This window comes from Ignavibacteriales bacterium (assembly GCA_020635255.1).
Lineage (GTDB): Bacteria > Bacteroidota > Ignavibacteria > Tepidaquicellales > Tepidaquicellaceae > JAEYVS01.
Genome location: JACKAC010000001.1, coordinates 1,289,557 through 1,404,899 on the forward strand (window position 1 = coordinate 1,289,557; position 115,343 = coordinate 1,404,899).

A 115,343-nucleotide genomic window follows, 5' to 3' on the forward strand; every position below is an offset into this window, starting at 1 on the left:
ACCAACGAGCTAAAGCAAATAGCCGTATAATCTCCCTATACCGCTTATTTATCTTATAATTTAATAATATACAGCGTATATTACCAATTCCGGTATTAATTATTCAAAAACTTACATGAATTTTAATCAAAGAACCCATACTTGTGGGGAATTAAGGCTTTCCAATAAAGGTGAAAAAGTAACTCTGAACGGGTGGATATACGTAAAAAGAGACCTGGGTGGATTATTTTTTGTAGACCTTCGTGATAGGTATGGTATTACACAAATTAAGATATCGCCTGATAAAAAAGACATTTATGATAAAATAAGTAAACTAAATCTTGAAAGTGTAATTTCAACATCTGGTACTGTAGTAGAGCGTGAGAATAAGAATAAAAACATACCGACAGGTGACATTGAGATAGATGTGGATAACGTTGAGATTTTAAATGAATCCGATATAACTCCATTTGTTATTGAGGAGAATGTTAAAGCCTCAGAAGACCTCAGATTAAAATATAGGTACCTGGATATGAGAAGAGAAGGGCTTGCAAAGAATATTGTTATTCGTAGTAAGGTATATCAGGCAACGCGGAAGTATTTTGAAAAGCTTGGCTTTATCGAGATAGAAACACCTATTTTAATGAAATCAACTCCCGAGGGCGCCAGGGATTATCTTGTGCCATCGCGGGTACATAAAGGTAATTTTTACGCTCTTCCTCAGTCTCCACAGATATATAAACAGATACTCATGGTAGCAGGATTTGATAAGTATGTTCAAATATGCAAATGCTTCCGTGATGAAGATCTAAGGGCAGATAGACAGCCGGAATTTTCGCAGATAGACTTTGAGATGAGCTTTGTAAGACAGGAAGATGTTTTTGAGGTGCTGGAAGGACTATATCAGACTATATGGAAAGAGGTTCTAAATATTGATCTACAAACTCCTTTTATTCAGATGACTTACAATGACGTAATTGAAAAATACGGTTCCGATAAACCCGATTTGCGAATTCCCGGAATGGAAATCGGTAACCTTAATGACATTTTTTCCGGATCGGAGTTTAAGGTATTTCAGGATGTGATAAATGACGGGGGAGTCGTGTCAGGTTTTAAATTGGAAGGACAGGAGACATCGCGTAAACTGTTCGACGAATTAACGGAATACGCTAAGAAAGACCTTGGATTTGGAGGCTTAGTGTACATTAAGTTCAATCCTGACGGCGAGATTACTTCCTCGATAAAAAAGTTTCTATCTGAGGCTGAAATAAATAAACTTAAAGAACAGTTTAATGCTGTTGATGGTGACGTTATATTCATCTTGAGCGGTAAGAAAAAGAAGGTATTGGAAGGATTGGGCAAGTTAAGAGTTAAACTGGCTCATGATTATAATTTGATCGACAAATCACAGTTTAAATTCCTTATTGTAAAAGATTTTCCATTATTTGCCTATGATGAAGAAACGGGAGGTTTTGTTGCGGAACACCATATGTTTACAATGCCATTCGATGAGCATTTAAAATATCTAGATAGCAAAGATCGAACAGAGATTGAGAGCATTCGCGCGTATTGTTATGATGTTGTATTGAACGGAAGTGAGATTACCAGCGGGAGCATCAGGGTTCACCGGCCCGACATACAAAAGAAGATCTTTGATATTGTTGGATTTCCTGAGGAGGAAGCACAGAAAAGGTTTGGCTTTATGCTCGAAGCATTCAAATATGGAGCGCCGCCTCACGGGGGTGCAGCCGTCGGATTGGATAGGGTAGTCGCAATAATATGCGGGCTTGACAGCATACGAGACGTCATAGCCTTTCCTAAGACCATACATGCAGCATCGCCCATGGATGATAGCCCAAGTACTGTTTCCGAGCAACAATTAAAAGAATTAGGGATAGAATTAAGCAAAAAATGAGTCTTTTGTATAGAAATTTGTAAATTTTATTATTAAGGTTAATGTTCTATCTTACGAAGTTCAAACAATAATAATCTAATTAAATAGGAGAATATAATTGAGCACAGAAACTCTTGAAATGACACAAGATTATAAAGTTAAAGATATTTCCCTCGCCGAATGGGGGAGAAAAGAGATCGAACTTGCAGAGGCAGAGATGCCGGGTTTAATGGCAATTAGGAGAGAATATTCCGAATCAAAGCCATTAAAAGGAACAAGGATCGCCGGCTGTCTTCATATGACTATTCAGACAGCGGTTCTCATCGAAACTCTAAAGGAATTGGGTGCCGAAGTAAGATGGTCCTCATGCAACATATTTTCAACTCAGGATCACGCGGCGGCAGCAATTGCAAAAGCCGGAATACCGGTCTTTGCATGGAAGGGTGAAACACTAGAGGAATACGATTGGTGTATCGAACAGACTTTATTCTTTGGTGAAGATAAACAGCCTTTGAATATGATCCTCGATGATGGGGGAGATCTTACGAATGTTGTTCTGGATAATTATCCTGAACTTGCACAAAACGTAAGAGGAATTACCGAAGAGACCACTACTGGCGTTCACAGACTTTATGAAAGAATGAAAAAAGGCACACTGCCTGTTCCATGTATCAATGTAAATGACTCCGTAACAAAGTCGAAATTCGACAACAAATACGGATGCCGTGAATCACTTGTTGACGCAATAAGACGTGGTACTGATGTTATGATGGCAGGTAAGGTTGCTGTTGTTTGTGGATACGGAGATGTAGGTAAAGGTTCAGCAGAGTCATTGAGAGGCGCCGGTGCCAGGGTCATGGTTACAGAAATAGATCCTATCTGTGCGCTCCAGGCGGCTATGGAAGGATATGAAGTTGTACTCCTTGAAGAAGTTGCCGGGAAAGCAGACATCTTTGTTACCGCAACAGGAAATAAAGACATTATTACCGGAGAGATATTTAAGAAGATGAAAGACAAAGCTATTGTTTGTAATATCGGTCACTTCGACAATGAAATAGATATGGCGTGGCTGAATGAGAACTATGGAAATACAAAGACAAATATAAAGCCTCAGGTCGATATGTATAAGATTGATGGCAAAGATATTATTGTCCTTGCTGAAGGAAGACTTGTTAATCTGGGCGTTGCAATGGGTCATCCCTCATTTGTAATGTCAAACTCATTTGCAAACCAGGTGCTTGCACAGATCGAGCTTTGGAATCATCCTGAAAAGTATGAAAATAAAGTTTATGTTCTTCCGAAACATCTTGATGAGAAAGTAGCAAAACTTCACCTTGATAAAGTTGGGGCAAAATTAACTAAACTTTCTCCTGATCAAGCTGAATATATTGGTGTTGAAGTTGAAGGACCATTTAAAACTGATTGGTATAGGTATTAAAATTTATAGATATTTGCTATCGTAGCTCAGCTGGTAGAGCAGCTCATTCGTAATGAGCAGGTCACCGGTTCGAATCCGGTCGATAGCTCAAAAGCAGGTTCAAGCCTGCTTTTTTGTTATATAACACAATTATATTCAATTTTTTCTGAATTTTTATTTAACTAGATTTGAAGTGATAAAATCTAAATAATGTTTAGAACCGAAATATTTAAAAGATTATATGGCTCAGGGCTTGGATTAGTTATTACGGTGCTCGTGGGCACTTTTGGATATTGGATACTATTGGATAAAAAGTTTGGGCTTTTCGATTGTTTTTTCATGACGTTTATAACTATTACCACTATTGGATTTGACGAAGTTATACCTCTCCAGGAATATGCAGGGGCAAGGATGTTTACGGTAATTGTAGCAATGGCCGGAATTGGATTTATTACATATTTTGTATCTACATTTGCGGCTGCCATTATTGAAGGTTATATCAGACAAAATTATCAAAAAAGTAAAATGGAAAAGTTAATAAGTCAACTCAGCAAGCATTATATTATCTGTGGGCTAAATCCCTATACAAAGAAAGTAATCGAGGAAATGGATGAAGCTGGCAGGGATCATATTATCGTTGACCCTGACGGTGAGAAATTAGAAGACATACGAAAATCACTTAAGAAAGAGTGTTTTATGGAAGGAGATCCTACAGAAGATGAAACGCTGCAGAAAGCCGGAATAGGGACTTCTAGCGGGGTATTTGCGGCTACTGAAGATGATAATACTAACCTGGTTATTAGCCTGTCTGCTAAGCGTTTAAATCCGGGTATCCGTGTTATTGCATTTTGCTTCGACCGAAAGAATCTAGAAAAGATCAAGTTGGCTGGAGCAGATAAGGTAGTTTCACCTACGAATATTGGTGGCATGCGTATGGCTTCCGAGATGATCCGTCCTGATGTAACTACATTTCTTGACTTTCTATTGAAAGAAGACAGTAAATCTTTCAGAATAGAAGAATTAATCGTGTCTGAGCAGTACCATGGCAAGAACATGAAGGAAATCGATGTCTCAAAGCTTAAATCAACAATTATAATGGCTGTAAAACAAAATAATGATTGGATATTCAAACCCGGCGAAGATTTCACAATCTATAAAGGTGATATTCTTATTGTCATGACTACGGATGAAGAACGTAAAATTTTAGAAAGCGATCTCGCCGAACAATAAGTTAGAAAATACTTTAATTATCCTATTCTATCCGCCTTATATTTATATCTAATAATATATTAATATTTAAATTAAATTCTATAAATAAAGAAACCCCGATCAATCACGATGGGGTTTCTTCTTAGCCTTGAAATTACGTTCATAATTTCAAGTTTACCCTAATTTTTTAGTCTTCACTTACTAAACTTATTTTTCCCTTGGTTTACCTCTTCCTTTTTTGTCATAATACTGACCTTCGATGTTCAGGAATTCCTGTTTCTGCTCATCGGATAGGTGAGGTATCTTCAATACCTGTCTAGGGTATATCAGGTTAGGATTAGTTATTGTAGTTTTTACCCCTTCCGGAGCTGAGATTATGCCGTCTTTATTGGCTTCCCAGATAGCGGGCCAAAGGTGCGGGTTATCGTAATGTTTCTTCATTCCGGCGATTTTCCACAAACAATCACCTTTAACTACGGTATATCCTGTATCTTCACCTTTTTCTACTGTTTCAGATTCCCACTGCTCGAGATTTGTCTTCATCTTTTCATATCTTTCTGCAAATTCTGGTAATGCTGTATATTGCGAAGCAGATATCTCATCAAAGAATTCCTTGTGCGCCTCATCATGTGTTCCAACCCTGCTGTTTATGCGTTTCTCTGTGTAAAGGAATTTTGCTCTGAAACTTGCAATTTCCTGCTCGTCAATGTTAGATATTGTACTGTTGTCAAGTTTTAATACAAAATTAAGTTCTTTTATCTCTTTGTCGTCATTCTCATCATAAATAGTAAAATCTATCTTGTCTGGTTCTGTTTCTGCGCCAAGCATCTCTACCATGGCTGAATCGACATAAGCTGTATAGTCACCCGGTAAAAGACCAAGATAATATAATGTTCCATCATTAAATGACGTGATTACTTTTTCCTCGTCGTTCTCATGGTTTTGTATATGGATCTTAACACTTGGCAAAGGAATTTCAGCACCGTCTTTTACTGCAACAACATTTCCATAAACTTCTTGTGAGAAATAGAACGGGATCTCAACAAGTTTGATCTGGTTTGGATCTGTTACCAGTCCGAACTTTTGGAACTTAGGCTGAAGGAATGGATTCTTTCCCGATAGGGGATTAATTTCGACATTATATTCTCTGTACGGAGTAAGCTCACTGGCAATAAGTACACCGTCATCATTTCTATCCAGCTGTACGTTCTGATTAAACTTAAGATCGATATCATCGACCATAGGTTCACCTTTGTCGTACTTACCGTTACCATTTTCATCCTGGAACATTTTAAATGCAACACCACCTGTACCTACACTCTGTCTCTTGGTTGTAAATATATTTTTATTTGCGTTATCGTAGCCAACTGTTCCATGCACGTTCATTATTAATGACTTATCGTCTACAATCGTATTTGTAACTGCAAACGGAAACTCATATTTAAAAACAACGTTGAATGATGAAAAATTATATTGAAGATCGTTTGAATAATTAAATTCGATCCTTGCGTTCCTTGTAAGATTGCTTGAGTATGTTAGCTTTGCATTCGCGAATTGGTTATTAACGGCATCATATTTTACAACTGTGCTGAAATATTTACCTGACATAAGTTCAGGGAATATTCCATTTAAAAATGTTGCAGGGGTACTTAAGCCAAACCGTATTTCTCTCCTTACACCTGTTGAATACTGTGATTGCTCTTCAGAGTACGCATAGTTAATTGACGGACTGAAGTTTAACATCGAGAAATTTGCTCCTACATCGAGTTTATAATGCTTAGAATCGATTGTTTTCTCATAAAGCGCCTGTCCCTGTACACCAGCTTTAATGTCCATTATATTGACCGGAATACCTGATGTAATCTCGAAATCTTCCTCCAGATTTCTAACGTTATATACCTTATTCTGCTTGTATTTTGTATACTTTAAGCTAAACGATTGCAGATCGAAATATGAAGCGCTTATAGAAACTCTGTGATAAAGCTCAGGTGCAAAAGTGTAGTTGAATAAATAATCATCCATGACCCTGCCTGATAGGGAATTAAAGAAAACCGGATTATTAAATACAACTCCATCTGTGGATGTGAAATCTACTCCAGCTCTATCCGTTAGCCAAGAGGTGATTCCATAACCAAGGCTTCCATGATACATCATATCCTTGGTGTCATTCTGCTGTCCAAAATTTAAATAGTACTGAAAATCACCCTTTGGCAGGTAATCAAATGGAACTTGTATCCTCCTGTTATTCTCGATTAACTGTCCATCAGGGCTGTAAATTTTTAACTCAATGGTGTTCGAGCCATATGTCATGGGTATGTTAAACTGGTAATTACCAAGATCGTCCGCTCTCGTGTAAGCAACCATCTGGTTATTTATATACAACTCCACATCACTTAACGGGACAGTTTTATCAACAAGTACATACGATCCGAAATTCCCCTCCACTTCGAATGGTGCGTTTGTCAATGAAACTCCTGTAAACGAATGCGGGTCTATCCCTTTTGACTGAAGCTTGCTACCGAGTAACACCTGGTTAAGCAACTTCTCTTTACCAAATACATATCTCCAGTTAATATCATAATCAAAATCATTATGATCATGAGATTCACTGCCACTGAGATTTATATTAAGATCGCCACCCATTAGCTCACTTCCTGAATTGATACTATAGCTGTAATTAGGATAGGAGCCTTCTGACATACTTGAAGAAAAGAAATAATCTATAAATTCACCCTTTAACCAATTCTTTGTCCTTTTGAAAAGTAATGGAGTTTCTTTGGTAGTTGTTTCGTCTTCTAATAATGCCTCTCTTAAGCTTTCCCTTTTTGCCCTTGCTTCCAGGGGCGTATTTTCCTCCGTATAAAGCCCAAGTGAGAGCTGACTTAGATCAACTACTATCTCCATATTAAAGGCTGCTGAAAGAACAGTAGGGGAGATGAATATTTCTCCTTCATCACTAATAAATGCGTCACTCTTTGAGAACCTGGTTGTTTGTCCGTTAAAGGTTATTTCTCTCGAATCCAGATCTATCATATACTCTCTACCGGAGTACATATAATATCCCGAAATTCTGTTTCCTGTCTGTGTATTGTTGATCTGTAAAGAATTAAAGAATTGCTGAACAGGTATGTATGTATTCTCGCCATTGTAGTAGCAGGTAAAAAGCGTACTAACAAGGCCGGCGTAATTGAAATTCAAATACATTTCCTCCGGACCTGTTTCAGTTTCTTCTTTGGAAACATTACTTTCAGGATTTTCTGTAACTATTGAAACCGAATCCTTATCTGTCTTATCGCCTGCTGCATTTGTTTCCTGAGAAAATACAGGACTAATGGGCACTAATGCAAAGAACAGCGATATGATTATGAGAACGTTTTTCATCAATTAATGCTAAAGCTGACAGATTTAGTTATTGGAGTCTTTAACGGTTTATCACTTATTGGAATATCTGGATTAGTATCTGAAGTAAGAGTAATTTCAGCTTTATACTGACCCGGCTTTAGATCTTCTAATCTAAATGAATTTTTCCTTGTCATTCCGTAGTAAACAGTAAAATATTGTGTCTGTTCGGTTACAAGGCTTCCCGATGCGTCAAATATCTTTACAGTTGTTCCGGCAAAAAACGGCGAATCTCCCTTTACTTCGAGTGGAACATTAATGTTTAAATATTCTTCATCAGTGTTCGTTGTAATATCCTGCAGGTTGACCGAATTTTCATACCTTTTGTTTTTGTATATTACGGTCGTGACCTGGTTAAGTACGAAGTTAATTGATGCCGATAGGGAAGTGGAAGTATCGGTTATCACTTGTTTTGATTGTGTGGATGTAATTATCCTTGTCCAGTAAGTACCTTCCTTCATATCCTTTTTCGGCTTAACGGTCATCCTTACAGTTTGTTTGTCACCGGGTTTTAAAGTGAATTTCTTTGGGAACGCATTCACCATATCGGTTAGATCATAGCTCATGTTTATTCCGCTGGAATCACTGTAGAGCATTGTTACGTTGCCCTGTGCGTCTGAAGCAGGATAGCCGAATTTAAAGAATATTGTTACTTCTTGAGTTTCAGTGGTCTGGTTAGATACTAAAAATGTACCAAATTGGTTCTTCTGATCTATCATAACCACATAAGGTGATATCACGATCTGCGCAAAAGAGGCTGACACTGATATCATTAATGCTAGTAGGGTAAATGTTAACGTTTTCAAAGCTAATTTTTTTTCTTTTTGAGAAAAATTTAATTTATTAAAGTATAACTGTTGTAATTGTTATAGTTCCTTCATAATTATTTGACGGGTAAGCATTAGTTGGTGGTGAAACTGTGCCGCCCAGCCATATGGTAATTTCATCTGTCCCCGATAAAGTAACGGTGAGACTATTGTTAGGGTTAAATACTGTAGCTCCGGTCGGATTTAAACTTCCACCGATCTTATAACCTGCATTATTAGAAGCTATAGAAAAGGGTATTGTATGTCCTGCACCGTCGTTTAGAGTACTTGGAATTGTATGAGTAATTCTTATTGTTCTGTTATTGTTTGGAAGATCGATTCTATATCTGCCTCCATAGTAATCATAGTATGGCGTCGAATTCGGATATCCCGGAAATGAGTCATACAAAAGCAAAGATAATTTTGCATTATATGATTGCGCAAAACCTGGTGTATAAAACGTTATCGCGAACAAGATAAGAGTCAGTATTTTAAGAGTTTTTTTCATTTCAAGTTTTTGTCTTAGTTTTTGTGCTATAAAATTAATCATTTTCAAACTAAGATTTTATTAATAAACAGATGTAACAACAAAATTACCAATGTACTTTCCATTTTTTAGAGACAATGGAAGCTGCATAGTTCCGCCAATCCATAAATTTAATTTACCTACCTTTGACATATCATACAGCGCAATGCTGGTACCACTTGGCAGGGGATTAGGATTGGTATAACCGTTTTCAGATCCTGTTTCTTCTGCTACGTTTGTCTTAAAAGTCATTTTAGCATCATCATATGATTGCTTCCCTGAACGGTTGTTTGTGATATTAGTCAGGGTAACCGATTGATCATATAATATAGTTACCATCCTATTCGATTGCCCAAGAATAGTGAATTTTAAGCCGTCAAAATTAGAAATAATTTTTTGATTTTCACTATTGCGCAATGCAAGCTCTCCAAGAAAAAGACTATTGCCACCCTCCATGGCAAGCCCGCGCTCTAGTGTTGCTCTAACCGATAGGGTAGTGAAGTTATTATCTTGAGCGGAAGTATTCTTAAATCCTAATACTATCAGTATTGTCAGTATGGTTAGTATTATTTTTTTCATTTGCTCGTTTATGATCTTTTTTTGTTTTTAAGACTCTTTACCCCGTTTCCAGGGTAAAGAGTTTACATAGCAATCAGTCAAACATGAAGGTTGCAAAAACTTAATAAGCTACCGTTACTGTAATAGTACCGGTCTTTACACCCGATGTAGCACTTGTTGTTGCAGTCAAAGTACTACCAAGCCATAATGTCTTGGCACCTGAGCTCGAAAGTGTAGTTGAACCGTTTACACCTGTAAGAATGTTCGAACCTGAAGTATAAGTACCTGTGTCTGTTACATGCATAACCCATGTGCTGACAGTTACTGCCGGATCACTCATTGTCAGTGTTGCATCTGATAAAGTAACGTTAATAGTCGTAGATGCATTACCTGAAACCGAGAATTTTGCACCGTTTTGTGGTGTTAATGTCGAAGATGCAGAGTTATCTGGATTCTGTTGAACTATACCAAAATCCATATCTGTATCTTTTACAATAGTCAGACCCTTTCTAAGGTTAGCTGTTACGTTTGCGTTAGCGTTAGCTGTAACCTGAGCGAAAGAGGATGAAGATACTGCAAGAGTAATTAGCGCAGTAACTAAAAGAAATAACTTCATTTTTTTCATTTTCTGAGGTTTAAATTAAGTAAAAGTTAATTTTTAGCGTTTTTTTTGCTGTTTTTTATTTAAATAGAGCATATTTTGTACATCCCGGAGGGGAGATATGCAAAATTTTGCTTAAATACCTATTTTTTCTTTTCTTTAATGTCCGGGAATATTATCCCGTCAAATACTAATTTATACAAGTTTTCCATACTAAAGTAATTTTACTTTAATTTCAATTTATTCAGAGCAATCTAACTTTAATCTAGTCATCAAACTTACAATCAAATAAATTAAATGTCAAGAGTAAAATTACTAATAATTTAAAAAAAAGTTTAGCTATTTTACTAAGGTATTTTTGAGGGCAAATTAGGAGTGGGGACGGTTGCATAATCAATTTATTTATATGGTACTTATATGAGTGATAGAAATCTTGGATTTACAAATAATTTTCTAAAAATTTGAAGATTATAAATGAGATGTAGCTAATTAGCTATATCAGAGTTTGTAGGTTATGTCTCAAAAAGAAGGGGATAGTGTAGTTGGCTAGCTCCTAATAGCTGACAGTAAATGTAAGCGTACCAACATAGTCACCTGAGGATTGGTTTCCTGGTACTGTAAGAGCTCCTCCAAGCCAGAAATATACCTTTCCTATACCGTCATTATCGGTATCTCTGAAGTATAAATTACCGTAATTATATGTATTTCTGCTCACATTATAAGGATTTGACCAGTTCGAATTATCGCCGGTGTGTTGTATAATGTCATTTGGAGAGAAGGTTAGTGTACCATTCGTTCCGCCGTGGCTTATTACCCAGGCGTAATTATTAAGAGTAATTGTTTGAGGCCAGTCTGCATAGATCACATAGTTAGGGGATCCTGTGGCTTCAAATTTCTGCCCATTTTGGTTAGAAATTGAGAAATTTTGGGAGCTGGTTGTTACATTTATATTTCCAAAATCGAGGTGATTGGCTCCCACGGTATTTACTGTCATTATTCTCAATACCCGGGCATATACTCCCAAAGTTGTGCTTGCTTGAGAGTAACCGCTTATTGGTAAAATTAAATAGAGTAATACTACCGCAAAAAAACATTTAGAGAAGCTTGAGAGGATCTTTGTCATTTAGAATTTATTGATGATAAAATAATAAACAAATATAGTAAAAATTTTTTTATATCTAAAAGGAAAATCCTTGCTGAAGAGTTATTAGGGATAGATGTTAATTTGTTACGCCGATGCGTATAATCTTATCACCATATTTTTCTTTTAGGGTATCTAGAGCATAATATGGATTATGATGATTGTCATCGAACAGGTTAAGATTTTCTCTTTGCAGATCTGCTCTCAATTCCCATATCGATATTCCGAGCATTCGGGCACGCTTAGCTTCGACCGGCTTTTCTAACTGTGTCAATAATTTTTTGAGTAGACTGAAAACAACTCTATCATCATTCGTATAAGTCGGTAATTCACCTTTGGCACCCTGGTAGGAGAGATCTTCGTATCTTAGTGTTAGGTGTACCATCTTGGCTGTTAGTTTACGTGTACGTAATTTTCTGCAAACATATTCACCCATGCGTCTAGCTTCTTCTAGTATATCATGCTCTTTATATACAGGTACTGAAAGAGTATGGTTATGTGAGAGCGACTTCTCAGCTCTCTCCCTTCTGTATATGTCTGATGTGTCTTCACCCCGCGCCATTTTGTAAAATACTGTTCCGTTTATACCAAATTCCTTCTTTACCGCGCCGGGATTGGCTTTCGCGAGATCACCTATACTGTTTATGTTTAATGCCCACATCCTTCTCTGTATGCGCCTGCCTATACCCCACAACTTGCTTACAGGGAGTTTATATATCTTTTCCTTGTCCTCTTGTGTTATCACGGTAAAGCCGTTCGGTTTTTCAAGTTTTGAGCCCAACTTTGCATACGACTTGTTATAAGATAATCCCATAGAAACGGTCAGCCCTTCTTCATCAAATATATGTTCTTTTATCTTTCGTGCTTCCTGTATAGCTGACTCAAAATTTCTTACTACCGGTGTTAGATCCACAAAACATTCATCTACACTATACTGCTCGATTCCATTATCCGGAACATGTGTATTCAACAATTCCATTATATTAAGCACAATGGCCTCGTATTTGGGTCCGTAACAGGGTACCGAGATTAGTTCTGGACAAAACTTTCGTGCCTGGTGCACAGACATACCTGTCTCTACTCCCATGGCACGGGCTTCATATGATGCCGTCATAACAATGCCACCTCTGTCCGTTCCCCCAACTGAAATCGGCTTTCCTCTGTACCTGGGATTATCCCTTTGCTCTACCTGTGCATAAAATGCATCGAAATCCAGATGTATAAAAAATCTGTTCTGATGTTCTGTAATTTTGTAATCGAAATCCTTTATATGTGGGAATGAATAGAGCGGTAGTATCCTAACCCTTTTTTTGAGATGATGGCTTCTGCTTTTTTCTCGTGGTATAAAATAATCTGAGCTAATCTGATTCATACCATAAAAATATATGGTATATCCAAGAAAGTAAAGGGTTAAAATTTACTCTGAAATAGCATAGATTATTTTTTCACGGAAATTTGTATTATTCCATGTTTGGAGAGTTACTCTGATCATTTCGTAATATTTCTTTCTCTCGAGCAATAATTTCGCGATTAGTTTTTTTAAAAGGAGTAAGCTAAGTTTATTTTTAGGTGAAATATCATTAAATATAGACATTTCCATACGAAATTCAGTTATCTGCTCGTCTAAGATATCTCTATCATGTATTTCACCCAGTATTTCAACAAAATCCTTTACCTCTTTAGCTAACTTACCAAAACTTGGTCCATAAGCAAACCGAAAAAATTCCATAGCGTACCGGAGGGGTTTACCTTTAATACGCATCTTATGTAGCTCCTCTGAATTTTTGCTGTCGGGATTTTCCATAATTGGCTTTGCTAACCGCATTACCCTGTCGTAAAATCGGGGCACTATTAATAGTCCATTTGCCCTGATTCCTTGATTTAAATTTAAATACTTAATATCTCTAAATGATTTAATATTTAAAGTATTAACTTGTATTAGATACTTGTTGCTAAGATAATTTATTTCATTAATTACTTTGCTATTATTTATAGCATCTACTCTATGTCCTTTTGCCTGCTTTTTTAGCCGGGCAATAAGCAAATTTAATGTATCCGTTCGGGAATCCTTCTTGTGTTTCTTTAAAAACTTTTCTATAAGCTGGATCGAGACATCGTTTTCCCGTGCCTTTCCGAGTGATTTTATTATATCTTTGAGAGTGGATTTTCCTTTGTTTAATAGCGGTAAGGGAAGTATTTCGCCAATTGAGTCTAAGACTGTTTGAAGACGACGGGCTGACACACGTATATCGTGGATAATATTAGGATTGGATATTCCTTTTTTGTCGGTGGAAAGCGATACTAACTCCTTAACTCCATTATTTATTAATAGCTTTAAGGATTCATGTAATGGGCTGTCAGGATTTAATTCTTGTATGTCATTTGCCCTGGACATAAGAATTGTTTAATTGACGGATGGATCTTCAGGAAATGTAGATATAATCTTAAATTCGCCTCCCATATCTCGCAATAGGTCACTCCATAAACTATCCATATTTTCATCAAAAATCCTCGATTTATGGTCCTCTGTAACGATCCAGGAATCATAGTTCATTTCACCTTCCAATTGTCCCGGACTCCAGCCGGCATATCCCATATAAAATCTAAAGTCAGATGGATTTAATGAACCACTTGAGGCAAGTATTTTTACAGTTTCAAAGTTTCCGCCCCAAAAAAGCCCATTTCCTATCTCGTATCCGCCATCTATTTGATCACCGGCTCTGTGTATAAAATTGAGCATTTCCTGCTGAACCGGACCCCCGAGAAATACCGGAGCTTCGAAACCGGGCAGATCTTCTATTACGTCTCCCGCTTTAAGTTTTAAGGGCTTATTAACTATAAATCCTATGCTTCCCTCGTCATTATGTTCTGTAAGGTAAATTACCGATCTTTTAAAAATATCGTTCAAAAAGGGAGCCGAAATAAGTAATCTGCCTTTTGCGGGTTTATTGTAATTTTTGCCCATATACAAATTTAATTTTTTTGGGCTTATATAGCCATACAAATTAAACACTGAAACTGACATTTGGATTTCAATCCAAGCCATGCGGCTACTATGTTTCGACTTATTTTTCGTTGGAATTTAAACTAAATTTATGATAATTTTGTTTAGTAGGTTAGGCATAATTCGGGTAAATGAAAAGAAATTTTTACAACCTTTATTTTATTTTTTTTATAACAATAATTCTAACCGGCACTCTTCAGGCGCAGGTCTCGCGTCATTTTTCCTGGTTGCATCCAAAACCCCAGGGACAATCCATTAGAAATGTATTTACAATAGATCAAAATAAATGGTATGGCGTAACACTCTCCGGTGATTTTATTAGAACTATCGACGGGGGTGCGAGCTGGACCATTACTGATAATATAGGCGGAACAAATCTTTCGACAGGGAATCCTTTTGCGTTGTATGATCTTAATATGTTTGACGAAAAAACCGGAGTGATCTGCGGAGAAGATGGCTTACTTGCGCGCACTACAACAGCTGGGGTTACATGGGAAAAATTTTCCGTTCCTGATGATAATAGGGGTATCTGGTATGACTTCTTTTTTGTTAACGCAAAAACAGGTTTCGTAGGTGGTGAATCACGCAATGGAATTAAAATGACAACTGACGCAGGGCTACATTGGAGTGATATACATTCTCCTAATACTAACGCATTTAGTATTTTTGCTTTCGATGCAAATAATATTTATACTTCATCTGATAATGGAAAAGTGTTTTTTACTGAGGACGGCGGAGAGACTTGGAATGCTATTAATACCGGTTCGAATGATACTCTCTGGAAAATAAATTTTTACGATAAGCAAACTGCTGTTGCCTGTGGTACATCGAATACTGTAATGCTTACTAAAGATAGAGGAAGGACTTGGAACTTGTTTACTAAAAACCTTCCTGAAAATACCTGGTATGATATTGATTTTCAGACAGACGAAACTTCAACTGCTGTATCCGAATCATTTGCATCGGAAAGTTTTCCTCCGGATGGATGGAGCTCTTTTTCATATTCCGGTTCATCGATGTGGGAAAGATCCACAGTTTCACCTAACCTCACTCCTGCCTGCGCATGGAGTAACTTCGACCCGGTAATGGGGGACAATGTTCTTCTTACCCCTGAACTTGAAATAACGGCAGGTGATCAGCTTGTATTTTACCTGAGACGAAGTTATACGGGTACTATTTTTAATTGGGACTCTCTCGAGGTATTTGTTTCAGCCAGGGGAGGAAATACTACTCGGCACCTTGAGCCGTTAATGCGAATAGGTGTAAACTCAATTGACACCTCCCTTTCCACTTATCCGCCAAGAATAGGCACTTACAAGAAATACGTTTTCCAACTCGACAAATATGCCGGTAATATAGTCCAGGCAGGATTTAGACACAAGAATTCCGATGGAACAGGTGTACGGCTTGATGAGATTTTATTGGGTTCATACAGATCTAAAAAACTCCAGCGAGTTTATCTGACTGGTAATAAAGTAAATGTCTACAGAAATACAGTATCACCTTTCGTATCATCAAAACAACCATGGATGCCTGTATCTTTTATAAACTCAGGACAGGTATACAAGGGCAATGCTCTTTCAACTGTGGTTATGGGTGAGGACTCTCTTATCGTTGCAGGTACAAACGGACTCATCAACAAAAGCTACTCTTCTACTGGTAACCAATCATACTCTGATAGAAATACTGACAATAACCTCTATGACCTTTGGACTAACTCTTCCGGCGCAAAAATAATTAGCGTAGGTTCTTCCGGAGACGTTCTAACTTCGAATAACGGAGGACAGTCCTGGGAATATAATAATATTAGTGAAAGATCCCTTTACAGTATTTCAATGGTTGATGACAATACCGGATGGATTGCCGGAGCGGAAGGTTATTTATATCGAACAACAGACGGAGGGGTTACATGGGACAGATCGGTAAACCACAAAGCAATTAACCTTGTCTTCAATGATTTTCGTGAGATTAATTTTGTAGATCCCAAAGTTGGTTGGGCTTTCGGTCAAAATGGTGCAATAATAAAAACAACAAGCGGTGGCGATGTTTGGACAAAGCAAAATTCAAACCTTGCTAAAGATATTACTATTCATGATTCATACATGTTAAACCGAAGCGAAGGTGTATTTGTTGGCGAACATGGAGTGATAGAAAAAACTACAAACGGCGGTGAAAAATGGATCCGCTTGAATTACAATAATCCAAATACCGATCTCCGAAGTGTCTTTATGTTTGATTCAAATAATGGTTGGATATGTGGAACAAAAGGGGTTTTATTAAAAACGTCTGATGGAGGAGACAGCTGGACATCTGTCGAGCTTCCTTATCCATACACTGACCTTTACGGAGTACAATTCATCGATAGCGATAATGGAATAGTTGTCGGTGAGTCTGGTAAGACTTTCCGTACGACCGATGGAGGTGTTTCATGGGAATTTGAAAACTCGGGCGCAACCGATCACTACTCGATACAAATGCTATCACCGGAGATTTCGTATATATCCTCCTCAACCGGAAATATTATTATGTATAATAGTCGCGTGGAAACCAGTAACCGAATTGTTTTTAGAAATGAGCAAAATTCTCCGGACAAATTAACCCTCGAACAGAATTATCCTAATCCCTTTAATCCAACTACTAATATATCATTCTCTATACCGCAGCCGGGCAATATTTCCCTAAAAGTGTATGACCTTGCCGGTAGGGAAATCATATCCTTAATAAATAACGAATTATTAAATTCCGGTACTTACTCAAAATCATTTAACGGTGAAAACCTAGCCTCTGGTGTCTATTTTTACTCTCTCCAAATTAATGGAAAAGTCTCCATGACCAGAAAAATGCTTCTGGTTAAATAACCATTTTTATCCCAAATACATAACAATTATATTTTTATCTTGACTATACAATTCTTTAGTCTTATTCTGTAGGATAAAGGCTAAAATGTTTGTAGGAAATTTCCTATTTTATTGTAGGTAATCACCTATGGGGCGATAAACACGGATCTATTCTCCATTTCTACTCAACACCTTCCAATAATGGAGAAACCTGGAAACTGATGCATATCCATTTTTAGAGATTTCAACCAAATAAGCATTGAATTTCTTTTAATTCATTTCTTTAATATAAAGGAGGATTTACTATGAGAAAATTGATTTTCTCACTTTTCTGGTGCGCTATTATGCTTTTATTCACCTTCCAGATTTCTTCAGCGCAGGTCAATAATGAGCATAAATATCTTCACCCTTCACCACAGGGTGCTTACCTTCGATGGGTAAAAATGTGGGATGCCAATAACTGGTATGCAGCTGGTTACGGCGCTACCTTCATGAAGACATCAAATGGGGGCAGTACGTGGACAGTTTATAACAGTTTTTTTGTTGATGGTAGTTATGGATACGATTTTCATTACGATGCTTTCTTTATTAATATGAATACAGGCTGGATGTGCGGAAACACCGGTAAGATATTTAAAACGACAAACGCAGGGGTAACCTGGGATACTTCCATTACAGCAATATCTTCCGGCGTAACCTGGTATGATCTTGAATTCCTTGATGCGAATACCGGCTTTGCTGCAGGAACATCAACAGGAAGAGTTGCAATGACAACTGACGGAGGAGCTACATGGTCGATGATGGGTACTCCGCCAAGTGCTACTTATTACGGTGTATATGCAAAGGACGCGAATAATGTTATTGCAACTTCCACAGCTGGAAATATTCGTAAAACTACAGATGGAGGTACTACATGGACAACTATAAGTACAGGAGCATCGTCAACTCTCTACAAAGTTAACTTCCTAAATGCAAATACCGGCTATGTGTGCGGTAGCTCGACTGCAATAAGATATACTACTGATTTTGGAGACACATGGACTAGTACAAATACCGGTGTTGCATCATCTACTTTTTATGATATTGATTTTACCAGTAATACACTTCCGGCACCTACACTTAGTGAAGGATTTGATCCAGTAGCATTCCCGCCAACTGGTTGGGCACAGGCTAATCTTTTGGGAACAAAACAGTGGTCCCGCTCTACAACAAATCCGCACACCGGTTCAGCTGTTGCTCTTAGTGACTGGGAAACAACTGGTGGAGTTGATTGGCTAAGAACTAATTCTAATGCTGTTTACGCAGGTGATTCACTAACATTTTGGCTTAGAAGATCATATACCGGAGCGTCTTTTGACTGGGATTCACTCCAAATATGGGTTGGTACCTCAGCTGATACATCGACTATGACAAAAATACTTGCGCTCGGTGTAAATAATCTGATAGACACAACAGGCAACTCGTATCCGCCAAGACCGGGAACCTACAAAAGATATGCGGTTAATATGAGCTCCTTTGCCGGACAAAACGTCTTCATTGCATTCAGACATAGTAATCTTGACGGAACAGGGGTTAGACTTGACGATCTTGATCTTGGCTTAAGCCGTCCGTCATCACAGGATAATGTGATCATTACAGGAAATTCTTTTAATTTATATACATCTCCTGTTGGACAGGATGCGTTCGATACACTTCAGATATTAGATAATTCGCAGCCATGGACAGGTACCTTTTATAGTACAGATCTTTTAGGTGATACCATTACTTCAGCCGGACAATCAGGTATGATAAATACTCGCTACAGTCCGTCAAATAGAGTTGCTCACACCAATTGGATCAAAGCTGGTAACTTTTATGACATCTGGGCTGAGAGTACTACAGGAAGAGTAATAGCAGTCGGATCACCGGGTATAGCCGGAAGCGTATTCGACCAGGTAATGTACTCTACTAACGGAGGACAGGACTGGGCTATAGGTAACTTTTCAGGAACTGCCGATGAAGACCTGAATAGCATCTGTATGATAAATGCTACAACCGGTTTTGTTGCTGGTGATGAAGGCGGAGTACATAAAACAACTGACGGCGGTGCTACATGGACAGAACTAACTGCTACAGGTACTACAACTGAATTAGAAAAGGCAGTCTTTTTGAATGCAAATACCGGGTATGTCTTCGGTGATGATGGTAATAATTATAAAACAACCAACGGCGGTACATCCTGGAGCCCTTATACATGGGGTGGTGGAACAAATGATGTTTATGGTGCATTCTTTGTTGATGTTAATACCGGATGGGCGGTTGGACAGTCAGGTGATGTTTATAAAACTACTGACGGTGGTGCTACAACAACATCACAGGATGCAGGAGTCGGTACTTCAATTATCTATGATATATTTATGCTGAATGCAAATACAGGTTGGCTAACCACTACAACAGGAAGAGTAAGACATACGTCTGACGGCGGTACAACATGGGATACTGTAGATGTTCCTTTCTCGAGTACATGCCAATCCGTTTTCTTTACAGATCCATTGAATGGAATGGTGACCGGCTCAACCGGAGCGGTTTTTAGAACTCGGGACGGTGGAAATAGCTGGGAATCTACGAATATAGGATATTCCACTCCTTATCAGGTATATATGACCGCTACTAATAGAGCTTTCATATGCGGTTCCATACAATCTGTCTATCAATACCAGGAAACTGTGACCGGAAACGGCATTAATTTTACAAACAACGTTCCTGATAAATACTTCCTCGATCAGAACTATCCAAATCCATTCAATCCAAGCACAACGATAAAGTTTGGATTGCCAAAGGAAGGAACCGTATCACTCAGGATCTATGATATAGCTGGTAGGGAAGTATCAAATATTATCAACAATCAAAGAATGAATGCAGGAATAGTTTCCTATAATTTTAATGGAAGCGCTCTTGCATCAGGCGTATATTTCTATACTCTTGTAGTTGATAATAATTTAATTGCTACCAAGAAAATGGTTCTTGTTAAGTAAGATTTATTGTAAAAGTTAAAGTAATACTTTAATATATTTTTCCGAGTGCCTTGGACTATGTTCAGGGCACTCTTTATTGAGCTATAACTTGATTATTTATTTGTTGAATATATCATTTATTATCAGTATATTAAAATACTCAACTCGAAATTTCTACACTAATAGCTCTTAATTTCCATTGTTGTATTTATGTTGATTATGAGAGGTTTTGACTGTTATGCTACCGTCCTTGCATGTGGGATAAAAGCATTTATGGTTAACTAGGATAGCTGGTTCAAATTTCATTTGGACCTCCTTAACAAACAAAGCGTCCTGAATGTGCGGCAGGACGCTTTCTTTTTGCTAAAAAAAGGCGGGGTTTAACCCGCCTGGTTTGAAAATATGTCAGACATTGAAAATGAGCTCTAATTCATTCCCATTTTGCCTTTGCCATATTTCCTCCTCAAATTATTTCTCATGTTATTTTCGATCTGTGTATACTTATCGTATTGATCGGAATTAAGGATAGATTTCATACTATTGTTCAGATCGGTTCGTCGCTTATCGGATGCATCTCTGAACGCATCCCTGTCACCGCTGTACTTTTCGAAATCTTCGTCCCTCTGCTGTTCATGAGAAAGCAATGTGCTATAGACCTTATTATACTGATCATCACTCAGATTTAGCTGGTCATTGAGATAATCTGCCATATAGCCGGCTCTATCTCCGCATTTTCCTGAGTACTTATAGTTATCATTATTCGGCTGGGAAAGTCCTGCTATTGCCGTAAACGCGACTATAAAAAATATTAATATGATCTTCGTTTTCATATCTTCTCCTATTAAATTTCTTCCCTAATTATAATCTATATACTGGTAGATTAATTTGGTATGATTTATATCACAAACAGAATTGAAAATTTTTACTATATTAGTATACAGTGTAAAACTAAATTCTCAACTGTGGTCATAGGAGTTCCCCGGGAAATAACTGAAAATGAGAACAGAGTTGCTCTGGCTCCTGATACCGTGTCCAAGCTTGTTAAGCTGGGATTCAAAATTTTGATGGAAAAAGATGCCGGTATAAATGCTGGGTTTAGTGATCAGGCATATACGACCGCAGGAGCAGAGATATCACCCGATACCAAATCACTTTATAACTCATCCGACATTATTTTAAAGGTTCAAAAACCCACTCCCGACGAATTGAAGTCAATGAAAAAGGGGACTTACCTTATTTCTTATTTCTTCCCGTTGATAAATACCGACCTTGTAAAAACCGCCGCTGATGCCGGGATAAACGTCATGGCAATGGATGCCGTTCCGAGAATTACCCGTGCGCAATCGATGGATGTTCTAAGCTCCCAGGCTAATCTTGCCGGGTATAAAAGCGTGCTCATGTGCGCTAACGAACTTGGTAAAATATTCCCCCTTATGATGACTGCCGCCGGTACAATAACACCCGCCAAGGTTGTAATAATGGGTGCTGGTGTTGCGGGTTTACAAGCGCTTGGTACTGCAAAAAGGCTAGGAGCTGTTGTCGAAGTTTCAGATATCCGGCCTGCCGTTAAAGAGGAAGTGCAGAGCCTCGGAGGAAAATTCATCGAAGTAGAAACAACTGAAGATATGCAGGATGAAGGAGGATATGCAAAGGAAGTATCGGAAGAATTTCTCAAAAAGCAAAAGGATCTTATATTCAAACATATTACTGAAGCCGACATTGTGATCACTACTGCCCTTGTTCCGGGTAAAAAGGCGCCTGTCCTTGTTACAGAAGAGATGGTAAAAAATATGAAACCGGGCTCTGTAATACTCGATATGGCGGTAGAATTTGGTGGCAATTGCGAGCTTAGTGAACTGAACAAGACTGTTACTAAACATGGTGTGAAAATAATAGGTGAACCCAATATCCCATCTCTCGTTCCAAAGGATGCAAGTGAGGTTTATTCTAAGAATCTACTCAATCTGTTAAAACTTATATCGAAAGAAGGTGAGCTTGCTATTGATGACGAGGATGAGATAGTTAAAGGAATCTTGATTGTAAAAGACGGCAATATTCTTAACAATAAATAAAGATTATGGAAAATCTCGGTTTATTAATGATGATATATGTTTTTGTGCTGGCTATATTCATTGGGTTTGAGCTTATATCCAAGGTTCCGCCAACACTTCATACACCACTCATGTCAGGCTCAAATGCTATATCCGGGATAACGATCATCGGTTCGCTCCTTAGTGCAGGTGCCGAAGAGTTTACACTAAGTACAATACTTGGACTTATCGCTATAATCTTTGCTATGATTAATGTTGTCGGTGGTTATATGGTTACCGATAGGATGCTCAAAATGTTTAAAAGGAAAGACAGTAAATAAATGAAGGAATTTCTCGAAATAGCGCCTTATATATTTTATCTCGTTGCTTCGGTACTGTTTATTATCGGGATAAAGATGCTCGGGTCTCCAAAGACCGCGAGAAAAGGAAATATGTATTCGGCAATAGGTATGCTTATCGCTATTGTAGTGACCCTTATTGATCAACGTATCCTTACATTTGAATGGATAATAATTGGAATTGTTGTTGGTTCACTAATTGGAGCAGTTCTTGCTATCAAAGTACAGATGACAGCAATGCCCCAGATGGTAGGACTGCTTAACGGATTTGGAGGCGGTGCTTCCGCGCTTGTTGCATTTTCTGAATATTTCAAAAGCGATGGTTACAATGATGTTCAGACATCTGTATCGGTCGTTCTTAGTATTCTTATTGGTGCGGTTACATTTAGCGGGTCATTGATCGCATTCGGAAAACTGCAGGGCATTGTTACAGGGCGAAGCGTGAAATTCCCGATGCAAAATGCCGTGAATGTTGTATTGATATTATTCGTATTATTCCTGGGTGTTCTGGCTGTAATAGATCCGACTACCTCACTTTATTACGAAATCATTGTAGTTGTTTCTCTTATACTGGGTGTATTGCTCGTTATGCCAATAGGTGGTGCTGATATGCCCGTTGTAATATCACTATTGAATTCATACTCGGGTATCGCTGCGTCTATGACCGGATTTGTATTAGGAAATAACATGCTGATAATTGCCGGTGCATTGGTTGGAGCTTCAGGTATAATCCTAACAGACATTATGTGTAAAGGCATGAACCGCTCTCTGATGAATGTGCTTCTCGGAGGTTGGGATACAGCCGCAACTCTTGCCGCGGATCAGGCCGGTCAGAAAGAGGTTACCATTAAGTCGGTAGATGTTGAAGAAGCCGCTTTGATATTTGACGCCGCAAGCAAAGTAGTTATCATTCCCGGTTATGGAATGGCTGTTGCGCAGGCTCAGCATGCTGTAAAGGAATTGATGAACGTTCTCCAGAGCAGGGGAATCGATGTAAAGTTTGCTATTCACCCTGTGGCGGGAAGAATGCCCGGTCACATGAATGTCCTTCTGGCTGAAGCTGACGTACCGTACGATCGTCTCTATGCTCTCGAAGATATTAATGACGACTTTTCTAATACGGATGTTTGCCTTATAATCGGAGCCAATGACGTAGTAAATCCCGCAGCAAGAAACAATCCTGCCAGCCCGATATATGGAATGCCGATATTAAACGCGGATTTTGCAAAAACAGTGATAATTAACAAAAGATCTATGGCTGCAGGTTACGCAGGTATAGATAATGAATTATTTGGTTACCCGAACGCTCTTATGTACTTCGGTGATGCCAAAGATGCCATGACAAAACTCGCCAACGAACTCAAAAATATGTAACCCTGATGGAGGAGATTCCATTAATCCCTGTAGATTCGACAAGTATAAAAGCTATCGGCTATGATGTAATAAATGGAATTCTTAGGGTAAGATTTGTTAATGATAATGTTTATGATTACTTAGAAGTCCCGCCGGATATTTTTGATGAATTTATGAATTCACCTTCAAAGGGCACATACCTGAATACAAAGATTAAAGACGCCTACCGCTTTGAAAAAGTAGATTGATATTACATCTCAGTCTCTAAAACTTCCTCTACCCATTTATCCCATTCAGAATTGAAGTGTGTAAGTGCTGTCTGAATTTCTGTGTCAGACATGCCCGAATGAGTAATTGAGTTTAATGCCAGCTTCTTCATCTGAGCCAGATCAAGATTCCATGCCATATATGCAGACCAGAAATCATAGCTCAGCCCGGTATAATCAAAGATCTGCGGATCATCTGAACTTATAGTCACAGGAATGCCTCTTTTGATGTATTCTCCGGCGGGATGCATACGGAGATTATCAGTGTAGCCAAGTATCTGATTACTGAGAGGACTGATCTCCAGTGCAATACCTTTTTGCTTTATTATGTCAAATAAAATAGGGAAGCGGAAAAGATTTATCCCATGTCCTATCCTTTTTGTACCTAATAAAACTGCGTCATAGAGATTATCGTTATCCGGAAGTGTGCTTTCACCATTATGGAAATAAAACGGAAGATCGATGTCATAAACCTCTTCGAGTGAATCTTTCAAAAGCATTTCCTCTATAAAATACAGTGTAGGATTCCCTGCATCCTCCTCACCAACTAGGTCGAACCCTATTACAAGATCAGGATATCTTTTACGAAGTTTAATTGTTTCTTCCATATAATTTAATACATCAGGCTTATCCCAACCCCTATAACCACTTCTTATGATTTTCAGAGTAAATTCCGGATGATCCTTTCTCACCGAATCCAGAATACTTTTGTATATTTCGATAACTTCCTCAGGGGTATATTTTTTCCCGTTTAGATCATACACTCCTCCTAAAAACGTTCTTATTTCGATGTGTTGTACGTTATCGGCAATGAGAGAATCTATCATTACTTTATTGTCTTCGAGGAAAACAGGATAATATTCTAAAAGACCGCCTTGTCTTGTAAATATTTCCTCAAATCTTACCCATATATCACCATTCTTAAAATCTGATTCATTAAGAAAGAGCAATTCACGCAAATGGTGGTCAAAGTTTGGATCCTTTTTGCGAAGATCGGCAACAAGTTCATATCCCTCAGGTTGTGTTCCCGGGTTATAAAATCTTAGCGTACCATATACTACTTCATATCCCTCTGTCTCACCGGTGTACATATAGAGGTTTTCCATATGGCTCGCTTTATTTATAATCCAGTCAGGACTTCCAATTGCTCCGGCGTGACAATGAAGAAGACCTCCCTTTGGCATACTTCTAAGGATTCCCAGGATCTTGCTCGAATCTATCATATTTCTGTAATTGTAAAAATAATGGGCAGGAGGGAACTTAAAGCCGGCGTTTTTTATAAACTCCGCACGTAGACTTGCCAACAGTGAATCTACCTTAACCTCTTCTTGTGAGAGTTCTATTTCGGAGCCTAAACGAATTGCATTATCTTGGGCAATGACACGGTTCCTTTCTCTGTGATATTCGTTTACCTTTGAGGTATCTTGCGGATAAGATAACCCTGTGAAAACTAATGCAAAGCAGGAAGACAACAAAAGAAGTACTTTCATTCTGTGGATTGCTTGAAGCAAATAGATTTGAGAATTTCTCCCTATTTTATAAGGACCATTTTCTTTGTCTCAGTAAATGAACCTTTCGAACTTTCAGCAATAATTCGGTAGAAATAAATACCTGAAGCGTATTTGCTTCCGCTGAATATTGCGCTCGAACTTCCTTGATCTATATATCCCTCTACAAGTGTCTCTATCTCACGTCCGGTAATATCGAAGACCTTTAATGATACATATGACCTTGACGGCACCGTAAATCTGATCTGGGTAACAGGATTAAACGGATTTGGATAATTCTGCTGAAGGCTATAGGTATAAGGCAATGATCCGTTCGGCTCGATACCTACATAGTTTGACAATCCTATTCGGGCTTCGGTTTCTACTTCAGCCAGTCCAGGTAGGTCTAAATTATTGACCGTACCTGTATAATCTTTTACAACGACCTTTATCTTATTTATGGTTGGCCAATCTGGGAAATTTAACTTCAAACCATCCGTTGTCAGTGGACCTGTTGAAGGAACATGCTCCACTAATATCGAATCGAAGTCGTACATAAATACTTCACAATCATTGACCTGAATGTTTGTATTTGTTCCGGGGTTAGGTAATATGTTATATAACTTGAGTGATTTTACATCTATATGCAGATCCCACTTTAACTCAACGTACTGTCCCGGCACGTTACTTCCGGCGATCCAGTTAACTTTTAGATCATTATTTCTTGCCTTTCTGTCGACTACGCCATCCCCGGTATAGTCTATACTATTTTGTGAATGGTAACTGCTCTGCGTTGTAGTAGCAGATGTAGATACGTTTGTAAACTCACCTAGAGTATTATTTATGGGTACATCTATCAACGTATGCCCGGCATGACATCCTACGCATTTTGTACCGGAGCCATCGATTCCGAAGTTCATACCTGTAACGTGAGCCGGATTACCTTCCCGGTTTACTAACACATTCCCCACACTGTCTGTGATCTGCTCAAACATGGAAACATTGGACGGAATATCACCCTGTATAACAGCTCCATCATACTGTATTAGATGATCCCTAAATAGTATTGGTGGATCTTGCCCGTTCTCGTCTGTTCTTTGGAATTGAAGGAAGAACCTTATCCTGGCATTCTTCGTAATCGGAGGAGCATTTTCGATTGGAGCATCTACTGGTGCATTAGCAAATATATTGAGACAATCAAATCTGAATAAACCTCCCTGGTAAAAAGTTGATGGGTTTGATGTCGGTGGTACATTATTAACATCATACGCTCTTAAATACTCAACTATCGGTGGAATAGGCTTAAAAACTATAGGCTCTGCATTTAACTCCATTGTGCCGGGAAAATCTAGTACAGGAGTCAAACCCGAACCATCGGGATTACATGTGTAAATCCCATAATCAAGTGCCTCAACTGAAGTTGCATACGAAAAAAGTATCTTGCCATTTGGTAATTCAACTGGATCCGTAGCGTAGGGAGGCATCATAGTATTATATGATGGAGGTGTAGTACTGTATAATGGAGTAGTAGTATCAACTCCAATCACATTTTTGAAGGGGGATAGTCCTAACTCATAAGAGCGGATTCCATTACTCCCGCCTGTTGTTGTCATCGTTATATCTGGCGAGTATACTCCAATAATATCTCCGTTATGCATTATACGGGGTCTATATAGAAACATCGAACGTCGTGTTCGTGGGTCACCTGAATAATAATTAAGTGCATCTCCATCTGGTTTGACAAATACCGGTTGCCAAATATTGGCAATATCCGAACCTGGTAAAGCAAGTGAATCTACCCTCGTAATGCCTCCTGGAACTAAATTACTGGGACGGTCGATATTTAACCACCATCTTGAATATACAATTGTTCCGGTAAGTGGATCGACCGTTGGCTTTTCCGCACCGTTTCTTTCAGTAGTCATTCGATAAAGCGCGGTATCCTGATAAACTATAAATAAGTTCGTAGCATTAAATCCTTTTTCTGAAAGCTGAGGATATCGTGTTGATGCAAATACAATGTTATTGTCAGGAGTATAAACTGGATCTATGTCATCATATTTCTCAAACTTATATGCTGAGGAACCAAATTGGGAAAGGTTGATCGCTCTATCTGTAAAAGTAATCTTCTTAAAACCTGTTCCATCGGTTCTAATCTCATAAATTCTCCAACTACTATCTGGATGTTCCACTCCTGCAAAAACAATTTTTTGTCCGGTCCAATGGACACATGGCTGTTGAACATCGTAAATTTTAATACCATTAAAATTCATCAAAGAGTCTACGAGAGTAACAATCGTTCCATTCGCATCTAACCTTAATAATCTACCGCCAACCTTTGCAAACCTTGAATGTGGTCCCATACCGGGAAGCAGCCCTGCAGAGGGAAAATTAATATTACCGCCATCCCTATGGTTACGGGATACGAATACTAATGGATAATCAAACGAATTAGTAATACATATTCCTGATTCCGTATAAATAAATGAAAAAACTATACTAAAGAGTAATAAAGCACCGTAAAATTTTATTTTCATTGTAGATTAAAATTAAATCTAGAACTAATTTACCAATTCTGTAAACAACAAAAGCGCAAATAAAATTTAGAAAAGTTTTATTTCAAGGCAAAAAATGAATTTGTTTGTTGTATTTTACAGGTATTTATAATAATTTATAGAATATATTAATCAACTAACAGACACAAAATGAAAAAATTTATATTAGCTTTGTTTAGCGTCCTGTTTATTCTTGGTGCAAAAAATACTTTTGCACAGGGCTTCAACAGCGTTACATCGCCGGATGGTATATTTGTTATTGCTGTCGGTGACGGGGGACTGCTATTCAGATCAAGCGATGGGGGAAACACATTCGCTCAGCTAACTTTTGGATCCGATGATTATAAAGCTATTACTTCGTATGGTGATAATGTATGGTTCTGCGGTGCTAATGGAAAAATATTTTCGTCATCTAAAGTAGTTACATCTGTAACCCCAACATCTGCGGGTTCATCTACTTTAATGGGAATCGATTTTGTTGACAATAACGTTGGATTTTCTTGTGGAGTTGGAGGTGCTGTATACAAAACTACGGACGGTGGAACAACATGGAATCCTAGTAACACTGGTATTCCTGTAGTTGACTTGAATGCAATCAGTTTTAAAGATGCCTCCAATGGTGTTGTTGTTGGGAAAAATAGCGTTGTATATACAACAACAAATGGTGGATCTTCATGGTCAGCTTCAGTTGTAAGTACTTCTGGTGACTTGCTAGCTGTAGAATATTATAGTGACGGTTATGTAATTACCGGTGTCAACGGAACAATAATCTTAAAACCTACCGCATCTGCATATCAATATGTTATCTCCAAAACTGATTCGGATATCAGGGGTCTTAGTGGAACTTCTATTAATAATACTAAAGTAGTCGGTGGTGGTGGTTTTATAAGAGGAAATAATGGCAGTCCTGGCTTTTTAAAGTTCGAACCGAATCCAATGCTCGCTAACCTAGTTGATATTCATTATGCTAATGCAGATATGGGTTTTGCTGTTAGTAGCTTGAACAAAGCAATAATTAGAACAACAAATGGAGGCACCTCCTGGCAGTTTGCACAGGGAGTAAATGTTTCATATAGCTGGCAGTCAAGATCAGGTCCCACTGGTAATTTTCTTGGGATGAATCTGACAAGACATCCATTTAACAAGCATTCCTTTTTTGTTGTATTTAGCAATAGAGTTTATGTTAGCCGTGATGACGGTGAAACATGGTCTCAAACAGCTACAATTTCACCATCTGGTGGTACTCCTCATACATTCCTAATAAGTGAAGCTGATACAAATGTTTGGTTAAATGCCAGAACAGGAAGCCCCGACATGGTTGTTAGAAGTACTGATCACGGCACTACCTGGAACACAGTGATTTCAATGAATTTTACTAGTTATGGTGAACCTCTTGAACACGATCAATCTGACGGAAATGTATGGTATTTTGCCCCAGACAATGGAGGTTATTACAAATCCACAAATAATGGTGCGAACTTTAATTTGATTAGTTCTTATCCGTTCAGAAGCCCTTGCGACCTTTTGGTTGATTGGGTTGATCCAAATGTTCAATTTGTTGCTGATGGTGTAACCGGAAGTGGTGTTGCTGATATCTTTCGCTCAACAAATGGTGGTGTTAATTGGACTAAAGTATTCACAAACCCTTCAAGTAGTGAAATTCCATCATTATCAAATACAGTGTTCGATCCAAACTTGATGAGAGCAACTAACTGGTCAGGTAGTAATATTTATAAAACCACAAACAATGGAGTTAACTGGGCACTAGATCATACTAATCCATTCAACGGGTGGGGATCAAACTTTTGTGCTGAAGATCCAACTGTGTATATGTCTGGAAGCTGGTCTGGTGCGGCATGTAGTATGACTCTCGACGGAGGTCAGTCATGGGTTTCTACTTCAGGACTTAGTGGTTCTGGTGGATTCATGTTGTTATCGGACAGAGGCACCATACTTGCCCAGGCTGGCAGTACACTTTATAAGTTTAGACCACAATACACAGTAACCACTGCTGTCCACGAGATAGTATTAAATAGTGGTATTCCTCAGGAATATGATTTAAAACAAAACTATCCAAATCCGTTTAACCCTTCAACAAAGATCAGTTATGACATCCCTAAACAAGGTAATGTTAAGCTTGTTATTTTTGATCAGCTTGGAAGACAAGTTGCGGAATTAGTTAATACAGTAAAAAGCGCAGGCTCATATGAAGTCGAATTCAACGGCTCAAACCTTGCCTCCGGTGTTTACTTCTACAAATTAGAAGTCCCCGGTCAGACATTTACTAAGAAAATGATACTGGTCAAGTAGTATAGATAATATACACTAACTTTTTTATATTAAACTGTCCGCAATTTCGCGGGCAGTTTTTTTTATAAATAGATGACAATGATTAGAAATATTTTTTTTATTGTGCTGATGGCATTCACTTTACCCCTATACTCGCAAAATAAGGACGAGATGATAATAAAGGGGTTAGATTACATGTATCATATGCGCCTTGACAGTGCAAAGATTGAATATGATAGAGTCATTTCTTTAAATCCAAAGAATCCTGAAGGATATTTTTTCCTGGTTTTACTGCAATGGTGGAAGATAAACATCAATAAAGAAGATCTCAGCAATGATGAAAATTTCTTTAGAGCTGTTGATAAAGTTATTGATATTGCTGATAATGTCTTGGATAATAACTCGGATGATGATAATGCTATGTTCTATAAAGGTGGTGCTATAGGATATAGAGGACTCGTACATGCATTGCGTGAGAATTGGCTTAAAGCTGCCGAAGATGGACGTCGGTCTTTAAATTTATTTGAGGAAGCATCTAAAATTAATCCTTCCAACAAAGATGTTATGTTTGGAAATGGGGTATATAACTATTTTGCCGAATATATTCCTGATCGATACCCTTTTCTTAAACCACTCTTAATTTTGTTTCCTTCCGGCGATAAAAATAAAGGATTGCTTCAGATCAAAGAAACTGCAATGAATTCTAAATTTGGTAAAGTTGAAGCTAAATTTATTTTAAGTTACTTATACCTTAAGTATGAAAAGAATTTTGTCGAGGCAGAAATTTATTCAAAGGATCTATCCGATAATTATCCTGAAAATCCTCAGTTTGCGCGATACTTATACAATAGCTATGTTGGGGAAGGAAAGTTTAACGAAGCCATCGAGGGGTGGCAAAAAGTACTTCAATTTGCGTCTGAAGGAAAATTTGGGTTCAATACACCGGTTTTATTAAGAGAAGCTAATTATTATCTCGGTTTTTCTTATATGTATACTGGTAATAACGAAGAGGCTAAAAAGTACTTGCTCAAATCTGAGGAATTGTCCTCTCAGATCGACAAAGATGCGACTATGATCAAAGCATTTACACTCCTTTGGCTGGGTGTTGTAAATGGACGGTTAGGGGATAAATCGAAAGCCAGGGAATACTTCGATAAAGTACTGGAAATGGATAATTTCGGTGATTCCCATGACCAGGCTGAGAAATATAAAGCAAGGCTGTAATGACTATTTTCATTAATAAATTATTATTATATTTGTAGTTCGTAATTTAAAATAAAGTGAGGTAAACAAAAATTGATTAAAGTTATTGTTCAGGATGGTGAATCCATCGATAAGGCTTTAAAAAGGTTTAAAAAGAAATATGAGAAAGCCGGGATTCTAAAAGAATTCAGGAGAAGGAAAGAGTATGTTAAGCCGTCGGTGTTGAAAAAGATGCAAAAAGAACGTACTGTAAGAAAGAAGAGAAGAATTCTGGAAGAAGAAAACAATTAATTTTTCATATTATACATATTTTAAACCCACTACTCAAACATAGGTGGGTTTTTATGTTTATTGAGCAGATATGGAAGAAGTTAAAGATAAAGTGATGACTAAGTTTATTTCTGCCGATCTGATTGGGCAGAGAGTTAAGGAAATTGCAGATGAAATCAGTATAGTTTATAAGGATAAAAGTCCGATTTTAATAGGTGTTCTAAATGGTTCTTTCGTTTTTCTTTCGGATCTTATTAGAAATTTAAGTATTGATTGCGAGATTGATTTTTTAAAGCTGTCCAGCTACGGAAATGAGAAGATCTCATCCGGAAATGTTACAGTTCTTAAAGAATTAAATTGCAACCCGGAAGAACGGAATATCGTAATTGTTGAGGATATTATAGACACAGGGGCTACACTTGATTATTTACATAAAATAATAAATAGTTATAAACCTGCTTCTGTAAAGTTCGCGACATTGCTCTACAAAAAAGAAAAATGCAAATCCACTCTCGATGTTGATTTTATTGGATTTGAAATTGAAGATAAATTTTGTGTTGGCTATGGTATGGATTATGCACAAAAATACAGGAATTTAAAAGATATTTATGTGTTATAGCCAATTAAAGAAAGGATATTTGTATGGATCAGGAAAATAATAACAAACAACAGAACAACAATAATAACAAAGACGATTTTAACTGGAACCGGGTATTTAAGATAGTACTTGGATGGAGTGCTATTTTAATAGGTTTTTTCCTTTTGATGATATATACAAAAGGAACTGACGCAAAATACTCGGAAATATCATTCAACAAATACCAACAGCTCCTCACTGACAACAAGATCCAGAGCGCAACCGTAAGGAAATCTGAAGACAGCTATGAATTTTATGGTAAACTCAAGCAACCCGAACAGATAGATATTAATGGCAAATCCTTCACGCTGGATAATTTCAGTGTCTTTTTACCATATACCAACGTTGACGATGCAGTAATAAAATCCTGGAACGAGCACGGCGTCGATATCACAGTTGAAAAAGACGATGGCGGATGGCTTGGACCTTTGCTAAGTGCTTTGCCATGGATACTTATCCTTATTGTTTGGATAGTGATTATGCGCAGGATGCAGTCCGGTTCAGGCGGCACGCGAGGCATTTTCTCATTTGGTAAATCCAAAGCTAAAATGCTCACCGAATCATCCATTAAGGTCACATTCAAAGACGTTGCCGGTGCTGATGAAGCCAAACAGGAGCTGAGTGAAATAATCGAATTTTTAAAAAGCCCCGGTAAATTCCAAAAACTGGGCGGAAAGATACCTCGCGGAGTACTCCTTCTTGGACCTCCCGGGACCGGCAAGACTCTTCTCGCAAGAGCAGTCGCCGGTGAAGCCGGTGTTCCTTTCTTTTCTATCAGCGGTGCTGACTTTGTTGAAATGTTCGTCGGTGTAGGTGCGTCACGAGTCAGAGACCTCTTCGAGCAGGGTAAAAAGAACGCCCCGTGTATCATATTCATAGATGAGATAGATGCAGTAGGAAGACACAGAGGTGCAGGATTAGGTGGCGGACACGATGAAAGAGAACAGACACTCAATCAGCTTCTCATCGAAATGGACGGCTTTGAGCAAAATAACGGTGTTATTGTAATAGCTTCCACAAACAGACCTGACATTCTGGATCCGGCATTGTTGAGACCGGGTAGATTTGACAGGCAAGTAGTTGTAGATAGACCTGACGTAAAAGGACGTGAAGGCATATTAAAAGTTCATACAAGAAAGATTCCATTAGCAAAAGACGTAAAGCTTGAGATAATTGCAAAGGGCACTCCCGGATTCTCCGGTGCTGACCTTGCTAATCTCGTTAATGAAGCCGCTCTTACAGCCGCTAGAAGGGATGCCGATTCTGTCACCATGAAAGATATGGACGCTGCCAAGGACAAAGTAATGATGGGTACAGAAAGAAGAAGCATGATAATCTCCGACAGCGAAAAGAAGACAACCGCTTACCATGAAGCCGGTCACGTTATCGTTGCCAAGATGATCCCTGAAGCAGATCCGGTGCACAAAGTTACCATCATCCCGAGAGGAAGAGCATTAGGAGTTACGACATATCTTCCAATGGATGAAAAACATAGCTATTCAAAAGAACATATCGAAGCTATCATCGCATACGCTATGGGTGGAAGAGCCGCAGAGAGACTGATCTTCAATGAATATACAACCGGTGCAAGCAATGACATCGAAAGAGCAACAGGGCTTGCCAAACGAATGGTTTGTGATTACGGAATGAGCGAAAAGCTCGGTCCGCTAAAATACGGTGAGAAACAGGAAGAAATATTCCTGGGCAGGGAAATTCAGCAGAGAAGTGACCATAGTGAAGCAACGCAGATTATGATCGACGAGGAAGTTAAGAAAGTCGTTCAAAGTTCAATGGACAGAGCTGAAAAGATCCTCAAACAGAATGAAAATGTGCTTCACGCCATGGCTAATGCATTGCTCGAGAGAGAAACACTTGAATCTGAAGAGATAGATATAATCATGAGAGGTGAGACACTTCCTCCGGTTGAAAAAAAGGAAGAAGTTTCTGAAAACGAAGAAGTTGTAAAAACTAAGAAGAAATCTAAAGAGGATACATCATTTTCTCCCGGCGACGTTGCTCTTGCAAATTAAAATAAAAATAAAGCTTTTATAATTATAACCGGCTCCTATTTCCGCGCGGAGCCGGATTTTTTTTAAATGGAAGAAGTACAGGATAAAATAAGTTTTACCAGCGAGCTAAAAAGGAAGTTCATTCACATTTCCTCATCATGGATAGCATTTGCGTATATTTTTCTTTCCAAAGAGCTTATGATCATAATCCTTGCCGGATTATTCTTAGGAAGTCTCTTATCAGATATTGCGCGCTATTATTCCAAATGGTTTAATGATTTTTATATGAAAGTCGTCGGTCCCGTATTGAGAAGCCACGAGGTCAGACTAAAAAGCATTACACTAACAGGTGCAACTTACTTAATGTTTTCAGCACTATTGAGTGTTGTCATATTCCCAAAAGAAGTTGCTATCTCTGCGATATTCCTTATGACAATTGGTGATGCAGTCGCGGCTGTTATCGGGAAATCATTCGGAAGGTTAAAGTTTTATACTAAAACTTTCGAAGGAGGTCTCGCTTTCTTTATCGCCGGAGTGATAATCGTACTTCTGGCTCCAAAGCTTTCAAATAATGTAAATGAGTATTATATCGGCATAGCCGCTGTTTTCGTTACAACTATAATCGAAATGCTCCCGTTAAAACTCGATGACAATATTACCGTCCCGATAGTTTTCGGACTTTCGTATTTATCTTTCATTAAGATCTTTCTTAATTAATCTTCAAATGATATGTCATTTAGATGTGGTATTGTAGGCTTACCTAACGTAGGTAAATCAACTTTATTCAATGCTGTAACCTCGACCCAGAATGCGGAAGCCGCAAACTATCCTTTCTGCACCATAGATCCAAATACGGGAACGGTTATTGTCCCTGACGAGCGCGAGAATAAGCTTGTGAAGATGTATAATCCCAAAAAAGTTGTCCCAACCACTATAGAATTTGTTGATATAGCCGGGCTGGTGCGAGGCGCGTCTAAAGGTGAAGGCCTTGGAAACCAATTCCTGTCTCACATCAGGGAAGTCAATGCCATAATCCATATCGTACGGTGCTTTGAAAACGATAATGTTATTCACGTTGATAATAAAGTTGATCCCAAAAGCGATATTGAAACGATTGAAACCGAGCTTATACTAAAGGACCTTGAAACGATTGAAAAGAGGCTCGAAAAGACTGGCAAGACTGCTAAATCCGGCGACAAAGATGCTAAAAAAGAGATAGAGATTCTCGAAGGCTTGAAACAGCACCTCTCTGGGGGCAGAATGGGGAAATATTTTACTGATTCACTTCCTAAAGAGAACGTATCGATCGTAAATTCTCTTCATTTACTAACCGATAAGCCCGTCATTTATGTTGCTAATGTGGACGAGGCGGGTATAAATGGAAATCAGTATTCCGATATGGTGAAGGAGATCGCTACTAAAGAAAATGCTAGATTTCTTATACTCTCCGTGCAGATAGAATCTGAAATAGCCCAGCTCGAAACTGAAGAAGAGAAACAAGACTTTCTGAAAGAAATGGGAATTGAAGAGTCCGGGCTTACACGCCTCATTAAAGAAGCATATTCATTACTCAACCTTATCACATTCTTCACTGCCGGCGAAAAAGAAGTTCATTCATGGACTATAGAAAAGGGGAGTACCGCGCCTCAAGCCGCCGGTGAGATACACACCGACTTTGAAAAAGGATTTATCCGCGCTGAAATAATGCGTTATGACGACTTAATTAGTCTGGGATCTGAACAGGCTGTTAAGGAAAAAGGTTTATTGAAAGTTGAGGGTAAGGAGTATATTGTACAGGATGGTGATATAGTGTACTTCAGGTTTAACGTCTGATCACTGGACGCCCAGGAACTGCAATCCGTTCACCGTTATCAGAGCCAGCAGGTAAGCGATTCCTGTGAATATGACGACTTGCATTACAGGAATTCTCCAACCGCCGGTTTCCTTCCGTGAAATTGCCACAGTAGAGAGACACTGCATTGCGAATACAAAGAACACAATAAGCCCTATGATCGTTGATGTGGTAAATAATTTTTTGCCCGTTGCCTCATTTCGAGCATCCTGCATCGATCCGAGTATCGATTCCTGAAGCTTCTCATCGTCATCGTCCGTTATTTTGAATATCAGCGCCATTGAACTTACGAATACCTCACGTGCCGCGAATGTAGCGATAAGCGAAACACCTACCCGCCAGTCCATTCCAATTGGCTGCATTACAGGTTCTATGAATTTTCCTAACTGTGCCGCATATGAATGTGTTATCCTTTCGTATGCAATAGTTTGCTCAACTTTATCCGGAGCTATGTTTTGAGTATCCACTTTAGGACTGTAATTTGGGAATGAGGTCAATACCCAGAGTATAAGCGAAAGATAAAGTATAACAGGTCCGGCTTTCCTTACATATGACCCTGAACTTTTAAAGATTCGTGCTATTACATCACGTAGATTTGGAGCTCTATAAGCAGGGAGTTCGATAATAAATGAGCTGTTATCTTTTTCCTTTACTATCTTTTTACTGAATTTATTCACCACTCCTGCAATGATAAGTGAACTTACGATGCTGAATACATAAATAATTGCAAGGCTCACACCGCCTATCCATGGCTTATTCCTTGGTGTCAGATAGGCAAGTAACAATGCATATACAGGTAATCTTGCGCTGCAGCTCATCAAAGGGATTATGAATATCGTTAGAAATCTCTCACGCTTGCTCTGTATCGTTCTTGTTGCCATTATAGCGGGAATTGCGCATGCAAAACCGGATAGCATTGGTACAAATGAACGTCCGTTTAGTCCTATTTTCGATAAAGGTTTGTCTATCAGCATTGCTCCGCGAGCCAGGTAACCCGAATCTTCGAGCAATCCTAATATGAAGAATAATATCACTATCTGGGGCAGGAATACAAGTACCGAACCCAATCCGGCAATTAGTCCATTAGCAACAAGGTCACCGAACCAGTTATCACCGATAGTCTCTAGGGCGGATGATGATAATGTTCCAAAGAATAGGTCTATTAGGTCCATCAAAGGCGCCGCCAGCCAGAATATAGCTGTAAATGTTAACGACATTACCACCAAAAAGGAAAATATGCCCCAAAACTTATGTAGGAAAAACTTGTCTAATTTAAGTGAAAATGAATCCAGGGATCTGTGAGAGTCCGGTCCGTTTGAGAGTATTTTAAGCTGTTTATTAGCCTCATTAATCTTTAAAAGCTGGCCTCCTTGCTCATGGTAATCGATCTTTTCAAGCACCGCCGACTCTATATCACTTATCTCCTTGAATGAATTCAGAAGATCCTCACGCGAGGAGTGTTCGGGAAACTCTTTTGCCATCGCTTCACCGAATTCCTCCATGTTCTTACCGACTATCATTAGGAGTTCATCTATTCCATTACCGTTACGGCTGTCTATTTTTACCACGTCACAGCCCAATATCGCGCCTAATCTCTCAGTATTTATATCATAACCCTTCTTATTCAGAAGATCATTCATCGTAAGGGCAACTATTACCCTGAATTTTGACTTTAGAAGCTGTTTAACGAGTAAAAGCTGTCTGGAAAGCTGGCTTGCATCTATGGTAACGACTGCAATGTCAGTCTCCCCGAATTTCGGATGTGAAAATATGTAATCAACCGATAATTTTTCGTCGGGAGAGCAGGGGATTAAGCTGATTATTCCCGGTGAGTCGAGTATCTGAGCATTAACTGAGTACTTGCCAAGTATTCTGGATATAGAGTATTCTACGGTTGAACCGGGATAGTTAACCGTCTTATATTTCTTACCGCTAAGAAAATTGAATAAAGTAGTTTTACCCGAATTTGGATGTCCGAGAAGTGTGATTAATGGTATTTTTTCCAGAACTGTATTTTCTACAACCGGCATCTATCGTTTATCATGTTCCAAAATAATGCACTCAGCTTCACTCTTGCGGATAGCTATTACCGAACCGCGTATTGACAGCGCTATTGGATCCTTAAACAACGGCTCGAATGCAAGCTCTATCTCTTCACCCGGCGTAAATCCTACTTCCATTATCCTGCGTGAAGACGGATGGTCATTATCGATGTCCTCGATTATTCCTTTTTCACCTAATTTTAAATTCGCCGCTGTCCTCATAAATGAAGCTTATTAAGACTCAATTTAGATATATCCTTAAGTTTTTTCAACCTAATTTGCTGTCCACAGGTTTCTGTGAAGCGAGCTCTTTATAATTCTCGCACTTCTCTTTTTCATTACACGTAGCAAATACCTGCAGTGTATGGTCTATTGACTTAAGGTTATTCTCTTTGCATACTTTATCTTGAAGCTGTTCTATCTTCGGCGCTTCAAATTCGAGTATCTTATTACACGACACACATATAATATGGTAATGCAAGTTTCTGCCGTACTTCGTCTCAAACCTTGTCCTGTCGCCCTTAAAGTTATGCTTCGATAATATCCCGCACTCGCTCATTAGTTCGAGCGTCTTGTATACCGTTGCTCTGGATACCTTGAGATAATCGTTCTTCATTTTAAAGAATAATTCATCTGCATCGAAATGTCCCTCCATATCCATCGCGGCATCGAGTATTAAAAAGCGCTCGTTCGTGATTCTGTGAGCATGCTCCTTGAGATAATTTATAAAAACCTCTTTTACTTCTTTTGAAGCCAATTCTATTCCTGATTTAGATTTTTTATTATACTTTTGCGCTTCCGACGGACTTATCGAGAATGTTCATTCCCTCATCTATTTCGCTTTCATTTACACATAGCGGCGTCCTGAATCTTATCGCCCTCTCACCGCATCCGAGTATGATAAGATTATTATCGAATGCTTTATCCAGTATCTTATTCCTTAGCTCCTTCGACTCACAATCGAATGCGCAGAATAATCCCAGCCCGCGTGGATTGGATATCTTCCCTTTGTGATTCTCAACCAGCTCGTGTATCCTCGCTTGCAAATGCTTACCCACCACAGCACAGTTCTCCACAAGATTATCTTCCTTTATGATCTCGAGTATCCTCTTAAATCTGAACATATCCACGAGATTACCGCCCCATGTGGAATTGATTCTGCTCGATTTCCTGAATACGTTCTCCGGTACCTCGTCTATCCTGTCGGTGCATACCAGCCCGCATACCTGCGTCTTCTTACCAAAGCACATTATATCCGGCGTAACATAATACTGGTGCGCCCACCATTTTCCCGTTAGTGCGATGCCCGTCTGCACCTCATCGAATATCAGCATCATCTCATTCTCATCGCACAGTTCCCTCAACTTTATAAAAAACTCCTTCCTGAAGTGATTATCTCCGCCCTCACCCTGTATCGGCTCTATGATAAGCGCCGCGATGTCATCCTTGTTATTAGCAAGAGCTTCCTTTATCTGGTTTACTGCTTCCTCTTCCGTTCTAATTACATTCTCCAAATTATCACCGGATAGGGGATATGTTATCTTTGGATTGATTATTCTCGGCCACTTGAATTTCGGAAATAGCGCCGTCTTATCCGGGTCGGTGTTAGTCAGCGACATCGTGTACCCGCTCCTGCCGTGAAACGCCTGCTGGAAGTGGATCACCTGGTGTCCCTTCTCTTCAGTGTATCCGCGGGCAAAGTTCTTCCTGACTTTCCAGTCGAATGCTGCTTTAAGCGCGTTCTCTATTGCCAGAGCGCCGCCTTCTATGTAAAAAGAATACTTGAATTCCTTTGGCACCGCTGTCTTAAAAAACGTCTCTACGAATTCTGCCTGTTCCTGTACATAAATATCCGATAGGGAAGGTTTCGTTACGGCGATCTCGCCGACCTTCTCCTTAAACTCGTCATTATCTATTTTCGGATGGTTCATTCCGAGCGGGCTCGAAGCGAAGAACGTAAAGAAATCAAGTAATGTCCTGTCATGCTTTGAATCGTAAAGATAAACACCTTTCGACTTCTTAAGGTCGAGTGTTAGGTCATACCCGTCTGCGAGTATGTATTTTGAAAGTACTGATGAAACATGTTTGGGTGATACGTTCACCGGATCAAAACCATTTGTCATGGTTTCCTTTGTTTCGTCTGTCTTTATGTCTGCCATGTTAATATTCCCTATAATTTAAATTTATTCTATATGTCCGATTACAAAACTCTTTTCTTTTATTGATTTTAGATACTCCATTACCTTGTCGGCTGTCTTTGGATCGACTACCACGCTCAATCCTATCCCCATATTGAAAGTCCTTCTCATATCCTTCAGATCCACATTACCTTTCTTCATCAGAAGATAATATATCGGCGGTACATTCCATGCCGACCAGTCTATTACCAGCTTCCTGGTCTTTGGAACAACACGCCTTGTATTTCCTTCCAAACCTCCGCCGGTTATATGAGCTATCGAATTGATTTTGAACCTGCTCAAAAGTCCCTGTATCGTATTCAGGTAAGACTTATGTGTCTTTAAAAAATACTTTCCTGCTGACATCTTGAGTTCGGGAACGGGCGCGTTTAGTTCCTTTGGTGTATCGAATATCTTCCTTACAAGCGAGTAACCGTTAGTGTGAAGTCCGTCCGATGCAATACCTATCACAACGTCACCCTTCTTCACGTTCTTTGAATTTACGATCTTATCCTGATCTACTATTCCAACTATTGCTCCCGCTAGGTCGAAATCTTTTCCCTCATAAAGCCCCGGCATTTCAGCCGTCTCTCCGCCGATCAATGAACAATTGTTCCTCTTACATCCTCTGACCAGACCTCTCATTATATCTACTGAAGCGTTTACTTCCAGCTTTCCTGTTGCATAATAATCAAGAAAGAATATCGGTATCGCACCGCACACTGCAATGTCATTTACGCAGTGATTAACGAGATCTTCGCCAACTGTATCGTACTTTTTGAGCTGTATGGCTATTTTGAGCTTAGTCCCTACTCCATCGATACTCGATACAAATACGGGCTTTTTAAACCGCTTAAAATCCGGTTTATAAAATGCCCCGAAATTGCCGATACCGCTTAATACGTTTTTGGAGAAGGTTCCTTTGACCAGGGGTTTGATCTTATCTACAAAGGCATCGCCTTTTGAAATATTGACCCCTGCAGAGGTATAAGATAGCTTCTTCATTACATAAATTACCAAAAAAGGCGATTTTATTCAATTCAGAAGCCTGCGATAAGTTTTTATTATTTATGGTTTTTATCCACTATAACCACGAATTCTCCCTTAATCTTTTCATCCCCGATCTCACCTAAAATTTCCCCCGGAGTACCCCTGAAATGCCTCTCATTTTCCATTGTAAGGTCGAATCCGACGAAAATTCTCCTCTCAGGGAAATATATTTCCAGATCCTTCAATAATGCCGTCAATCTGTATGGAGCGTCCAGGATTGCGAAAACCCTGTCCAGTTTTTGAAGGTTCGAAAGCTGTCTTTTCCTTTCGTCACCTTTAGGGGAGAGAAATCCTATGTAATAAAACCTGCTTATGTCAAAACCCGATAATACTATTCCTGCAAGAAGGGAATTTGCTCCGGGAATGAACTCGAACTTAATACCGTACTCAATACACCTCTGAATGAGCAGGTTACCCGGATCTTCGAATGCAGGTGTCCCGCAATCCGACACGAGAGCAAAACTCTTTCCTTCCAATATCTCCTTGATGATCTCGTCAGTTTCTTTTTTTTCGTTGTGCTCGTTCAGACTAATGAGATCTTTTTCGATACCGAAGAATTTTAGCAGACGCGTTACTTCCTTATACTCTTCGCATATCACACAGTCCACTTTTTCTAATGTCTTCAGCGCCCTGATGGTCATGTCGGCGTAATTTCCTATTGGAGTGGAAACTATATATAGTCTCACATCGTCCACGCTATACTCCTGTGCTTCCGTAACCGCCTTCACCGCGCTCCGAATCGCTGAGCGAATCCGTCTCGTTTATCTGGCAGTGTTCGTATTTTGCAACTACCAGCTGGGCGATCCTGTCCCCAAACTTCACTTCAAAATCATTCTCGCCGTGATTTATAAGCACTACTCCCACTTCACCCCTGTAATCCGAATCTACAGTACCTGGGGAGTTGAGAACCGTAACACCAAACTTCAGCGCAAGACCGCTCCTTGGTCTCACCTGTCCCTCATATCCTTCGGGAAGCTCAACTATAACGTTCGTCGGTACTAATACCCATTTTCCGGGTTTGATGGTTAATGTTTCTTTTGATGCCGAGGAAAGGTCCATTCCTGCTGAACCCAGAGTTTTATATTCCGGCAGAGATGAATCTATTTCGGGATTATATTTCTTTATGTTTACTTTCATTTGAATAAATTAAAAACGGCAGCATATAGCTGCCGTAAAATGTTTTACATTATGTGGTCGTTTCTAGTTGCTTAAAAGTGATGCCACAATTATCAGTAAATAAACCAGAAGGAACAGTACGGAAAGTATTACGTTTACTATTCCAAGCCACATTCCGATCTTTGCCATGGTCAATCCTGCTTGAGGTGAACGGCCTTCCTCGATTGCCTTTATTTCTTTTTTACCTACTATCCATGCTGGGATAGCCGCAAAAATACCGAGACAAACGTATGCCGCAATACCCAATACCAATGCGATTATTGCATTAGTACTTGCGCTTTCTCCACTGCTTCCTGTTGAACCCCCAGATGGAGGCGGTGGCGGAGGAGGTGCGCTAAAATCTGATGGAGGAGGCGGAGGAGGAGGAGGCGCGCCCGGTCCGGAATCCTGCCTGTAAAACCTTGTAATGTTTTTCATTGAGATTTAATTTTATTAACGGGATGACCTTTTAGCAAATATATAACTTATTCAAAATAATTTAAACCCATTTGACATAATAAAAGCAATTACATCGAATGATTAATGACTGCTCAATGTTGCCAGACCAACTATAAATACGAAATATATCACAAAGAATATTAATGCTAATACAGCAAGGATTGTTGATGCTATACCAAGCCACATTCCGATCTGAGCCATTACTTTACCTGCCTGCGGTGAACGTCCTTCATCTATTGCCTGTATTTCTTTCTTACCCACTATCCATGCGGGGATACCCGCAAGTAAACTCAAACTGCAAACCCATGCCGCAATACCCAGTACTAACGCAACAATTGCCGCCGAACTCGCGCTCTCACCCGAACTTCCGCCTGATGGCGCCGGTGGAGGTGGCGGTGGTGCATTAAATGCAGACGGTGCCGGAGGCGGTGGCGGAGCTCCCCCTGACCCATAATCTTGCCTATAGAGTGGATTTTTTCTCATGATCTGTTTTTTAGATTTTTTTAAGTACCGATGAATAAATATAAACTATATTAGGTAGATATTAAATGATATTAAATCTGATCTCAGCTGATCTTTTTGAATAACTTCCGGGCATTATTGTATAATTGCTCTATCAGTTTATCTTTTTCAGTATTCTTTATCTCTGCTAATTTTTCGATTGTGTAAATAACGTTTGATGGCTCATTGGTTTTCCCGCGGTTAGGTACTGGAGTTAGAAAAGGGGAATCTGTTTCGGACAGCATTCTTTCGATCGGCACTGCTTTGATAGTATCCGTCTCTTTAAAATTCTTATAAGTTACATTCCCGCAGAACGAAATATAAAAATTATCCCTTGAATCCATTGATAGAATTTCTTCTGCTTCAACAGGCATGCCTCCGAAACAATGAAACTGTCCTGAGAGATTTTCATCGTAATTCTCCTTTATCATCGCTATCGCGTCACTGCATGACTCTCTCGTGTGTATGATTATGGGTAGTTCCTTTTCCCTGGCAAGCTGTATCTGGAGTTTAAAAAATTCCTTCTGAATATCCACATTCGACGTATCCCAGTAATAATCTAACCCCGTTTCACCGATTCCTACTACTTTCTCGTGGGAGCATAGTTTTTCTATCTCTTCGAGGTCTTTTAGATCTGATTTTGCTGCATCTCCCGGGTGAATACCCACTAAAGTATATATAATATCATATTTTTCAGCTAGTTGTATGCTCGCTTGAGAGGTTTTTAGGTCCACTGCAGGCACTATAATCGCTGAAATTCCCGCATCTTTTGCTCTGGCAAGCATCTCATCGAAGTTAAGTTGCATATTATCATAGAATAAGTGAGCATGTGTGTCTATTATCATTTTCTGGTCGGTTTAAGGGTTCAAAGTTGTGAAACTGTGTAAAAACTAATGTTAATATGGTAAAATTAACGAATTCCTTATAAATATACACTTGAAAATGTACCGTGATTGAGTTATGTTTGTGAAGAAACTTTTGGTTAGGGGCTTAGGTTAGAGATAGTAAGGAGGGCATTGATAATGCGCGAAGAACAGAAAAATATAATCGATAAGTCCCGGGAGTATTTCTACAAAGGGTACTTATGCCAGATGCGAGGGGATTATGATAAGGCTATTCAAAATTATGAAAAGTCTATAGACGTCTATCCGACGGCAGAAGCCTTTACGTTTCTTGGCTGGACATACAGTTTCAAAGGTGATCTTGAAAGGGCAATTTCTGAATGTAAGAATGCCATAGATATTGACCCTGATTACGGAAATCCGTATAATGATATAGGTGCATATTTATTACAGCAGGGACAGGTTGATGAAGCGATTACGTGGTTCGAGCTTGCAATTAATTCAAAGCGTTATGAAAATGTTGAGTTTGCGCATTTGAATCTTGCTAAAGCGCTCGAAATGAAAGGGCTCTGGTTTGAAGCCCTGGATGAGTACAAGATGGCTATTGGAAAAGCGCCGGATTATACCGAAGCAAAAGTTCATCTTAACAGATTACAAGGAAACTTAAATTAGTTTATATTATAAATATTATTTCATCAATAATAAAATTATAAAATGAAGAGACTTTTACTGGGTTTAATTGTAATAGTGAGTATGTTTTCTGCTGAAAAGGTAACGAATGCACAAAGTTTTTCTTTTGAAAGAGTAGGACCTGAATTGGAAATGATCCCATATATAAAGGATTCCCTGCAAACGGTGATCCGCTCCGCAATAGTCCGTAATAATACCAGCAATACTATCCATATGAGGTTTTACAGGGTACAGAATAATATTCCTGCTTCCTGGCAAACCCAAATGTGTTACGATCTTTGCTACGCTTATTTCGTAGATACTATTGCTCCTCCTCCTTTACCTCCTTATGACCTCGGTCCTAATCAGGTAGATACAATGTTCTATATAGATTTTTCCGGCGAGGAGGAAGGTGTCGGTACAGGCGTTGTGAGAATGTATAATACCGATAATCCGTCTGAGTTCGTTGAGCAGACATTTAAATTACAGATTGGTGACGGTGTTGGCATCCATCAGATTTCATCCAATGTTGAAGAGTTTAGACTCGATCAAAATTATCCTAATCCGTTCAATCCATCGACAAAGATAAGATTTTCCATACCTAAGAATGATTTCGTTAATCTGAAAGTTTACGATATACTCGGTAATGAAGTAGCTGACCTGGTCGACAACCAGCAGCTCAATACCGGCGCTTATGAATATGAATTTAATACCGCCACCCTGAACTTATCATCCGGCGTGTATTACTACAAACTTACCACGTCGCAGTTCACCCAGGTAAGAAAAATGATGCTCGTAAAATAAAAACTCTATGCCCGAAATAACAAATAAAGACCTCACCTTACTAGAAAAAACATATATCCCTCAGATCGTTAAGGGATTAGCGCTTACCTGGAGACAGATGTTTAAGCCGAAGTTTACGAGGCAGTACCCGGAGGAGCGGTGGGATCCACCCGCGTCGTTCCGGGGACGGCCTGTTCTTGTGCAGGAGGACGACGGCGTAGAGCGCTGTGTAGCTTGCGGGCTGTGCTCACGAGTGTGTCCAGCACTAGCTATAGAGGTGCGTGCAGGAGAGACTACAGGAGAGAAGGAGCGGTATCCGGAGCTATTTGAGATAAATATGGTGAGGTGTATATTTTGCGGATTTTGTGAGGAAGTGTGTCCGGAGGAAGCGATCGTGATGAGTGACGAGTACGAGTTGGTTTTCAGCTCACAGGAGGAAGCAGTTTACGGGAAAGACAAACTGTTGATGCCAAAGAGCAAGCTTAAAAAGAGATTGGATTATCTAGAGCAGTACAAATAAGGGAGTACCGAGAGCAGTACACAAAGCAGGTAGATAGATGAAGAGGTTACTTATAACACTAATAGGGGTTTTACTACTCACTTCAACGATTTCGTTTGCGAGCGAAAGCGGTGAGCCGTCCGATGCGAAAAACGTCATAGAGAACTTCTATGCGAAGATCAAATTGGACAGGGTAAGGCTTTATTGGGTTATAAATAATCCGGAAGACCTAAAAGAGATCAGATTACAAACCAAGAAATCAGGCGAAGCAAATTACACCGACCTGGACGCAATCAAATTCGGCGACTTCATAGAAAAAGAGACAAAAGATTCCGTTTCCGAGTATGTGTATTCATACAGGCACAAAGTAAAGGAAAACGGAGTTTACTTTTATAAGATCACACTCATAAACAACGAAGGGCAGGAAATAGGAAACGAAGAAATCAAATTAGGAATCTCGAGCATACCGGATTTCGAGCTTTTGCAAAACAATCCAAACCCTTTCAATCCTTCAACGATAATTTCATACAAGATATTTACGGCAGGTCATGTATCATTAAAGGTATATAACCTTACGGGAAAGCAGATAGCGGTACTTGTCGATCAGACACAGAACCCGGGTACATATTCAATAGAATTTAATACAGGAAACTTTCCTGAGCTATCCAGCGGGATATATTTTTACAAACTGCAGACAAGTTATTCTTCAGACATTAAAAAAATGATCTTTGCAAAGTAATTTGGATAACTCCGACCCCCATATACGATTTTCACTTTTCAAAGCTTTATCAGCAAATTTTATTTTATTAAACTATTCACTCCAAATTAGCAGAGGAGGGGTTTCTTTTTTCGCGTAGATAAATAATGGACGACTTAAAATTATTATTCACCGATCTATTTTTTCTTTTCTTCTTCGTCTTTTTAAACGCTTTCTTTGTGGCGGCTGAATTTGCCATAGTAAAAGTCAGGAGAACACAGCTGGAGCTATTGTCAGCCAACAATAAAAAAGCCACCACATCGCTTAAGCTCATATCGCACCTGGATGAATACCTCTCAGCAACTCAGCTGGGTATTACGGTAGCTTCACTGGGATTAGGCTGGATAGGTAAACCGGTTACATCCCGTATACTGGAGCCTATATTTGCGATGCTGGACATTACGAACCCGCAAACGATAGATTCAATATCAATCACGGTTGGTTTCATAATTATAACCTTTCTGCATATAGTACTGGGAGAGCTTGGTCCTAAATCTCTTGCTATAAGACATCCCAGATCAACAACGCTATTTATTGCCATGCCCTTAAATTTCTTTTACAAGGTTTTAAAACCTGCTATATGGGCATTGAACGGCACAGCAAACCTTATACTGCGTATGTTCGGGATAAAACCTATTTCAGAATCGGAAAGGTCACACTCGGAAGAAGAATTAAGATTGCTTATTTCAGAGGGTCAGAAGACGGGTGCTATAGATTCGACGGAGCATCAGCTTATAGAGAGGATATTCGAGTTTAACGATAAGACGGCAGACGACATTATGATACCCCGAAATGAGGTTACTGCCGTAGAGGTGGATGATTCAAAGGAAAAAATAATACAGGTGGTGCTAGAGCAGGGATATTCACGAATACCTGTTTATAAGGATGACATGGATAATATTGTAGGTATAATATATTCGAAAGACCTGCTGACGGCTTCCGAGCATAAAGAGATGATAACGATAATGGACATACTTCGCCCGGCTCATTTCATTCCGGAAACCAAACACATCGGCGAGATACTCAAAGAGTTTCAAAAGAAAAGGATACACCTCGCGATCGTAGTCAATGAACACGGTGAAATGGTGGGACTTGTAACACTTGAAGACATCATCGAAGAAATAGTGGGTGAGATAGAGGATGAGTATGACGTCGAAGCGGAAAAAGTTACGATAGACAAGAAGGGAATATTCCTTGTTAATCCGGATATTGAAATTGACGTTTTTAATCAAAGATTTAATACTGATATTCCCGATGACACGGAAGAATACAATACACTTAGCGGATTTTTGCAGACGGTAACGGGACACGTGCCGGAGGTTTTCGAGAGGATAGATTATAAGGGATTAATATTTACCGTTATGAAAAAGACGGGCAACAAGTTACTACAGGTTAAAATACAAAGGGTCTGATGGATTTCATTATAAATAGAATAAGCAATTTCTTTAACGATATGGGAAGCTTTGGCATACTACTGGTCGGTATGTTCAAAAGTCTTCCGCGAGTATTCAAAGACAGGATGCTCATAATAGAGCAGATGGTCAGTATCGGCGTTAATTCGTTCGTACTTGTTTCTATAATCGGTCTTTTCACCGGGGCAGTGTCAGCGTGGCAAGCGGCTTACCAGATGGCAGGACTGGTATCGAACAACTATCTTGGTTCAGCAACTTCAAAGGCAATCATCATCGAGCTGGGACCGGTACTCGCGGCTATAGTTCTTGCCGGCAGGGTAGGAGCCTCGATCGCGGCGGAGCTTGGCACAATGAAAGTAACCGAGCAGATAGACGCTCTGGAAGCTATGGCAATAAACCCTATACGTTACCTTGCAATGCCGAGAGTAATAGCGACAACCGTGATGCTTCCAATACTCGTGATATATGCCGTCACAATTGCTATAACGGGTTCATTTGTAGTAAGCACGTTGTTTCTGGACGTGTCGCCAAATGTATTTATGAACGGGTTTAAAGGGTCGTTCCAGATACGTGATTTCAATACGGCGATGATAAAAGCATTCTGGTTCGGGCTGGCAATTTCATCCATAGGCTGTTTCGTAGGTTTTGAAACAAGAGGAGGCGCGCAGGGAGTGGGACTTTCCACGATCAAATCATTCGTTATCTGCGCCGCCAGTATTCTAATACTCGATTACATTTTGTGGAATTTATTGGTAGGATAAAACTAATTTGAGCTTTCCGAAACATATCACGGGATTAAAAGACCTGGACAAGGACGTTATCAAATTAATTCTCGATGAAGCGTCCGAATACAAGGAAACAGTATCCGATAAAAGTCAGAACGTAAAAGAGATCCTATCCGGCAGATCCGTTATTAACCTGTTTTTTGAAAATTCAACACGGACACGAGTATCATTCGAGCTAGCAGAGAAATTACTCGGGATGAAAGCAGTTAATTTCACATCAGGAATCTCCTCGCTTTCAAAAGGGGAATCAGATGTAGATACCATACGCAATCTCGACGCAATGAAATTTGACTGTGTAGTTGTAAGGCATAGTGAAAACGGGTTCTATCAAAAAGTGGTCGATAACTCCTCAGCGTGTGTTATAAACGGAGGAGACGGAACAAATGAACACCCGACGCAGGGTCTTCTGGATATGCTAACGCTTAGAGAAATATTCGGAAAGCTAGAGGGAATAAAAGTTTGTATTGTAGGTGATATATCACACAGCAGGGTTGCAAGGTCAGACATATACGGACTAAACAAATTCGGCGCGAACGTATCAATATGCGCTCCCGGCGCTTACATACCGGGAGACGTGGATGACCTAGGTGTAACAATAATAGATTCCATAGACGATGCGATCAAAAATACAGACGCGCTTGTGCTTCTGCGCATACAGCAAGAGAGAGGCGCGGGCGAACAGATCACAAACGAAGAGTTTCACGATAAATACGGCATGAATGAAAAAAGATTAGCACTTAACCCCGATATTAAGATACTTCACCCAGGACCGTGGAATACAGGAGTGGAGCTGGATCAATACGTAGTCGATTCGGAAAATTTTTACGGATATAAGCAGGTTACTAACGGACTTGCAGTCAGACTGGCTATTTTAAAATTATTACTGGCGCGTTGAAATTACTAATTAAGAACATAAAGATAGTATCTCCGGCTGACAGACTTAACAGAACAGCCGATATTTACATAGAGAACGGTATAATAAAAGAGATCGGCAAGGTTGATAAAGAGGGTGTCGAAGTAATAAACGGGAAAGGCTTAACATGTGTACCGGGATTATTCGATATGCATGTCCATTTCCGCGAACCGGGGCAAACACATAAGGAAGATATTAAAAGCGGAAGCGAATCGGCAATGAACGGAGGATTTACCGGTGTTACAATGATGCCAAACACCAGCCCGGCAATTGATACCCCAAAAGTTATTAAACAAGTTTTAAAACACGGAAAGAATTCATTAATAGATTTGACTACGACTGCCTGCATAACAAAAAACAGAGCAGGTCATGAATTAGCAAATATTAATTCATCACACAAAGCCGGAGCGGTGGCGTTTACGGATGACGGAAGCCCTGTAGCCAACCCGATGCTTGTAAGAAAGTCAATGGAGGAGATATCCAAGATAGATTCCTTATTCGTACAGCATGCCGAGGACATGATATTATCCGATCACGGAGCGATGAATGAAGGAAAGGTTTCGAAAAAGCTCGGTATAAAGGGCATTCCTACTATAAGCGAGACGGTTGTAGTAGCACGCGACCTCGAAATAGCAAGATTTGTTAAAGGGACGCGCTATCATCTTCAGCACGCATCCTGCGGTGACAGCATCGATATAATATTAAACGCGAGAGCTGACGGGGTAAACGCTACGGTTGAAGCATGTCCACATCATTTTATATTAACGGATAAGGCATGTGAAACCTACGGAACGAATGCTAAGATGAACCCGCCTCTGAGGACACAAAAGGACGTGGACAGGATATTAAAAGCGTTTAAAGAGGGTCAAATCGACGTGATATGCACGGATCACGCTCCTCATGCAGAAAGTGAGAAAAAGAGACCATTTGCCAAGGCTCCATTTGGTATAATAGGGTTGGAAACGTCTGTGGCACTGTCATATACGTTCCTGGTAGATAAAAAGATCATATCGTTCGAGGAAATGATAAGAAAAATGTCTATAAATCCGAGAAAGATACTGAAACTGTCGGAAATAAGGATAAAAAAGGGTCAAAAGGCAAATCTGACAATATTGGATACCAATGCCAAATGGGTAATCGATAAAAGTAAGTTTAAGACTAAAAGCAGGAATACGCCATTCGACGGCTGGAAAGTGAAGTGTAAACCGTTCGCTGTGATCAATAATGATAAGGTTTACTATTCGGATTTATAGCTATTATCTAGATTAAGAGTTAGACATATTTATATTTATTGTAAACTAGTTAAAGCATATATTTATAGTAATATCTAGTATTAATGGGTAAAACAATTTCAGTATGCATCCCAAAGGGAGGAGTCGGTAAAACCACAACGGCGGTTAATCTCGCGGCGTCACTGGCAGTAGCAGAAAAAAAGACTCTACTGATAGATGTAGATCCGTTCGGTTCTGCAGCTGTGGCACTGGGCTTCACTCCGGATAAGATAAAAGCTGGAATTGCGGACGTTTTTGGCTTTTCTAAGTCGATTTCGCAGGCAATTCACAAGACAGAGATGGAATACCTGGATTTTGTGCCGTCGAATATAAATTCGCTCAAAATTGAGGAGAAATTTTCAAAATCATCGGATAACAGGGTAATTTTGAAGAATTCTATGCGGGAATGCCGGGATAAGTATGATTTTATTATTATTGACTGCCCACCTGTGCTCAGGGGTGTTACAACGAACGCTTTGACGGCATCGGATTCTATATTGATCCCGGTAAAATGCGGTCATCTGGCTCTGGATGCAATAGATAAGCTGTTTAATTACATAGAATGGGTGAAAGATAATTCAAATCCGGGTATATCGGTTGAGGGAATCGTACTGACAATGTATGAAAAGGACTCAAAAGTGACGGAAATCGCGGAAAGGGAGCTCAGAATAAAATACAAGGATATGATGCTAAATACGATAATCCCGGTATCGAATCTGCTTAATGAGGCGACGTTTTATGGGAAGCCGCTGTGTTTGTATAAGATAGACTCGAAGGGCGCGCTTGCGTACCTGGATTTAGCATATGAGCTGATCACAATGAACTCCGGCGAGGAGGAATTTATTAAGATCAAAAAGGAAGAAATATAATATATGACCGAAATACCGAAAAATTATGACATAAAACCCACGGAAGAGAAGTGGATTGATTTCTGGGAGGAGAAGAAGGTATACCATGCGAACGTGCGTCCGGACAGGAAGAAGTATTCTATCGTGATACCACCGCCCAACGTGACAGGGATACTGCACATCGGGCATATACTCAATAACACGATACAGGATCTATACGCGAGATGGAAGCGCATGCAGGGATACGAGGTTTGCTGGGTGCCTGGGATGGATCACGCGGGTATTGCTACGCAGATGATGGTCGAGAAGGATCTGGCAAGTAAGGGAATAAAAAAAGAAGACGTCGGCAGAGAGGAGTTTATCAAGCTGGCGTGGGAGTGGAAGGAGAAGCACGGCGGGCACATACTAAAGCAGCTACGGAAGCTGGGGGCGTCGGTGGACTGGTCCAAGGAACGCTTCACTATGGACGAAGGGTTGTCTAAAGCGGTGAATGAGGTGTTTGTGGATCTGTATAAAAAAGGGCTGATATACCGGGGTGAAAGGATAACTAATTGGGATCCGGAATCTATGACCACAGTCAGCGACGACGAGACATTCTACAAAGAAAAGCAGGACAAGCTATTTTATATAAAATATTTCTTAAAGGATTCGGATGAGTATGTGACGATAGCGACAACGCGACCGGAAACAATGTTCGTGGATGTGGCAGTGGCGGTGAACCCGCACGATGAGCGCTACGCCAAACTCGTCGGTAAGACAGTGATACTCCCTTTGGCAAATAAGGAAATCCCCGTAATTGCGGATGAGTACGTGGATAAAGAATTTGGGACGGGAGTATTAAAAATAACACCGGCACACGATATAAACGATTTCGAGGTAGGAAAGAGGCACAATCTTCCCGTAATGAGCGTGGTAACTAAGGATTCCACGTTAAATAAATATGGAATGGAGTTCGAGGGAGTGAATATATTCAAGGCCCGCAAGCAGGTTGCTGAAAAGCTGGAACAATTAGGACATATAGAGAAAGTAGAAGATTACGCTCACAATGTTATGTATAGTGAGAAGTCAAAGGCGATGATAGAGCCGATCCTATCGGAGCAGTGGTTTGTCTCGATGAAGAAGCTCGCTGAACCCGCAATAAAAGTTGTCGAAGAAGGTAAGATCAAGTTCTATCCCGAAATGTGGACAAAGACATATTATCACTGGATGAGGAACGTCCGTGACTGGTGTATTTCCCGTCAGCTGTGGTGGGGACACCAGATACCTGTCTGGTATCACAATGAAACAGGTGAAGTGTATTGCGATGTGAAACCACCGGAGGATCCCGAAAACTGGACACAGGACAGCGATGTACTCGATACATGGTTTTCATCGTGGCTCTGGCCTTTCAGTGTATTCGGATGGCAAAACTCAGAAAAGGATGCTAACAATAAAGAATTACATTATTTCTATCCAACAGATCTGCTTGTAACGGCTTCAGACATAATTTACCTATGGGTTGCAAGGATGATCATAGCAGGACTTGAATACATGAAGGACATTCCATTCAAGGACGTTTACTTTAATTCGCTTGTGCGTGACGGAGAGGGCAGGAAGATGTCAAAGACGCTTGGCAATTCACCGGACCCGCTCGACGTAATGGATAAATATGGCACGGACGCATTGAGATTTACACTGATATATCTCGCCCCGCTTGGAAACGACGTGCTTTACGATGAAAAGAAAACTGAGATAGGACGGAATTTCGTAACAAAGCTCTGGAATGCCGGAAGATTCCTGATGATGAATTACCAAAAGATACACAGTTCATCAGAATACGGCAGTGAACCATTGGATAACGATATTGTTGAGAAGTGGATAGACAGCAGATTTAACTCTACATTAAAGGATATTAACACAAATTTGAATGACTACAGGCTGAATGATTATACGAAAGCCATGTACAGCTTCGTGTGGTCGGATTTTTGTGATTGGTATATCGAGCTCCTCAAGATAAGACTCGATGATAACAAAGATTCAGCAGTATCAATAATCGAAAAGGCTATGGGCATCTATGAAAATATTCTAAAGATGCTTCATCCTGTTATTCCATTTGTAACAGAGGAATTGTGGCATTTATTAAAAGATGGCAGAGAAAACAAATCAATTTCGGTACAGGAATTTCCGGAAATAGCTACTGAGAAGATAGACCCGATAATCGAGGACGAGTTTCAGAATATAATCAACATCGTAACAAGTATCAGAAACCTTCGTTCCGAGAACAACATTGTATTTACGACAAAATGCAATGTTATAATGCACACAGACGAGGACAAGATAAAATTTCTGGATACTTACGGAGACCTTATAAGCAAGATGTGCAATGTCGATCTATCTTATTCAACTTCGCATGATGAACCGGGAAATTCAATCAGCAACGTGATATCGGGGTTCGTAATTTATTTATTGCTGGAAGGTGTTGTAGATTCTGAAAAACAGAAAGAAAAATATGTTAAGGAAATCGAGAAATTAGAGAGCTACCTAAAGGGGATAGATTCAAAGCTTACCAATACAAAATTCGTGGAGAATGCTCCGCCGGAAATAATCGCACGAGAGCGTGATAAAAAGAAAGATACAGAAGATAAACTTGAGAAATTAAGGTCTAAGGTTACTTAAACAGAGTATTCTTTCCAAAAGCGGAAGCTATAAGCTGTGAAGCAAGAATTCCGGATTTATTCCTATCGTCCAAACGAGTATTAACCTCAACCATATCAAGAGAATCCATACAACCCCTGGCATAAAGCGTTTCCATTAAAAGCTGTCCTTCACGATAATCAAATCCGCCGGGTACGGGAGTGCCTGTTCCGGGAGCAATGAACGGATCCATCGCATCAATATCGAAACTGACATGAATGTGGTCTACCTTTCTGTACAGAGCGGCTATAACGCGCTCCATTACTTCATGTATGCCCATTTTATCAACGTCCGACATAGTATAAACAATCGGTTTGTCTCTTTTAATCCGTGTGGCTTCACCTTTATCGAGGTCTCTTATACCAATCATCGCAATGTGCTTCATGTCGACCTTTGGAGCGAATCCGTCAATGTTGGTTAGTTCTTTATTACCTATACCAAGAGAAACAGCGAGCGGCATTCCGTGTATATTACCGGATGGGGTAGTTCTCTCCGAGTTCATATCGGCATGCGCATCTATCCAAATCACACCAAGCTTCTTCTTCTTTTCTTTGAGGTACTTTGAAATGCCGGCTATAGAACCAATTGCAGTAGTGTGATCACCTCCGAGTATAAGGGGCAGGTAATTCTTAGACATCATGTTGTACACCTGCTTAGAAAGCTGTTCGGAAGCAACCTTTATCTCATTAAGGTATTTGAGATTCTTGTTTAATATCTTGAGGTCGTCGCGTTTGCCAATCTTAATATCGCCGAAATCATCAACCCTGTAACCGAGTTTTTTAAGTTTGTCTTTAATATCAGTATATCTTAGTATGGTAGGTCCCAGGTCAACACCCTTATTATCAGCTCCCAGCTCAACAGGGAAGCCGATCATTCCTATTTTTTTCTTTCCAGAGTTTGAATTTCTCGGCATAAAATATTTTGTTTCGGACTTATTTAATATATTTTATAAATATAGCTGATAAAATTAAAATAATTAAGCACATATTGAGTCCAATGTTATAACGAGAAATTTGATTGCAATTGGGAAAATGTTGAATTATATTATTTTTTATGGATTTACCCGAAATAGCTGATTTTAGATACAGGATCCCGATCCGTGTCAGGACATTCGATGTGGATTCGCAGGGGATAGTCCATAATGCTGTCTATTTGCAATATTTTGAGATCGGCAGGGTAGAATACATTCGAGAATTTGAATATAAGATAGATAAAAATGGGATTTTTAATAACGAACTAAAGGTTGTTGTAGTAAATAATACGATCAATTATCATTTCCCGGCTTTTCTCGATGATAGTTTGAACGTATATACAAGAATAAAGTGGATAAAGAATTCAAGCTTTTGTTTTGAACATGTCATCGAGAATGATACTACAAAACAAATCCTTTGCAGTGGAAGTGGTATATTAGTCAATCTCAACATAGAAACCAACCTTCCCGAACCGCTCGGAGAAAAGTTTATCCGCTTAATTAGTGATTTTGAAAATAAACTGGAAATCCTTACAGAAAATGATTAAGCGAAATATAAGCAGAGTAGTTTTTATATCTGCGCTCGTAGTAGTTTGTTCCTTACCACTTTTTTTACAGTCATGCCAGCAAGATTTTATAAACCCGGACAGCGGAGTTGCATATCCCGATAATATCGCGGCAATTTTTAATACACCGCTCGATCCGCAAAGCAACATTACTTGCTCTAGCCCATCATGTCACGGCGGTACAAACCCGCCAAACGGACTGAGCCTTATAGACTGGGCTAAAACAATGGACGGATCGGTAAACGGAAGTGAAATCATTCCATACAATGCTTATTGGTCGTTCTTTACATCTGTATTGAACAGCGACACAAATAATACGCAGGTAGCCAGCGTAACGGACGTTGCATTACCTCAGTATCACAAAATAGATACTGTGCTTTCAAATGGACAGGCGAAGCTACAGGAAATTATCGACTGGATAAATGCAGGAGCACCAAGCAAGGACGGAGGAATCGCATATACTAATCTCAGCAGAAAGACATTTGTATTGAATCAAGGCGCTGACCTGGTATCGGTTGTATTGAATGATCCGTCATCCCATTTCCTTGTAACAAGAATGATACCTGTTGGTGAGGGTACAGGACAGGGATTGAGTTCGCCTCACTATATAGAGCTGAACCCGGCAAAGACGTATTTTTATGTGAGCCTTATTACAAAGACATTTGTCGAAAAGTATGATGTTAACATAGATTATCCATATGGAAGCGCAGGCAGGATAAATGTTGGCTTAAGCCCGGCACATATAGAGATAACGCCGGATGGATTTAAAGCGTTTGTATCAAATTTCGATGCAACAGGTACAGAAAGGGGTTTAACGCAGTTCGATCCTAATACAATGAGCCAAACAAGTATTCAAAAGGTAACCGACCCGAAAATGTTTGCTACTCACGGCATGGACATAGACGCAAATGGAAATTATCTGTATGCAGCATCGCAGATAGGGGAATACATATTTAAAATAAATATAACAAACACCATCCCGGTGATCGAAAATGAGACAGGAATAGACCCATCCGTTCCCCCAACAGGAAACGGAACGGGAATGTTCAGGCCTTACCAGATAAGGATCTCACCGGACGGACAGTATCTATACATAAGCTGTAACGGTCCTGCAGGAAACTCAAATGACGATATAGTAAGGATATTAAGAACAAGCGATCTGTCGTTTGTAAAGGATATAACTGTAGGAAACAACCCGATATTGATGAAATTTACCCCGGACGGAAAGTATTTGTTTGTATGTAATAAGAATAAAAATTCTAACGGAGAATATACCGTCAGTGTAATCGATCCGGTTTCACAGACGCTGGTAACTACCGTGCGAAACGTAGGAGTTCAGCCTCACGGCGTAGATTTCTCGTTCGGCGGAACTTACGCAATAGTGTCATGTGAAAGTACGGCTGGATTTGACGGTCATCACCCGACTATCGGGTCAAATAAAATCGGAACAACAAGACTTATTAAAGTAAACGGCTTCCAACTGGACAGCCTCAGGATCCAAATGGGTTCATTCCCTTCGGGTCTTGTGACTTATGAGTATTAATTAGTTTCTTTTTAAAAATTTTAACAAACGTTTAATTCCAAACAACGTATGAGAAAACTTTTACCGGTTTTTTTACTGGTGTTATTTGTTGGAAATTGCTTCGCGCAAAACACAGAAATAACAGAAAGACTCCAGCAAAAACTTCAGACTATGAACCCGGTCGCTTATGTGAGGACTCTGGTGCTACTTAAAGATAAAGTAGATATTATATCATTAGATAAGCAACTATATGAGCAACGCGCAACACTCGACCTGAGGGCGCGCACAGTTATAAATACACTTCAATACAAGGCTTCACAAACACAAGGACCAATCAAAACTTATCTGGAAAATGAGAAAAAGCTGGGCAAAGTAAACCAGTATATCTCTTACTGGATAACAAATATGTTCTTTGTGGAAGCAATACCGGAAGTAATATACAAATTAGCATTGAGAGGTGACGTAGAGCTACTGGATCTGGATGCAGAAATAAGAACGGACGAGGTGATATTCGATGGGATATTCGATAATACAGCAACGGTACAGCCGGGACTAAAAGTCATCAAGGCAGATTCGATATGGGCGAGGGGATTTACAGGACAGGGCAGGACAGTTATGAATATAGACGGTGGTGTCAACGGTACACACGTGGCTCTTGGCTCCAGATGGTGGGGAAATAACGGCAGACCGTGGTACCATTCATGGCTCGATCCTATAGCACCGGTTTCGACGACGCCGTTCGATTGCGGAAGCCACGGAACTCACACGATGGGTATTATGTGCGGAATGGAGCCGGGTGATACGGTGGGTGTCGCTCCGGACGCGCGCTGGATGGCGGCAGGTATAACGGACTGCCCGGGAGCGTCGTATCCATCTATGAATATACTGGCATACCAATGGGCTATGGATCCGGATAGTAACGTGAATACAATGGACATGCCGGACGCTATAAGCTGTTCATGGCAGGATCCATCACAATCAGGAAGTACACAGTGCAGTTCAACGATATATATCAATACTCTGACAGCGGTAGAGGCGGTAGGTACAGCGGTGATGTTTTCAGCGGGTAACTCGGGACCAAGCGCGTCATCGATCACTCCACCGAAGAATCTCAGCATAGATTCGGTGAGCACATTCGCGGTAGGAAATATTAACGGAAACACGTCATTCCCGTGGACGATAACATCATCATCCAGCCGGGGACCGTCAATTTGCGGGGGTTCAGGCACACTTTTAATAAAGCCGGAGGTAGTAGCACCGGGTACGTCAGTGCGTTCAACCATTCCGGGCGGATATGGTAATATGACAGGTACATCAATGGCTTCACCGCACGTTGGTGGAAGCGTAGCTTTGCTAAGATCGGTTTCGCCAAATCTAACAGGAAAGCAGATAAAAGCAATTTTATTCACGACTGCGACAGATCTGGGTACAGCAGGTGAAGATAACACATATGGTAAGGGCGTTATTAATCTTAACGCAGCATTTATGTACATGGGTCCGAGCATAGCTCATATGCCTTTATTAAATACACCGAATCTATCCGGTCCGTACACGGTAGATGCAATGATAAATACAACCGTAAACCCGTTAAATACTTCCGAAATTAAATTATTCTGGGGAAGAGGTACAATTACGGACAGCATATCGATGACAAATTCCGGTGGAAGTAACTGGACAGCAAATATCCCAGGAAATAATGATACAGCAACCTATGTTTATTACATCAAGGCAGTGGATAATCAGGGCAGGGAGGCATTCTCACCGGGAACCGCTCCGGCACAGCTTCACTCTTTTATTGCCAACGGCTCGATCACAAATGTAACAAATAACGGCGGTTCAATTCCTGTAACATACGCAATAAGCCAAAATTCACCAAACCCATTTAACCCGACAACCAAGATCAATTTTGATATTCCGGTTCAGTCATTTGTTTCTATCACTATATATGACATGACAGGCAGGGAAATAACACAGCTAGTTAATACGGGTCTGGCAGCAGGAAGCTACAGCACAGTTTTTGACGGCAGTAAGCTGGCAAGCGGTGTTTATTATTACAGGATCACAGCCGGAAGTTATGTAGAAACTAAAAAAATGTTGTTAATCAAATAATAATTAAAATGTTTTGTCCTTTGCCGGCTCCATGCGGACCGGCGAAGGATTGTTTTTTTGAAATAACAAAGGGGTGAATAGAATATGTACAATTTCAACCATAAGAAAAGGTCTGCCGGTATGGGAGTACTCGCAAGTCTTTTCGTAATGTTTGTTATGGCAATCATGACGCTTAACGGCTGTAACAAAGAAGAATCATCGGATAATACAAATACCGATGAATCAACTAAAGCAATTTTTGCTCAGGTACCCTCCGAAAAATCTCACATAGATTTTAATAACAAAGTTACCGAGACACCTGATCTGAATTATTTTTCATATCAGTACATCTATAACGGCGGCGGAGTTGCCGTCGGGGATATCAATAATGACGGTTTGCCAGATCTTTATTTCACTGCAAATCAACTTTCAAACAAGCTATATCTAAATAAAGGTAATCTTGAATTCGAGGATATCACGGATAAAGCTGGTGTAGCAGCCCGTGACGGCTGGAAAACAGGTGTATCAATGGTAGATATCAATAATGACGGTAACCTGGATATTTACGTTTCAAGATCAGGTAATAATCCGGATCCGGACTTGAGAAGAAACCTTCTTTATGTAAATAATGGGGACAATACATTTACCGAAAAAGCCCGCGATTATGGTATAGATGATCCCGGATATTCTACACAATCATATTTTGCCGATTTCGATAAGGATGGCGATCTCGATATGTATCTTGTCAGTCATAGGGTAGACTTTCAAAACAATGATCTGCTTTATGACAGATCAACGCTTCAGCCAACCGAATTCGATTCCGATAAACTTTATAAGAATAACGGAAGCGCATTCACGGACATTTCCAAAGAAGCAGGAATTTCAAACAAGGCATGGGGACTCAGCGCTTCTATTGGTGATTTTAATAATGACGGCTGGGAAGATATTTATGTTGCAAATGACTTCCTGGAGCCCGATATGCTCTATATAAACCAGGGTGACGGAACTTTTAAAGAAGAGATCGGCGAACATATTAGCCACATCTCTTTTTATGGAATGGGGAGCGATTTTGCCGATATAAATAATGACGGCTTTGCCGACCTTTATGTTCTGGACATGGTTGCTCCGCAACACGAAAGGTCGAAAAGAACAATGGCATCGATGAACCCGCCAAAGTTCTGGAAAATGGTAGACAACGGTTATAATTATCAGTATATGAGCAATACGCTCCAGCTTAATAACGGCAACGGTAATTTCAGTGAAATAAATCAGATCGCCGGAGTTGGTAAGACCGATTGGAGCTGGGCGCCTTTGTTTGCAGATTTTGACAACGATGGTATGAAAGATCTATTCGTAACAAACGGTATAACAAAAGACGTTACTGACAATGACTTTAAGATCAGCCTTCAAAAGAAGAAAGCAGCAGGTGAGAAGGTAACTTTTGAAGAAGTTATGGGAATGATGCCCGGTACCAAAGTTGCTAATTACATATACAGGAATACAGGCAATTTTAAATTCAAATCCATGGACGAGCCATGGAAAATGGATCAAAAGGTAAATTCAAACGGAGCTGCATACGCAGACCTGGATAATGACGGTGACCTTGAAATAGTAATTAACAATCTCGATGACGTTGCATCAATTTATGAAAACCTTGCTACGAAGGAACTGGATAATAATTACCTTCAGGTAAAATTCAAAGGACCTGAGACAAATCCAAACGGTTACGGCGCGAAAGTATATCTAATCAATGATGACGGCGCAATTCAATACCAGGAGCTATACCCGTCAAGAGGTTATCTATCCTCCGTAGAAAGCATCCTGCACTTTGGTGTAGGCAAAGCTGATGAGATAAAGAAACTGGTGATACAATGGCCGGACGGCAAACAACAGACTAAAGAAAACGTGAGTACGAATCAGGTTTTAGAAGCAAACTATTCAGATGCAAATGAAACAGCAACACCTGTAAATAAAATAGATCCTAAATACTTCCAGGAAGCTGAAAATGACCTGGGAATAGATTTTAAACACACGGATGTAGCATACGATGATTTTGTAAAAGAAAGCCTTATTCCTCATAAGCAATCTCAAAACGGTCCATTCATCTCAGTTGGAGATGTAAACGGAGACGGTATGGAAGATTTTTACATTGGCGGAGCGGCTGGTCAAAGCGGTGAGCTTTATATTCAGACCGGCGAAGGTAAATTCGCTAAGGCAGAAAGTCAGCCCTGGGAAGCCGATAAGGCATCAGAAGATATGGGTTCAGTATTCTTCGATGCAGACGGCGACGGTGACATGGACCTATACGTTTCCAGCGGAAGCAACGAATTCCCGGAAGGTTCTCCACTATTAGCGCACAGGCTGTATATCAATGACGGAAAAGGAGCATTTACAAAATCATCCGGCGCAATCCCTTCTATCACTACGAGTGGTATGGCAGTTACAGTAGGGGATTATGACGGCGACGGCGACATGGACCTATTTGTTGGGGGAAGAGTTACTCCTGCTAAGTATCCATATTCACCGCGAAGCTATCTGCTTAAAAACGACGGCGGTAAATTCACCGATGTAACCGAGACAGATGCACCAGGTCTTGTTACTCCCGGCATGATAACCGATGCAGAGTTCACAGATTTTGATAAAGACGGTGATATGGATCTTGCGTTTGTAGGTGAATGGATGCCGATATGTCTATTCCAAAATGACGGAGGCAAGTTCAAAGACGTCTCAAAAGAGAAGGGACTGGACGATCATTCCAGCGGATGGTGGTATAGTGTTACCCCGGCAGACCTGGATGGTGACGGTGATATGGACTTTATCTGTGGAAATCTAGGCGCAAATAATAAATTTCACCCATCAGGAGAAAAACCGCTCCAGGTATATAGTACTGACTTCGATGATAACGGAACAAACGACATAGTACTTGCAAAATTCAGTAATGATAAAAAATGCCTTCCTGTAAGGGGAAGAGAATGTTCATCGGGACAAATGCCATTCATACTGGATAAATTCCCAACATATCAGAGCTTCGCTGAAGCATCTCTTCAAAATATTTATACCGAAGATAAGCTAAACAGGGCTCTAAAGCTCGAAGCAAAGGATTTCGAAAGCTGTGTAATAATCAATAACAATGGGAAGTATGAAATGTCTATACTTCCGATCGAAGCACAGTTCTCACCGATCGCAGGCGCGATAGTGATAGACGTAAATAAGGACGGCAATATGGATATAGTAGCGGCAGGAAATAACTTCGGCGCTGAAGTCGAGACGATCAGGTATGACGCAGGCAGGGGAACAGTACTTCTCGGGGACGGTAAAGGCGGATTTAAGCCCGTTAATCTTCTAGAATCGGGATTCTTCGCTCCCGGAGACGTGAAAGACATTAAACTGATACATGTAGGAGCAGATAAGAAGCCTGTAATACTGGTAGCTAATAACAATGCTCAAATGCAGGCATTCTCGCTTAAATAAGATCAATAAGTATATAAAACAAAAAACCCCGCTGATTTGCTCGGCGGGGTTTTTTATTAGGGTAAAACCGTTAGTTTCATTTAGCAAGTATCATCTTCAATACTTCCGTCTCGCTCGAAGTCTTTATTCTGTAGAAGTAAATGCCACTCGGTAAACCATCTGCTTCAAATTCGACAGAATGTGTACCAGCAGAAAGACTTTCGTCAAGCAGAACTTTTACCTCTCTGCCCAGCCTGTCATAGACTGTAACATTGGTATAGCTAGCTTCCGGTAATGTAAATGATATTGTAGTATTGGGATTAAAAGGATTCGGGTAGTTTTTTGCTTTAAAGTAAGATTCACCCGTTTTCTTTTTAGTGTTATTACCAGTAATGAGATTTTCTTTGTTCTCGATTTCCGAGACCAAAGCAATACCTGTCTCAAGCTTCGATTCCTTATAATTCTTGCCTGTTTCATAATCCAGCCTGATACCAAAAGCATCGTCTTCGGTTATTGCCAGATCAACAGGAGTACTCGAAACGATCTTAAAATTCTCTTCGTCGAGTTTTATCTTTACTTCCTTCCATCCGTCGAAGTTTAAGGAAATCGGCTTAGCGACAAGCAGTACGTCCTTTTCTTCATCGTAGCTGTTATCATTATTGACATCGTATATTATACCTATCTTTACGTTACAGTCATTTGAAACACCCTGCAACATAACATTGAGGAAATTTCCCGCGGTAAAGTGGAATTTTTGATATTTAGCTATTTTGCCGACGTAAGTGCCGGGCTTCACTGCTTCGGTTGTGTATAATTCGCCAAATCCATTTTCTCTATTATCCTCATCGTGCGAGTATTTCATCTCTATCATTCCGCCCCATACCCAGTTAGGCATAGCTTTGAGGGAAAAATCATCATAGACCTTTGATTGAGAAAATGAAAAACGGGGAAGCGCAAAGAATGTAATTACCAGTAGTAAAACAGTAATCGTTTTTCTTGTGTGCATAGTTTTAAAATGTCTGAATTAAATTTGATCTAAGTCTAAAAAAGAAAGAATTACTTGATTAGAGTCATTCTTTTTACTGTAGTAAATCCGTTTACCTGGAGTTTATAGAGATATATTCCGGTAGTTAATTGGTTACCGTTGAATATAACGCTGTAAGTTCCTGGTTCCTGGTTTTCATTGACGAGTACGCCAACGACTTGTCCGACTAAGTTATAGACCTTCAAAGAGACGAAGCCTTCATTGTTGATCTTGTAACTTATTTTTGTGACCGGATTAAATGGATTCGGGTAATTTTGATAAAGTTTATAATCATCAACATTACCTGCTGAATTGCCTGAACCAAATCCATCTAATTGTGAACTGGGGATTTCATTTTCACCGGCATTTGCTCTAATGCCGATCAAAATAAAACCCGCAATTAATATTATATGTAAAAGGTACTTTTTTATCATCAGATAGTAATTTTGTTAAAGTTATCTATAATAACCTTAAAAATCAATAAAAAATTTCTTGACTGCACCTGTCATTACTGAGTAAATTCCTGTTTTTATTTATACGAGCATAATGGGTAAAAGTTCATTCTGTGGGGATAAAAAAGCGCCAAAATATGGTTGTTTTGACGCTTTTTGTATATAAAATTATTAAATGCTTATTTTATGAGCATCATTCTTCTAGTTTCCACATAGCTACCGGAGGAATAATCAGCTGTAAGCCTGTAGAAATATACTCCGCTGGCAAGCCCTGAGCCCTTAAAATCAGCCGAATAAGTGCCTGCATTCAGTCTGCCGTTTACAAGGGCGGCGACCTTTCTGCCAAGGTAATCGTAGACAACGAGCTTTACATTAGCGTCCTTAGCCAGCGCGAAATCGATCCTGGTCTGGGGATTGAACGGGTTAGGGTAGTTATTAAACAGCTTAAACTCGCCGGGTATCTCCTGGCCGATGTTATTAATGCCGACGCTATTATCCGCTATTGTGATAATGAATATATTCGATGCGAGAGAATCGTAAGCGTTGTATGCCCAGCTTCTCCAAACACATTGCACTGAATCGTTAGTAAATCCAATTACTGTCCTGCCCAATGAATCAAGGAAGCCTTTTGTGACGGTTAGTGATGTATCGTTTCCGCTGTTATTAGATGGGAAGAAGTACTCGGTCGTACCACCGATCTTTTTGAAGCTCCATTTATATGTAATGGATGGGTGATAGCCGGCTTTTCGCCACACAAAATCTACCTTTGATGTATCGCCCTGGCTGGTAAATATCTTTGACCAGTGAGAAGGGGATACCAATGATATTCCAATCAGCGTAAGGTTTTCATTAATCGTGAATACCGCGTCAGAGGTGTCACCTTGAGATGCATTAGCTGAATTAAGTATCCTTATCTTTGCTTGCTGAGTCGTATCCATGTTGGGAATATTCCAGATATACTCATTCTGGCTGGCAGGGATATTGCTCGCAATAGTCGACCATGAACCACCATTGTTTGTCGTAAGCTCAATATCAACATTTCCTGTAAATCCGCTTCCCCAGATTATATTTGTAGTTGTATATGTTTTGAATGATTCGCCTCCATTTGGAAAAGCTACAACAACCTGCTGGGAAAGACTATTCATACAAGGCGCATTTTCCGCATATGTTCTTATCAGATTTCTCGGAAGTGTTCCAAAGTTCAGCACCTTTCCAGCAGAAAGATGACAATAGCTCATAATTGTTCCTATTATCGGATGAGTAGGACCACTGTAGCATCCTCCCTCTACCTGGTAGCAGGTATCAATCGGACCACCGGGCCAACTACAGCTGTGTGTGTGAGGTGAACCAAAGTTATGTCCCATTTCGTGAGATACAACGTCGACATCCCATGAATATGTCGGCACCTGATTAAATCCACCGTTAGTATTACTAAATGCATATCCATAGCCATTGGATGTACTAGCACACAGAACATTAACCCATGCAATTCCGCCAAGTCCTCCTGCGCGTGTGCTAATCAGGTGGGCAATTGTTCTTTGATCGCTCTGATGGTTACTATTCCAATATGAACGAAACTGGTTAAGTATATCATTCGAACCTGATCCTGTATACGGATCAGCAGTCGTCCATACATTTACATAATTAATATTCAGCTTGATGTTCATTTCTCGTAAGTATAGAACCGATGACGTTGCGAATAGGGAAAGAGCATATGCTGTAGCATTATTTACCGATCCAAACCTGTTATGGGTAGCAAAGTCGAGATCCAATGCAATATTAGCCTGTCTAATCTCGGTTGTCATATTATCCATATCAGTATCCAGATTAGACATCATTCTTCGCATTTCATCCGTGATCTCATCACTGGTTGCACAACTAAAATTATTCTGCATCTTTAATTTACTTTCGCGGAACAATAGATAATCATTCTGGCCCATATTTTCCATTCTTCCGATTACATAACGCTCTACATCAGTCACCATAACGCCGTTCACGCCATTCAGAGAAAAATTAAGACTGATGAAGCTATTATCCAGCCCGTTAACTTTTCCCATATATGAAACAACAATGTTACGTAATGAAAACTCATCTATACCCGTGGAGGAAGTTGTTGTTCCTTTAGCATCAGGTGTTAGTATCTCAAATCTTTCTAATTGAATATTTGCACGCGTACCGTTTTCTACAGGAATACTGAGATTCAGCTTGTATGGCTTTGATGTAAAGATTTCATCAAAGACCTCCTTATTCAGCTTTAATAGCTGAGCATTATCCACACTTGAACGAACAGCCCGGTAATCATAGGACTGCGTGGTGAACAGATCATAGCTTAACGTTTGCGCGCCAGCCATGATGCTAATGCAGAATAACGAAATTACAAGAAGTATACTTTTTAACATAAATATTATTTTCCTTTGTTTTAAACGCTTTTGAGTGAAAATTAAGAAATTTAAAATTCTGCCCGGATATAAAAAAGGGCTGTACCTATATACTGCCTGGCACAACCCTTTAAAAATAAGATATATAAAATTTATTGTACTTCCAAAGCTATTAATCTTACATCCTTAGCAGGGGAGACGACTCTGAGCATTACCACGTCACCCTTGTTCTTATCACTGATCACACTTGCCAGATCCTCAACACTGCTTATCTTACTCTTATCGGCTTCAGTAATAACCAATCCTTCTCTGAGACCTCTATTAAATGCTTCTGTATAAGTTCCTACAGATGTAACATAGATCCCATTGCTTACGCCATACTTGCTAAGCATAGAGCCTGTCATATCGGATACCTTTAAACCTAATCCTTCAAATGCTTTAGAATTAAGATTAGGAGTGCTTTCATTTGATTCAGGCGCGTTATTAGAAACCGGCTGATTAGGCTGAATAGCTTCCTTTAATGTTACCTTTGTATCAAATGTATCTCCATTCCTGAATACGGTTAAATCAACTACATCACCAGGATCTTTTGCACCTATGACGGTTTGCAGTTGATTAGAAGCATTCACTTCCTGACCGTCAACTTTTAGTATAATGTCGCCAATCTTTAATCCAGCTTCTTCTCCTCCGCTTCCGGGTTGAACTCCCTGGATAAGAACACCTTTAGCTTCATTAAGACCTAAACCTTTAGCTTCCTTAATATCTACATCTTTTATCGATACTCCTATGTAGCCTCTTGCAACTTTACCTTTTTCGATAAGTTCTTGCGCTACTTCTTTTGCAATATTTATAGGAATGGCAAAACCATAACCCTGATAAAATCCGGTATTGGTTTTGATCGCAGCATTAATACCAATCACATAACCATTCATATCAACGAGTGCACCACCGCTATTGCCAGGATTTATTACTGCATCAGTCTGGATGAAGTTATTTATGGAATAGCTGTCGCCCATACGGATATTTCTTCCAATCGCTGATACGATACCCGACGTAACTGTATTATTAAGTCCGAGTGGATTACCGATAGCAAGTACCCATTCACCAACTTTTACTTCGTCGGAATTACCGACTGACGCAACCGGTAAATTGTCTGCATCGATTTTTATTACTGCGATATCCGTATTAGGATCAGTCCCTATCAACCTTGCATGGAATTCTCTCTTATCAGTCAAGACAACCTTAATACCATCATCCGATGCTTTTGTAACAACATGGTTGTTTGTCATGATGTAGCCATCACTGCTTATTATAACTCCTGAGCCCGAACCCTGGCTTGGCATGTCGTCCATATTATCAGGTCCAAAGAAGAAATCGAGATCGTTTTGCTTCTCGTTATCGTTATTCTCTTTACCTTTTGTTGTTACTTCAATATATACAGTTGCAGGTGTTACCTTTTCGGACACCTCGATAAAGGCATCATTTAAGTCCCTTATCGTTGGATTTTCATTTGCTATTGGGGGAGTAGTTTTAAAGTCGAGCTTTGAATCCGCTACCAGCAGACTGCCCTTATTAAAACTTGCAATAAGCACCGCCCCAAAAGTAAGCGCTACAATAAGCACTAGCGCCGTGCTCAATACTAATTTCTTTGAGATTTCTTTTTTTGACATAATATTTTATCTCCCTTTAAAAAGATTATTTGTGTCGGAAAATGGTATCAACTTTTCAATTCATGTAAAATATTTTTTGTTTTTAAATAACCGAATTTTTCCAAATGACTCGATAGGTAATGATCAAACTTATTTCCAATTTTTTCAGTGTCTCTGTCATCCAAAACCATATTTCCCGTAAAGTCGAGATCCCTTTCAAATAATGAATTAACAATAGGGTACTCTTTTCTACTTAGCTTTAATGCATTTAACGAATTAAAAGTTTCCGCTGCGCCACGCCCGGGAAGGGGATTATCATCAACCAATTCGGGCTTAATTCCCATATGTTTTGTAAGATTTGCCTGAAAATATAACAAATAATTACCCTTATTTCGTTCACATTCGTTTAACCTAAATAAACAGGTACTTAGAAGATCAAATATATCTTCATTATTGTCATAATCGTGAGTAGCATGATTTACAAGCTCAATAATCCTGAATGCTGAAGAGAGTTTATCCAGGTCAGACTTTATCTTTGAGAACGAATTTATACATTCGCCTTTGCTGATGAATTGTAAATCGCTGGTGTCTTTCTTGTTAAATATTATACTTACATGATTTATATTGTCAAAGACACCACTACTCCTAGATTTGACGCTTCTGGCGCTTTTTACCAGCGCGTTAAACTTACCGAAATCCCTCGTATAAAGCGTTATGATCTTACTTGCTTCACCATATCTGAAGCCTTTAGTAACTATTGCTTCCGATTTTACTATACTCATACGAACTTATTATTTTCCTTGTTGCAGAGCAAACTATAGTTCGATGTCTTCGAACCTGGTCAATTGCCTGAATTCCCTAAACCTGGAAAGTATTTTTTCATTATCAAGGTCTCTTAGAGCATCTATCGAAAACTTTTCGACACATATAGATGCCATAGTACTGCCGTATATCATAGCCAGACGCAGATTCTCTGGTTCGAGGCTTCCGGTTTTTGCCAGCCATCCCATAAAACCACCCGCGAATGTATCACCGGCACCGGTAGGATCATAAACAACCTCAAGAGGGTAGGCAGGCGCGGAGAATACAATATCATCGGTAAATAGCAACGCACCATGCTCGCCTTTCTTAATTACGGCTATCCTTGGTCCGAGTGAAAGAAGCTTCTTCGCAGAATTTACAAGATTGTATTCACCAGTTAGTTCTCTAGCTTCAGTGTCATTAATGATTATAATGTCGGCAAGCTTCAATGTGTTTATGAGCTCATCCTTGGCACTCTCTATCCAAAAATTCATAGTGTCTATTGCTATTAACTCAGGTTTTGTAACCTGCTTTATGACGCTCTGCTGTAATGCAGGGGCGATGTTCCCGACGCAAAGAAATTTACTACTCTTAAAATTATCCGGCACTATCGGATTAAAATCTTCGAATGCATTCAGTTCCGTTACAAGTGTATCACGAGTATTAAGATCGAAGTGATACCGACCATGCCAGAAGAAGGATTTTTTATCCGGATGGACCTCCAGTCCGGATGTATCAACGCCTTTCGATTTCAGAAACGCTACTTCGTCCTGTGGAAAATCATTTCCAACGATACCAATTAGCTTAACGTCATTTGTAAAGTAGCTTGCTGTAAGTGATATAAACGTAGCCGAACCACCAACTACACGATCCGCCTTACCAAATGGGGTCTCTATCGTATCAAACGCAACCGACCCAACGACCAAAAAACTCATTCTGTAAAATTTAAATTAGATAATGCTACAAATTATGAATTTTATTATAAATAATTAATTCTTTTTCCTGTGGTTTTAAAAATCCGGACCATAATAATATCAACAAAATTACTATAGGTAAAATAAGATTAAAATGAAAAAAAGGTTAGATACGTATCTAACCTGAATTCCTGATGAATAACCATAGACACAAAACTAATCATCCTGACTTTAATATTACGCTTATTTAAGGTAGTTTATCTTAAATAAATACAATACCATGGATGACAAACAAAACCCGGCACAACAACAAATAAACATAGAATTAGATGAGAAACAGGCAGAAGGGACTTACTCTAACCTAGTGATCATTACTCATTCACCCGCAGAATTTATTATGGATTTCACGCGTGTGGTGCCCGGCATACCTAAGGCAAAGGTGCAGTCACGAATCATAATGACGCCTCAGCATGCAAAGCTTTTCCTTAACGCACTGAACGAAAATATAAAGCGGTTCGAAAATCAGTTTGGAGAAATCAAAATACATAACCAGATCGCTGACGGGGGACTTGGGTTTCAATCACCAACCAACCCCAAGGATGAAAAAATAAACTAGTTACTCTCTCTGCAGACGCCAGAAGTTGACAAGTGAGATACCGATAAAAATTATGTTTGCCATCCAGGCAGTTAGTACCGGGTTTATATCACCGTTGTATCCAAATACCTGCGATATTTTTATAAACCCGAGATAGATAAAACTCACCATTATTGCGATACCGAACTGCAGAGCCGCACCGCCACGCCGACGGGAATTAGCCGATATAGAAGCACCGAAAAGGATTGTCACTATATTAGCAAATGAAAACGATATCTTAGAGTAGTAATCCACTTCGGTCTTTGCACTCTCCAGACCGCTGGCTTTTAGATTATCAATGAACTCACGGTGATCGCTGAGCGTCATCTCTTCAGGCATAAGCTGGTTTTTGATAATAAGGTCTGGTGTGAGCGAGATCTTACCAAGGTCTTTTATGTCGCCGGTGTAAATAACACTATACTGTTTGTAATCGATCTTGTTTGAATCACCAAAGACACGCTCATAAACATTTGAGAGCTTCCAGTCAGCCTTTGCCGAATCCCAAACAAAGCTCTGTATGTCGAATCGTGAAATTAAATGTGTAATGTCATTTTTGTCGAAGCTCTGAATCGATATCTGTCTGCCTGTGCGGGATGCATCATCATAAAATCCAATAGTAATTATACGATTATTCTTTTCCTGTATATGAAGATTCTGGACGGACGCATTAATGACATTTTTGCCCAGGTATTGACGGTCCAATTGTAATCTAGAGGAATTAGCATCCGGCACAACCCAGCCGTTAAAATAGATGGAGAATCCGGTCATCATAAATCCAAATACAAGAATCGGCGCCAGATAGCGTGCAAGACCTATACCGGCGGACTGCATAGCTGTAAATTCAGAATATGAAATAAACCTGCTTATTGTAAATAGGGAAGCCAGAAGCATTCCCATAGGTGTTATTAATTTTAAAATTTCAGGTATGAAATAAATGTAATATCTTATAATGATGTCAGTGGGAACGTTCTTATCGATAAATTTATCCAGATTTTCGATAAGGTCTACAGCTATGAAAATTATAACAAAGCACAGAATTCCAAAAAGGAAGTTTATAACGAAATTGCGGAGTATGTATTTATCGAGAATTTTCAATATAATACAATATACTTTATTATATACTTACTAACTATACTATATATATAATAGTTATACTTTATCAACAAAACTTTTTTATAGGTTAAATGAATACAGAAATCATTCTTCTTTGTAAACTCGCATCATGTGCTTCAGCTAAGAAATTCGATCAATTGCCCGGAATATTCTCGGATCTAAAGCAAATTGATTCCAATCCGGATCATATATACGAAACATTGTTGCAAATATACCTATTTAATGGTTTTCCTGCTACACTTGAATCTCTAAAACTATTTAAGGAACATTTTTCTAACTATGCGCCACCTAAAGAGCAATATAATGTTAATTTATTTGAAAAAAGAGGAATTATTAATTGTAAACAGGTATATAGCTCAAATTTTGATAAATTACAGCAAAATATAGGCTCATTTAGTCCTGACCTGGCAGATTGGATGCTTATCGAGGGTTATGGCAAGGTTATGGGCAGACCCGGATTACCAATGCAAACACGTGAACTACTAAATGTTGCTATGCTAAGTACCAATTACGCTGAACATCAATTATACTCACATATAAAGGGCTCATTTAATACGGGATCAGATTATAATACCATAAAACAGGTAATCGAAGTTACAAACGAATATAATACAGCTGAAAACCTAAAGAAAAGTCTCGAAATGCTTAAAAAGGTTAAAAGCACAGTTCAAACCCAATAATACATATATCGTCATATAATATATATTATGTAAAGTTAAATTTATTTATAAACTTCTTACCTCTATCCCAATGGTACTCCCCTCTAAGGTATTAAGTGAATATCCGGATGAGTTTCCAGGTTTGGATTTATTTGTTTCTTCCAGGCTGTAGGAATCAGCGTCGACATAAAAAGGACCACATACGAAGCTACCCAAAAGTACAAACCAAATTTAATAATTACAGCGGTGGTCATACCCGCCTCATTATACATTAGGGTTGAGACAAAAAATGAAGGGATAGTCATACAAATAGCAATTACAGATATTGGAATGGCTATAAAATTAGTTATACGGAAAAAAGCCATAATTATGCAGGCAAGGTACAATATATTTGATATCCATGGCACCAGCAGGCTCCAATCATAAAAAAACGATAACCAGCCTATAATCAGGCACTCGAAGCCGTGTACAGACGTTCCTGGAGTTACCTGATAATAGACATCAGAAACAAGCGATATTAAGTAAAGCAATAAGGAAAATCCCATTAAACCTAACTTTACTATCATGATCGGATTTAACCTGCCGGGCATGTAAACTTTTTTCCACTAAAATAACCTCAATTAATCTTCTAAGAAAGTAACTTTTCCCGTCGATACGTCATACATTCCTCCAACAATCTTGATCTTTCCTTCGTCCTCCATTGCTTTAAGTACCGGACTATTCTTCCTGATATCTTCTACAGCCAGCCTTACATTTTCTTCAGTTACAAGCTCAACGAATTTTTTATCTTTTGATGTCCTATCTCCATCAAATTTTGTTGAAGTTACTGCAGGATCTATCTTTTTCAGCAGACCGGTCAAATTACCCAGTTCAGCTCCATCTATTGCACCTTTTACTGCTCCGCATTCTGTATGCCCAAGAACAAGGATAAGTTTTGAACCAACAACAGCACATCCATATTCCATACCACCGAGTATATCAGCATTACTAATATTACCTGCAACCCTATTAATAAAAATATCCCCTATCCCCTGGTCAAATAAGGTTTCAGGATCAACTCTGGAGTCCATACAACTCAGTAAAACAGCATATGGATACTGTCCCTTACTCGAATTTTTTACTTCGGTACTGGAATTTCTTTCAACAGTATTTCCATTTACGAATCTCTGATTTCCTTCCTTAAGCATGGTTAAAGCATCGTCAGGAGTTGTATTTTCCTGCTGTTCTTTTGTGAATTGCGAATATCCATTTATTTGTAAAACGGATAAAATTAAAGCAAGCGAAACGAAAAAGGTTTTTAGATTCAAAATTGTGCTCCTTTATTTTTTTGGAAATTTAGGTAAAAATACGACTTTTTAATTCTCATACAAAAGAAATTTTTAAGAATTAGTCTCGACGGAAAAATAATCAGTTATTTGTATAATATGCATTTTCAGGCTGGAATCGGATAATTTACCTTTTTACTATATAGCTTCCTGGGTATATTAGTCTCGAAATGAAAAAAAGCAAATTAGTCGAAATACTGGGTACATACTCCCCTTCTGAAATCAAAACTTTCGAGAAATTTATTGCATCCCCCTATTTTTCCAGAGGCAGAGATGTTTCCGGTTTATATTCATATTTAAAATCCTATTACCCGGGTTTCGAAAGTAAATTTATTAAAAAAGAAACAGTCTTTTCTTCGTTATTCCCTGGTGAAAAATACAGTGAGAAAAAACTTAAAAACCTATCATTTGAGCTTGCACAGCTTGCCGAGCAATTTCTTATTTCCGAATCATTGAAAAAAAATTATACGGAAAAAGCAATGTTACTGGCAATCGAATACAAAGACAGGAACAAAGGAAAACTTTTCTTTAATACACTGAAGATAATCGAGGATAAAATTGACAAAAAACTTTTCGATAGCTTCGACGCATTCTCAATGGAAGAAAAGATTCTCTGGTTAAAACAGGAATATTATATAGGGATCAATGATTACAAGGAAGTAATATCCTTAAAAGGTAAGCATACCGAGTATATAATGTTGTCTTTCCTGATAAAATTCTTGCGTGCTCTTCGCGACAAAGAAATAGTTAATTCGGGTTATCCCGGAGAAATGAACACAACCCTCCTGGACTGCCTGGCCGAGGGTTTTGATATTGAAAAGACAATTAAACTTCTAAAGAAAGAAAAGTTCCGTTTTGTGTGGCTTATCGAATTATACTACCTTGCTTACACGTCTTCTAAAGAACTCGATAATGAAAATGCATATTTCAGTTTTCGGAAATTGTACAAAGAGAACATCGGAAATTTTTCTAAGCGGGAAAAGTATTATATACTCAGCGATTTTCTTTCCTTTTGTGTAAGAAATCAAAACAGAGGAAAGTCAAATTACCAATCCGAGGAAATGACACTTTATAAAGAAATGGTCAGGCAGGATGCTTTTTGCGCTTCCGAAGACGATCATCTCAATATTGTTTTATTTAGAAATATTTTATTTATGGCATTAAGCTTAGATGAGGATAAATGGTTTGAAGAGAACAGGAGTATTATCGTTAACAGACTAAGACCTGAACTGAAAGAAAATGCCGAGTATTATGCAATTGCGCATTTGGAATATGAAAAAGGAAATTATGAGAAGGCTCTGGAAAATATCAATAAAGTAAAATACGATGTTTTTTTATACAAAATTGATGTTAAAAACCTATTGTTAAAAATATTTTTCGAATTAAAACAATACGACCAAGCTTTTTCTCTGGTAGATGCCTATAAGCATTTTCTCAAAAGTAATAAAGAACTATCTCATGAATACAAAGAGCAATTCCTTAATTTTATAATTATGTACAATAAAATCCTTCGGACAATTTCGCAAAACAAACCTGAAAACCAAGACTTTTTATTAAGTGAACTCAAAAGCATAAAAACCATATCAAATCGGGACTGGCTAACGGAAAAGATCAATAATTTAAAGAATAAATAGTTTGACTACCTTAATATAACATAGCACAAGTATTCTAAAATTTTAACTTTATTCCCAAAAATACATTTATTAATTTATCTTGATAAGAAAATTACCAAATACCCTAAATGCCAACTATAGACGTTAATTTTTACCTCATACTCAGCGCATTTCTATTTACAATTGGTGTCATAGGTGTCCTGGTCCGCAGAAACGCAATAATCATATTCATGTGTATCGAGCTTATGCTAAATGCCATAAACCTCTCTCTTGTGGCGTTTTCCTCTTATATGGGAAACGTTAGCGGACAGATATTTGTGTTCATGGTATTGACCGTTGCGGCAGCTGAGGCGGCAATTGGTCTGGCTATCATTATTTCTCTCTACAGGAATAAGGATACTCTCAATATTGACGAACTCAACATTTTAAAATGGTAGATCTCTTTCCATTAATAATCATATTACCTTTAGCCGGATTCCTGATAAACGGATTGTTCGGTAAAAAGATTAATAACGAAAAGGTTTCGGGCTGGCTGTCTTCCCTGCTGGTGTTTATACCTTTTGTTATCGGTGCCGGGATATTTTTTCAAATGCTGGGGATGCCTGCCGAAGAAAGAAGCATTTCGGTAAATTTCTTTAGCTGGATACAAACAGGAACCCTTTCTGTCAATATAGCATACCTGCTCGACCCGCTATCGGTATCACTTTTACTGATCGTAACGGGAATAGGATTTTTGATACATGTATATTCTATCGGATATATGCACGGTGACCAGGGATTTGCTAAGTTCTTCGCATTTTTGAACCTTTTCATTTTCGCAATGCTGAACCTGATACTAGCGGATAACTTCCTGCTAGTCTTCCTTGGATGGGAAGGTGTGGGTCTCTGCTCATATTTATTGATCGGATTCTGGTATGAACAGAAATTTACCGGGGATGCCGCTAAGAAGGCATTTATAATGAACCGTATCGGTGATTTTGGATTTATGATAGCAATGTTTCTTATATTCGCAAATTTTGGTACGCTGACGATATCGGAATTCCTTGGTCAGTTAGGCGGTTTTGAATTAAACAACTCACTGCTTATTGCAATATCATTGTTATTCTTTCTCGGAGCAACAGGTAAATCAGCACAGATACCGCTCTTTGTATGGCTACCGGATGCTATGGCAGGTCCAACTCCTGTATCGGCTCTCATACATGCGGCGACTATGGTAACCGCAGGTGTATATCTTGTAGCAAGGACTTCGCTACTATATGCTCTTGCACCATTTACTACAGAGATCATTTTGGTTGTTGCTATATTGACGGCTGTTATTGCGGCGACGATAGCAATAAAGCAGAATGATATTAAAAAAATACTCGCGTACTCCACAGTATCACAGTTAGGATTTATGTTTATTGCGCTGGGGGTATTTGCGTATCACATAGCAATATTTCACCTAATCACACACGCATTCTTTAAAGCGCTGATGTTCCTTGGATCCGGATCTGTAATACACGGTATGCACGAGGAGCAGGACATAAGAAAAATGGGCGGCTTAAAGAATAAGATGAAGATCACGTTTATAACGTTCTTCATCGGTGCGCTAGCGATATCGGGAATTCCTCCCCTATCCGGGTTCTTTTCAAAGGATGAAATATTATATAACTTAATTGCTCATTCTACGATACCATTTTACATAATTGTTCTCATTACCGCCGGAATAACGGCATTCTATATGTGGAGACTAATGGGACTGACATTCTATGGTAAACCAAGATATGACCAGGAACATCTGCATCCACACGAGTCACCTGCTACGATGACTGTACCGCTCATAATTCTCGCTATACTCTCAGCAATAGGAGGCTTTATAGGACTTCCCCATTTTACTGGAATGCCTAATTATCTAGAGCATTGGCTGGAGCCGGTATTTGCAAAAGCACAGGAAGTATATCTGGCGAATAATCCCGTAAATGATCATACCATTAGCTTTGAGCTTGCGCTCATAGCACTATCGGTTGCAGTTGCTACAACAGCTATCGTTATCGCATTTAGAAAATTCTCAAAACAGGAAACATTCGAAGAGCCGAAGGGATTTGGAAAGGTACTCGAGAACAAATACTACGTTGACGAAGCTTATGACAAAGCTGTTGTTCAGCCAATATACAGGACTTCAGATAAGTTCTTGTGGGGCATATTTGATGTAAAGATAATAGATGGCTTGGTTAATGGAGTAGCAAAATTTATTTCTTCGCTAAGCATAGACTGGAGAAAGTTACAGACGGGAGTTATACAAGATTACACTACAATAGCTGTACTTGGTATTGTTGCAACCATCTTATATTTTATACTGCGTTAGAAAAATCTTAGAATAGCACAAAGGAAAAGAGGAAACGGCATACTCACGTTTCCTCTTTTTAGTTTTCCCCCATAACAATCTTATTTTTGAGGCTGTACTACTTTTGTCATTATAAATTCAGAGATGTCTGCAATATCCTGATTTGTAATTTGCCCCTCCTTAAAGAATGGCATTACATCATGTCCCAATCTAACATTGAACGCGATCCCTCGAACATCCCCTTCATATTCATTAAGGTGCGGTACGTCTTTCACCGGACTATCTTTGCTATGGCAATGTGAACATGCATCCTTGAAAAGAGTCTGCCCATGTTCGGCATCACCTTTTAGTTTAACTATCTCGTCGCGCTGGAGTTTGAATTTATCCTTATCGCGATCAGGCAAAGCAATAGTTTCATAAACTTCTTCTGTTGGGTCGTTAGGTGTCGCAATCTCTTCAAAATATGCATTCAGCGCATTGATCTGATCGGGAGTAAGTTCATCTTTATATCCAAGGTAGCGTTCCCAGCAGATTGTCGACCCACCGGCAGTTTTTTTCACTTCTTCTCTGGTAATCATGCCATGATATGTAGAAGTTCTTTTTGGCACTCCATTTACGGGTGAGAAGTATTTGGTAAGCGTGTTACTTGTGTTACTTCCGTCACTGTGGCAATCCGCGCACATCAGACCTGTCTCGGTCGATGCTTTATAAAATATCTCTTTACCCTGAGCAGATAGCCCAGAAGTCTGCGAATTATCATTGTTCTCAGATGTTGTATCACCTGAAGACTTTTTATCGGTGCTATTATTGCATCCGGTGTAAATAACTGCTGAAAATAAAAACAACAAAGAACATACTAGAAAAATGGGTCTTAGGATTTTTACCTTCATGATTATAATTTATTTTTTAGTGGTTTTTTTCCCAATATTCGGATAGAAATTAATACCCAAATAAACTGTCCCCCAGTTAACCTTTTTTTCCTCATTTGTATAGGATTCAAATTGTCCTCCTATTGGCGAATAAATATTAGAATAAAACTGTCCCTCTTCATCATTCAATTCAATATTTGTTCTCCCCCACTCCATTCTGCCTGAAATAGATCTGTCATTGTTTTTCAAGAGCAGATTACCAAGATCGTATTTGATACCGGCAACTATACCAAAATTCTTATTGAGCTTTACTTCTATACCGCCGTTAAAATTAACACCTATTCTGAAACCGCTGAAGCCTACCCTATTTGTATCATATGAATTTTCTGTACGTGTTAATTCTCCGCCCATAAAATTTAACGATAAATTAACTCCCGCGAAAGGGCTAACGATATTAGTAAAAGCTGACGGCGCAACCTCAAAGCCAAACCCGATAGCAAAATTTGAGAAGCTATAATTATAATTTACCGATGTAGGGAGCGTGTCTCCTGCTATCAAAATACCGGTAACGCCTGATTTAGAAGATTGGAATGTATTGAATGAATTATATGAAATAAAAGCAACACCACGTGTGATGCTATACTTATCAAAATTAATTTTTGCGGCTCCAAAAAATTGGATACCGGTTTTTGCCGCATAGTTATTTGTAATAAAATTTGTATCTATGTAAATAAACCCGTTCGGTGCATAGACGACATAGTCGTTTCCTTTTAGCTGATCCATAGGCTCGGATATCCCAATACCAAATTGGAACACAGGCTTATCCAGCTGTGAAAATGCATTTGAAGTAATCAAAAAGGATAGCAAAGCCAGTAAAAGAATTTTGATCTTCATTGATTTGATTTTTAGTTGCAATTAAGGATTTCAAAAACGGCAACGACTGCGGCGGTCTCTGCCCTGAGCTTTCTTTCCCCAAGGGATCCGGCCTGCCACCCGGAATTTTTGAGGCGATCTACTTCAACTTCACTAAACCCGCCCTCAGGTCCTATCAGCAGAAATACATCCCTGGAAGAATCGTCATATACAAATTTAGCGTCTTTTTCGGAAAATTCATACATAACTATTCTGTTTTTGTTGCTCATTGTGCTATCCAATAAATCATCGAACTTAATGATATTATTGATTTTAGGTAAAAAACATCTTTGAGACTGCCCCATAGCCGAGATACTAATTCTATGCAGTCTATTCAATTTTGTTTCGTTAAATATTGATTTATTTATCGTTCGCTCTGTAATAACAGGTGTGACCGAATAAACGCCCAATTCGACGGCTTTTTCAACTGCAAATTCATACCGGTCAAGATTTTTTAAGGGTGCTATATATAAATGAATCCTCTTATCCGGTTCGTACAGATCGGTCTCAATTTGTTTAATATTGCATCGAATTTGCTCTTTTGAAATATCTGTAATTTCACACCTGTAAATATTCAGCTCACCATCCGTCACATCAATACTATCACCCGGCTTTTTACGAAGAACTTTTGCAAGATGGCGGTATTCAAAATCCCCGTCAATAAAAAGAGATTTTCCTGAAATATCTATATTCTTTTTTGGAGTATAATAATATTCCATAATTAAAATGAAGCTGATATATCCAATATCAGATCCAGGGTGAGTTTATTCTGATCTTGCTTGCTGAATCCTAGGTCCATTCTTCCTACAAAATCGAACGGTAATATTGCATTTAATCCCACGCCGTACCCGCTTCTAAACTGGGTTTTATAAAAATCATCATTTTTATCCCAAACTCCTCCAACATCATAAAATGTAGTAAAATACAATCCATATTTATAACTCAAACCACTAAGGAACGAAATATTCTTAATTATTGGGAGGTTTTTACCGTCAATATAATTTGGTTTGATTATTGGAAATCGAAATTCCGCGTATAAACCAAGGAGATTATCACCTTCGAAGACTTTTCCGCTCCATCCCCTGATCTCGTTACCGTAGCCGAACTTCTCTTTTAAATAAGGAGGTATATTGCCCCCCCATGAGACCGCTCCAAGTATTCTTGAAGCAAAAACTATCGTATATCCATCAAAAGGTATTATAGGGATATATTTTCTTGCATCGAGCGAAGCCCGGTTAAAATTAATATATCTATTTGAAAAACCGAATTGTGTTAAACTAAGGTTGCCGTATGCTCCATTTGTAGGATACGAATATAAGTCACGCGAATCCAGGTGGGAACTAAGTGTGGCTGTCGGATAATCATCTATCCCTGTTGGCGATAGAGATCTGCCCGGCTGATAATCCTGAACACTAGTACGGTTATACCCCCCTCCGATAGATACAGATAAATTTCGCGTAAGGAAGCGCCCAAAGGACAGATTAAAATTAATGTTCTCAGTTGAATATTTGGGCAAAGTATCTATATCCACAACAGTACCCGGGGGGAGATTATATATATCCTGTACGTATTTTTGCGCATATCCTACACCCGCAGAAAGGAAGTATTTATCCGAACCAAGCCATGGATTTGAGTATGAGGCATTTATAAACGGCTCATAGCCTATTCCAAAGCTTAAGCCCAGAGTTTCATTCATTCCCCTGAAATTTCGCCATTTTATCTTTAACCCGCCCCATACCTTCTTAAGACTTCCCTCTTTTATCCCTCCCTGAGGGATCGGCAGAATGTAAAACGACTCCTGTACCGTAATTATGAGATTTAAGCTGTCAGAGGCGACCGGGACCGGCGTAACATCGACTTTGGTAAATAATCCAAGATTATATATTCTCTGAATGTCGTCTTTTAGGGTATTAACGTTCAGAAGACTTCCCTCCCTGGTCTTCATTTCACGAAGAATTACTACGTCTTTGGTAGTCTTATTTCCGGCGAAAACTATCTTATCGACATATACCTTGGTATTAGAATTTACTTCGATACTATCCTGTAACTGATTGGAATATAAAGATGATAAAGGTAAAAAAATAAAGCTAAATAGAGCTAATATTTTAAGATTCTTAACCACATCAATTATTCAACTGTTGCTTAAGCTGAGTTAGTTTGTTCATCAATTGCCTGGCTTCAGGTCTATTCGGAAAATCCCGTATTGCCTTATTCAGCAGCTTTTCGGCTTCTGTAAAATTATTGTTCATTAAATAATAATTTGCCGAGCTTACCAGCGAAGTATAATATTGATTCATTATGAAAGTATAATGGTATGAATCTCTGTCGGTAACTGTATATTGAAGATCAGGCTGAACCAGGTCAGGAATTGTTTGTTTCTTACTGATCCTTAATAAAACTCCCTGAGGAATACGGTAATAATCCGGTCCAATTCTCTCAGACTTTTCCTGCTCTAATTCATAACTTATGAATATTGGACGTTTATCTATGTTTGACTCGACTATGCAATTAAGTAAATTAGCGAATTGAGTCCTTATTAGCGCCAGATCCTGCTGATCCTGCATAGTTTGAGGGTTAGTATAACGGGTAGCATTTGCTTCAAATTTTAGTAACTCAACCGTATATGCCTCGAATTGCGGTTTGCATGGCTCATAAACATCGGGATAATGCTTTTTTATGTAACCCATGTACCAGGACTTCCGCATTAACTCTTTATCAATTATAATTAGATCAGGACGAATATTTTTCACATACTGATAATATATCGATGGTGATATGAAAAAATCCCATTGCGAGGACATGATAATGGAATTTTCCGGTGCGGAGTTAAATACATTCATCGTATAATCCTGAACAAAATAGTTTTCGTTCTGATTTGCATCCGCAAAATTAATATATAATGTTATACCCACAAGGATCAATGTAGCAGCTGAATACTGTATAAAATTCCCTTTAAACTTCCCAACAATAAAATAAAACCCGTATGCAATCCACATAGATAAAATTATAAAAGCCAGCAGGAAATAAGAATCTATATCATAGATATCGTAGTTAATAGCATAGATCACTGTAAATGAAAACAATAGAACGGTATACATAAAAAGTTTTTTATTCCAATTGTATAATGCGATCAATCCAGGAATAGCAACGATCAAAGATACAAAAAAGAATTCTTTTGGGAGTATCTCGAGAAAATGATTAAACTGGTGACCTGCATTATCAAAAGAAGAAAACATCCATACGCTGAACTGCTTACCCCGCACATGGTTGAATAGGTTTTCTAAGTTGTTTGTATTTCCCCAGCTTATTACCGGGTTATCAGCTCTAATCAAAAGATAGGAATAAACACTCAAACCGAGCGCAAATGGTATTGCCATTATGGCTATCCGTTTGAACGAGCCGGAATTAAATCCGTTCAATGCAAAATAAAGATATAGTGTACCTACACCTAAAAATATCGTTGTGAGGTGATTGCTAAAGCTCAGTCCTAACACAAATGCAAACGCAAGCCAGTATTTCTCCCGTTGTAAAAAAGTACCTTCTTTTTCTTTGAGTGAATTGCATGCTTTAAGGAAAAGAAATATCACCGACACAAGAAACAAAGTATGAAGCGAATACACCTCGATGGATGTCGCTGTTTGCCAGAAAGTGAGAGAGAAAGCCAGTAGCCATGATGCAGACAGACATATAAAATAAATCGACATATCGTCAAGTTTGATCTTTGTCTGTTTACTTGATTTTGACTGAGCCTTGTTCTTACTTTTTACCTGCTTTTGCGCCGGTGTATTTCCTGGTAAACTAAAATCTTTAAATAAGAACACCAGTAAGTTATAAAACACTAAAATTGTGAACGCTGAAAGAATTGCGCACATGAGATTAAGCCGGTATATCGGCTCCCCTATTGGTATATGTGAAAAGAGGTTTCCGATAATCGTAAAAAGAGGATACCCTGTCGGGTGTGCAACGGCAAGCTTAATGCAAGCTGTAGCCAGTTCACCTGTATCGATGAAAGAAACCGTCGGTGCAAGTGTATATATATACATGACCAGCGGGACAAAAAAAGCCGCTGCCATGAATAAATATTTTTTTGAGTCCACTTTCCCTTCCATCAGCTCATTTTATCATGTTCAACATAAATACATTTATTCTCGATGTAATCGATGCCATTCTCTTCAGCGAGTTTCTTAGCGTCCTCATTAAAAACTCCTATCTGCGTCCATATTACCTTTGGTTTATACGGCAGTTCAAGCACTTCTTTGACAAGGTCATGTACAGCGTCCGATCTTCTGAATACATCGATGATTTCGACTTCATCCGGAATATCTTTTATGCTGGTATAACAATCTATCTCACCTATACATTCTCCTTGTAAGCGAGGATTTACACCATAAACTGTATATCCGTGTTCCGCCATGTATTGAGCAATTTTTTTGCTTGGTCGAATACCTTTATCCGAGTATCCTATTACGGCGATCTTTTTATGCTTTTTAAGAGCTTCTTCCGGAGTCATGTTATATAATATAAAAAAGGGGTTCGCTCCGTTACCGGATAAACCCCATTATAAAAACTTAAACAGTTTTATTAATTGTTACAGTAGTTATCATAAATTCCATCGAGGAACGACCATTGTAATGAAGCTGCTTCGTCTGCTGTTGTTACAACTCTGTCCTCTTCTTCTTTTGTTCCGCATCTCTCGAGTATTGCATTCAACTCATCCTGTGAGTGATAAATGTCAGCTTCCTCGTGTACTTTAAAATATTCGATCGACTCGTAATTATCTATTCCGTAGAACTTTTGCAAACCATCGATCTTTGTTTTGGATATTTCAGGAACTTGAGACTCATAAGCATACAGTGCGGCGAGTCCAAGTTCTATCTCAGGCGAACGTGTAAGCTCATACATTCCATCGACGAGATATTCAGTTTCTCTAAGAGGTGTAGAGTTTTTGATCTCTTCCTCGGTAAGACCCAGGCTCTTTGCAAAATTCATCCAGAGTTCAGGATGATTATTTACACCTGTTTTATATCCTTCTTCATCGGCAAGGTTCTGCATAAGCATATCCCTTGTCTTTCTGTCATCACAATTTGAATGAACACTGCTTACAAAACGCGGAAAATGTTTAACAAAGTGATAATATTGTTTTGCATATTCCTTTAGTTCGTCCTGTGTAAGCTTGCCTTCGTTCCATTTCACATAAAAGGGATGCTTTAAGAGGCTTTTATCCTCAATTACATTTTTAATGTCGTCAATGAAATTTTGTCTATCTGTCATATTTTAATAAATTATTTAGTTACCTGAAATTAACTAATAAAAATACGAATTAATGAAGTAAATTTAAATATTAAAAGAAGCCTAATTTACAGGCTCTTCCTTTACATCCTCTTCAGCATATTCATTAATATCTATACAACTGCAGACGAGATTCCTGTCACCGTAAGCACTATCTATTCTTCTTACTGATGGCCAGAATTTACTGAATTTCGTATGCTCTGTTGGAAATACTGCCTTTTCTCGTGAATAGGGGTGATCCCAATTATCGACAGCAATACTTTTTGATGTATGCGGGGCATTTTTGAGCACATTATTGTCCTGAGGATAAGTCCCCTGCTCTATCTCCCTTATCTCTTCCCTTATCGCTATCAAAGCGTCGCAGTACCTGTCGATCTCGGCTTTCGATTCGCTCTCGGTCGGCTCGACCATCACCGTACCCGGTACAGGGAACGAAACGGTTGGCGCATGGAATCCGTAGTCCATAAGGCGTTTTGCAATGTCCTCGACTTCTACTTTCGCCGTATGCTTAAATTCTCGGGCATCAAAAATCAACTCGTGAGCAACCCTGTCATTTTTACCTGTGTAAAGAGCTTTAAAATAATTTTCCAGCCGTGATTTCATATAATTTGCATTCAGTATCGCAACTTTAGTGGCATCTGTTAATCCTTCAGCTCCCATTAGCATTATATAAGCATATGAAATTATCAAAATGCTGGCGCTCCCCCACGGAGCTGCTGACACCGGTCCAATAGATTGTTCCGTACCTATTTCAGCTAACGGATGACCCGGAAGGAATGGTACGAGATGAGATGCAACTCCAATTGGTCCTACACCCGGTCCGCCTCCGCCGTGCGGAATACAGAACGTTTTATGGAGGTTCAGATGACATACATCAGCGCCGATCAAAGCAGGGCTGGTTAGGCCGACCTGTGCATTCATATTCGCACCGTCCATGTAGACCTGACCACCGTTGTCATGGATTATTTTACATACCTCCTTTATGCTCTCCTCAAATACACCATGCGTTGACGGATATGTTACCATAAGCGCGGCGAGGGTATCTTTATACTGTTCGGCTTTTTGACGCAGATCATCTACGTCAATATTGCCATTCTCATCGCATTTAACGACCACAACTTTCATTCCAGCCATGATCGCGCTTGCCGGATTAGTACCGTGAGCGGATGAAGGAATGAGACAAATATTTCTCTGTGACTGTCCTATGCTGTCCTGGTAAGCTCTTATTACCAGCATACCGGCATATTCACCCTGCGCACCGGAATTTGGCTGTAACGATACCGCCGCGAATCCGGTGATCTCGCAAAGATCCTTTTCCAGTTTATTTATAATTTCTAGATAACCTATTCTCTGATCGGCGGGAATGAACGGATGCATTTCCGAAAACTCCTGCCAGGTAATACCGGCCATTTCCGTACCTGCATTTAGCTTCATAGTACATGAGCCAAGCGGTATCATTGAATGACAAAGTGAGAGATCCTTATTCTCCAGCATTTTAAGATACCTTAGCATTTCCGTTTCCGAGTGATATACATTGAATATCGGGTGCTCGAGAAATTTGCTCTCCCTTACAAGACCGTTGGGAATCGCAAGCGAGCTGTCAGCCATATCATCCATCTTTACACCTTCATTACCTGAAGCCTCAGCAAATATAGAAATGATGTCCTTTACCTCGGAAATATCCGTTACTTCATTTACTGAAATACCAATCGTATTACCGGAATAAACAAAATTATACCCTTTATCTAAGGCTAACTCGAGTATTTTATAGCGCCTGTCGGCATGTTCTCCGGAAAGATCAATACTTAGAGTATCAAAATAAAATTCATTACGCTGTTTGTAACCGAGTTTCTGAAGGTTTCTATCAATCAGCATTGCAAACTTATGTATGCGCAACCCAATCTCTTTAAGTCCCGCTGCACCATGATAAACTGCATACATTCCCGCTATAACAGCAAGGAGCACCTGCGCGGTGCAGATGTTACTAGTAGCTTTTTCTCTTTTGATGTGCTGTTCCCTGGTTTGCAGAGCCATCCTGTAGCCGGGATTTCCGTCAGCATCGAGGGATGCACCGATTATCCTGCCCGGGATCATGCGTTTGTAATCGTCCTTTGTAGCAAAGTATGCTGCATGCGGACCGCCGAATCCCATAGGGACTCCGAATCTCTGCGTAGTACCGACAACAACGTCGGCTCCAAACTCTCCCGGGGGCTTGAGCAATGTCAGACTCAATAGATCTGCAGCAACACAAGTATAAATTCCCTTTTCTTTCGCTTCTGCAAAAAGTGAAGTGTAATCCTTCACACTTCCATCCGCAGCAGGATATTGAACTAGTATTCCGAAAACATCATCCGTCAATTCCATCTTATCATCTTCAACAACTCTTACTTCTATCCCAAGATATTTTGCACGTGTTTCAACTACCGCAATCGTTTGCGGAAAACATCCGCCGCTTATAAGAAAAGTGTTTCCCTCTTTCCTGTCCCTTTTTTTCAATTCATTAAACATCAGCATAGCTTCAGCCGCCGCTGTTCCTTCATCGAGGAGAGACGCATTAGCAATATCCATCCCGGTTAGCTCCATCACCATCGTCTGGTAATTGATGAGCGCTTCAAGTCTTCCCTGTGATATCTCAGCCTGGTAAGGAGTGTATGCAGTGTACCAGCCCGGGTTCTCCAGTATGTTCCGTTTTATTACTTCAGGTGTGATCGTGGGATAGTAGCCCAATCCAATGTATGAACGTAACACTTTATTTTTTGATGCCAGCTTCTTCAGATTCTCAATAAAACGGTATTCACTGACTGGTGTATCGAGATTCATTTTTTTTGTCATCCGTATATCAGCAGGAACAGTTTGGTCTATCAGTTTATCGAGTGATTCAACACCGATAGCTTTAAGCATTTCTTCTACATCGTTCGCATCGGGTCCGATATGACGCGAATCGAACTTCTCTTTTCTAAGGTTGGATTGCATGTATTGGGAATATGTATTTAATTTATCCTCTAATATAAAACTATTCTTATCGAAACTAAATTCCAAAATCCATGACTTCCCCGAAATTCCGGACTTTTCTCCTTTAATATGATTCTTATTCAAATTATTTTAACCGGATGAGCATTCAGAAGCCAAAAGGCACATATGACATTCTCCCGGATGAAGCCCGAAAAAGACAGTTTATTTTCAGGGAGATAAGGATAATACTGGATAGGTATAACTACTCAGAGATCCTTACTCCGGCATTCGAAAAAACGGAGCTTTTTGTGCGTGGAATTGGTGAGGAAACCGATATTGTTTCTAAGGAAATGTACACCTTCAATGAAGGCGAATTCACTCTACGCCCCGAAATGACGGCTCCGGTTATCCGCTCATATCTAGAGAACAGCCTCTACAACGAGTCCCCTCTTAAAAAGCTTTATTATATATGTAATATGTTTCGCCGGGAGCGGCCGCAGAAAGGCAGGTACAGAGAATTCTGGCAATTCGGCGTGGAAGCCATAGGAAGTTCGGATTTCCTCATGGATGCAGAGATCATTGCAATTTCCATGGAGATACTTAAGCATTTTGGTATCAAAAACCTCGTTACAAAGGTGAACACCATCGGTTCAGTTAAGGAAAGGGCAAATTTCCTTGCAAAATTACAGGAATATATGAATAAATACAAGAGCGAGCTTTCGCTCGACAGCCAGAGAAGGCTTGAAAAGAACCCTTTACGCTTACTGGACACCAAAAATGAAAAAGAGATAGAGATATTACAGGAAGCGCCAATTCTTTACGATTATCTCGAACAGGAAACGAAGGATAATTTTAAAAAACTCCTGCTTTCTCTCGATTCTTTAAAAATAAGGTATGAGGTAGATCATAGCCTTGTAAGAGGGTTCGATTATTATACCGCGACAACATTTGAGGTCTTATCGGATTCGTTAGGCGCGCAAAATGCCATCCTGGGAGGTGGTAGATATGACCTTCTCGTCGAGCAATTAGGAGGAAAACCCACTCCGGCTATTGGATTTGCCTGCGGAATAGAAAGGCTTATGATGATGATGGATTCGGAAGCTGACGGCGGTTATATATACCCCGATGAAAACAGGTTAATGTTATATATTGCTACATATGGTGATGAAGCTAAAGAGAAGGCTATCGGCATTTTACAGCAGCTGCGGGATAAAGGTTACAAATGCGACACTGATTTTTTATCAAGAAGTATTAAGTCGCAAATGAAGGAGGCAAATCGGCTTAACGCAGAGTATGTTATAGTACTTGGAGAGAATGAGTTAAAGGAAAATAAGGCAATAATTAAGAGGATGGCTGATGGAGCAGAAGCAAATATTGGATTGAGTACGGAAGAGATCATTAATAATCTAAACACCTGATATGAGAACCAAGCAGGTCAGACCGGATACACTGGAATTTGAATTTGAACTGTACATCTCCCGGGAATTCGACCCGACGAGGAAAGAAGAGTTCATACTATTCGACTTCCGTACAGTGAAAGTGTTCGAGAACTTCACTTATAAGATAAACGTGGATGCGAGCGCTGATGCGGACGCAAAAGTGCTTGAATTTAACGTAGAAGGCCTTTCGGCTCCCGTTATTTCTCTCTCACGAAGCGGTACGGCTCAATATGCATACAGGTTCTACGAGTTCAAACAGACAGAATATACTTTGAATTTATACAAACAGAAAAGCGATAAAAACCTGTTCAAGTTCAAAATACTCAAGCACGAGATAAAGATCACCCGCCAGCCAAAGAACAAATTCATCAAAGTTATCCCCCAACGTGTATCCGAAGCTGATTGAAATAGGTCCTGTACCGATATACAGCTATGGGCTCATGCTGGGAATAGCATTCCTGGTGGGCAGTGTAATACTCCGCCGAGAACTGGTACGAAAGCACCTCGACGAAAACCTTGCTATCAATATTACATTTATTTCACTCGTAGCCGGAATAGTCGGTTCGAAACTATTTTACATAATAGAAGAATGGAATTTCGGTGACGTTCCGCTGTCTTCACTCCTAAAAAGCGACGTACTCTTCTCCCCTTCCGGGCTGACATTCTATGGAGGATTGATATTATCCATAGTTGTTCTGATAATATTCTGCAAAGCAAAAAAGCTCAAAGTACTTGAGATATTTGACTGTATGGCACCGGCAGCTGCGCTGGCATACGGAATAGCGCGAATAGGATGTCATTTATCGGGAGACGGAGATTACGGTATAAGGGTAAACGGCACAATGTGGGAATTCATCGGTTACAGCTACGCAAATGGAACAGTCCCGACTCCACCCGGCGTACTGGTACATCCCACTTCGATATATGAATTTGTTATCGGTATCGGCATTTTTCTCTATTTGTGGAATTATCAAAAAAACTCAAAATTCAACGGTGATGTGTTCTTCCGTTACCTGGTATTAAGCGGTATTGCAAGGTTATTCATAGAGATCATAAGGTTAAATCCAAGAATTATTTTCGAATTATCCCAGGCACAGATAATATCGATAATTATGATAGTTTTAGGAGTAGTGATGCTGATAATTCTGTCAAAAAACACAACTAAAAAGGGACAGACAGCCTGAAAATCTTCCTTGTAAATTACAAGCAATACTCGTAAATTACACATTTACTAAAAATTAGATTTTAAAATACAGTATATATGAAAAGAACATTCCAGCCAAGCGTAAGAAAAAGGAAGAATAAGCACGGATTCAGGGAAAGAATGTCTACGAAGAACGGCAGAAAAGTACTGGCAAGAAGAAGAGCTAAGGGACGCAAGAAGCTTACAGTAAGCGACGAATTTGTAAGAAGGACTGATTAACCCGCATAATAAACGGGTAAAATTATTATTATGGCTAATAACGAGACAAACGGCACCCGGCGCAAACTAGAACTTAAGAAAACACAGATACTCCGCGGATTCGATGCTTACAAAAGAGTTTTAGAGAACTCTCGCATTTTTTCGACCGATCTTTTATTAGGCTATCTGAATACAGAAAATTTAGATGAAGTTTCAAGCCCACTTACTACAAAGGATACAGCCCCAAGAGAGCTGACAAACCTTGTCAAAGTGGGCTTTATTATTTCCAAGAAAAAGGTAAAGAAAGCTACGATGCGAAACTACGGAAAGCGTTTGATGAAGGAAGCATACAGGCTAAACGGAGATTTTTTTTTAACCTTTCCGGTACCGGCAATATAAACATTATCTTTTCTTTTTCGTCTAACGGAATAGAAAAACTGGCGGAAAAGAACATTAACTTTGAAGATCTTAAAGACGAAATGAAGATCCTCCTCAGTAAGATCTTAAAAAGCATCGGCACCCAGAATATACAATGACATATATACTAATTTTTTTCATACGACTTTATCAGAAATTCATTTCACCTTTCCTGCCTAAATCATGCAGGTATTACCCTACTTGTTCGGAGTATTTTATTATTGCTCTTAAAGAGCGGGGCTTTTTTGTGGGATTCGGGCTGGGTGTATGGAGAATACTCCGGTGCAACCCGTTCGTTGAGGGAGGATTCGACCCGGTGCCGCACAAACATCATCATCATAAATCAACAGAGAAAACAGTAGTAAATGGATAAACGGTCTATATTAGGTTTTGTATTAATTGCAGTGATATTAATGGCGTGGCTTTATTGGTCAAATTCACTGCAGAACGATAAAAACCCGCAGAACAAGGTTGACACGACATCACAGGTTCAACAAACACCCGATACAAGTAAGCAACAACAACCGCCCGCAGATACAACAAAGAATACATCGGATACAACAAGCATTTCCGATTCATCCAAACAAGTTACCGAGCTTGTACAGGAATATGGAGCAATTCTTTACAGCAACTCCTCGAAGTATGCCCAGCAAACGGGCGGTACACCGGAAAAGATAATCACCATAGAGAACAGTAAAGTATCGATGGAGTTCAGCAATTACGGCGGAACAATACGAAAGTTTATCACTAAGGACTTTAAAACATGGAACGGTGAGCCGGTACAGCTCGTTGACTGGAAATCAGGCAAGGAACTGCACATGCTTTTCACTTCCAAAGACGGCAGGACCATAAGCACCGAACAGCTGGTATTCAACAGCGATTATCCCGAATGGGAAACAGTAAACGTACAGGATAAACAGAATTACCAGCTCAAGTATTCACTCTTTGTAAATGGTGACAGTACTCAAAAGATCGTTAAAATTTATACTTTTAAGCCGGATTCTTATGAGTTCGACGTTTCGTTCGAGCTGTATAATTCGGACAAATTTATAACAGGTTCTAAATACCAGATAGTTTGGGGATCCTCCCTCAACCTTACGGAGTACAGGAGTGACGATGAAGCCAACTTCGCTGAAGCATTTGCTTACATGGGCGGAGAACTGGTTACATTTAATGCTGATGATTTTGATAAGGTAAAGACAGAGGACCTCAACGGAAATACGGATTATGTAAGTTCTAGAAATAAATACTTTGGTGTATTCCTTATACCCAGTGGACCGGATGGAAGAAAAGGCGATGGTGCATATCTTTCAGGTAATAAGTTTCACCTCCCAGACGAAGGATTGAGAGAAGAATATTCTATCGCAGTCAAGATGGATATTAAAAATGACCAGATGGATAAGTCAGATTTTATTGTTCTTTTGACACCTCTTGATTACCAGATACTGAAGTCGTATGACATGGATCTACAGCTCACGATGAGGTTTGCGCTTGATTTTATTGTAAGACCGATTGCCCAGTATTTCATAATACCAATTTTTAATTTTATCCATTCGTTCGTACCCAACTATGGCTTTGTAATCATCATCTTCGCATTCTTAATGAAGATACTGCTGAACCCGCTGACAAAGTCACAGACTGAATCTATGAAAAAGATGGGACAACTGAGCCCTAAGATGCAGGCTATCCGCGAGAAGTATAAGGATAACGCAATGAAACAGAATGAAGAGATAATGAAGTTGTATAAAGAGGAGAAGATTAATCCGGCTGGTGGCTGTCTGCCGATGCTCTTACAGCTCCCAATATTATACGCATTATTTGGCGTGTTCAGATCCACTATTGAATTAAGACAACAGCCATTTATACTTTGGATACACGATCTCGCCTCTCCGGATGTGATATTCACATTACCATTTAAGATTCCTCTATTTGGAATCAGCCAGGTATCCGGACTTGCACTTCTGATGGGTATAACTATGTTCGTGCAGCAAAAGATGACTGTGACCGATCCGAAGCAAAAAGCTATGGTGTATGTCTTCCCGGTATTTCTGACTTTATTGTTCTTCAGCTTCCCGGCTGGACTTAACCTTTATTACTTTACCTTTAACCTATTATCGATTGCTCAGCAGATATATAAGAATAAATTCGGTAAAGAAGAGGATCCGAAAGATAAAAAGCCGGGTATTATGAGTAAGCTATGGAATAACGTTAAAGAGCAAATGCCAAAGCTTCCTGATGCTGAAGAAATGCGAAAAATACAGCAGGGCAGAAAGCCTAAAAGAAGATAATTCGTTCAGTTATATTCGGATATGGATAACATACCGAAAGAGACAGATGCTCCAAAAATACTCATAGTTCAGATCGGAAAACTGGGTGACATGATACTTACTACTCCCCTGTTTTCCAATCTGAAACTCCTTTATCCAAATTGCGAAATACATGTCCTCGCCAGCCAACTGAATTACGAAATTCCACTTTACCATAAAGACGTCCAAAACACTCATATATATATAAAAGGCTCACTGCGGACGATTCCGTTATTGATGAGATTGCGGCAGAATAGATTCGATTATTGGATAGATACGAAGGTAGAATACTCAAGAACTTCAAGAACTCTTGTCCGTTATGCAAAGCCGATACGATCCCTCGGTTATAACAATGATGATAACCTCTTCGACATCGACCTGACTGAATACAAGATCGGCAATCATGCTGTTGAAATAAATCTTACACCACTAAAGGTTCTTGCGCCTTTTTTTACAATTGAGAGTAAACGCCCAACTTTATTCATACCCGGCAAAGCAAAGGAGAAAGTAAAACCATTCCTGAATGAAATACCCGGAAAGAAAACTCTTCTGAATATCTCCGCCGGAAAAACAAATAGGATCTGGGGCAGAGAAAAATGGAAAAAACTGCTGGAGCTTTTTAATGAGGACGATGAATGGAGCATAATAATAAACGCATACGGGTATGATGACAAAGAAGTTGCTAAAATACTTATCGAACAGGTCAAAAACAAAAATATCTATTGGTATTCAGGCGAATATATGGAAATTGCAGAAATTGTAAAATATTGTAATGCCGTAATATCTGCTGATACATCTATTGTACATATGGCATCAGCTTTTAATGTACCCGTTGTGGATATGTTTACTAATGTAAAGTGGAATATCGAGAGATTTGCTCCCCTCTCTGATAAAAGCGAGATAATTGTATCGGAAGATAAGGACTCCCTTAAAACAATAACGCCCGAAATGGTATTCCGGGCGTTCGAAGAATTGAAAATATCTTAGTGGAAATGCCGAGAGTCGAACTCGGGTCCGAAGTGAAGCCAATTAAAACCTCTACATGAATATCCTGCCATTGAATCTTACAATGCTTTGCCCGGCAGGCGAACCGCCGCATTGCCAGTCCGTTTATCTTGCTTAAGTTACCGGACACTCACTTAAGCCAGCCTATCTATTTTGACACCTTATCCCTATCCAATAGGCGGAGACGTGGGTAAGATGAAGCTGATTATTTTATTAAGCAGCTAAAGCGTAATTGTTATTATCGCCAATTATGATTGTTCCGCCGTTTAATGTGTCTGCGGAGAACACAGCATGCAGTTTTAATCCTCTTTCACCCCGTCGAAACCGTTGCATTCCCATAATCGAAAATATATTATATAATCGGCTTATTTGATATATTTTAAAAGAACTTAGATCAAACATTTAAAACAATACGTAGCTAATGTTAGTTCCTATGAGGTCTTTATGTTAGAAGAAGTTTTTACATTTGGTGTATTCTCTTCTTCTTTAATTACCTCTTCCTCTACAGCCGAAGTATGTGTATCTGCCAGCACAGCTTTTTTCTTGAAATTACCCCCGTATAAAACACCAACAGGAATTATAACACAGTACCCGATAACCAAAAGTATCGGAGAAAGTACAGTTGCCATAAATCCGTCTACTGTACGGTCGGATGCCATTAACATGTATCCTATAATAATAACCACAATACCCAGCCCTATAATGCTGTAATTCATTGTGTTGAGAGAAAGATGTAAATGTTCCTCTTTTTTGCTCTTTTTACTTTTCAGCTTTTGTAAATTCGATGATTTTACTTTAGCCATGATTATTTATTAATTTTTGACAATTCGTCGTAATAGTAAGATATGGTTTTTATTCCCTTATAGAAATTCCTTAAATCAAAATTTTCATTCGGAGAATGTGTATTTTCTGTCGGTAATCCAAACCCTAGCAATATCGTAGGTGCTCCAAGGAGGGTCTGAAAGGTCTCTACAACCGGAATAGAGCCGCCTTCGCGCATAAATATGGGGTCTTTTCCGTAGGCTTTCTTCATCGCAGTAACTGCAGCTTTCATTGCTTCCGTATCAATCGGTGTAAGCGCAGGTTTAGCGTGATGCATTCCCTTTACTTCTACCTTCATTGTCTTTGGAGTAATACTCATAACATAATCTGTAAATTGCTTTTCAACTTTTAGCGGATCCTGATCGGCAACCAGCCTCATTGAGATCTTCGCCCCGGCTTTTGACGGGAGGACTGTCTTTGCACCTTCACCCTGGAAACCGCCCCATATACCATTACAGTCAAGTGTCGGTCTTGCAGAATCTCTTTCAAGTGTCGAGTAGCCCTCTTCACCGAAGACTTCTTCTATATCAAGATCTTTTTTGTATCCTTCCTCGTCAAAGGGTAACTTAGTATATTCTTCTCTTTCTGCGGAAGTCAGCTCAAGCACGTCATCATAAAATCCGGGGATCTGTATCTTTCCTTTATCGTCCTTTAATTTACAGATTATATGTGCAAGGGCATTAATAGGATTATCTACAGCACCTCCGAAACTTCCTGAATGCAGGTCACGATTAGGACCAGTGAGCCTTACTTCCATATAACATAATCCCCTTAATGCATAACATATTGATGGATGTTCTTCGCTATGCATCGACGTATCGGACACAAGTACATAGTCACACTTCAGCAGATCCTTGTTATCCTTTATGAACTGGTCGAGATGCTCACTGCCGATCTCTTCTTCCCCTTCCGATATAACTTTAACGTTGACCGGAAGTTTTCCATGCGTTTTGAGATGAGACTGGATGCTTTTTATGTGTATAAAGAATTGTCCTTTATCATCTGTTGCACCCCGCGCATATATCTTGTCCCCCTTTATTATTGGTTCAAAAGGCGGGTTAGTCCAAAGATCAAGCGGGTCTACAGGCTGTACGTCATAGTGTCCGTAAACAAGAACCGTCGGGGCATCATCCCCTGCGTGAAGCCAATCTCCGTAAACTACGGGGTGACCGGGTGTTTCAAATATTTTGACGTTTTCAAGTCCCGCTTCCTCCATTTTAGACTTAACGAATTCAGCAGCTTTTTTGACGTCACCTTTGTTTTCAGGATTTGTACTAATAGAAGGTATTCTCAAGAACTCCATAAGCTCATTAAGAAATACATCCTTGTTATCGTCTATGTATTTAATAGTATCTTCCATCAATAAAAATGCGATTATATTAATATAATCGCATAATTTAGTTATTTATTATCAAATATTAAACTAAAATCAGAATGACATTATTGTCCGTCCGGTGTTTTATTAGTTTCTTCCGGAGCATTACCCATGTTTTGCAGTATTTCAAGATTTTTTTGTGCATCCTCATTACCTGGATCTAGTTCAAGCACTTTCTGGTAATCAGCAACTGCGCCATCTCTGTCTCCAAGTGCCTGCTTTGCGCTTCCTCTTAAAAGATATGTTATTGCATACTCGTCGTTAATAACTATAGCATCATCGAATGCCTTTATAGCATCTTCATATTGTCCCATGTTAAAGTATGCAAGTCCCTTATAAATTATTGCATTTGTACTTCCAAGTTGTTCTGCTTTAATAAAGTGTGTAAGTGCGTTGGAGTAATCCTTATTTGTAAGGTATGAATCTCCATATTCCAGCTCAAGCCTTGAAGATTTTGGATCTCTTGCTATACCCTTTTCAAAAGTAGCATATGCTTTGGGAAAATCTCCCAGTTTCTCATATGTTTCAGCATATATTATATAATCATCCGGCTCGAAATAATCATCCGGAACTTTCTGGAAAAATACGATTGCTTCGTCGTACTGTTTCTGTCCGCTCTTCACATATCCTTTATATTTAAAAGCTACCACATTGTTTGGGTCTATTTTGAGCACTTCGTCAAGTACTTTATCGGCTTCATCATATTTTCTCTGACCATATAGTATTTTTGCCTTATATGATAAGCCATCCAGATCACCCGGCTTTAATTTATTATACTCTTCTATTGCATTAAGAGCTGCTGTATAATCTTCGTTGTAATATAAAAGTTTTCCAAGCTGTAAATAAGCATCGGCAAATTTCCTGTCAAGCTGTACAGCATCCTGGAACTCTTCGACTGATTCCTGGAATTTATTTTGTACAAAATAAACATTTCCAAGCCCATAATGAGCCGCCGCGTTGTCTTTGATCTGGAGAGACTTACTATAATTATCCAGCGCTGCAGGAATTGCTCCACCATAAAAATATGCATCTCCTAGTCCGGCATATACGTCAGCGTTATTCTTGCTTATTGTTGTTGCCCTAGTTAAAACGACAACAGCATCTTCCAGTTTACCCGCTTTAGAAAGATTTCTTCCCTGGGCTATAAGTATGGAAATATTTTCATCATTTGCTTTAGCCGCTTTTTTATAATAATTATTGGCATCGTCATATTTCTTTTGGTAACTGAGTAAGTCACCCATGCCCTTAAGGGCTTCCCAACCTTCATCATCATCCTTCAGTGCAACTTTATAATACTTTTCGGCATCCTTTAAAGAACCTGTTTCGAATAATGTCTTTCCATACCAGTAATTTTCTTCGTAACCGTCTATTTTTCCCGCACTCTTAAATAATCCAAGTGCAGTAACATAATCTCCACGCTTTGCAGCTTCGATCGCCTTGTCAACTTGTGCAAAGACTCCCGTCTGGAATATTAAAACCAGGACCGTTGCTGTAATAATGTTTCTTAACACATTCTTCATTTTAATATATTTTTATTTATAACTTAATTTATTTGTATAGTTCTTACAGGCTGTGTCACAGGGACCATACCTTCTTTTAATACTACCTTTTGCCCATCTTTGTTCAGCAAAAATGTAATAAAACCTGAGGCAAGACCGACCCCTTTTTCTGTGGTAAAAATGTAAACAATCCTCCTGTATGGGTATTCCTGATTAAATACCAACCCCTGGTGGAATTGTTTGAAGTCAGCCTGGAAACCATTTGGATAGATTCTAGAGATCCTTAAAGCCTTTACGGTTGTATCCAGAATATCCTGGTTACTTGTTCCCATCCATCCGAGATTTGATATTCCAATAGCATTATCATTCTTTCTGATCTCCTCCAGCATTTGAACACTGGTTGAGCATATATTTGCCTTTGACGAATAATCAGCACCGCTAAGTACTGTGTCCTTTACATAGCTGTACATGTCCGAGTTTGGTCTTTGAATAAATAGCTTTATATTAGCATTTTGACCTGTCATTTTCGACTTTAATTGGTTGTTCTGTTCCTGATCTTGTGTTATAATCTGGTCCCAGCGTGTATATTCACCGGTGAATATCTTTTTAAGGTCCTCCGAGGTTACTCTCGAAAGCGGATTATTTGGATTTACGATAAAAGCAATTCCATCAACAGCAAACTCATACTTTTGGATCTCTATCTTATTATCCTTAATTGCTTTTTGTTCTTCCTCTGTAAAATCACCAACTGTAACAATAAATTTTGTTTCACCATTAATAAGTTCTGCTGTAACATATCTGCTAGGAAGAAATTTAAGTTCGATATTAGCCTCTTTATTGAGCCTTTCAAACTCAACCTCTTCCTCTAGCATCATTTTTTTTATGGTTTCATCTGATGTAACAGCCAAGTCACCGGTTGTTGCCTGAGATTTTATCTCACTAAAGTCGCAACCGGATATACTTAATGCAGTGATAAAAATTGCGGAAAATAAAAGGGAAGTAAATTTAATTCTATTTAGCATTTTTGATTAATTTCTCTCGCTCCACTCTCAGTTTCTCTCTCATCTCTTCCTGTTTCTGAAATTTTCGTTTTGCCTGAGCATTAACAAATCTATACAAACCATAGGCTATAAAAATAATGCCGAATGCTATTCGGGTATATGAGTCTATCGCAGATGGAAAAATCCCCGACACTAAAAACAATCCGATAAAAAATATGAATACGGAAGTTACATAATTTATTATTAGTGTCGGGGCTACCATTTTAAAAATTTTTAAAACTGCTACTCTTCGTTGCCCGAGTCTTCTTCTTCGTCGTCTTTTTTCTTAAACCCGCTGTTGAGTTTGAAGTTGAATGGTACACTTACCCAGCACTTTACAGGTTTTCCGTTTTGAAGTGCAGGAGTAAATTGCAATGCACCAACCTTATCTCTTACCTCATCGTGGAATACTGAAGGTCCACTAAGGCTTCCAACCTTGATCACAGAGCCGTCAGCACCAACAAGGATCTTAGCTGTTACTCGACCCTCTGTTCCTGATGATCTTGCGATTTCAGGATAACGCATTGAACCTCTTACTGAACCTAAATTAACAGGTTTTGGCGCAACCTCAACTTCGAATTGCTGATAAACATCCTTTTTCTTTTCTTCCTTCTTCTCGACCTTCTCTTCAACCTTTTTCTTGTTCAGATTGATATCACCAATATAATTTATGTTCGGAGCGTTTTCATCACCTTCAGATGATACCGGTGCGTTGATCTCTTCCAGTTTCTCTTGGGTTTTCATAGTAAGGATTTCCGCTTCCTGTTTTGGAACAGGCTCAGGAATAAGTGCTTCAAGATCCTTTAACGGAATTATTTCATCGGGAATTTCTACGTCCGGTGGAGGTGGTTCTTCCTCAGCTGATGGTGGAAGATCCAAATCCTCTAGAGTAATTATATTGTTATACTTATCTTTTTCATCAGCATTCACTTTTTGTATGTACATAGCCAGCACATATCCCCCGATCAAAAGGAGATATATCGATATCGCAATAATTAATCCTCTTGAAAAATATTTATTATAAAGCCTCTGAAGTTCCGGAGCGCCATATTTGAATGACTTAAAGTAACCCTCTTTGCCAATTAAACTATGGTCATCCTGAATTTCAGGCTGTTGATCGGGTTGATTTGTAGATTCATCGGACATTTTTCAGCCTCCTTAAAGTTTGTAAACTTGTTAGTTTAGTAGTATATTTACTACTTAAACCCTTGAAATTTAGATTAGTTCCGTAAAATCACCTAAATTTCTCTCACGTAATATATAAAAAAAATAAGAAATTAAACATTACATTTTTATTAAATTATTCCTCAATTTCGCCTATCATCATCACTACCAGCTCCTTGGCAAAAGACATCAAATTTGACGCTGCTGCTTTGCCTTCCGGAGATCCCATAGCCGCATTCAAGGAATCCATATCGTCAAAATACATCTCTGCCTGAAGATAATACTTTTCATCGGCTCCAAGGCTTTTTAGCTTTGTAACCTCAGTTCTTACCAACCCCGGCATTTTTCCTGCAAGAGGCAAATGTTCCTCAAAATATTTTTTATCGAACAATTCTTTGTCAGGTGGTGTCTTGTAAAGGGCAACTAATTTTGTCATGTGAGATTTTTATTAATGATTATTCACCGTCATCACCACTATTGCTTTCGCTGGAGCTTGACGTACTTATGTATGTAGTTCTTTTGGGTGTCGGTGGAAAATACGGTAATATACCGATCGGATTACTAAAATATTTCTTCACAAGATCTTCGTCACTCGAATATGTAAGATCATTAGCTTTATCTTTATTGGATGCCGCAACAAGCTTAAATTCACTTTCCGCTGTAGTCTCATCACCTATAGTTTCAAAATCATTTCTCAAAACAAGTTTATCGCCATCGGATTTAAAATAATACAATCTTGCGGGCATCTTCTGTGTCTTAGGAAGCTTCTTGTCATATCCGTCGTAAACACCTGTTACAGGAATCACTTTTGGATCGACCACAAAATATTCTCTTTCGGCTACATAATAATTTCCATTCAATACATTGTAAAGATTTTCTGCAAGCATCTTCTTCTGTTCTTCCTTTGTGTACTCCTTTCCGTTCTTAAAATCTTTCGGCGCAAAACCCACTGTTCTGGCATATTTCCCGTCATAATGGACAAGAACTAATGTACCCATTTCCGCATCCTTATACATTTGCCTCGCATCATCGTGACTCATTCTGATACATCCATGTGAAGATGGTCTTACCCCAAGATTTCCATAATAGCCCGTTCCTGATAATGAATGGAATCCGATTCCTTGATTAAATGTCTGAAAATGGAAAAGTGATGCATCATCAAACTGGCTGGATTTGTGATGTTCGTTTCTGTAAAATATCGCGAATAAACCCGGTCGTGCTTCAACACCTTTACTAATGAATTTGTTACCTGTCGATACAGGAAAACTTCTTGTATGTCCATCCCTCCAGTGCTGATATACTCGCTGTTCACTAACTCTTAGTTCGTACCAGACATCTTTATCTGTATAAACGGTATCCATCACTGGCTTTCTAAGATCGGAAGCGCTGACCAGAGTATTTTTGCTTATACGGCTGGTAGTATCATCCAGACCGGTTTCAATAAAACCATCGGTCTTGTAAGAGACAGTTTTCTTACCGGTATCATTCGCAAAACCTGCAAGAAGGAATACGACTAGGACCCCTGGAAGAAATATAGAAAATAACTTACCTCCGGGTGCTTCCCCATGATGTGAAGTGTGATCAGGCTCGTCGTGTAATATATTACCCTCCTCTGAAAAATCATCAGAGAGATGTTTATCCAAGCTATCGCCCAATAGATCCTTATTTAAGTTATTTTCATCCATAAATTAGACGTTTTTATCCCTGGTTATGCTTGTGTTCCCTAATTATACAAGTAAACCGAACAATCTGGAAAAAAGTGCAATTATCCTGTAAAAATAAAAATTCTTACAATAAAACACTATGGTAAAAAAATGCGATTTGTTGCAGAAAAATATAGCAATCGTATAGAGATTTAACCGAATTTTCCGGTAACGTACTCTTCAGTCAGTGTCTCATTAGGGTTTGTGAAGACTTTTTGAGTTTTCGAATACTCAATTAGATCGCCGAGGAAGAAAAATGCCGTACTATCGCTCACACGAGCCGCCTGCTGCATATTGTGGGTTACTATTATTATGGTGTAATTGGATTTGAGATTGAAGATAAGCTCCTCTACTTTTTGTGTGGATATCGGGTCGAGAGCGCTTGTAGGTTCGTCCATCAGGATTATTTCAGGATTTACCGCGATCGTACGAGCTATGCATAATCTCTGTTGCTGTCCTCCGGAGAGACTCATACCGGATACTTTTAAACGGTCTTTTACTTCGTCCCACAGCCCGGCAAGTGTTAAGCATTTTTCTACTTGCTCATCGAGGTAGGATCGTTTATACCGCTTATTAAATACAAGCCCGGAAACAACGTTCTCATAAATAGACATAGTTGGAAACGGATTAGCCTTTTGAAATACCATCCCGACTTTCTTACGGAGATCCGTCATCTCATAATCACGGATATCTTTATCTAAAACTATAATGTCACCTGTTACCTTACATTTGGGAGTAAGTTCATGCATGTTATTTAGAGCACGAAGAAAAGTAGATTTACCGCATCCGGACGGACCTATAATAGCAGTAACGGTGCCGTGCTTTATTTTCATACTAATGCGCTTAATAGCAGGTCGGTCTTTGAAGGATACGGTAAGGTCGCGCGTAATCACAGCAAACTTACCACCATGCTTTTCTTCTTCCTCACCGGCTATTTCCATTACAATATCTTCTTCCGTTTCAACCATAGACTTTATAGATTAGGACTGAACTTATTCCTGGTAACTAGTCTTACTAAAAGATTTACTACAAATACTAAGAATATCAACACAAATGCTCCGGCCCAGGCTTGTTGATGCCAATCTTCGTATGGCGATATCGCGTATGTGAATATCTGAACCGGAAGTGACGCGATCGGTTGGTCGAGAGCGTCGGACCAGAACCTATTACCGAAAGCAGTAAACAAAAGCGGAGCAGTCTCCCCTGCCGCACGAGCGATCGCAAGAAGGATACCTGTTATTATTCCCGCAGAGGCAGTTTTCAAAACCACACGTAATGTGGTTTTCCAGCGTGATACTCCTAGTGCAAGAGACGCTTCGCGGAGATTTTGCGGAACAAGCTTTAACATTTCTTCAGTCGTTCGAGTTACAGTCGGTATCATCAATATTCCCAGCGCAAATCCTCCCGCTAATGCAGAAAACCTGCCCATTGGCAATACTATCAACCCATAAGCGAATATCCCGATTATAATAGATGGAACACCGCTAAGTACATCTGTAACAAACTTTACAATATTCGAGAATAAACTGTTTGAATATTCAGAAACATAAATTCCGGCAAGTATACCGACAGGGATCCCGATCACCGAGCCTAATCCTACAAGGATAAGAGTACCAACGATCGCATTTGCCATACCACCGCCTTCTTCCCCAACCGGAGCAGGCAGGTTAGTAAAGAAATCGACGTTTAGCGCTGAAAAGCCCTGTCCCGTGGTATAAAAGAAAATATATATCAAAGGAATAATAGCTGCACCTGCAGCAAACATGCACAACGTTAACATAACGCTGTTAGTTACTTTCCTTCGCTTTAGATTTCCGGCGCTCTGATATATTTCATCAGCCGTCATTTATCTGCCTTCAGTATTTTTTGTTACGCCCATTATTAATAGACGTGCAAATGAGTTAATTATAAAGGTCACTCCGAACAGGATCAAACCGACTTCTATAAGGGCACTTATATGAAGCTGGCTAGATGCCTCAGCAAATTCGTTAGCTATAACCGACGCCATCGAATATGCGGGCTCGAACCACGACAGATTTATTTCCGCCCTGTTACCTATCACCATTGTTACCGCCATAGTCTCACCGACCGCTCTGCCAAATCCCAATACAGTACCTCCCAGTATTCCACTTCTCGCATTAAGCAAAGCCATTCTTATCGCTTCCCAGCGTGTTGCCCCAAGCCCATATGCCGCCTCTCTCTGAGATACAGGTATTGCTTTTAAAACATCTCGTGAGATTGCTGATATTGTCGGTATGATCATTATCGCAAGTATGATCCCGGCAGTAAGCATTCCTGTACCATATGGAGTCCCTTTAAAAAACGGGATAAATCCAAGATAATTTTGGAGAAATGGTTGAACGCTTTCCCTCATAAAAGGGGCAAAGACAAATATACCCCAGAAACCATATACTATACTTGGGATAGCTGCCAGTATTTCAATTAAAAAGCTGAATGTGGACTTAATAACATTTGGAGCTAGCTCAGATAGGAAGATAGCTACGCCAAGACTAACCGGAAGAGCGATTCCGAGCGCTATAAGAGATGAAACAATCGTACCGTAAATAAAAGTAAGAGCACCAAACTCATCTTTATTCGGTTCCCAGTTCTTCGAAAAAATAAAATCCCAGCCAAACATTGTTCTAGACTCATCTGAATATAGATACATTTCGTATATCATATACAGGAGCAGTGCAATGATAATTAAAGCAAAAAGAAGCGTCGTGTTTTCGAACAATAGATCACTCAGCCTCTTTTTGCTTTTAATTTCTTTCGTATTTTCAGGCTGGGAAGTAATAGTATAAAAATTTAATCGTTCCGGATTAGTTTAATACTTTACCGTCGTATTTTAAACTGTTAATCTTTTGCATTGCCTTTTCCCTCACTGCATCGGGGAGCGGAGCATAACCAAGGTCTTTAGCATATTGAGTTCCGTCAGTTAATGCCCATGTAAGGAACGCCTTAAGAGTCTTACCCTTGAATTCGTTCTTTTGATCTTCGTAAAGAATAATATATGTAAAGCTAGCGATCGGATACGCACCTTCTCCTGCTGCATTAGTGATTGACATTCTCATGTCATCAGGCATTTCAGTAATTGCGCCTGCAGCTGCCTTTGTGGTGGACTCGAGTGTCGGAGCAACAAATTCTCCGTTCTTATTCTTAATATGTGCAAACTTTAAATTATTTTGTACTGCATAAACATACTCTACATATCCAATAGAATTATCAAGCTGTTTTATCAATCCGGTAACACCTTCATTTCCTTTACCACCCTGGCCTACAGGAAATTTAACGTCCTTCCCTGTACCCGGACCATTCTTCCAGTCTTCACTAACTTTGGAGAGATAGTCGGTAAATACGAATGTGGTACCGCTTCCGTCGGTTCTGTGTGCCACAATAATATCGGCATCAGGCAAATTAACATCAGGATTCGACTCTTTAATTGCAGGGTCATTCCATTTTTTGATCGTACCAAGAAAGATACCTGCAACTGCTTCAGGAGTTAAGTTTAGATTTTGATCTACCCCGGGAATATTGTAAGCAAGCACAACCGAACCTATAACAGTTGGGATATGAATTACCTTAGAATGGTTCTTATCTTCAGCAGCTTTAAGTTCCTCCTCTTTCATCGGGCTGTCCGTTGCTCCGAAGTCAACCGTTCCTTCGGTAAGCTGTTTGATACCACCACCGCTTCCGATAGACTGATAGTTGATCTTTGCATCGGGATTCACTTTTCCATATTCAGTGAACCATTTTGAATAAACAGGAAAAGGAAACGTTGCACCGGCACCGTTAATTTGTTCGCCGGTTGTTCCCTCTTCATTGCCTTTATCGAGCATTTTGTTGTCCTGTTTTCCGCATCCGGAAAATATGAACAGGAGCAATAATACCGGGATAAACTTTTTCATTACATTAATTTTATTTAATAGATGTTTCCAATATATGTATAAGGGGTATTCTTAATGTTAAATTATCATTAAGAAATTGTAAAGCACCATGTCTTTATTTAACATTAATTTAAAAAGAGAAATCCCGAAAGATTAAGAAATTGTAAAGCTGTTTACAAAAAGGAAAAGCCTTCACGAATAATCATGAAGGCTTTTTGAGTTTTTATGGGGAATTATAGGTAATCGTAAAACTTAAAGTTTACTCTTTACTAGGTCTATCTGACTTATCTTTGTTCTTTCCTTTGTGTTTACCTTTATTCTTACCTTTATGGTTCTTCCTGTTCTCCTCCATCTTTTGTATCTGATCTGAAGTTAATACACCGGAGAGCTGTTTCTTAAGCTGTTCCCTTTTCTCTTTCCTTGCAGTTTTAAATTCATCCTTTGACTTATCATACTGATCTTTCATCGAACTCATTTCGGTAAAGTGATTGTAGAATATATCATAGACGGATTTATATTGCGAATCTGTCAGATTGAGATTCGTTTTCATTTTATCTGCAACCTTTGTAGCCTTTTCAGAAGGAGATAGTTTTTTATGATCTCCGTTTTTGTTTTGGGCAAAAGACGAACCAACCGCAAAAGTCAGCAGTAATACAAGACCTAAGATTAATTTCTTTGTCATAATAAAGCATTTGATTTACAAAAAATTCTAAATTCTGAGTGTTTGACAAAGAATACCAATATTTGGTTTAATCATCTTGGAGGCCCTTTTCTTATAAATTGACGCGAATTTTCCTGAAATTTCTCCCATTTATCCATCTGATTAGTGGTCAGTACGGCGGTCAATTCGTCCCTAAGTTTATCTGTGGCCTTATCCATAGCAGTAGCTGATTCATTCTGATCCATATCTTTATTTTTTCTCATCATATCATCCAGATTCTTATAGTACTCAACATAGATGTCGTAAACGGAATTTGCCTGCTCGTTAGTAAGGTCAAGCTCCTTTATCAAAATACTTGTTACAGCAGACGCTTCCTTCTCTGGATTCGGTTTTTTAGGTTTATCACCAAATTTTCTTTGCGCGTCTGCTGAACTCACTGCAACAAGCAAACAGCAAAATATAATTATTGTCCTCATGTTCTATTATATGACAGATAAAATATACTAAGTTTGATACTAATTATCTATCACGAGGAGGAGGTCCTTGCCTGTCCCCTGGAGGACCTTGTCTCTGCCCCATCTCTTTATGAATTTCTTCCCATTTTTCCATCTGATCATCGTTTAAAATACTGGACATCCCGGTCTTCAATTCACTTTGCTTCTGATCCATAATTTTCTGCATGTCGTCTTCATTCTTTGAAAAATTTTCCATAATATTCTTCATTTCGGAAAAATGGTTTTTGTAGACTTCATATACAGAGTTATATTGACTGTCGGTTAAATTCAAATCCTTTTTTAACCTGTCGGCGGTTTTCTCTGCCATTTCGTCAGGATTCATTTTTGGTCTATCACCGGGAAAATCTCCCTTAGGCTGGGCAAAGGAACTAACTGAAAGGAGAAGTATAAATACTATCCCCAAAATCATCTTGGTTTTCATTTCTTTATCTTTTAATGTTTAAATTCAATACGTAGATTTGACGATAACCGGAAGAAAAACTTGCAGATTATTTGGTAGACTTAGATAGTTTGTCATTAATATAAAAAGGCAAGTAGTAAATAAAGAAGGAGATTAGTGCAAGGATCTCAAGAGAAATAAGGTAATAAGGCCACGGACCCATAAAATTCAAAATACTCCCCTGCTCTGGTTTATACATTATAAAGCCGTAGTTGGCTCCGAGAACAATATTTATTAACAAAGCCGAAATAAAATAAACTTGTGTCCAAATAAAGGTCCGCTTTATTGAAACCGGGTATGGACGCAACCGAAATGCAAAGGTGAAGTACATTATACTGATTATAATACTGGAATGATTAACAAAGAAAATTATAAAACCTGGTGATGGGAAGTTTACCGTTATATCGGGGGTTATTAGAGCCTGAAGCGTTCCGCCCATAGCCCAAAAATAAGCTGTCTCATATGAGTATTGACTACGTGTTATAAAAGTAATAATTACTAAAATGATGACCCAGTCGCAGAGTTGCATTGGCAGGTTACCTTTGATCGAGAGATATCCGTTAGCATATTTATCTGCAATAAATGCTGAGGTAGTTATAATAATTAAAATTATTAGTGTCCATGAGAGCGTCTTTTCGGTCGATGGGAACTTCCTGGCAGTATAGGCAAACGCAAACGAAAATACCACTGTCAGTATCAGGACAATAATGTGAGGAAGATTGAATAGAGTGAAATCGTTCAAATTCTAATATCAGTTTGCTTATAGACAAAAATAAAAAAGCCTGTGGAAAGAATCCACAGGCTCATCAGGAGGTTAAATGGTAACATTTCACCCTCACTTATCTGGCAAAACTCTTTTCTTCTCCTCAATAATAAGAATGTTCTTTGTATAAAACTCGTAATTCAATTCCTTATCCCTTATAGCATTAATCATTCAAACAGCCTTCTTGGGAGGCATACTTTCCCAATTTTTGTAAAGATCGTTCTGGTGTTCCTTTGCCCATTTCAGAATGTTTATCGAAATATCAACGGGCAGTTTACCTTTAACGAGCGCGGGCTCATCGATAGAAAATACTGCGCTCGTACCTTTGTAATTCACACGGAAGTTAGGGAAATTATACATATCTGATCCTGCAGGCAGCATAAAAAACCTTATGCCGTCAAATTCAGCCACACGTTCTGCGGCACCTGTTATGTTCGTTTGGTCAGTTTTCATTTTTGTCATCATTTTAATTTCCCTGATCGAATTTATTTACTGCCTTTTTGTTTCTCAGTACCGGGAAAAATAATATGATCTAGTATGGTAATTATTCTTTTCATTTTTTTATCTCAGTATTTGTATTTGATCGTTCTATTCACACGTTAATTTTATCACCTATTAAGAAATAGATGTTACTGCACTTGTTGTAGGCGGTACAGGATTCGGGAAAATAATACCGTCCTCGTCATTCGGCGGCAGCATTGGAACGTCTACAAGTTGTATTGTAACCGATGACACATCATCAGGTGGTAATAATGGACCATCGCCATCATCTGGCGGTAATAATGGCATATCTAGATCAGCAAGAATTATTTGCGCACTGTGCTGATCATCCGGTGGTAATAATGGACCCATCCCGTCATCTGGCGGAAGTAATGGATTATCAGCAAGAATTATTTGTGTGTTATGCTGATCATCTGGTGGTAATAATGGACCCATCCCGTCATTTGGTGGAAATAAAGGTCCATCTACAAATGATTTATCAACTTTGTTGATATTTGTAGTATCAAACGTTGCACCGAGTGAAACGAATGAAAATACTGCAATTATAATTATTAAACTTTTTATTTTATTCGACATTTTTATGTCCTCCGAGTTATTCTCTACTTTTAATTTTAAAATTTGTTAATTAACAAGTTGGAATTATGGGTTCGCTGCAAGTAGGGATTATTGGAGCGAAAGTAGGAATAATCGGGCTACCCATTTCAACATCACAATTGTGAGTTGGAATAATTGGATTAAACGTAGGAATAATTGGACTAAAAGTTGGAATAATTGGATTTAAGTTTTGCATTTTAAATCTCCTTGCCGATTTTACGGCTTTTTTGTTTTTTAAATTTGTTTTTTATTTATCAGTATTTTGAGTAATCTAGTATTATCTATATTTCAAATTAGGCAGAACTTGACTTTATTAAAGACATTTCTCTAAATTCATCTACGGTGAATGATTGGTTCCAACAAAGTTCAAAAATATTTACAAAGAACTGAGCAAACTCTTTATTCCTTACAATAATATCTGTTTTATTATGCTTTGGAATACTCTTATCATGAATATTCAAATACACAATTTCACGATCAAAAACTACCAGGATGACTGTTAACATTTTTGTTAGCCGAATTTGCTCTCCATTTTCTTCGTAAAATTTACATATATCAATGAACTCATTTAAAGTTACACCAGTATACTTCTCGTCTCTTTTAACTTTAAAATTTAAACTCACCTCGTAAATCGAACGATATATTCCACCTCTTCTAATAAAATCTTGTGTTATATTATCGGCTTCTTTAGAGACTTCCCCTTCCATCCTATTCATCATGAGTATTTCTTCCTTTGAGTTCTTAATAAGTTCCATAAATCTGATCATCCTGTGTTTATTAAATCCACGGACCAGTTCAATGTTCATGGATTTACCATAGTTGCCTCCAGTATTATAGAACGGTATTACCTTTTTCAATAATTCAGATGCATCGTCGATTTTTTGGCTCGATTCTGTTTTAATATCATGTATGATCTTATCAGATATTACACGTGGATCTATGATTTCATACTTTAGGATAGTATTTGTTTCTATCTCATTACAGTATCCGCGTTCCACAAATACCTTAAGTATGTCATATATATCCGTTCTTCTGATCCCGGCAGCTTTTGCTACCTCAGATGCACTCATCTGACTGCCATTTAAAAGAGCGAGAAAAACCTTCGATTCATTCTCTGTGAATCCAATTTTCTTTAAGTAAAGCTTTATCTCATCTAAATTTTCCAAAGGACAGACAATTAAATTAGTTAGCGTTTTATTGTTTTAATCTTTAACGAGATAACCTATATTGCATATGCAGTGTTCTGCAATATGTAATATAAATATTGGGTTTTTTCAAATGCACCATGCGTAAATGAACACACTGCACTCCCAATTTAGATTACCCTCGTATAAGAATAGGCTATTGTAAAATACTACCAGTAAACCTACCCCATAAACCTAACACTAAAACAGGTCAATGCAAGCATAACCGCTTACAATGCCTGTCTCAATATTGTTGTAGAAATTTCCTACAACAATATTGGAAATTCCATTTTAATTGTCAAGATAAATCTTTCACGAAAACGATTCCCGTGATTTTAACAGTGATCTTATGGGAAAATTATAAATCCCATGGGCGTTCTGTTTAATTTCGTTGTTAACATTTTATATAGCTTCAATATTGTTGTAGAATTAATCTACGACAAAATTAGAACAAAAAAATTTAAATGTCAAGCCTTATTATTTTCGGGAATATTATACATTCACTACCTAAAATCTCTAATACTTCTGCGTTCATTTCCTTGATTTTTATTAGAAAAAATGTTGTAGAATCAATCTACAACAAAATTAATATAAATTATCACATTTGTCAAGTGAAATTTTATGAATAAAATCACTTTACAAAAAGATAACTTTGAGCTTAGAAACGCAGAAATCCTATATGGATAATGGGATTGCCCTATTCATTGAATGTTAAACGTAAAATGTCTATATTTATTTATACCGCGGGATGGAGCAGCTGGTAGCTCGTCGGGCTCATAACCCGAAGGTCGGAGGTTCAAATCCTTCTCCCGCTACTAGAGTAAGAGTCTTTGATTTTTCAAAGACTCTTTTTTATTTAGCCGCTAACTTTCACCCCAATAACTTTTAAAATCAATCGTTTCATATATATACAGGTGATGTATATTGCGTTTGAAATTGATTTTGCATTCCATTAAGCCTATTTTTGTTTTTAAATAATCAATACAAACCACTCTTTAATAATTAAATATGAACATTTTTGTTTGCGTTTCATTAGTACCGGACAGCACTACTAAAGTAAAAGTTGCATCCGATGGAAAATCTTTAGATGAAAACGGGGTAAGCTTTATAATTAACCCCTACGATGAATTTGCGGTAGAGGAAGCTGTACAGCTCCAGGAAAAAGGAGGTTCCACCACAACCGCCATCTCCTTTGGAACAGATAAAGCTAAAGAAGCTATTAAGAAGGCTTTCCAGATGGGTATTGAAAATGGTGTTCTAATCAAATCCGATACCGATAACTTCGACTCATATACTGCTGCAAAAAATATTGCTGACTATTTAAAAGATAAAAATCCTGATCTGATCCTATTCGGAAAACAGTCAATCGATTATGATGGAATGGTAGTGCCAAAAATGGTAGCGGAAATGTTAAACCTTCCATGCGTAAATGTCGTCGTAAAGATGGAAATAAATGATGGAAAGATCACTGCGGAAAGAGAAATTGAAGGCGGTAAGGAGATAGTGGAAACCTCGTTGCCGGCTGTCATAGGTGCTCAAAAGGGACTGAACGAACCGCGGTATCCTAATCTGAAAAGCATAATGGCTGCTAAGAAGAAAACGATAGAGGAAGTCCCCCCTACTTACACCGGTAATACATATGAAATATTGGAAATGAGTTTACCTCCGGCAAAAGGTGAAGGAAAGATATTCAACGACGGCGCGGCATCCGTACCGGAATTAGTGAAGCTTCTACGTGAAGAAGCAAAAGTAATTTAAAATCTAAACGAGTTTAAAAATAGAATATGTCAAATAAGATATTAGCAGTAGCTGAAGCGAAAGACGGAAAATTTAAAAACCCGGCTCAGGAAGTAGTAACCGAAGCAAAGAAACTTGCCGAACAACTCAGTTCCGATTTCGAAGTTCTGGCAATAGGTTCAGGCATTGAAGATGAAGCAAAAAATCTTGGCGCTTTTGGTGCAAAAAAAGTATTAGTTGTTGATCTCAACGACCTCAATAGTAAAAGCGGAACGTCAGGTTTTGAATATTCCCAGTCTGCATTTGCAAAGGTCATTAGTGAAATAGCAAAACGTCAGGATACGGATATTATCCTTATGTCAGCAACATCCCTTGGCAAAGACCTTGCTCCAAGAGTTGCTGTAAAAAATGAATCCGCTATCTGTCCTGACTGTGTTGATATACAGGTCGATGGTGGGAAAATAATCGCAAAGAAACCTGTTTTTGCTGGAAAGAGCTATATTAAAGTTGCATTTAATAGTGACAAGATCGTACTCACCTTGAGACCAAATGTATTCAAAGCAGAAAAGACTGGCGACGGAAGCGCTGAAGTTGAGGTTGTCGATGTAGGTTCTCTTAATATCACTCAGGATGATTTCAGATCTGTAGTCAAAGAGACAAAGGTTTCATCAGAAAAACTGGATGTAGCAGAAGCAAGTATAATTGTATCCGGCGGACGAGGACTGAGGGGTCCCGAAAACTGGAATCTCATTGAAGACCTGGCGGGAGTACTTGGAGCCGCAACGGGAGCTTCGAGGGCAGTGGTAGATGCCGGATGGAGACCTCATTCAGAGCAAGTTGGGCAGACAGGCAAAACCGTTTCACCAAATCTATACATAGCATGTGGTATCAGTGGAGCTATTCAACACCTGGCGGGTATGTCATCTGCTAAATGTATTGTCGCCATTAATAAGGACAAAGATGCACCGATATTTCAAATAGCCGATTATGGAATTGTTGGTGATGTATTTGAGATATTACCAGCACTCAAAGATGAGCTAAAAAATGTATTATCCAATTGATATTGAAAGATTCACGAAACTTTTTATCTTAGTTAATGTATTAATATTTAAGAACCAAAGAGATACATGGATAACGACGTAATACAGGTGGACATATTCGGATTATCCCTGTCTTCGACAATGCAGGGTGGTGGCTACGCCATCATCTTAAAAGAAGTTGGGGGAGAAAGAAGACTGCCGATCATTATTGGTCAATCCGAAGCACAGGCTATTGCATTCGAACTTGAAGGAATAAAACCTCCCAGACCGCTTACACATGATCTCCTTAAAAACATAATAGAAACCTTCGGCTATAACGTATCAAGCATTACTATCAACGACCTCAAGGATTCCACGTTTTATGCAAAAATAAAGTTTGACGTCGCCGCTGTGGATGAAATTGACGCAAGACCATCCGATGCTATTGCGATCGCGCTTAAATTCTCTGCACCGATATACGTTGCATCCTTTATTATGGATGAAGTAGGTTTTCTGCCGGAGGGAGAAGAGAGTGCTTCAAAAAATGATGATGGCTCCGAATATGAAGAGGAAGAAGTCGCGGAAGAAACTTCGACCGAAAACCGAAAACTGAATAAACTAAAACATGAATTGGATGAGGCAATATCGAAAGAAGACTATGAAAGAGCAGCCGTATTACGAGATGAAATTAAAAAAATAAACCCTAATTTAAATTAGTTCTTAAAAATAGAATCCTGTATTCACTCTTTTAGAAATCAAAATAAACCAATAGTGAAAAAAACAATATTAGCACTAACGTTTATCACTTTAATTTTCGTAAATATCTCGCAGGCTCAATCTCTTGCTGACCTTGAAAAA

The 115,343-nt window shown here is 39.1% G+C and carries 106 protein-coding genes, 2 tRNA genes and 1 other RNA gene (2 of these 109 only partly in view); 50 read left to right on the top strand and 59 right to left on the bottom strand.

Annotated features, from left to right (window positions below):
* From H6614_05810 to H6614_05830, 5 genes are all read left to right on the top strand, one after another.
* Positions 1 to 30, top strand: partial view of a response regulator gene (locus H6614_05810; GenBank protein MCB9243170.1) — the end only. The gene continues 3,042 nt to the left of window position 1, outside the view; the window shows 30 of its 3,072 coding nt (coding positions 3,043–3,072); its start codon lies off the left edge, out of view; the stop codon is at positions 28 to 30.
* A gap of 85 nt (positions 31 to 115) precedes the next feature.
* A complete protein-coding gene (aspS, locus tag H6614_05815; protein ID MCB9243171.1) occupies positions 116 to 1,894 on the top strand; it encodes an aspartate--tRNA ligase in 1,779 nt (592 codons plus the stop codon).
* Between the two features lie 118 nt (positions 1,895 to 2,012).
* Positions 2,013 to 3,311, top strand: coding sequence for an adenosylhomocysteinase (locus H6614_05820; protein MCB9243172.1), 1,299 nt, complete (start codon positions 2,013 to 2,015; stop codon positions 3,309 to 3,311).
* Between the two features lie 15 nt (positions 3,312 to 3,326).
* Positions 3,327 to 3,399, top strand: a tRNA-Thr gene (locus tag H6614_05825).
* Positions 3,400 to 3,500: 101 nt separating this feature from the next.
* Complete coding sequence (locus H6614_05830; GenBank protein ID MCB9243173.1) at positions 3,501 to 4,520, top strand: potassium channel protein; 1,020 nt, start codon at positions 3,501 to 3,503, stop codon at positions 4,518 to 4,520.
* Positions 4,521 to 4,706: 186 nt separating this feature from the next.
* Here the strand turns inward: H6614_05830 and H6614_05835 are convergent, their stop codons facing one another.
* The 9 genes from H6614_05835 to H6614_05875 all read right to left on the bottom strand — a co-directional run bounded on the left by H6614_05835 (position 4,707) and on the right by H6614_05875 (position 14,495).
* A complete protein-coding gene (locus H6614_05835; GenBank protein MCB9243174.1) occupies positions 4,707 to 6,107 on the bottom strand; it encodes a LysM peptidoglycan-binding domain-containing protein in 1,401 nt (466 codons plus the stop codon).
* Positions 6,108 to 7,879: 1,772 nt separating this feature from the next.
* Positions 7,880 to 8,671 carry a hypothetical protein gene (locus tag H6614_05840; protein MCB9243175.1) on the bottom strand — a complete coding sequence of 264 codons (792 nt, stop codon included), beginning with the start codon at positions 8,669 to 8,671 and terminating at the stop codon, positions 7,880 to 7,882.
* 70 nt (positions 8,672 to 8,741) lie between these two features.
* Positions 8,742 to 9,212, bottom strand: a complete 471-nt coding sequence (locus H6614_05845) for a hypothetical protein (protein MCB9243176.1) — start codon at positions 9,210 to 9,212, stop codon at positions 8,742 to 8,744.
* Between the two features lie 60 nt (positions 9,213 to 9,272).
* Positions 9,273 to 9,809: a DUF4402 domain-containing protein gene (locus H6614_05850; protein ID MCB9243177.1), complete on the bottom strand. Its 537-nt coding sequence runs from the start codon at positions 9,807 to 9,809 to the stop codon at positions 9,273 to 9,275.
* A gap of 100 nt (positions 9,810 to 9,909) precedes the next feature.
* Positions 9,910 to 10,413, bottom strand: coding sequence for a DUF4402 domain-containing protein (locus H6614_05855; protein MCB9243178.1), 504 nt, complete (start codon positions 10,411 to 10,413; stop codon positions 9,910 to 9,912).
* Between the two features lie 529 nt (positions 10,414 to 10,942).
* Positions 10,943 to 11,383, bottom strand: coding sequence for a DUF4402 domain-containing protein (locus tag H6614_05860; protein MCB9243179.1), 441 nt, complete (start codon positions 11,381 to 11,383; stop codon positions 10,943 to 10,945).
* A gap of 226 nt (positions 11,384 to 11,609) precedes the next feature.
* A complete protein-coding gene (dinB, locus tag H6614_05865) occupies positions 11,610 to 12,902 on the bottom strand; it encodes a DNA polymerase IV (GenBank protein MCB9243180.1) in 1,293 nt (430 codons plus the stop codon).
* Between the two features lie 45 nt (positions 12,903 to 12,947).
* Entirely contained in the window at positions 12,948 to 13,925 is a 978-nt protein-coding gene (locus tag H6614_05870; GenBank protein MCB9243181.1) for a CHAD domain-containing protein, read from the bottom strand.
* 9 nt (positions 13,926 to 13,934) lie between these two features.
* The gene (locus tag H6614_05875; protein MCB9243182.1) at positions 13,935 to 14,495 is read right to left on the bottom strand and encodes a YqgE/AlgH family protein; all 561 of its coding nucleotides are present in this window, start codon (positions 14,493 to 14,495) and stop codon (positions 13,935 to 13,937) included.
* A gap of 170 nt (positions 14,496 to 14,665) precedes the next feature.
* On the opposite strand from H6614_05875, the gene H6614_05880 reads away from it, so the two are divergent.
* Together H6614_05880 and H6614_05885 are read left to right on the top strand one after the other, a co-directional pair.
* Positions 14,666 to 17,392, top strand: a complete 2,727-nt coding sequence (locus tag H6614_05880) for a T9SS type A sorting domain-containing protein (GenBank protein MCB9243183.1) — start codon at positions 14,666 to 14,668, stop codon at positions 17,390 to 17,392.
* A 284-nt stretch (positions 17,393 to 17,676) separates the two neighbouring features.
* Positions 17,677 to 20,385 (top strand): T9SS type A sorting domain-containing protein, encoded by a 2,709-nt coding sequence (locus tag H6614_05885; GenBank protein MCB9243184.1) that lies wholly within the window; start codon positions 17,677 to 17,679, stop codon positions 20,383 to 20,385.
* Positions 20,386 to 20,789: 404 nt separating this feature from the next.
* Here the strand turns inward: H6614_05885 and H6614_05890 are convergent, their stop codons facing one another.
* The gene (locus H6614_05890; protein ID MCB9243185.1) at positions 20,790 to 21,194 is read right to left on the bottom strand and encodes a hypothetical protein; all 405 of its coding nucleotides are present in this window, start codon (positions 21,192 to 21,194) and stop codon (positions 20,790 to 20,792) included.
* Positions 21,195 to 21,326: 132 nt separating this feature from the next.
* Between H6614_05890 and H6614_05895 the strand changes: the two genes are divergently transcribed.
* Genes H6614_05895 through H6614_05910 form a run of 4 tightly spaced genes read left to right on the top strand, consistent with a single transcriptional unit; the run spans position 21,327 to position 24,354 of the window.
* Complete coding sequence (locus H6614_05895; GenBank protein MCB9243186.1) at positions 21,327 to 22,436, top strand: Re/Si-specific NAD(P)(+) transhydrogenase subunit alpha; 1,110 nt, start codon at positions 21,327 to 21,329, stop codon at positions 22,434 to 22,436.
* Between the two features lie 5 nt (positions 22,437 to 22,441).
* Positions 22,442 to 22,735, top strand: a complete 294-nt coding sequence (locus H6614_05900; protein ID MCB9243187.1) for an NAD(P) transhydrogenase subunit alpha — start codon at positions 22,442 to 22,444, stop codon at positions 22,733 to 22,735.
* Positions 22,736 to 24,127 (top strand): NAD(P)(+) transhydrogenase (Re/Si-specific) subunit beta, encoded by a 1,392-nt coding sequence (locus H6614_05905; protein MCB9243188.1) that lies wholly within the window; start codon positions 22,736 to 22,738, stop codon positions 24,125 to 24,127.
* A gap of 5 nt (positions 24,128 to 24,132) precedes the next feature.
* Positions 24,133 to 24,354: a KTSC domain-containing protein gene (locus H6614_05910; protein ID MCB9243189.1), complete on the top strand. Its 222-nt coding sequence runs from the start codon at positions 24,133 to 24,135 to the stop codon at positions 24,352 to 24,354.
* A 2-nt stretch (positions 24,355 to 24,356) separates the two neighbouring features.
* Here H6614_05910 and H6614_05915 read toward each other — a convergent pair whose 3' ends face one another.
* Both H6614_05915 and H6614_05920 read right to left on the bottom strand, forming a co-directional pair.
* Positions 24,357 to 25,862: a hypothetical protein gene (locus H6614_05915; GenBank protein MCB9243190.1), complete on the bottom strand. Its 1,506-nt coding sequence runs from the start codon at positions 25,860 to 25,862 to the stop codon at positions 24,357 to 24,359.
* A gap of 41 nt (positions 25,863 to 25,903) precedes the next feature.
* On the bottom strand, positions 25,904 to 27,346 hold the full coding sequence (locus H6614_05920) for a T9SS type A sorting domain-containing protein (protein MCB9243191.1): 1,443 nt from the start codon (positions 27,344 to 27,346) through the stop codon (positions 25,904 to 25,906).
* A 1,218-nt stretch (positions 27,347 to 28,564) separates the two neighbouring features.
* Here H6614_05920 and H6614_05925 point away from each other — a divergent pair.
* The 7 genes from H6614_05925 (at position 28,565) to ychF (ending at position 36,655) form a co-directional block, all read left to right on the top strand.
* Positions 28,565 to 30,724, top strand: coding sequence for a T9SS type A sorting domain-containing protein (locus H6614_05925; protein ID MCB9243192.1), 2,160 nt, complete (start codon positions 28,565 to 28,567; stop codon positions 30,722 to 30,724).
* A gap of 78 nt (positions 30,725 to 30,802) precedes the next feature.
* Positions 30,803 to 31,927 (top strand): tetratricopeptide repeat protein, encoded by a 1,125-nt coding sequence (locus tag H6614_05930; GenBank protein ID MCB9243193.1) that lies wholly within the window; start codon positions 30,803 to 30,805, stop codon positions 31,925 to 31,927.
* Between the two features lie 72 nt (positions 31,928 to 31,999).
* Positions 32,000 to 32,197 carry a 30S ribosomal protein S21 gene (rpsU, locus tag H6614_05935; GenBank protein MCB9243194.1) on the top strand — a complete coding sequence of 66 codons (198 nt, stop codon included), beginning with the start codon at positions 32,000 to 32,002 and terminating at the stop codon, positions 32,195 to 32,197.
* Positions 32,198 to 32,267: 70 nt separating this feature from the next.
* A complete protein-coding gene (gene hpt, locus H6614_05940; GenBank protein MCB9243195.1) occupies positions 32,268 to 32,795 on the top strand; it encodes a hypoxanthine phosphoribosyltransferase in 528 nt (175 codons plus the stop codon).
* Between the two features lie 23 nt (positions 32,796 to 32,818).
* Positions 32,819 to 34,843, top strand: coding sequence for an ATP-dependent metallopeptidase FtsH/Yme1/Tma family protein (locus tag H6614_05945; protein MCB9243196.1), 2,025 nt, complete (start codon positions 32,819 to 32,821; stop codon positions 34,841 to 34,843).
* A 66-nt stretch (positions 34,844 to 34,909) separates the two neighbouring features.
* Entirely contained in the window at positions 34,910 to 35,539 is a 630-nt protein-coding gene (locus H6614_05950; GenBank protein MCB9243197.1) for a dolichol kinase, read from the top strand.
* A 12-nt stretch (positions 35,540 to 35,551) separates the two neighbouring features.
* Positions 35,552 to 36,655: a redox-regulated ATPase YchF gene (gene ychF, locus H6614_05955; protein ID MCB9243198.1), complete on the top strand. Its 1,104-nt coding sequence runs from the start codon at positions 35,552 to 35,554 to the stop codon at positions 36,653 to 36,655.
* On the opposite strand, the gene feoB is transcribed toward ychF, so the two are convergent.
* The 10 genes from feoB to H6614_06005 all read right to left on the bottom strand — a co-directional run bounded on the left by feoB (position 36,656) and on the right by H6614_06005 (position 44,903).
* Positions 36,656 to 38,704: a ferrous iron transport protein B gene (gene feoB / locus H6614_05960; protein ID MCB9243199.1), complete on the bottom strand. Its 2,049-nt coding sequence runs from the start codon at positions 38,702 to 38,704 to the stop codon at positions 36,656 to 36,658. It abuts the gene before it with no gap.
* A complete protein-coding gene (locus tag H6614_05965; GenBank protein ID MCB9243200.1) occupies positions 38,705 to 38,938 on the bottom strand; it encodes a ferrous iron transport protein A in 234 nt (77 codons plus the stop codon).
* A 46-nt stretch (positions 38,939 to 38,984) separates the two neighbouring features.
* On the bottom strand, positions 38,985 to 39,473 hold the full coding sequence (locus H6614_05970) for a transcriptional repressor (GenBank protein MCB9243201.1): 489 nt from the start codon (positions 39,471 to 39,473) through the stop codon (positions 38,985 to 38,987).
* A 25-nt stretch (positions 39,474 to 39,498) separates the two neighbouring features.
* A complete protein-coding gene (locus tag H6614_05975) occupies positions 39,499 to 40,839 on the bottom strand; it encodes an L-lysine 6-transaminase (GenBank protein ID MCB9243202.1) in 1,341 nt (446 codons plus the stop codon).
* Positions 40,840 to 40,899: 60 nt separating this feature from the next.
* Complete coding sequence (locus H6614_05980) at positions 40,900 to 41,898, bottom strand: phosphoribosylformylglycinamidine cyclo-ligase (GenBank protein MCB9243203.1); 999 nt, start codon at positions 41,896 to 41,898, stop codon at positions 40,900 to 40,902.
* Between the two features lie 59 nt (positions 41,899 to 41,957).
* Complete coding sequence (gene rsmI, locus H6614_05985; protein ID MCB9243204.1) at positions 41,958 to 42,671, bottom strand: 16S rRNA (cytidine(1402)-2'-O)-methyltransferase; 714 nt, start codon at positions 42,669 to 42,671, stop codon at positions 41,958 to 41,960.
* Positions 42,640 to 43,080, bottom strand: coding sequence for a dUTP diphosphatase (gene dut / locus H6614_05990; protein ID MCB9243205.1), 441 nt, complete (start codon positions 43,078 to 43,080; stop codon positions 42,640 to 42,642). The genes rsmI and dut overlap by 32 nt, the downstream gene beginning before the upstream one ends.
* A gap of 63 nt (positions 43,081 to 43,143) precedes the next feature.
* Entirely contained in the window at positions 43,144 to 43,536 is a 393-nt protein-coding gene (locus H6614_05995) for a DUF4190 domain-containing protein (GenBank protein ID MCB9243206.1), read from the bottom strand.
* A gap of 102 nt (positions 43,537 to 43,638) precedes the next feature.
* Entirely contained in the window at positions 43,639 to 44,040 is a 402-nt protein-coding gene (locus tag H6614_06000; GenBank protein MCB9243207.1) for a DUF4190 domain-containing protein, read from the bottom strand.
* Positions 44,041 to 44,123: 83 nt separating this feature from the next.
* A complete protein-coding gene (locus H6614_06005) occupies positions 44,124 to 44,903 on the bottom strand; it encodes a TatD family hydrolase (protein MCB9243208.1) in 780 nt (259 codons plus the stop codon).
* Positions 44,904 to 45,080: 177 nt separating this feature from the next.
* Here H6614_06005 and H6614_06010 point away from each other — a divergent pair, with 177 nt between their 5' ends.
* From H6614_06010 to H6614_06055, 10 genes are all read left to right on the top strand, one after another.
* On the top strand, positions 45,081 to 45,572 hold the full coding sequence (locus tag H6614_06010; protein MCB9243209.1) for a tetratricopeptide repeat protein: 492 nt from the start codon (positions 45,081 to 45,083) through the stop codon (positions 45,570 to 45,572).
* 42 nt (positions 45,573 to 45,614) lie between these two features.
* The gene (locus tag H6614_06015; protein MCB9243210.1) at positions 45,615 to 46,373 is read left to right on the top strand and encodes a T9SS type A sorting domain-containing protein; all 759 of its coding nucleotides are present in this window, start codon (positions 45,615 to 45,617) and stop codon (positions 46,371 to 46,373) included.
* 7 nt (positions 46,374 to 46,380) lie between these two features.
* Positions 46,381 to 46,872, top strand: a complete 492-nt coding sequence (nuoI, locus tag H6614_06020; GenBank protein ID MCB9243211.1) for an NADH-quinone oxidoreductase subunit NuoI — start codon at positions 46,381 to 46,383, stop codon at positions 46,870 to 46,872.
* Positions 46,873 to 46,909: 37 nt separating this feature from the next.
* Complete coding sequence (locus H6614_06025; protein ID MCB9243212.1) at positions 46,910 to 47,590, top strand: T9SS type A sorting domain-containing protein; 681 nt, start codon at positions 46,910 to 46,912, stop codon at positions 47,588 to 47,590.
* 125 nt (positions 47,591 to 47,715) lie between these two features.
* Complete coding sequence (locus H6614_06030; GenBank protein ID MCB9243213.1) at positions 47,716 to 49,020, top strand: HlyC/CorC family transporter; 1,305 nt, start codon at positions 47,716 to 47,718, stop codon at positions 49,018 to 49,020.
* On the top strand, positions 49,020 to 49,781 hold the full coding sequence (locus H6614_06035) for an ABC transporter permease (protein MCB9243214.1): 762 nt from the start codon (positions 49,020 to 49,022) through the stop codon (positions 49,779 to 49,781). Before H6614_06030 ends, H6614_06035 begins: the two co-directional genes overlap by 1 nt.
* 7 nt (positions 49,782 to 49,788) lie before the next feature.
* Positions 49,789 to 50,700 (top strand): aspartate carbamoyltransferase catalytic subunit, encoded by a 912-nt coding sequence (locus H6614_06040; protein MCB9243215.1) that lies wholly within the window; start codon positions 49,789 to 49,791, stop codon positions 50,698 to 50,700.
* Positions 50,697 to 51,971: a dihydroorotase gene (locus H6614_06045; GenBank protein ID MCB9243216.1), complete on the top strand. Its 1,275-nt coding sequence runs from the start codon at positions 50,697 to 50,699 to the stop codon at positions 51,969 to 51,971. Before H6614_06040 ends, H6614_06045 begins: the two co-directional genes overlap by 4 nt.
* 83 nt (positions 51,972 to 52,054) lie before the next feature.
* Positions 52,055 to 52,858: a ParA family protein gene (locus H6614_06050; protein ID MCB9243217.1), complete on the top strand. Its 804-nt coding sequence runs from the start codon at positions 52,055 to 52,057 to the stop codon at positions 52,856 to 52,858.
* 3 nt (positions 52,859 to 52,861) lie between these two features.
* Entirely contained in the window at positions 52,862 to 55,492 is a 2,631-nt protein-coding gene (locus tag H6614_06055; protein MCB9243218.1) for a valine--tRNA ligase, read from the top strand.
* Here the strand turns inward: H6614_06055 and rocF are convergent.
* Positions 55,485 to 56,423 carry an arginase gene (gene rocF, locus H6614_06060; protein ID MCB9243219.1) on the bottom strand — a complete coding sequence of 313 codons (939 nt, stop codon included), beginning with the start codon at positions 56,421 to 56,423 and terminating at the stop codon, positions 55,485 to 55,487. The genes H6614_06055 and rocF overlap by 8 nt on opposite strands.
* 140 nt (positions 56,424 to 56,563) lie before the next feature.
* Between rocF and H6614_06065 the strand changes: the two genes are divergently transcribed.
* From H6614_06065 to H6614_06080, 4 genes are all read left to right on the top strand, one after another.
* Positions 56,564 to 57,028: an acyl-CoA thioesterase gene (locus H6614_06065; GenBank protein MCB9243220.1), complete on the top strand. Its 465-nt coding sequence runs from the start codon at positions 56,564 to 56,566 to the stop codon at positions 57,026 to 57,028.
* Positions 57,021 to 58,589, top strand: a complete 1,569-nt coding sequence (locus H6614_06070; GenBank protein ID MCB9243221.1) for a YncE family protein — start codon at positions 57,021 to 57,023, stop codon at positions 58,587 to 58,589. The genes H6614_06065 and H6614_06070 overlap by 8 nt, the downstream gene beginning before the upstream one ends.
* A gap of 48 nt (positions 58,590 to 58,637) precedes the next feature.
* Positions 58,638 to 60,677 carry a S8 family peptidase gene (locus tag H6614_06075; protein ID MCB9243222.1) on the top strand — a complete coding sequence of 680 codons (2,040 nt, stop codon included), beginning with the start codon at positions 58,638 to 58,640 and terminating at the stop codon, positions 60,675 to 60,677.
* Positions 60,678 to 60,761: 84 nt separating this feature from the next.
* On the top strand, positions 60,762 to 64,127 hold the full coding sequence (locus tag H6614_06080; GenBank protein ID MCB9243223.1) for a VCBS repeat-containing protein: 3,366 nt from the start codon (positions 60,762 to 60,764) through the stop codon (positions 64,125 to 64,127).
* A gap of 76 nt (positions 64,128 to 64,203) precedes the next feature.
* On the opposite strand, the gene H6614_06085 is transcribed toward H6614_06080, so the two are convergent.
* From H6614_06085 to H6614_06110, 6 genes are all read right to left on the bottom strand, one after another.
* On the bottom strand, positions 64,204 to 65,112 hold the full coding sequence (locus H6614_06085) for a T9SS type A sorting domain-containing protein (protein MCB9243224.1): 909 nt from the start codon (positions 65,110 to 65,112) through the stop codon (positions 64,204 to 64,206).
* A gap of 50 nt (positions 65,113 to 65,162) precedes the next feature.
* On the bottom strand, positions 65,163 to 65,564 hold the full coding sequence (locus tag H6614_06090) for a T9SS type A sorting domain-containing protein (protein MCB9243225.1): 402 nt from the start codon (positions 65,562 to 65,564) through the stop codon (positions 65,163 to 65,165).
* A gap of 197 nt (positions 65,565 to 65,761) precedes the next feature.
* Complete coding sequence (locus tag H6614_06095) at positions 65,762 to 67,933, bottom strand: T9SS type A sorting domain-containing protein (protein MCB9243226.1); 2,172 nt, start codon at positions 67,931 to 67,933, stop codon at positions 65,762 to 65,764.
* 179 nt (positions 67,934 to 68,112) lie between these two features.
* Positions 68,113 to 69,630, bottom strand: a complete 1,518-nt coding sequence (locus H6614_06100; protein ID MCB9243227.1) for a Do family serine endopeptidase — start codon at positions 69,628 to 69,630, stop codon at positions 68,113 to 68,115.
* A 47-nt stretch (positions 69,631 to 69,677) separates the two neighbouring features.
* Entirely contained in the window at positions 69,678 to 70,391 is a 714-nt protein-coding gene (gene recO, locus H6614_06105; protein ID MCB9243228.1) for a DNA repair protein RecO, read from the bottom strand.
* A 33-nt stretch (positions 70,392 to 70,424) separates the two neighbouring features.
* A complete protein-coding gene (locus H6614_06110) occupies positions 70,425 to 71,345 on the bottom strand; it encodes a bifunctional hydroxymethylpyrimidine kinase/phosphomethylpyrimidine kinase (GenBank protein MCB9243229.1) in 921 nt (306 codons plus the stop codon).
* Positions 71,346 to 71,604: 259 nt separating this feature from the next.
* On the opposite strand from H6614_06110, the gene H6614_06115 reads away from it, so the two are divergent.
* Positions 71,605 to 71,940, top strand: coding sequence for a DUF3467 domain-containing protein (locus tag H6614_06115; GenBank protein ID MCB9243230.1), 336 nt, complete (start codon positions 71,605 to 71,607; stop codon positions 71,938 to 71,940).
* Here H6614_06115 and H6614_06120 read toward each other — a convergent pair whose 3' ends face one another.
* Positions 71,941 to 73,053: an LptF/LptG family permease gene (locus tag H6614_06120; protein MCB9243231.1), complete on the bottom strand. Its 1,113-nt coding sequence runs from the start codon at positions 73,051 to 73,053 to the stop codon at positions 71,941 to 71,943.
* An 89-nt stretch (positions 73,054 to 73,142) separates the two neighbouring features.
* On the opposite strand from H6614_06120, the gene H6614_06125 reads away from it, so the two are divergent.
* A complete protein-coding gene (locus tag H6614_06125) occupies positions 73,143 to 73,751 on the top strand; it encodes a carboxymuconolactone decarboxylase family protein (GenBank protein MCB9243232.1) in 609 nt (202 codons plus the stop codon).
* 83 nt (positions 73,752 to 73,834) lie between these two features.
* Here the strand turns inward: H6614_06125 and H6614_06130 are convergent, their stop codons facing one another.
* Together H6614_06130 and H6614_06135 are read right to left on the bottom strand one after the other, a co-directional pair.
* Positions 73,835 to 74,320: a hypothetical protein gene (locus tag H6614_06130; GenBank protein MCB9243233.1), complete on the bottom strand. Its 486-nt coding sequence runs from the start codon at positions 74,318 to 74,320 to the stop codon at positions 73,835 to 73,837.
* 30 nt (positions 74,321 to 74,350) lie between these two features.
* Complete coding sequence (locus tag H6614_06135; protein ID MCB9243234.1) at positions 74,351 to 75,037, bottom strand: carbonic anhydrase; 687 nt, start codon at positions 75,035 to 75,037, stop codon at positions 74,351 to 74,353.
* Positions 75,038 to 75,225: 188 nt separating this feature from the next.
* Here H6614_06135 and H6614_06140 point away from each other — a divergent pair, with 188 nt between their 5' ends.
* From H6614_06140 to nuoL, 3 genes are all read left to right on the top strand, one after another.
* Positions 75,226 to 76,689 carry a hypothetical protein gene (locus H6614_06140; GenBank protein ID MCB9243235.1) on the top strand — a complete coding sequence of 488 codons (1,464 nt, stop codon included), beginning with the start codon at positions 75,226 to 75,228 and terminating at the stop codon, positions 76,687 to 76,689.
* A 116-nt stretch (positions 76,690 to 76,805) separates the two neighbouring features.
* Positions 76,806 to 77,105, top strand: a complete 300-nt coding sequence (nuoK, locus tag H6614_06145; GenBank protein ID MCB9243236.1) for an NADH-quinone oxidoreductase subunit NuoK — start codon at positions 76,806 to 76,808, stop codon at positions 77,103 to 77,105.
* Positions 77,099 to 79,012 (top strand): NADH-quinone oxidoreductase subunit L, encoded by a 1,914-nt coding sequence (gene nuoL, locus H6614_06150; GenBank protein MCB9243237.1) that lies wholly within the window; start codon positions 77,099 to 77,101, stop codon positions 79,010 to 79,012. Before nuoK ends, nuoL begins: the two co-directional genes overlap by 7 nt.
* A gap of 80 nt (positions 79,013 to 79,092) precedes the next feature.
* Here the strand turns inward: nuoL and H6614_06155 are convergent, their stop codons facing one another.
* The 8 genes from H6614_06155 to gcvP all read right to left on the bottom strand — a co-directional run bounded on the left by H6614_06155 (position 79,093) and on the right by gcvP (position 89,034).
* Positions 79,093 to 79,881: a cytochrome c gene (locus tag H6614_06155; protein MCB9243238.1), complete on the bottom strand. Its 789-nt coding sequence runs from the start codon at positions 79,879 to 79,881 to the stop codon at positions 79,093 to 79,095.
* Between the two features lie 9 nt (positions 79,882 to 79,890).
* The gene (locus H6614_06160; GenBank protein ID MCB9243239.1) at positions 79,891 to 80,754 is read right to left on the bottom strand and encodes a hypothetical protein; all 864 of its coding nucleotides are present in this window, start codon (positions 80,752 to 80,754) and stop codon (positions 79,891 to 79,893) included.
* An 11-nt stretch (positions 80,755 to 80,765) separates the two neighbouring features.
* A complete protein-coding gene (locus H6614_06165) occupies positions 80,766 to 81,491 on the bottom strand; it encodes a 16S rRNA (uracil(1498)-N(3))-methyltransferase (protein ID MCB9243240.1) in 726 nt (241 codons plus the stop codon).
* Positions 81,492 to 81,493: 2 nt separating this feature from the next.
* Entirely contained in the window at positions 81,494 to 82,894 is a 1,401-nt protein-coding gene (locus H6614_06170) for a BamA/TamA family outer membrane protein (protein ID MCB9243241.1), read from the bottom strand.
* Between the two features lies 1 nt (position 82,895).
* Positions 82,896 to 84,869 (bottom strand): DUF2723 domain-containing protein, encoded by a 1,974-nt coding sequence (locus tag H6614_06175; GenBank protein MCB9243242.1) that lies wholly within the window; start codon positions 84,867 to 84,869, stop codon positions 82,896 to 82,898.
* An 11-nt stretch (positions 84,870 to 84,880) separates the two neighbouring features.
* The gene (locus H6614_06180; protein MCB9243243.1) at positions 84,881 to 85,282 is read right to left on the bottom strand and encodes a CoA-binding protein; all 402 of its coding nucleotides are present in this window, start codon (positions 85,280 to 85,282) and stop codon (positions 84,881 to 84,883) included.
* 71 nt (positions 85,283 to 85,353) lie between these two features.
* Positions 85,354 to 86,043, bottom strand: coding sequence for a CADD family putative folate metabolism protein (locus H6614_06185; GenBank protein ID MCB9243244.1), 690 nt, complete (start codon positions 86,041 to 86,043; stop codon positions 85,354 to 85,356).
* 81 nt (positions 86,044 to 86,124) lie between these two features.
* Positions 86,125 to 89,034, bottom strand: coding sequence for an aminomethyl-transferring glycine dehydrogenase (gene gcvP, locus H6614_06190; GenBank protein MCB9243245.1), 2,910 nt, complete (start codon positions 89,032 to 89,034; stop codon positions 86,125 to 86,127).
* A 137-nt stretch (positions 89,035 to 89,171) separates the two neighbouring features.
* On the opposite strand from gcvP, the gene H6614_06195 reads away from it, so the two are divergent.
* From H6614_06195 to H6614_06230, 8 genes are all read left to right on the top strand, one after another.
* Positions 89,172 to 90,431, top strand: a complete 1,260-nt coding sequence (locus tag H6614_06195; protein ID MCB9243246.1) for a histidine--tRNA ligase — start codon at positions 89,172 to 89,174, stop codon at positions 90,429 to 90,431.
* 1 nt (position 90,432) lies between these two features.
* Positions 90,433 to 90,858, top strand: a complete 426-nt coding sequence (locus H6614_06200) for a hypothetical protein (protein ID MCB9243247.1) — start codon at positions 90,433 to 90,435, stop codon at positions 90,856 to 90,858.
* Positions 90,839 to 91,636: a prolipoprotein diacylglyceryl transferase gene (locus H6614_06205; protein MCB9243248.1), complete on the top strand. Its 798-nt coding sequence runs from the start codon at positions 90,839 to 90,841 to the stop codon at positions 91,634 to 91,636. The genes H6614_06200 and H6614_06205 overlap by 20 nt, the downstream gene beginning before the upstream one ends.
* A 77-nt stretch (positions 91,637 to 91,713) precedes the next feature.
* Positions 91,714 to 91,875 (top strand): 50S ribosomal protein L34, encoded by a 162-nt coding sequence (gene rpmH, locus H6614_06210; protein ID MCB9243249.1) that lies wholly within the window; start codon positions 91,714 to 91,716, stop codon positions 91,873 to 91,875.
* A gap of 30 nt (positions 91,876 to 91,905) precedes the next feature.
* The gene (locus tag H6614_06215; GenBank protein ID MCB9243250.1) at positions 91,906 to 92,253 is read left to right on the top strand and encodes a ribonuclease P protein component; all 348 of its coding nucleotides are present in this window, start codon (positions 91,906 to 91,908) and stop codon (positions 92,251 to 92,253) included.
* A 133-nt stretch (positions 92,254 to 92,386) separates the two neighbouring features.
* A complete protein-coding gene (gene yidD / locus H6614_06220; GenBank protein ID MCB9243251.1) occupies positions 92,387 to 92,644 on the top strand; it encodes a membrane protein insertion efficiency factor YidD in 258 nt (85 codons plus the stop codon).
* The gene (gene yidC / locus H6614_06225; protein ID MCB9243252.1) at positions 92,637 to 94,559 is read left to right on the top strand and encodes a membrane protein insertase YidC; all 1,923 of its coding nucleotides are present in this window, start codon (positions 92,637 to 92,639) and stop codon (positions 94,557 to 94,559) included. Before yidD ends, yidC begins: the two co-directional genes overlap by 8 nt.
* A gap of 21 nt (positions 94,560 to 94,580) precedes the next feature.
* Positions 94,581 to 95,564 carry a glycosyltransferase family 9 protein gene (locus tag H6614_06230; GenBank protein MCB9243253.1) on the top strand — a complete coding sequence of 328 codons (984 nt, stop codon included), beginning with the start codon at positions 94,581 to 94,583 and terminating at the stop codon, positions 95,562 to 95,564.
* Here the strand turns inward: H6614_06230 and ssrA are convergent.
* The 19 genes from ssrA to H6614_06325 form a co-directional block, all read right to left on the bottom strand.
* Positions 95,562 to 95,919, bottom strand: a transfer-messenger RNA (tmRNA) gene (gene ssrA, locus H6614_06235). The genes H6614_06230 and ssrA overlap by 3 nt on opposite strands.
* Positions 95,920 to 96,013: 94 nt before the next feature.
* A complete protein-coding gene (locus H6614_06240) occupies positions 96,014 to 96,385 on the bottom strand; it encodes a hypothetical protein (GenBank protein ID MCB9243254.1) in 372 nt (123 codons plus the stop codon).
* A gap of 2 nt (positions 96,386 to 96,387) precedes the next feature.
* Complete coding sequence (locus H6614_06245) at positions 96,388 to 97,764, bottom strand: dipeptidase (protein MCB9243255.1); 1,377 nt, start codon at positions 97,762 to 97,764, stop codon at positions 96,388 to 96,390.
* Between the two features lie 80 nt (positions 97,765 to 97,844).
* A complete protein-coding gene (locus H6614_06250; protein MCB9243256.1) occupies positions 97,845 to 99,299 on the bottom strand; it encodes a tetratricopeptide repeat protein in 1,455 nt (484 codons plus the stop codon).
* A 23-nt stretch (positions 99,300 to 99,322) separates the two neighbouring features.
* Positions 99,323 to 100,300, bottom strand: a complete 978-nt coding sequence (locus H6614_06255; protein MCB9243257.1) for a substrate-binding domain-containing protein — start codon at positions 100,298 to 100,300, stop codon at positions 99,323 to 99,325.
* Between the two features lie 261 nt (positions 100,301 to 100,561).
* Positions 100,562 to 101,464, bottom strand: a complete 903-nt coding sequence (locus tag H6614_06260) for an energy transducer TonB (protein ID MCB9243258.1) — start codon at positions 101,462 to 101,464, stop codon at positions 100,562 to 100,564.
* Between the two features lie 154 nt (positions 101,465 to 101,618).
* Positions 101,619 to 101,918: an EthD family reductase gene (locus H6614_06265; GenBank protein ID MCB9243259.1), complete on the bottom strand. Its 300-nt coding sequence runs from the start codon at positions 101,916 to 101,918 to the stop codon at positions 101,619 to 101,621.
* A 19-nt stretch (positions 101,919 to 101,937) separates the two neighbouring features.
* Positions 101,938 to 103,167: a L,D-transpeptidase gene (locus tag H6614_06270; GenBank protein ID MCB9243260.1), complete on the bottom strand. Its 1,230-nt coding sequence runs from the start codon at positions 103,165 to 103,167 to the stop codon at positions 101,938 to 101,940.
* A gap of 170 nt (positions 103,168 to 103,337) precedes the next feature.
* Entirely contained in the window at positions 103,338 to 104,153 is an 816-nt protein-coding gene (gene pstB, locus H6614_06275; protein ID MCB9243261.1) for a phosphate ABC transporter ATP-binding protein, read from the bottom strand.
* Positions 104,154 to 104,158: 5 nt separating this feature from the next.
* Positions 104,159 to 105,031 (bottom strand): phosphate ABC transporter permease PstA, encoded by an 873-nt coding sequence (pstA, locus tag H6614_06280; protein MCB9243262.1) that lies wholly within the window; start codon positions 105,029 to 105,031, stop codon positions 104,159 to 104,161.
* Positions 105,032 to 105,952, bottom strand: coding sequence for a phosphate ABC transporter permease subunit PstC (pstC, locus tag H6614_06285; GenBank protein MCB9243263.1), 921 nt, complete (start codon positions 105,950 to 105,952; stop codon positions 105,032 to 105,034).
* A gap of 55 nt (positions 105,953 to 106,007) precedes the next feature.
* A complete protein-coding gene (gene pstS, locus H6614_06290; protein MCB9243264.1) occupies positions 106,008 to 107,093 on the bottom strand; it encodes a phosphate ABC transporter substrate-binding protein PstS in 1,086 nt (361 codons plus the stop codon).
* A gap of 238 nt (positions 107,094 to 107,331) precedes the next feature.
* Complete coding sequence (locus H6614_06295; protein ID MCB9243265.1) at positions 107,332 to 107,754, bottom strand: hypothetical protein; 423 nt, start codon at positions 107,752 to 107,754, stop codon at positions 107,332 to 107,334.
* A 71-nt stretch (positions 107,755 to 107,825) separates the two neighbouring features.
* Positions 107,826 to 108,209, bottom strand: coding sequence for a hypothetical protein (locus H6614_06300; protein MCB9243266.1), 384 nt, complete (start codon positions 108,207 to 108,209; stop codon positions 107,826 to 107,828).
* Positions 108,210 to 108,252: 43 nt separating this feature from the next.
* Positions 108,253 to 108,669: a hypothetical protein gene (locus H6614_06305; protein ID MCB9243267.1), complete on the bottom strand. Its 417-nt coding sequence runs from the start codon at positions 108,667 to 108,669 to the stop codon at positions 108,253 to 108,255.
* 67 nt (positions 108,670 to 108,736) lie between these two features.
* Entirely contained in the window at positions 108,737 to 109,429 is a 693-nt protein-coding gene (locus H6614_06310; protein MCB9243268.1) for a TIGR02206 family membrane protein, read from the bottom strand.
* Positions 109,430 to 109,621: 192 nt separating this feature from the next.
* Positions 109,622 to 109,903: a DUF4160 domain-containing protein gene (locus H6614_06315; GenBank protein MCB9243269.1), complete on the bottom strand. Its 282-nt coding sequence runs from the start codon at positions 109,901 to 109,903 to the stop codon at positions 109,622 to 109,624.
* Positions 109,904 to 110,065: 162 nt separating this feature from the next.
* Entirely contained in the window at positions 110,066 to 110,527 is a 462-nt protein-coding gene (locus H6614_06320) for a hypothetical protein (protein ID MCB9243270.1), read from the bottom strand.
* A gap of 311 nt (positions 110,528 to 110,838) precedes the next feature.
* Positions 110,839 to 111,711, bottom strand: a complete 873-nt coding sequence (locus H6614_06325) for a hypothetical protein (GenBank protein ID MCB9243271.1) — start codon at positions 111,709 to 111,711, stop codon at positions 110,839 to 110,841.
* 760 nt (positions 111,712 to 112,471) lie between these two features.
* Between H6614_06325 and H6614_06330 the strand changes: the two genes are divergently transcribed.
* The 5 genes from H6614_06330 to H6614_06350 all read left to right on the top strand — a co-directional run.
* Positions 112,472 to 112,544, top strand: a tRNA-Met gene (locus H6614_06330).
* A gap of 193 nt (positions 112,545 to 112,737) precedes the next feature.
* Entirely contained in the window at positions 112,738 to 113,487 is a 750-nt protein-coding gene (locus H6614_06335) for an electron transfer flavoprotein subunit beta/FixA family protein (GenBank protein MCB9243272.1), read from the top strand.
* 26 nt (positions 113,488 to 113,513) lie between these two features.
* Entirely contained in the window at positions 113,514 to 114,527 is a 1,014-nt protein-coding gene (locus tag H6614_06340; GenBank protein ID MCB9243273.1) for an electron transfer flavoprotein subunit alpha/FixB family protein, read from the top strand.
* A 66-nt stretch (positions 114,528 to 114,593) separates the two neighbouring features.
* Entirely contained in the window at positions 114,594 to 115,202 is a 609-nt protein-coding gene (locus H6614_06345) for a bifunctional nuclease family protein (GenBank protein MCB9243274.1), read from the top strand.
* 54 nt (positions 115,203 to 115,256) lie between these two features.
* On the top strand, positions 115,257 to 115,343 hold the 5' end (the start) of the coding sequence (locus H6614_06350) for a hypothetical protein (protein ID MCB9243275.1). The gene runs 498 nt beyond the window's last position; the window shows 87 of its 585 coding nt (coding positions 1–87); the start codon lies at positions 115,257 to 115,259; its stop codon lies off the right edge, out of view.

Excerpts from the sequence above, each read along its gene's own strand:
- aspS (MCB9243171.1), top strand. The coding sequence starts at position 116 with ATGAATTTTAATCAAAGAACCCATACTTGTGGGGAATTAAGGCTTTCC.
- H6614_05820 (MCB9243172.1), top strand. The coding sequence starts at position 2,013 with ATGACACAAGATTATAAAGTTAAAGATATTTCCCTCGCCGAATGGGGG.
- H6614_05830 (MCB9243173.1), top strand. The coding sequence starts at position 3,501 with ATGTTTAGAACCGAAATATTTAAAAGATTATATGGCTCAGGGCTTGGA.
- H6614_05835 (MCB9243174.1), bottom strand. The coding sequence starts at position 6,107 with ATGTCAGGTAAATATTTCAGCACAGTTGTAAAATATGATGCCGTTAAT.
- H6614_05840 (MCB9243175.1), bottom strand. The coding sequence starts at position 8,671 with ATGATATCAGTGTCAGCCTCTTTTGCGCAGATCGTGATATCACCTTAT.
- H6614_05845 (MCB9243176.1), bottom strand. The coding sequence starts at position 9,212 with ATGAAAAAAACTCTTAAAATACTGACTCTTATCTTGTTCGCGATAACG.
- H6614_05850 (MCB9243177.1), bottom strand. The coding sequence starts at position 9,809 with ATGAAAAAAATAATACTAACCATACTGACAATACTGATAGTATTAGGA.
- H6614_05855 (MCB9243178.1), bottom strand. The coding sequence starts at position 10,413 with ATGAAAAAAATGAAGTTATTTCTTTTAGTTACTGCGCTAATTACTCTT.
- H6614_05860 (MCB9243179.1), bottom strand. The coding sequence starts at position 11,383 with ATGACAGTAAATACCGTGGGAGCCAATCACCTCGATTTTGGAAATATA.
- dinB (MCB9243180.1), bottom strand. The coding sequence starts at position 12,902 with ATGAATCAGATTAGCTCAGATTATTTTATACCACGAGAAAAAAGCAGA.
- H6614_05870 (MCB9243181.1), bottom strand. The coding sequence starts at position 13,925 with ATGTCCAGGGCAAATGACATACAAGAATTAAATCCTGACAGCCCATTA.
- H6614_05875 (MCB9243182.1), bottom strand. The coding sequence starts at position 14,495 with ATGGGCAAAAATTACAATAAACCCGCAAAAGGCAGATTACTTATTTCG.
- H6614_05880 (MCB9243183.1), top strand. The coding sequence starts at position 14,666 with ATGAAAAGAAATTTTTACAACCTTTATTTTATTTTTTTTATAACAATA.
- H6614_05885 (MCB9243184.1), top strand. The coding sequence starts at position 17,677 with ATGAGAAAATTGATTTTCTCACTTTTCTGGTGCGCTATTATGCTTTTA.
- H6614_05890 (MCB9243185.1), bottom strand. The coding sequence starts at position 21,194 with ATGAAAACGAAGATCATATTAATATTTTTTATAGTCGCGTTTACGGCA.
- H6614_05900 (MCB9243187.1), top strand. The coding sequence starts at position 22,442 with ATGGAAAATCTCGGTTTATTAATGATGATATATGTTTTTGTGCTGGCT.
- H6614_05905 (MCB9243188.1), top strand. The coding sequence starts at position 22,736 with ATGAAGGAATTTCTCGAAATAGCGCCTTATATATTTTATCTCGTTGCT.
- H6614_05910 (MCB9243189.1), top strand. The coding sequence starts at position 24,133 with ATGGAGGAGATTCCATTAATCCCTGTAGATTCGACAAGTATAAAAGCT.
- H6614_05915 (MCB9243190.1), bottom strand. The coding sequence starts at position 25,862 with ATGAAAGTACTTCTTTTGTTGTCTTCCTGCTTTGCATTAGTTTTCACA.
- H6614_05920 (MCB9243191.1), bottom strand. The coding sequence starts at position 27,346 with ATGATGCCTCCCTACGCTACGGATCCAGTTGAATTACCAAATGGCAAG.
- H6614_05925 (MCB9243192.1), top strand. The coding sequence starts at position 28,565 with ATGAAAAAATTTATATTAGCTTTGTTTAGCGTCCTGTTTATTCTTGGT.
- H6614_05930 (MCB9243193.1), top strand. The coding sequence starts at position 30,803 with ATGATTAGAAATATTTTTTTTATTGTGCTGATGGCATTCACTTTACCC.
- hpt (MCB9243195.1), top strand. The coding sequence starts at position 32,268 with ATGGAAGAAGTTAAAGATAAAGTGATGACTAAGTTTATTTCTGCCGAT.
- H6614_05945 (MCB9243196.1), top strand. The coding sequence starts at position 32,819 with ATGGATCAGGAAAATAATAACAAACAACAGAACAACAATAATAACAAA.
- H6614_05950 (MCB9243197.1), top strand. The coding sequence starts at position 34,910 with ATGGAAGAAGTACAGGATAAAATAAGTTTTACCAGCGAGCTAAAAAGG.
- ychF (MCB9243198.1), top strand. The coding sequence starts at position 35,552 with ATGTCATTTAGATGTGGTATTGTAGGCTTACCTAACGTAGGTAAATCA.
- feoB (MCB9243199.1), bottom strand. The coding sequence starts at position 38,704 with ATGCCGGTTGTAGAAAATACAGTTCTGGAAAAAATACCATTAATCACA.
- H6614_05965 (MCB9243200.1), bottom strand. The coding sequence starts at position 38,938 with ATGAGGACAGCGGCGAATTTAAAATTAGGTGAAAAAGGAATAATCGAG.
- H6614_05975 (MCB9243202.1), bottom strand. The coding sequence starts at position 40,839 with ATGACAAATGGTTTTGATCCGGTGAACGTATCACCCAAACATGTTTCA.
- H6614_05980 (MCB9243203.1), bottom strand. The coding sequence starts at position 41,898 with ATGAAGAAGCTATCTTATACCTCTGCAGGGGTCAATATTTCAAAAGGC.
- dut (MCB9243205.1), bottom strand. The coding sequence starts at position 43,080 with ATGAAAGTAAACATAAAGAAATATAATCCCGAAATAGATTCATCTCTG.
- H6614_05995 (MCB9243206.1), bottom strand. The coding sequence starts at position 43,536 with ATGAAAAACATTACAAGGTTTTACAGGCAGGATTCCGGACCGGGCGCG.
- H6614_06000 (MCB9243207.1), bottom strand. The coding sequence starts at position 44,040 with ATGAGAAAAAATCCACTCTATAGGCAAGATTATGGGTCAGGGGGAGCT.
- H6614_06005 (MCB9243208.1), bottom strand. The coding sequence starts at position 44,903 with ATGATAATAGACACACATGCTCACTTATTCTATGATAATATGCAACTT.
- H6614_06010 (MCB9243209.1), top strand. The coding sequence starts at position 45,081 with ATGCGCGAAGAACAGAAAAATATAATCGATAAGTCCCGGGAGTATTTC.
- H6614_06015 (MCB9243210.1), top strand. The coding sequence starts at position 45,615 with ATGAAGAGACTTTTACTGGGTTTAATTGTAATAGTGAGTATGTTTTCT.
- nuoI (MCB9243211.1), top strand. The coding sequence starts at position 46,381 with ATGCCCGAAATAACAAATAAAGACCTCACCTTACTAGAAAAAACATAT.
- H6614_06025 (MCB9243212.1), top strand. The coding sequence starts at position 46,910 with ATGAAGAGGTTACTTATAACACTAATAGGGGTTTTACTACTCACTTCA.
- H6614_06030 (MCB9243213.1), top strand. The coding sequence starts at position 47,716 with ATGGACGACTTAAAATTATTATTCACCGATCTATTTTTTCTTTTCTTC.
- H6614_06035 (MCB9243214.1), top strand. The coding sequence starts at position 49,020 with ATGGATTTCATTATAAATAGAATAAGCAATTTCTTTAACGATATGGGA.
- H6614_06050 (MCB9243217.1), top strand. The coding sequence starts at position 52,055 with ATGGGTAAAACAATTTCAGTATGCATCCCAAAGGGAGGAGTCGGTAAA.
- H6614_06055 (MCB9243218.1), top strand. The coding sequence starts at position 52,862 with ATGACCGAAATACCGAAAAATTATGACATAAAACCCACGGAAGAGAAG.
- rocF (MCB9243219.1), bottom strand. The coding sequence starts at position 56,423 with ATGCCGAGAAATTCAAACTCTGGAAAGAAAAAAATAGGAATGATCGGC.
- H6614_06065 (MCB9243220.1), top strand. The coding sequence starts at position 56,564 with ATGGATTTACCCGAAATAGCTGATTTTAGATACAGGATCCCGATCCGT.
- H6614_06070 (MCB9243221.1), top strand. The coding sequence starts at position 57,021 with ATGATTAAGCGAAATATAAGCAGAGTAGTTTTTATATCTGCGCTCGTA.
- H6614_06075 (MCB9243222.1), top strand. The coding sequence starts at position 58,638 with ATGAGAAAACTTTTACCGGTTTTTTTACTGGTGTTATTTGTTGGAAAT.
- H6614_06080 (MCB9243223.1), top strand. The coding sequence starts at position 60,762 with ATGTACAATTTCAACCATAAGAAAAGGTCTGCCGGTATGGGAGTACTC.
- H6614_06085 (MCB9243224.1), bottom strand. The coding sequence starts at position 65,112 with ATGCACACAAGAAAAACGATTACTGTTTTACTACTGGTAATTACATTC.
- H6614_06090 (MCB9243225.1), bottom strand. The coding sequence starts at position 65,564 with ATGATAAAAAAGTACCTTTTACATATAATATTAATTGCGGGTTTTATT.
- H6614_06095 (MCB9243226.1), bottom strand. The coding sequence starts at position 67,933 with ATGGCTGGCGCGCAAACGTTAAGCTATGATCTGTTCACCACGCAGTCC.
- H6614_06100 (MCB9243227.1), bottom strand. The coding sequence starts at position 69,630 with ATGTCAAAAAAAGAAATCTCAAAGAAATTAGTATTGAGCACGGCGCTA.
- recO (MCB9243228.1), bottom strand. The coding sequence starts at position 70,391 with ATGAGTATAGTAAAATCGGAAGCAATAGTTACTAAAGGCTTCAGATAT.
- H6614_06110 (MCB9243229.1), bottom strand. The coding sequence starts at position 71,345 with ATGAGTTTTTTGGTCGTTGGGTCGGTTGCGTTTGATACGATAGAGACC.
- H6614_06115 (MCB9243230.1), top strand. The coding sequence starts at position 71,605 with ATGGATGACAAACAAAACCCGGCACAACAACAAATAAACATAGAATTA.
- H6614_06125 (MCB9243232.1), top strand. The coding sequence starts at position 73,143 with ATGAATACAGAAATCATTCTTCTTTGTAAACTCGCATCATGTGCTTCA.
- H6614_06130 (MCB9243233.1), bottom strand. The coding sequence starts at position 74,320 with ATGCCCGGCAGGTTAAATCCGATCATGATAGTAAAGTTAGGTTTAATG.
- H6614_06140 (MCB9243235.1), top strand. The coding sequence starts at position 75,226 with ATGAAAAAAAGCAAATTAGTCGAAATACTGGGTACATACTCCCCTTCT.
- nuoL (MCB9243237.1), top strand. The coding sequence starts at position 77,099 with ATGGTAGATCTCTTTCCATTAATAATCATATTACCTTTAGCCGGATTC.
- H6614_06155 (MCB9243238.1), bottom strand. The coding sequence starts at position 79,881 with ATGAAGGTAAAAATCCTAAGACCCATTTTTCTAGTATGTTCTTTGTTG.
- H6614_06160 (MCB9243239.1), bottom strand. The coding sequence starts at position 80,754 with ATGAAGATCAAAATTCTTTTACTGGCTTTGCTATCCTTTTTGATTACT.
- H6614_06165 (MCB9243240.1), bottom strand. The coding sequence starts at position 81,491 with ATGGAATATTATTATACTCCAAAAAAGAATATAGATATTTCAGGAAAA.
- H6614_06180 (MCB9243243.1), bottom strand. The coding sequence starts at position 85,282 with ATGACTCCGGAAGAAGCTCTTAAAAAGCATAAAAAGATCGCCGTAATA.
- H6614_06185 (MCB9243244.1), bottom strand. The coding sequence starts at position 86,043 with ATGACAGATAGACAAAATTTCATTGACGACATTAAAAATGTAATTGAG.
- gcvP (MCB9243245.1), bottom strand. The coding sequence starts at position 89,034 with ATGCAATCCAACCTTAGAAAAGAGAAGTTCGATTCGCGTCATATCGGA.
- H6614_06195 (MCB9243246.1), top strand. The coding sequence starts at position 89,172 with ATGAGCATTCAGAAGCCAAAAGGCACATATGACATTCTCCCGGATGAA.
- H6614_06200 (MCB9243247.1), top strand. The coding sequence starts at position 90,433 with ATGAGAACCAAGCAGGTCAGACCGGATACACTGGAATTTGAATTTGAA.
- rpmH (MCB9243249.1), top strand. The coding sequence starts at position 91,714 with ATGAAAAGAACATTCCAGCCAAGCGTAAGAAAAAGGAAGAATAAGCAC.
- H6614_06215 (MCB9243250.1), top strand. The coding sequence starts at position 91,906 with ATGGCTAATAACGAGACAAACGGCACCCGGCGCAAACTAGAACTTAAG.
- yidD (MCB9243251.1), top strand. The coding sequence starts at position 92,387 with ATGACATATATACTAATTTTTTTCATACGACTTTATCAGAAATTCATT.
- yidC (MCB9243252.1), top strand. The coding sequence starts at position 92,637 with ATGGATAAACGGTCTATATTAGGTTTTGTATTAATTGCAGTGATATTA.
- H6614_06230 (MCB9243253.1), top strand. The coding sequence starts at position 94,581 with ATGGATAACATACCGAAAGAGACAGATGCTCCAAAAATACTCATAGTT.
- H6614_06240 (MCB9243254.1), bottom strand. The coding sequence starts at position 96,385 with ATGGCTAAAGTAAAATCATCGAATTTACAAAAGCTGAAAAGTAAAAAG.
- H6614_06245 (MCB9243255.1), bottom strand. The coding sequence starts at position 97,764 with ATGGAAGATACTATTAAATACATAGACGATAACAAGGATGTATTTCTT.
- H6614_06250 (MCB9243256.1), bottom strand. The coding sequence starts at position 99,299 with ATGAAGAATGTGTTAAGAAACATTATTACAGCAACGGTCCTGGTTTTA.
- H6614_06255 (MCB9243257.1), bottom strand. The coding sequence starts at position 100,300 with ATGCTAAATAGAATTAAATTTACTTCCCTTTTATTTTCCGCAATTTTT.
- H6614_06260 (MCB9243258.1), bottom strand. The coding sequence starts at position 101,464 with ATGTCCGATGAATCTACAAATCAACCCGATCAACAGCCTGAAATTCAG.
- H6614_06265 (MCB9243259.1), bottom strand. The coding sequence starts at position 101,918 with ATGACAAAATTAGTTGCCCTTTACAAGACACCACCTGACAAAGAATTG.
- H6614_06270 (MCB9243260.1), bottom strand. The coding sequence starts at position 103,167 with ATGGATGAAAATAACTTAAATAAGGATCTATTGGGCGATAGCTTGGAT.
- pstB (MCB9243261.1), bottom strand. The coding sequence starts at position 104,153 with ATGGTTGAAACGGAAGAAGATATTGTAATGGAAATAGCCGGTGAGGAA.
- pstA (MCB9243262.1), bottom strand. The coding sequence starts at position 105,031 with ATGACGGCTGATGAAATATATCAGAGCGCCGGAAATCTAAAGCGAAGG.
- pstS (MCB9243264.1), bottom strand. The coding sequence starts at position 107,093 with ATGAAAAAGTTTATCCCGGTATTATTGCTCCTGTTCATATTTTCCGGA.
- H6614_06295 (MCB9243265.1), bottom strand. The coding sequence starts at position 107,754 with ATGACAAAGAAATTAATCTTAGGTCTTGTATTACTGCTGACTTTTGCG.
- H6614_06300 (MCB9243266.1), bottom strand. The coding sequence starts at position 108,209 with ATGAGGACAATAATTATATTTTGCTGTTTGCTTGTTGCAGTGAGTTCA.
- H6614_06305 (MCB9243267.1), bottom strand. The coding sequence starts at position 108,669 with ATGAAAACCAAGATGATTTTGGGGATAGTATTTATACTTCTCCTTTCA.
- H6614_06315 (MCB9243269.1), bottom strand. The coding sequence starts at position 109,903 with ATGAAAACTGACCAAACGAACATAACAGGTGCCGCAGAACGTGTGGCT.
- H6614_06320 (MCB9243270.1), bottom strand. The coding sequence starts at position 110,527 with ATGTCGAATAAAATAAAAAGTTTAATAATTATAATTGCAGTATTTTCA.
- H6614_06335 (MCB9243272.1), top strand. The coding sequence starts at position 112,738 with ATGAACATTTTTGTTTGCGTTTCATTAGTACCGGACAGCACTACTAAA.
- H6614_06340 (MCB9243273.1), top strand. The coding sequence starts at position 113,514 with ATGTCAAATAAGATATTAGCAGTAGCTGAAGCGAAAGACGGAAAATTT.
- H6614_06345 (MCB9243274.1), top strand. The coding sequence starts at position 114,594 with ATGGATAACGACGTAATACAGGTGGACATATTCGGATTATCCCTGTCT.